This window comes from Cedecea sp. AS113 (assembly GCF_037152415.1).
In the GTDB taxonomy this organism is placed as follows: domain Bacteria; phylum Pseudomonadota; class Gammaproteobacteria; order Enterobacterales; family Enterobacteriaceae; genus Cedecea.
Genome location: NZ_JBBCMI010000002.1, coordinates 170907 through 284652, shown reverse-complemented (window position 1 = coordinate 284652; position 113746 = coordinate 170907). Strand labels below are relative to the sequence as shown.

Sequence of the window (113746 nt, the reverse complement as noted above, 5' to 3'; positions counted from 1 at the left end):
CGGGCGATGGATAACCAGCTCGCCCAAAGCGCGGAGGATGAAGAAAGAGAAAATGCCGCAAACCAGATAAATTAACGCCAGCGCGGGCCCTGCTGCCTGCAGGCGCGCACCTGCGCCGAGGAACAGGCCGGTACCGATGGCACCGCCGATAGCAATCATCTGCACGTGGCGATTGCCCATCGCCTGGTGATACCCCGAGTCCTGAGAATTCAACCAGCGCCGTTTGGCGGCGCGGTGTTCCGCTTCAGTCTTTGTTTTCATTGAGATTCCTGTCTGCCTTTGAGTTAAAAAGCGCCGTCCTTTTCCGCCCGTTAATTCTGGCTGCGGAGGCCGTGAAAAAGAGGGCGAGGAATCCTGGCAGAAAATTGAATGAGAAGCAAAATTACAAACTTGTCATTTTAGTGGCGGCGTTCTGTTGGTGTGACGGGCGTAACATTCCTGCTATACCGGGACTCAGAGAAGCGCTGCATCATGAACATAAAATGGTCAAAAAAAGGGCTGGCGATGGCCTGCGTGCTGGCAGGGGTGGCAGGACTTTGGCTGTACTCCCAGGCTTCATCGCCGGCAACGCAAAAGAAAACGGCGCTGCCGAAAGTTAGCCTGATAGCCGCGGCCAGCCAAACGCTGCCGCTAACGTTCTCCACCCAGGGGCATCTCGTGTCGCTCAATGAGGTGGATATTCGCGCGCAAATCACCAGCCCGGTAAGCCAGGTTGCCTTCCACGAAGGGGATTTTGTTAAGCAAGGGCAGCTGTTGTTTGTGCTGGATGATGCCGAAGAGCAGGCCGCGCTGGGTCACGCCCAGGCCCAGTTGGGGGTCATTAAAGCCGAGCTGGATAAAGCCGCTCGCGACCTCAGCCGTGGCCAGCCGCTGCTGAAAACCCACTACATTTCGTCTTCAGACTGGGATGCGCTGGTCAGCGCGCAACAGCAGGCGGCGGCGCAGTACAAGTCCGCCCAGGATGATATACACACCGCCCAGGCGCAGCTCGCCTATACCCGCATTTACGCGCCTGTTAGCGGCAAAACAGGCGCATTGAACGTGCATATCGGCAGCCTTGCGCAGCCGGGCAGCACGTTACCGATGGTCAGTATTAATCAGTTTGACCCGATTGGCGCAGAATTTACCCTGCCGGAGCAGGATCTCAACGCGGTGGTCGCCGCGCAGCATCAGGGGCCGGTGGAGGTGCAAGTGACCGACGCCAGCGGAAAACCGGTGACCGGCACGCTCAGTTTCATTGATAACACCGTCAGCCAGGACAGCGGCACGGTGAACTTTAAAGCCCGCTTTGCGAACGGTGAAAACCAGCTCTGGCCGGGGGCCTATCAGAACATTACGGTCAGCGCGGGCAGCACGCCGAATGTCGTTGTTTTACCGCCTCAGGCCGTGCAGGACGGCCCCGACGGGCATTTTGTCTACGTTATCGATGCCCAAATGCACGCCACAACGCAACCGGTCACATTGTTGCGCATCCAGCAGCAAATGGCGGTGGTGAGCGGCATTCAGCCCGGCATGAAAGTGGTGCTGGAAGGGGCCAACGCCCTGCGTCCGGGAATGGCCGTGAAGGTGGTTAACGCGCCAGCGGGGTCTGCATCATGACATTTGCCGAACAATGCCTGAAACGGCCGATTGCCGTGATGCTGCTGTGGCTGGCGGTGATGGTCGCCGGCGCGGTGTGCTGGTTTAAACTGCCCATTGCCGCGCTGCCCAACTACGACACGCCGACGATTCAGGTCAGCGCTTCGCTTTCCGGCGCCAGCCCCGAAACCATGGCTTCGTCCGTGGCAACGCCGCTGGAGAAAAAGCTGTCGACCATTCCCGGCGTGGTTAACATGACCTCCAACAGCCTCGAGGGCGCCACTACGATCGTCATTGAGTTTGATCCGTCCCGGGATATTGATTCGGCGGCGGTGGACGTGCAGTCCGCGCTGTACCAGGCGTTAAAGCAGCTGCCGTCGCAGATGACCACGCCGCCGTCATTCCGCAAAATTAACCCGGCGGATGCGCCGATCATTCAAATTGGCATCGATTCCCCGTCGATGGCGCTGTCTGACCTGAACCGCTTCTCGGATGACCTGATCTCACCGGCGCTTTCGACCCTGAACGGCGTGGCGCAGGTGACGGTGCTGGGGCAGAAACGCTATGCCGTGCGCGTGGAGGTCAACCCGGACAAGCTGGCGGCGACAAATCTGACGCTGGAGGATGTGCATACCGCGCTCGCGGCCGCCAACGACAACTCGCCGATCGGCGAACTGGACGGTAAACGCCAGATGGTGATGCTGCAAACCAGCGGCGATTTGCGCAACGCGGCAGACTTCGCCAAAGTGATTGTTGCCACGCGTAACGGCCAGCCGGTCAGGCTATCAGATGTGGCCACCGTGCAGGACAGCATTGAAAATACGCTGAGCTACAGCGCTGTGAACGGTAACCGCGCGATTGTACTCAGCGTGCAGCGTCAGCCCGGCGCGAACATTGTTTCCACCATCGATGCCATTCGCCAACTGATGCCTAAACTGCAGGCGCAAATGCCGTCGTCGGTGAGCGTGAAGTTTCTGAACGACCGTTCGCTGTCGATCCGTGCGGCGATTCATGACGTGACGTTAACTCTGCTGTTGACCATCGCCCTGGTGGTGATGGTGATCCTGATGTTCCTGCGCCATATTCGGGCGACGATCATTCCTGCGCTCAGCCTGCCCATTTCTCTGCTCGGCGCCTTCGGCCTGATGTACGCCTTTGGCCTGAGCCTCGACAATATTTCCCTGATGGGGCTGACCATTGCCGTAGGCCTGGTGGTGGACGACGCGATTGTGGTGCTGGAGAACATCATGCGCTACATGGAAGAGGGGGAAACGCCGTACCGCGCCGCATTGAAAGGGGTGAAAGAGGTGGCGTTCACCGTTATCTCTATTTCGCTTTCCCTGGTGGCGGTGTTTATCCCTATCTTCTTTATGCCGGGGACGATTGGCCTGCTGTTCCACGAGTTTGCCTATGTGGTGTCGCTGACGATTCTGGTTTCGGCTGCGGCATCGCTCACCATTATTCCGCTGCTGGTCCCTAAACTTATCCGCGAGCACACGCCGGAAGACAAACCTGAACCGCGCTGGAGCCAGGTCTTTGAGCGTGGGTTCGAAGCGCTGCGCCGCCAGTACGGGAACGGGCTGGAATGGGCCGTGTCTCATCGCGTGATTATGATCGGCGTCGCGCTCAGCACGATTGCGCTGACCATCGGCCTGTACTGGTTTTCACCGAAAGGCTTCTTCCCGCAGGAAGATATCGGGCAGATCACTGCCAGCATTGATGCGCCGCAGGATATGTCCTATCTCGGTCGGCTGGGCGTGGCGCAGCAGCTGGGTAAAACGCTGATGAAAGATCCGTGCGTCAGCGACGTCCTGACCCGCGTTGACCACGACACCACGCAGCTAAGCCTGACGCTAAAAGATCAAGGCCAGCGCCCGCCGTTGGACGCGGTGCTGAAACAATTGCGTTCGGAAACCGGCTATTTGCCGGGCATTAAAGTTTACTTTAGCCCGGTGCAAAACCTGCGCGTGGGCGGCCGCAGTGCGAAAAGCAGCTACCAGTACACGCTGCAGGCGGTCAGCAGCGGCGATACCAGCCTCAACGACTGGGCCAACCGGCTGATGGCAGAGATGCAAAAAAGCGGGGTGTTTGTCGGCCTGAATACCGACGCCCAGCTCAACGGGCTACAGGCGCAGTTGGTCATCGACAGAAACAAAGCTTCGCTGATGGGCGTGGATATTCAGCAGATTCGCGACACGCTGTATGACGCCTTCGGGACTTACCAGGTGTCGACAATTTATGCCCCGGAAGACAGCTACGAAGTGATCATGGAAGTGCAGGAGCCGTTCCGACAGGACGAAAGTGATTTGTCGAAAATCTATGTCCGGTCATCAAGTGGGGCGCTACTGCCCATCACCACCTTTACAACGATTTTGCGCACCCAGGGCGTGACGGCGGTCAACCACCAGGGGCAGTTGCCGGCGATTACGCTTTCGTTCGACCTTGCGCCGGGGAAATCGCTGTCGGATGCGACGGCGGCCATTGCCCAGGCCCAGCAGGCGATTCATCTGCCGTCTTCGGTGTTTGGCACCTACGCCGGGCAGGCGGCGCTGTTTCAGCAGTCCCAGAGCAGCCAGATCTGGCTGATTGTGCTGGCGCTGGCGGTGATTTACGTGATTCTCGGCGTGCTGTATGAAAGCTGGATCCACCCGCTGACCATTCTGCTTGGTCTGCCGTCGGCGGCAGTGGGCGCGCTGCTGGCGCTCAGGCTGTTTAATCTCGATCTTACGTTTATCGCGATGATTGGTATTCTGCTGCTGATAGGTATTGTCAAAAAGAACGCTATCATGATGATAGATTTCGCGTTAGTGGCGCAGCGTGAACACGGCATGACGCCGCATGATGCCATTATGCAGGCCTGCTTGCAGCGGTTCCGCCCGATTATGATGACCACGCTTTGCGCTATCATGGGGGCGATCCCCATTGCGCTTGGCCTGGGGGCCGGGGCCGAGCTGCGCCAGCCGATGGGCGTGGCGATTGTCGGGGGGCTGCTGCTCTCGCAGCTGATCACCTTATTTATTACGCCGGTTCTGTTCCTGCTGTTTGACGGCAACCCACAAGGAACGAAGGAGTGACGATGAAAATTCTGCTGGTGGAAGATCAGAAAATGGCCTCGGAGTACATTGCCAAAGGGCTGCGCGAGAACGATTTCGTGGTCGACGTCGCCGGGAACGGTATCGACGGCCTGCATTATCTCCTGACCACTGACTATGACCTGGCGATCCTTGACGTGATGCTGCCCGGTATTGACGGCTGGAAGATCATTGAAATGGCGCGGCAGGCCGGAAAACAGACGCCCATCATGTTTCTGACCGCGCGGGATGATGTGGAGGACAGAGTCCATGGCCTCGAACTGGGCGCGGAAGATTATCTGATCAAGCCCTTTTCCTTTAGCGAGCTGTTGGCGCGTGCACGGGTGATTCTGCGCCGCTCCGCGCCACCCACCGCCATTCTTGAAGAAAATCTGCTGCAGGTGGGCGATCTGAAGCTCGATTTTCTGCGGCACAAAGTGTCCCGCGCCGGGGTGCGAATAGAGCTGACGCAAAAAGAATTTTTGCTGCTAAGCCTGCTGATGCGCCGCTCGGGTGAAGTGCTCTCCCGCACGGTGATTGCCGAGCAGGTGTGGGACATGAATTTTGATCCGGAAACGAACGTCATAGACGTCGCCATCCGCCGTTTGCGCAACAAAATTGACGACGGTTTTGAGGATAAATTACTCCACACCCTGCGCGGCGCGGGGTACGTGCTGGAATTACGCGGATGATAAAACTGTCGCATTTGTCGATCACGGCGCGCCTGACGCTCTACTTCTCCGTCACGATGGCCATCGTGCTTTACAGCGTGTCCGGCGTGCTTTATTCGACCATGCGCCAGCAGCTCAACCATAAAGATGAGCTGGAGCTGCAAAGTTCTATCCAGTTCCAGCAGGAAATTGCCACGGCAATTGGCGAGCGCCAGGACAACGGGGAAGAGTGGCAAACCGAGCTGCTGGAGTCCGTGGTGCGGCAGGAGCGCCTGTCGCTGCGCATCTTCAGCCCGGAAGGTAAGGTGTACGCGCAATCCAACAATATGGTTATCCCGGAGCAGGACTTTCCGCTGCCGGGCCCCGGGTTTAGCTACCGGGAATGGCATTATCGCGCAGAGAATATCCGGCAAAAATACTTAATTACCTCCACGCTGTTCACCCTCAAAAATAACCAGAAATGGCTGGTGCAGGCGGCGCTCAACGTCTCCGGCAACAACGAAATTATCAACACCTATTACAAGCGAATGCAGTTTTTCGCCGCGTTGGCGATTCTGCTGTTTGCCGCTTTTGGCTGGTGGCTTGCCCGAAGGGGATTAGCGCCGCTGCGCACGATCACCACTGAAATTGAGAAAATTCACGCCAACGATCTGCATACCCGGATCCTGGATCAGCGCTGGCCGCCGGAGCTGAACGCGCTGGCGGCGTCGTTTGACCGCATGATGATGCGCCTTGAAGCCTCGTTCCATCAGTTAAATCGCTTTTCCTCGGACATTGCCCACGAGCTGCGCGGGCCGATAAATAACCTGATCTCGGCCGCCAGCGTCATTCAGACAAAGGATCGCAGCGCCGAAGAGTATCAGGACACGCTGGCGGCAATCATTGAAGAGGGCGAACGTCTGTCGCGCATGATCTCCTCTATGCTGTTCCTTGCCAGGGCGGACAACAGCCGCGAAGTGCTGAATGCCGAATGGCTCAGCAGCGCCCATGAATTCGAAAAACTGATTGGTTTCTACGACATTCTGGCAGAAGAAAAAGAGATCACCCTCGAAAGCCGGGGAGACGTTTCATTCTATGCTGACCCGCAGCTTATCCAGCGCGCGCTTTCCAACCTGCTCTCTAATGCGTTGCGCCACACGCCAGAAAAGGGACATATCACGCTCAGCGCAAAAATTGCCGATGAACGGGTGGTATTGAGCGTGAGTGATAATGGCGAAGGCATCAAACCCGAACATCTGCCGCTGATTTTTGATCGCTTTTTCCGGGGAGAAGCCTCCCGCAGCGCCACGGAAAACACCGGACTGGGGCTGGCGATTGTGAAAACCATTGCGGAACTGCACGGCGGCAAAATCAGCGTGGTCAGTGAGCCTGGGCGCGGTAGCACGTTTACGCTGTCATTGCCGCTGCACGACAAAGCCTGAGTACCGCAGAATAATCTCTTCTGGCAGGAACAATATTACGCGGCATGAGTCTCAGTGACTTAACAGGTAGCCTTTTGTGCCGACCTGAATAAAATCCAAACAGATGAAACGTGTTTAGCTCCAGTAGAGACTGGGGCGTTCACTATGAGTTTCTGGGATCATCGCTTTTATTGTTATGGAAAACCTGCCCAATGCTATTGAAACACTTTTCTCGCCGTGCCATTGCCGTGGCCGTGGCGCTGATAATTGCCCTCACCATCGCTCTGTTCTTCTTCCTCAGAAGCCCCGATACCCCTGATTATGTCACGGCCCCTGTACGCAAAGGCGATATCGAAAACTCTGTCCTGGCAACCGGTCGAATCGATGCTATCGAACGCGTTAACGTCGGGGCACAGGTTTCAGGCCAGGTCAAGTCGCTCAAAGTGAAGCTGGGCGACCATGTCACCAAAGGGCAGTCCATTGCCGACATTGATGATGTGCCCCAGCGTAACGACCTGCGTAACGCCGAAGCCGCACTCAATGTGGTCAAAGCCGAACTGCAGGCTAAGCAAGCGCTCCTGAAACAGTCTGAATTGCGGTTCAAACGCCAGCGGCAAATGCTGAGCGAGGACGCCAGTTCGCGCGAGGATTTTGAGTCTGCGGAGGCTACGCTCGCCACTACACGGGCGGAATTACTCTCACTGAATGCCAGGCTTGTCCAGGCGCAAATCGAAGTAGATAAGAAAACCGTCGATCTGGGTTATACCCGAGTCGTTGCGCCAATGGACGGCGTAGTTATTGCCGTGGTCACGCAGCAGGGGCAGACGGTGAACTCCAGCCAGAGTGCGCCGACGATTATCAAGCTGGCTCGTCTCGATGTGATGACCATCAAAGCACAGATCTCTGAGGCCGATATCACCCGTATTTCTCCAGGACAAAAGGCCCGTTTCACGATTTTCTCTGAGCCGGACAAGCACTATGACGCGACGCTGCGCACCGTTGAGCTGGCGCCAGAGTCGGTAATGAAAGATGACTCTCTTGCCGGGAGCAGTTCGGCATCAGGGTCTGGCACCTCAAATGCTTCCGTTTACTACAACGCGCTGCTCGACGTGCCTAACCCAGACAATCGTCTGCGTATCGCGATGACGGCACAGGTCACGCTGCTGGCCGGTGAAGCCAAAGATGCGCTGCTGGTCCCGATTCAGGCCGTGCATAAAGCTGAAGGGAATAAGCAGGAGGTGCAGGTGTTGCTGGCTGACGGCAGGCTGGAAGCCCGAGAAGTGAAAACCGGGATCACCAACAGCGTCGATATTCAGATCCTCGAAGGGCTAAACGTCGGGGAAAATGTCGTGCTGTCACAGCCGGGTGAGAAAGCGCCTGGGGAAGGGTTTGTGCTGTGAGTAACATCATCGAGCTGAAGGGCATTAGCCGGACCTACGGTAACGGCGGTCAGGCGCTGACCGTGCTGAAAAATATCAATTTGACCATCGCCGCCGGGGAAATGGTGGCGATCATCGGTGCATCAGGATCGGGTAAGTCGACCCTGATGAATATCATGGGCTGTCTCGACGTGCCCGACAGCGGCGATTATTACATTGGCGGGCAAAATGCCGCCCAGCTTTCGCCGGATGAACTGGCCCGGGTTCGGCGGGAGCATATCGGCTTTATCTTCCAGCGCTACCATCTGATGCCCGACCTTAGCGCGCTGGGCAACGTTGAGATCCCCGCTATTTATGCCAACACCGAGCGTGACAAGCGCCGGCTGCGCGCCGCCGCACTGCTTGGCAGACTGGGCTTGGAAGGCCGTGAGCATCATAAACCCGGCGAGCTTTCTGGCGGCCAGCAGCAGCGCGTCAGTATTGCCCGTTCGTTGATCAATGGCGGGGAAATTATTCTGGCCGATGAGCCAACCGGCGCGCTGGATTCTCAGTCAGGCCAAGAGGTCTTAGCCATCCTGAGCGAACTTAACCAGCGCGGTCATACGGTCGTGATGGTGACCCACGACATGAAGGTGGCCCAGCACGCTCAGCGCATTATCGAACTGCGAGACGGTGAAATTATCGCCGATAGCGGCAGTAAGGTCACCGCCACGCAAACTTTGCCGCCGCCTAACCGTACCCGCCAAAGCCGCTGGCAAAGTATGCTCGACCGCACGCGTGAATCGCTGCAAATGGCGCTCAAAGCGATGAATGCGCATCGTTTACGCACCACGCTCACCATGACCGGGATCATTTTCGGTATTGCCGCCGTTGTGACCGTCGTGGCACTGGGCGAGGGCGCGAAGCAAAAGACGCTGGAGAATATTAAAGATCTGGGCACCAACGTGGTGAGTATCTATCCCGGGCGAGATTTCTTTGATGACAGTATTGAGGGCATTCGTACTCTGGTGCCGGCTGACGCGGAGGCGCTGGCAAAGCAGGGATTTGTCGATAGCGTCAGCCCGGAGGTAAGTGCCTCAGACAACATTCGTTTTCTGGGTAAGTCTGCAACCGCGTCTATCAACGGCGTAGGGCGAGATCACTTCCGCGTTAATGGCATTCAGCTTCTGGAAGGGACCACCTTCAGGGACGACCGTACCGCCCTGCAGGAGGTCATTATTGATGAAAATGCCCGCAAAGCGCTGTTCGACGCCGCCGGATTACAGGCGCTGGGGCAAATTGTTTTTCTTGGTTCCGTGCCGGCACGGGTGGTGGGCATTGCCCAAAGCAATAACCGGAGCTACGCGCCAAACCGCATTACCGTGTGGATGCCCTACAGCACGGTGATGTACCGCATGGTAGGCAAGCCGGTGCTGACCAGCATCAGCGTCCGACTGAAAGACAATGTGGCAAACGAAGCGGCGGTGAGCGCTATCTCCCAGCTGCTTACTCAGCGCCACGGCGTAAAAGATTTCCAGCTCTATAACTTCGAACAGATCAGAAAATCTATCGAGCGTACCTCGATGACCTTCAGCATTTTAATTCTGATGGTTGCCTGCATCTCGCTGATGATCGGCAGCATCGGCGTGATGAACATCATGCTGGTGTCGGTCACCGAACGAACCCATGAAATCGGCGTACGAATGGCGGTAGGCGCCCGGCGGAGCGACATCATGCAGCAGTTTATGATTGAGGCCGTATTGGTCTGCCTGATTGGCGGCGCGTTAGGTATTGCGCTGTCGTATGCCGCCGGAGCGCTATTTACCGCCCTGGCCGGCGGGATGTTCACGGCTATTTATTCGTGGCAGGCCGCCGCCGCCGCGTTTTTCTGTTCAACATTAATCGGCATGATCTTCGGTTATCTCCCCGCCCGCAAGGCGGCAAGGATGGACCCGGTCGTTTCACTGGCCAGCGAGTAACCTATGAAATTTTTATCACCTTTGGCTTTGTGCCTGGCTGCCGCGCTGAGCGCAGGCTGCGCAAATACGCTTAAAAGCGACTATCACGCTCCGGAAGTACGCTATCCCGCCAGCTGGGACAAGAGCGATGCTACCCGCGACCTGGCCCCGTTTGACTGGCAGGCGTTTAACGATCCCCACCTGGATAACTGGCTGCGCCAGGTTATGGCCAGCAATAACGATGTCGCGATTGCCGTACTGCGGGTGTATCGGGCGAGACTCGACGCGGAAAGAGTCGGTATCACCAACGATCCCGGGCTCAGAGGTTCACTGGGCGTAGACGGGAAAAATCAGCTCAATAACTCGTCAGGCTGGACAAAAAGCAGCGCCGCGAGTCTCAGTACCAGCTATGAGCTTGATCTCTGGGGCAAAATAGCCCGCCAGCGCGATGCGGCGGAGTGGGCAACTCATGCCAGCGAAGAAGATTTACGCGCCGCACGCCTGACGCTGCTTTCAGAGGCCAGCAATAATTACTGGCGCATTGGCTTTGTGAACCAACAAATCAATGTCCTCCTGCAGAGCATCGGCTATGCAAAAGAAACGCTTCGCCTCGCCGGGGCTCGTTATCGTGCAGGAGGTGCTTCCGCGCTGGATGTTGTGGACGCGCAGCAAAGTTTACTCGCGCAGGAAAATCGGCTCACTGGATTGCAGCGAGAGCGCCTGCAGGTTCTGAATCAGCAGGCCGTTTTGCTGGGTACCGCTCCGGGCAGCTCAGTGGTTGAGCCTACAAAACTGCCCGACGGCCCTCTGCCGCAGGTTAACGCGAACATTCCTGCCAGCGTACTGATGCATCGGCCCGATATCAGCGCGCAAGAGTGGCGGGTGCGTGAAGCCCTGGCCAATGTTGATATACGGCGCACCGAATACTATCCCGCATTCACCCTGACGGGATCGCTTGGTTCCGGCAGTAGCTCGCTGCTAAACGTGCTGCATAATCCCATCGCTTCCGTTGGCGCAAGTCTGACGCTGCCGTTCCTGGAATGGCGGCAGCGGGGCGTGGAGGTGAAAATTGCCCGTAACGATTACGAACAGCGGGTGCTGGCGTTTAAACAGTCGCTTTATAAGGCGATGAGCAGCCTTGAAGACGAACTCTCCCTGCGCGATCAGCTTCTGGCTCAGGAGATAAGACTCCGGGAGGGGCTGGATCTTGCGCGTAAGTCTGAGCGCTTGAATGAGGTACGTTACCGCCAGGGCGCCGCGCGTATCTCATTCTGGCTAGATGCCCAAGAGAAACGCCGCCAGGCAGAGCTATTGCTGGATGAAAACCGCTTCAACCAGCTCCAGAATCTGGCAAAAATTTATCTCGAGTTTGGCGGGTCGTCTGCTTTCCCCTAAATCTTGCTAACTAATTCTCCCCAAACAGAAAACGGTTTTTCTTTCGCGGATGCTCGTTTAAAGTTTTGCTGGCTGAATGGGTTTCAGCCAGCAAAATAATAAACAACCGTTTATTTTATGGGGAAGGGTGAAGGCATGCGTGTGTCAGATTATATCCGGCTGTTATTTCTTGCCGCGGTGTGGGGAGCCAGCTTCCTTTTTATGAAAATAGCGGCACCAGAGTTCGGGGCGGTAAATACGGCCTTTTTAAGGGTGTTTTTTGGCTGTACAGGGCTGGCGGTGATTCTTTTCACCCTGAGATCATCCTTCCGCTTTGAGGGGAAATTCCGTTCGGCGCTTATTCTGGGCGCAATTAACTCCGGGCTGCCCTTTTTTATGTATTGTCTCGCCGCAAAATGGTTACCTGCCGGATACTCCGCCATTTTAAACGCCACCACGCCGCTTATGGGCGCCATTATTGGCTTCTCCTTCTTTAGTGAGAAATTAACGGCGCGAAAATGGCTGGGCGTAGTGCTGGGCCTGGCAGGGATAATGGTGATTACATCGGTCGGGGATGCGCATTCCAGCGGGGAGAAGATCGCCGGAATTATCGCCTGCCTGGTGGCCACGAGTTGCTACGGTGTGGCAGGCTTTTTAACCCGCCGCTGGATCTCCAATAAAGGCGGGCTTGACCCTAAAATCGTCGCCTTCGGCAGCCAAATCGGGGCCACGCTTTTCCTGTTACCGTTCTTTACCTGGAGCGTGGCGACCGGTCCGGCAATAAACTGGCTGCAGGGCGATGTCTGGCTCAGCTTGCTGGGTCTGGGGATCCTCTGTACCGCCGTGGCCTATATTTTTTACTTCCGCTTAATTGCCGATATCGGGCCGTTACGCAGCCTCACGGTGACTTTTCTCATTCCCCCGTTCGGCGTGTTGTGGGGCTACCTCATTTTGCATGAAACCATTAGCGAAGCGTTTATCATCGGGGCTGTCATTGTTTGTTTCTCCGTCTGGCTGGTGATAAGCCCGGACAAGAAAACGCTCACCGCAAAAAGTTAACCCTGGCACCGGTTGCGAATAATTGTGGTTATACTAGCCGCGAGCCCGGATAAGGTTTCCGGGCTACGCCGTGAAGGAAAAACAATGCAACGAGAAGCGCTGTTCACTGTGGTATTTGACCGGTATCAGGTTGAGCCCGACTACCCGTGGGAAAAGTTTAAGGACTACGCCGTGCTGCGCCATCGCTTCAAGCGGAAATGGTTTGGCGTGGTGCTGAGTATTTCCGCCGCAAAGCTGGGGCTGGAAAGCGATGAAGTCGTCGATATTCTCAACGTCAAAGTGATGCCTGGCGCCGTGGGCTCGCTGAGAATGCAGCCGGGAATTTTACCGGCATATCACATGAACAAAGAGCATTGGGTCACGGTATTAATTGACAAGGTACCAGATGAATTAATCCTGGCCCTTATTGACGAAAGCTTTAGCCTGACGCGTTAATTTCATTCCCCCGGACATTGCATGGGACAGAATGTCCGGGGCATATTACAAATAATTTTTCGCTATTTTAATGACCGCTTTTTTGACTGCTGCGGCATTGCCATTAAGCATGCAGAGTGGCTTGTGTACTTCGCCGGGATAGAAAATAATAAAGTCCCCGGCATTCATAGTAATCATAGTTTCATCATCCGGCGTTCTAATAAAAGCAATATCATTCCCCGCCAGTTTATCTTCCATGACTTCCGTATGCGGCGGTTTGAGGCTAAACGCCATACCTTCCTGTCCGGCCAAAACAATTTGCACGTCAAGGTATTTCTCATGATATTCCGGGAGGGCTTCAGCGGCTAACCGGGTATTCCCTTCCATGACCATCACCCACACGTTCTCTCCCGCAACATCGTATTTCCCTGCATGAGACTCAGCGTTGATGTTCTGCAAAACATAATCCAATGCCTCGGTTATTTTCGTCGGCAGCCACGGATTCAAACCTAATTCATTAATATTTCCAACAATCATATAACATCCTTTATTCAATGCGGGAGGGAACATCTTTTTTATTAAATAGCCACCCTCGGGAGACAAAGATATCAGTAAAATAACGAACTGTGATCCGCTTCACGCATTTAAGTTATAAATAACAGACAAGAATAATAAGTTGCATCACATAACGTTTTTTAGGCTAATTTTTGTATATCGTTTCACATATGAATCTCTAGGTTCTATATATGAAACAAAAGCAGCGTAAAACACGTTATGAAATAGGTTCGATATATAAAACAAAAAGCGTTCTATATATAAAACGAATCGCTGAATGGAAATAAATATGCATATTCCCGAGAATTTAAAAGAGAGTAAAGCGCCGGCAGCCGTCAGACTGGTGGCTATTCTTGATTTTATTGCGGAAAAAGGCAGCGCCAGTTTTAGCGAAATCAGTACCCAACTGGCTATCCCGAAAAGCAGCACCCACCATTTGCTGGAGGTGCTGTCCGCCACGCACCTGCTCCGTCTGCGCGTCGACGGGCGTTACGCTCTCGGGCTGCATCTGTTTGAGCTGGGGGGCCTGGCGGCAAGCGGGCTGGATATTCGTCTCGAGGCCATTCCTTACCTGCATGAGCTGGTCGAACTCACCGGGCTGACCTGCCACCAGGGCATTATGGAAGGTGATGAAGCCTTTTTCCTCAGCAAAATTCAGTCGCCACAGGCGATTATTTTAACCTCCTGGGAAGGGAAGCGCATTCGGCTGCACAGTACCTCATTGGGGAAAATCCTGTTGGCCTGGCGGCCCATCGAGCAGGTTGAAGAGATTCTGGCGAAGGCCACTTTCGTGAAGAAAACAGAGTCTACCATCACCGACAAGGCGCACTTTATAGCGCATCTCGCCCTGGTGAAACAGCAGGGCTGGGCCTACGACGATGGCGAGAATATCAATGAAATTCGCTGTATTTCCGCCCCGGTATTTGACGTCAAAGGCAATGTACTTTGCGCCATCGGGTTAACGGGCATGGTTTCACAATTCACCAATGGTAAAAAAGAAGAGTATTTAAGCCATTTGCTGGCAACCACTGAGAGAATATCAAATGCATTAAACTTTGGCCTGAAGTCCAGCCCCATAATTAAATAGTAAACCTGTATTAACCAGGTCATAAATTATCCGAGGATTATTCTCGGAGGTTTACGTCTGGGGTTTTGCAATAAAAAATCCATTGATTAACTCTTTCATCGAGGAAACAGATATGCAAATTAAGAAGGCAATAGATAAAATCCCCGGGGGATTAATGCTGGTGCCGCTATTTTTAGGTGCCCTGTGTAACACCTTTGCTCCGGGCACCGGCAAATACCTTGGCTCATTTACCAACGGGTTGATTACCGGCACGGTGCCGATCCTTGCCGTTTGGTTCTTTTGTATGGGGGCGTCGATTGAGCTCAAAGCCACGGGGACGATGCTGAAAAAATCCGGCGTACTGGTGGTGACCAAGATTGCTACCGCCTGGGTTGTCGCCATGGCCGTCGGGTCGTTTCTGCCGCTGAGCGGCGTTGAAGCCGGCCTCTTTGCAGGTATCTCCACCCTGGCGCTGGTGGCGGCGATGGACATGACCAACGGCGGGCTATATGCCGCGCTGATGAATCAGTACGGCTCCAAAGAAGAGGCCGGAGCCTTTGTCCTGATGTCGCTGGAGTCCGGGCCGCTGATGACAATGGTGATACTGGGCACCGCCGGGATTGCCTCCTTCGAGCCGCAGCTGTTTGTCGGGGCCGTGCTGCCTTTCCTGGTAGGATTTGTGCTGGGTAACCTTGATCCCGATCTGCGTAAAATGTTCGGTGGCGCGGTACAAACGCTGATTCCGTTCTTCGCCTTTGCGCTCGGCAATACCATTAAGCTGCAGGTCATTTTCGAAACCGGCTTTGCCGGGATCCTGCTGGGTCTCGTGGTTATTGTGGTCACCGGGATCCCACTGATTCTTGCGGATAAATTCATCGGCGGCGGCGATGGCACGGCAGGCATAGCGGCCTCAAGTACGGCGGGTGCCGCCGTGGCTACGCCGGTATTAATTGCTCAGATGGTGCCAGAATTTGCGCCAGCGGCACCGGCAGCTACCGCCCTGGTGGCCACCAGCGTGATTGTCACTTCTCTCCTGGTCCCGATTCTGACCGCGCTTTGGGCAAAGCAGGCTAAAAAAGGCAAGACCAACCAGGAGGTTGTTGTCACCAGACAACCCGCACCTTAATTGTTTAGCTAAATATATACCTGAGATTCAGATTAAATAACTTATTCCCTTTATGGCATATACCCGCCAGGGACTTACTCGCGTTAAATTAAATATAGACTAAGGAGTCATGTATGGATATCAGACAAAGTATTCACAGCGATCACGCTAAAACGCTGGACACCGCCGGGATTAGAAAAGAGTTTTTAGTTGAAAAGATTTTCGAAGCCGATAAATACACGATGGTCTACAGCCATATTGATCGCATCGTGATTGGCGGCATTATGCCGGTAAATAAAAGCGTTTCAATTGGTGAAGAAGTCGGTAAGCAGTTCGGCGTGAACTATTTCCTCGAACGCCGTGAGCTGGGGCTGATTAATATAGGCGGGGCCGCCGTGATTACCGTCGATGGCACCGAATACCGCGTAGAAAAAGAAGAAGCGATGTATATCGGGAAAGGCGCCAGGCATGTGGCGTTCGCAAGCGTCGACAGCGCAACACCCGCCAAACTCTACTACAACAGCGCGCCAGCCCACCACGCGTATCCAACAAGAACCATTACCGCCGCAGATACGGTGGCCGCGCCGTTAGGCAGCCTGGAAAGCTGCAATAAGCGCACCATTCGCAAGTATCTGGTGCCGGAGATACTCGACACCTGCCAGCTCAGCATGGGCATGACCCGGCTTGAAGAAGGCAGTAACTGGAATTCAATGCCCACCCACACCCATGAACGCCGCATGGAAGTCTACTTCTACTTCGACATGGACGAAGACACCATCATCTTCCACACGATGGGCAAACCCCAGGAAACTCGACACGTCGTCCTGCACAACGAGCAGGCGGTGATCTCGCCGAGCTGGTCCATTCACTCGGGCGTCGGAACCAAACGCTACACCTTTATTTGGGGCATGATCGGCGAAAATTTAACCTTCGACGACATGGACCACATTGCCATGAAAGATATCCGCTGAATCGCTAGCGCTCACAAGGAGAACACAATGGTTTTAGAACAGTTTGCATTAACAGGAAAAGTGGCGCTGGTGACCGGCTGTAATACCGGGCTGGGGCAGGGCATGGCGGTTGGCCTGGCGCAGGCGGGCTGCGACATTATTGGCGTTAACATTGCAGAACCGGCGGAAACCCGCCAGCAAATTGAAGCGCTGGGGCGGCGTTTTGTGAATATCTCTGCCGACCTGAGCCGCTATGAGAATCTGCAAAACGTGGCCGATGACGCCGCCGCCGTTTTTGGGCGGATAGATATTCTGGTGAACAATGCCGGGATTATTCGCCGCCAGGATGCCCTTGCGTTTTCGGAGCAGGACTGGGACGACGTGATGAACGTGAACCTCAAAACGGTTTTCTTCCTTTCTCAGACGGTGGCGAAGCAGTTTATTAAGCAGAAAAGCGGGGGGAAAATCATCAATATTGCGTCGATGCTCTCTTTCCAGGGCGGGATCCGCGTGCCTTCTTATACCGCGTCCAAAAGCGGCGTCATGGGCGTCACCCGCCTGATGGCGAACGAATGGGCGAAACACAATATCAACGTCAATGCGATTGCGCCGGGCTATATGTCCACCAACAACACCGCGCAGTTAAGAGCGGATGCGGATCGCAGTAGTGAGATTCTGGATCGCATCCCGGCCGGGCGCTGGGGGCTCCCATCGGATCTGATGGGGCCGGTTGTTTTCCTGGCGTCACCGGCGTCAGACTACGTGAACGGCTACACCGTTGCCGTCGACGGCGGCTGGCTGGCACGTTAACGTTGCTGACGAAGAGGGAAAAAGCGTGGTTTTTCCCTCTTCGTGGTTATGTGAACGTGTAAAGACCGCCTGCACAACAGGCGGCCTTTTCGACTACTTTTTCTGCCAGCTAACCGCGTAGTGATAATGCGACCCGGAGAGCAGAAACTCCGGCGAGACGCTCGGGCTCCAGGAATCGTCCCCGCCCACGCCCATATGATAGCCGTCTATATTCAGCCAACTGCCTTCTTCTTCTTTCAATAAATGCCGGTGCGTGGCTTCCTGCAGCTGTTTCTGGCCGTAGCGGCTGAGATTGAAGTGAAACGCCCCACGCCAGCGGTGACTGCCGTATTCAAGCGACGAGGTATCGCAGCGCAGACCATTTTCACTCGGGAAAACGTAGGGCGTGTACATGTCCGCCAGCGGCAGCGTCCAACGGTCCATCAGCGCTGAGCTTTTGCGGTCGGGATAGTTCTCGTGCGGGCCGCGGCCAAACCAGTTCACCTCAGATTCAATATCCGCAAGCTGACAGCAAAGGCCAATGCGCGCCGGGGCTGGCGTGCCGAAGGCAATGTCCACATCCACCGTAATATGCAGCACGCCCTCGCTGTCGATGAGATAGTTTTTGTGGCTGATAAACAGCGTTTTACCGTTACCCTGCCAGCTGTGGACGGTGCGAACCAGCACCGCGTTGCCCAGCCTGTCAACGTCGAAACTCAGCAGTTCCGGCGTCAGATCGTACATGCCTGCGGCCTTCCAGCGCTCCACCCAGGCATTAGGATCGATATGTGCGGCCTCGCTGATGCCGATGTCATTATCCAGCGGTGCCCGTGTGAAATTATCCTGTAGCGGCCGGAGAAGCGTAGGCTGCTGATGGCTAAACCACTGGCAAAGCAGGCCGCTTCTACGCTCAAAGCGCCAGTGCTGATCGCCGTGGAACACATCGGCGTGCCTGTCGTCCATTTGCAGCAACGGCGCTGAACCGCCGGGGAGAGTTGTGGGCCGGACTAACGTGGACGGCAACTGCCACTGCACCCGAGCGCAACAATGCCCGGCCTCACTCCATGAGGTGGCTTGTACCTGCCGTACGTCGACATTGAGCCAGACAGCACCGGGGCGCGTAATCTCCGGCAGCGGAAGCTGAAGCACGCGGGTTTGTTCTGGGGCCAGGTCCAGCGCCAGTTCACCGCTGGCGAGCACTTCACCCTCGAGTTTCAGCGTCCAGACCAGCCGTTCGTTATCACTATGGCGGAACAGGTACTCGCTGGTAACTTCCAGTCCGTTGTCCGCCAACAGGCGGAACTGGAAGAACTGCTGCGCATGTTTCGCTTCATGCAGCGCCGGATGCGGCGTGCGGTCGGCGAAGACCAGGCCGTTCATGCAGAACTGCCGATCGTTTGGCGTGTCGCCATAATCACCGCCGTAGGCGGCCCAGGGCTGGCCGCTTTCATCATGTTTCACCAGCGACTGATCGACCCAGTCCCAGACAAAACCTCCCTGCAGCCGTGGATGCTGGCGAAATGCCTCCCAGTATTTACTGAACCCGCCCAGGCTGTTGCCCATCGCGTGGGCGTATTCGCACAGAATCAGCGGGCGGCTTTCTTCAGGCAGCCCCAGCCATTTCTTTATCGACCACTTTGGCACCTGCGGGAAGGGCTGATCCTGATCCACCCGGGCATACATCGGGCAGATAATGTCGGTGGCCGCCGTGTCCGCGCCGCCGCCTTCATACTGCACAGGCCGCGTGGGATCGTTGGATTTTATCCAGCGGTAGAGGGCATCGTGATTGCTGCCGTGCCCGGATTCGTTGCCGAGCGACCAAATGATAATGGACGGATGATTGCGATCGCGCTGCACCATGCGCGTCACGCGCTCGACCATTGCTGGCAGCCACGTCGGATCGTCGCTCAGGCGGTTCATCGGCACCATGCCGTGGGTTTCAATATTGGCTTCATCCACAACATAAAGGCCGTAAAAGTCGCACAGCCTGTACCACAGCGGGTGATTGGGATAATGCGAGCAGCGCACGGCGTTGAAGTTATTCTGCTTCATCAGCAGGATATCGCGCCGCATTGTTTCTTCCTCCATCACCTGGCCGTTGACCGGGTGATGCTCGTGCCGGTTAGTGCCGCGCAAAAGCAGCGGTTTGCCGTTGAGCTTCAGCAGCCCGCCGGTAATCTCCACTTTACGGAAGCCAACGTCATAGCTTTCAGCTTCGATAAGCGCATTGCCTTGCTGCAGGACAACCACGGCGCGATAGAGATTCGGCACTTCCGCACTCCACAACAGCGGCTGTTCAACCGGCAGATGCAGGGTAGTGCGGTCGTGATAAGCCCCGCGTTCGTCAATAATCTCACTGCCGATAGACTGCAGTTTCGCCGCCAGCAATGTCTCGCCGCGCCAGAGCTGTACCAGCACTTCGCAGGCGCTGATGTTCTGACCTTCAAGTTTGACTAACGCTCGCAGCTCACCGCGTGAAAAATCTTCGTTAATATCGGTCTGCAACTGCACGTCGGCAAGGCGAGTTTCCGGCTTATGCAGCAGCGAAACATCGCGGAAAATACCGCTCATGCGCCACATATCCTGATCTTCCAGATACGTGCCGTCGCTCCAGCGAAGCACCATCACCGCAATACGGTTGCAGCCGGGTTTTAGCCCGGCGCTGAGATCAAATTCGGAGGGCAGACGGCTGTCCTGGGCGTAGCCGATCCAGATGCCGTTGCACCACAGATGAAAGGCGGAGTTTACGCCATCAAAAATAATCCTCGTTTGCCCGCTCGTCAGCCAGGTTTCATCGACTTCAAATGTGAGCGAGTAACAACCGGTGGGATTGTCTTGCGGTACAAAAGGCGGGTTGACCGGAATCGGGTAGGTGATGTTGGTATAAACAGGCGCATCGTAGCCCAGCATTTGCCAGTTCGACGGGACGAGAATAGCGTCGGCTTCAGGAAGGTCTTCGCTGAGCCAGCTCTCCGGCACCGCTTCGGGGCGAGGGAAATAGCTAAACGCCCATTCACCGTTAAGGGATCGCCGCGACGGTGAGCACTTATCATCCCTGGCATCTTCCAGCGAACGCCAGCTGGAAAACGGGGGATGAGCCGCCAGCGAGTTAAGCTGGGTCACGCCGGGGGATTCCCAGTCGCGGCGGGCAAGCGTAGCATGGAGCGAAGGTGAAATATTGGTCATAGTGATGCACCTGTGAGGTGATTGTTATTCGCTCACAATTTAGCGTGAGTTGTTCAGGAGTAAAGCCATCACGCCGTATTCGGTGATGGGCCTCACAAAGAACCCCGGTTTTATTTCAGGCGCGAAATCTGCTGCGCGAGGCGGGAAAGCTCGTCGGCCAGCTGTGCCGCCGTGGGCTGCATCAGGCTACCCGGTGCGGCTGTCGTTTTGCGTTCTACGAGGCTGACTGGCTGCAGCGCCGTTAATTCTCCGCCCCGATGAATAAGCGCCACCATGCCGTTCACGCTGGCTTCGCCTAGCAGCCGGAAGTCTTGCCGGATGGTCGTCAGCGGGGGAAGAAAACAGGCGCTATCTTCGGTGTCATCAAAACCAATAACGGAAATGTCCTGCGGCACCACGAACCCGGCTTCGTGAATGGCACGCAAGGTGCCCAACGCCATTTGATCGTTAGCCACAAGAATTGCCGTCGGCTTCTGATCGTCGCGTAAAAGCTGGCTAACCTTCTGGTAGCCTGACAGAGAACTCCAGTCCCCACGCAGAAAGGCCGCAGGCGCAAGCTGATGCTCCGCTAGCGTTCGCTGCCAGCCTTCAAGCCGCAGCCGGGCTGAGACCGAGTTTTCAGGGCCAGCAAGCAAGGCAATATGGCGATGCCCCAGTGTGACCAGATGTTCCACAGCAAGATCGGCGCCTGAAGCGGCGTCGGTAACAATATGATTAGCCGAAACCTCCGGCGAAACATCAAGGAACAACACGGGAACATCGCCGCAGGCCGCCTGCACGGCTGCCACCTCCGCCGCTTCCAGCGGAATGTTCACAATCAGCCCGTCAACGCGCTGGGCAAGCAGGCTATTCACGGCGGCGCAGGCCGCGTCCACACCGGGCTGTTCAACCATCGAAATCATTACGTTGAACTGCAGCTCACCGGCTTTGGATTTTATCGCCGCCGCAATCTGCGAAGGGGCATGCAGGGAAAGGGTGGTGGTCGCCAGGCCAAGCGTCTGGCTGAGTTTCCCCGCCAGCCGCTGCGCCACGCGATTAGGCACATAGTTCAGCGCTTTCATCGCGGCTTCAACTTTTTGCCGCGTTTTCGCCGAAACGTGCGAAGCCTGATTGATCACTCGCGAAACGGTTTGATACGACACGCCTGCCAGCTCGGCAACATCGTACAGTGTCACAGATTTTGCTTTCATTGCAGGCTTCCTTCTCTCAGACGCTGGTAGGGCGGCTATTCTACACATAACGCGAAAGCCGGGAGAAACTTATGTACAAACTGTATGGCGTGTCGAGTTTTGGGTCGGCCATTACTGAATTGATGCTAACGCTGGTTGAGGAACCTTACAAATTCATCGACGTTGATGGGTTTGATACAGCGGGGCCAATGCGGGATCGGCTGCTGGAGATTAATCCGCTGGCGCAGGTGCCAACCCTTGTGCTGGAAAACGGAGAGGTGCTGACCGAAAGCGCGGCCATCGCGCTCTGGATCCTCGATCGTCACCCGCAGTATGCCCCGCCCATTGGCACGCCTGAGCGGCAGCAGTTTTACCGCCTGCTTATCTGGATTGTGGCCAACGTTTATCCCACCTTCACCTACGGCGATTACGGTGAACGCTGGGTAGAAGAAGAGGCCACGGTCCTCACCGAAAACCTTTACCGCTACCGCGAGTCGCTGTGGCTGTGGTTTGAAACGCAGCTCGGTGCTGGCCCCTATATTTTTGGCGAACGGCTGACGCTGCTGGATTTGTATCTGCCGGCGATGACCCGCTGGCGGCCCCGGCAGGCCTGGTTTGACCAACACACGCCTAAGCTCGCCGCCGTGGCGAATCAGGTTCGTGCGCTGCCGCAGCTCAATAAAGTGTTGGGCAGAAACGGCATGCTTTAAAGCACGAACGATCATCTGCCTGCCGGCCTCCGCATTTATAGTGAGGCCATTCATTCGCAGCAGGGAATCAGCAAAATGGCAGTAGATTTGGGGCTTTATTTCGACCGTATTAACTATCACGGGCCGCGCAGCGCCACCGTAGAAACGTTACGTGCGCTGCATCTGGCGCACGCCTGCACTATTCCGTTTGAGAATCTGGACGTTTTGCTCGGCAGAACGCTCCATATCGACGACGAAAGCGTCTTTGATAAGCTGGTCGTGGCCGGGCGCGGCGGCTGGTGTTTTGAGCAAAATGGCCTGTTCCGCAATGTTCTCGCCGAGCTTGGCTTTGAGGTGGAGAACTTAGCGGCCCGCGTGCTGCTGGCCAACCCGCCGCAGATGCCCGCGAGGACGCATCGCCTCACGAAAGTGACCGTCGACGGCCAGGACTGGATCGCTGACGTCGGCTTCGGCGGTAAAACGCTGCCTGAACCGGTTCGTCTGGTGGCCGGTGAAATGCAGCAGACGACGCATGGCGTGTACAGTTTCGAACGTGTTGACCACGACTGGCTGCTGAAATTCCATGACGCCGACAAGGTGATTAACCTGTATCGTTTTAGCCTCGAACCGCAGTACGACTCTGATTACGAAGCCGGGAACCACTACGTGGCAACGTGGCCGCAGTCGCACTTCCGTCACTGCCTGACGCTGAGTTTGTACAAGGCCAATGGAGAAAAAAATACGCTCTACAGCGCCGGGGAAAACGCACCGGTCTTTACCCGTGCACAAGACGTTTATGATCTGCTCCAGAAAAACTTCAATTTGCGTTTCGACCATCCGCGCCATGGCATCATTCTCGAAGAGTTTTCGGCGATGCTGGTACGGATTGGCGTGATAAAACCAGCCTGACCTGTCCACTTTGACGCCGCAGTTCGTGCCAGCGCGCTGCGGCGATCCGCCTGGATCGTAAAGTTACACCCCAAAACTCGAAATAAAATAGCAACGGTACGCGCGTAGATAGCGGATATATCTTGTTTCAAAACCAATGCAAGGGTAAAAGGCCGAATAATATGAGGAATATTCAAAAATTGACGTTACTTTGAAAATTTCCTTTATCAATTTGAGCCTTTTTCTTTTAGCATATCGGCGGTTCTCATCAGGCGGCTCAGCGGTTAATACAGGTTATGAAAAACATCTTTCTGGCAATTATCCTTTCTCTTATGGTTATTGGCGCTTTTGCTCACGATCCGCAGCCTGGCACCGGGCTTGATTCGCTTGCCGCCGTGCAGGGCAGGTGACCCCTAAGCCACCCGCCTGACGTTGCTTAACCCGCCCAGCGGGAAGCGCGAATAATACTGCAGAAGTTCAGCGGCTCGAACGCAGGCTCTTTATCCCGAATGACATCGGCCTTCACGTTACCAAACGTGGTGGCTGGTTTGTTTTTAATCCCGTCGTAAAATGCCTGAATAATTTCTTCCTTGAATGCCGCAGGGCGAGGATGTAGTTTCACCACCTGCTCGCGATGTTCCGCGCTGAATTTGTCGTAATCAATCCCAAGCACATCCATTTCCACGCCAGCCGTGACCAGCGCAATTTCCGGCGCCATAAACTCAGGAATACCCGGTGTCGTGTGCAGGGCAATCGCCGTCCACACTTTGTCGATATCCGCCTGGCTAACGCCGTACTGACGCATAAAATCCTGTGCGGCAAACGCGCCGTCCACTTCGAAGCGCCTGTCGCAGCTGCAGTGTTCGTGGGTCAGCCCCATATCGTGGAACATACAGCCGATGTACAGCAGCTCATGATCAACCTTAAGTTCACGTCGCTGCCCGGCCAGCGCCGCCCAGTAGTAAACCCGGCTGGAGTGGTGGAAAAGTAAATCTGATTCGGTGTCGCGGACCAGTTGGGTAGCTTCCCGCGCCATTTTGGTGTCAGGCATGGCGATGCCGTTAATTTTTAAGCTCATCTCTTTCTCCTCATGTTGGTGTTGGAGTAGCATAGGCCTCCGTTGAAATGTCTTGAATAGTCGCATAACGACGATTTAAGACTTATGCCGCAGTTCGCGACGTGGAGAAGACAATGGCGCATCAAATCCTGATCCTGGCGGTGCCGGGCGTTCAACTGTTGGATGTTTCCGGGCCGCTGGACGTGTTTGCCGAAGCAAACCGCGTGCTGTGCCGCGAGGTTTATCACTCACGAATTGTTGCGCTGGAAGCCCCGACAATTGTCGCTTCATCCGGGGTTAAACTGCTGGCTGACGATGTGCTGGAAAGCGCGGCGGGCGGGCGGGAAACCACATTTCTGGTCGCCGGTGCGCCGGATGCGGCAGGCAGAACGCTTAGCGCCGAACAGGGCAAAAAAATGATCGCGCTTTGTACCCAGAGCCGCCGCTTTGGCTCCGTCTGTACCGGCGCACTTTTATTGGCACAAACGGGCTTATTAAAAGGCAGGAAAGTCACTACCCACTGGTCAGCTGCATCGCTTTTAGCCGCCCGTTACCCCGAAACGGAAGTCAGCGCCGACGCGCTGTACATCATGGATGGGGCGTTACGCACGGCGGCAGGCGTGACATCCGGGCTGGATCTCGCGTTAAGGCTGGTGGAAGAGGATCTGGGCCGGGAAGTCGCGCAGGACGTAGCGGCTAATCTGGTGATGTTCTTCAAGCGGCCAGTAAACCAGAACCACTTCATCCGCGAGCAAAAGACCTCGCTCAGCGGCCGCAGCGCGCTGCAGGATCTCCAGCGCTGGACCCTCGCCAACATAGCGGAGGTGACCACGGTCCAGCAGATGGCGGCACATATTCACCTCAGCGTGCGGCATTCAACGCGCCTGTTTCATCAGGAAATACAGATCACGCCGGGCGAGTGGCTGGAGGCCGAAAAAGTGGCAAAGGCGAGGCAGTTGCTGGAGTCCGGCGAGCTGCCGGTAAAAGCGATACCCGCCGCCAGCGGGTTTTCTGGAGTGGATACGCTGCGGCGGGCCTTCGTGCGTCGAATGGGCATTACGCCCGCCGCGTATAAGAAGATGTGCTAACCGCTACACGTTCGGGAACGTAATGCTGTTCCCCGGCGCCTCGCGGTGCAGGTGGATAAAGTTCAGGTGGCGTTCGTACTGATCGAGAATGTCGATGATCACCTGTTCTTTGCTGTAGTCCATCAGGTCATTGCCCTGGCTGCCTTCCAGCAGGAAAGTTTCCAGCCTGTAATAGGTCGACTTCCCGCTGCGGGCGCGGTAGGTAAAGCCCGGCACCGAATACTTCTGCGGCCAAATCTGGTAGACAAAGTTTTGTTCGTCGCCCATATGCACCCGCAGTTCAAGGTGCCCCAGCTTCTCATCCGGTAGAGGTGGCTCAACGGAAAGTTCGACCTTCGCGCCGCGCAGTTCCAGTTCCTGAGAAACCTCTTCCATCGCCGGGTAGCAAACGGTATCCATCATCTTCTGCGTATAACGCGTGCCGGGGTAGTTCATCAGCCGGGAGAGGCGTTTTTTCCAGCCAAGACGATCCTGCGCGGTCATCATATACGGCGCGGTGTCGCGACTGGCGCTAACGCGGCGGTAATCTTCAATTTTTAGCGATTTATACAGCCCAGCCATCACGAAGAAGATCACGAAGCTGAAGGGCAGGCCCATAATCACCGTCGTGTTCTGCAGCGCGGAAATGCCGTTGGTCATCAGCATCCCCATTGTCAGCAGGCCAATCGCAATGGACCAGAAGATACGCAGCCAGTTGGGCGCATCGCTGTTAATGTCCTTCAGCTTAGAGGTGAAGTTCCCCAGCACCAGCGCGCCGGAATCCGCCGAAGTGACGTAGAACAACAGGCCGGTGATCGTCGCCACCGAAGCGCTAAAGGTGAAGCCGGGATACTGCGCCAGCAGGCTGTAGAAGCCGCGCTCCGGGTGCGCCATCGCTTCCTGGGCAAAGGTGCCGTCGCCGTGAATGATTTCGTACAGCGCGCTGTTGCCGAACACCGAAAGCCACAGCAGCGTAAAGGTAAACGGAATAATCAGCGTGCCTAACACGAACTCACGAATGGTACGGCCACGTGAAATACGCGCCAGGAACAGGCCGACAAACGGCGACCACGCCACCCACCAGGCCCAGAAGAACAGGGTCCAGTTGTTCATCCATTCCACCGGGCGGTCGAACGCAAAGCTGTTTAGCGTCATGCCCATAAAGCGATTGATGTAATCGCCCACGTTCAGCACCAGCGCGTTGAGCAGAAATTCGGTATTGCCCATAAACAGCACGAACAGGATCAGGCCCAGCGCCAGCGCCACGTTCAGTTCGGAAAGCACGCGAATACCTTTATCCACGCCGGAGGTGACCGAAATAGTGGCGATAATCACCGACAGAACGATCAATGCCGCTTTAGCCCCCAGGCTGTCCGGGATGTCAAACAGCACGCTCAGCCCGTAGTTCAGCTGCACAACGCCGATCCCCAGCGTGGTGGCAATACCGAAAATCGTGCCGATCACCGCCGCGATATCCACCGTGTGCCCAATCGGGCCGTTAATTTTCTTGCCGAAGATCGGGTACAGCGCCGAGCGAATCGTCAGCGGCAGATTATAGCGGTAGCTGAAATAGCCCAGCGCGATGCCCATCAGCGCATACATCGACCAGCCGGTCAGGCCGTAGTGGAACAGCGTCCAGACCATCGCCTGGCGCGCCGCCTCAATGGTTTGTCCGGCACCTTCCGGCGGCTGCATATATTGCGTCACCGGCTCGGCAACGGAGAAGAACATCAGGTCGATGCCTATCCCGGCGGCAAACAGCATCGCCGCCCAGCTCAGCACGCTGAATTCGGGCTTGGACTGTTCCGGCCCGAGCTTTATAGAACCGAAGCGCGAGCAGGCGATAAACACCACAAACACGATGTAGAGCGTGGCGGCAAGCAGGTAGTACCAGCCGAAGCGGGAGGAGACCCAGCTTAGCGTGTGGCTAATCAGATTCGCGGAGAAATCGCTATAAAAAATGGTCATCAGGGAAAAGCACAAAATCAGCCCGGCGGACGTGTAGAACACCACCGGGTTGATTTTGTCTTTTTCACTGGTAGCAGGAGCAGTAACGGGACTCGTCATCGATTACCTCAGGTTAAGTAACGGTGACTACTCAGATGAGCAGTTAAGTTTTTCTTGTGAATGCAGGTGAGATTGCTTTTTAACAATTCCATAATCAATTTATGGTCTTACATTGATGATTAAATTTAATTAATTGAATTTATTCAAATAAAATCCTCGTTTTTATTGTCTGGAACGCGAGTGTTTCTCTGTTTTCACGTCATTGCGTAACAATTAATACACATTTTATATTGAACGTTCAATCAATAAACGCTTAAATAGATAACAATTATTGATGAATGGAGCAGGGCGATGCCAAAAAAAGGTATGCAGCCGATAAGGCGAAGACAGCTCATCGACGCCACATTAAACGCCATAAATGAGGTCGGCATGCATGATGCCACGGTGGCGCAAATTGCCCGCCGGGCCGGGGTCTCGACCGGCATCATCAGCCACTACTTCCAGGATAAAAACGGCCTGCTGGAGGCCACCATGCGGGACGTCACCGCCCAGCTCCGCGATGCGGTGGTGGGGCGACTGAAAGCTTTACCTGGCGCTTCTGCCGAACGGCGGCTGTGCGCCATCGTGGACGGAAATTTTGACGAGACACAAACGCACAGCGCGGCGATGAAAGCCTGGCTGGCATTTTGGGCCAGCAGCATGCACCAGCCGATGCTCTACCGGTTACAGCAGGTGAGCAGCCGCCGCCTGTTATCCACGCTCACCGCCGAATTCAGGCGCGAGCTGCCGCAGGAGGAAGCCCGGCTGGCGGGCTATGGCCTCGCGGCGCTGATAGACGGCCTTTGGCTGCGGGCGGCCCTAAGCGGCAAACCGTTTGACCGCAAAGCGGCGAGCGTACTGACCACGCAATTCATCAACCAGCATCTTATTGCGGTGAAAAGCTAATTTAGCGAGGAGAAATCATGTCCCGATTGGGTGAACAAAAGCTCTATATCGACGGCGCTTACGTGAATGCGCTCAGCGGTAAAACTTTCGAAACCATCAACCCGGCTAACGGCGAAGTGCTGGCGGTCGTTCAGGCCGCTGGCCGGGAAGACGTTGACCGCGCCGTGGCTGCGGCGAAGAAAGGGCAGAAAATATGGGCAGCAAAAACACCCGTTGAGCGTGCACGCATTTTGCGCCGCGCGGTCGACATTCTGCGCGAGCGTAACGATGAGCTGGCCGAGCTGGAAACGCTAGACACTGGCAAAGCCTTCAGCGAAACCTCCGCCGTCGATATCGTCACTGGTGCAGACGTGCTGGAATATTATGCCGGGCTGACAACCACCCTGGAAGGCCAGCAGATCCCGCTGCGGGATACCTCATTCGTCTACACCCGCCGGGAGCCGTTGGGCGTTGTGGCCGGGATCGGCGCATGGAATTACCCGATTCAGATTGCGCTTTGGAAGTCTGCCCCTGCGCTGGTGGCTGGCAACGCGATGATCTTCAAACCGAGCGAAGTGACGCCGCTTACCGCACTTAAGCTGGCAGAAATTTATACCGAAGCCGGGCTGCCGGACGGCGTCTTTAGCGTGCTACCAGGCATTGGCGCAGAAACGGGCAAACTGCTGACGGAACACCCTGGCATTGCCAAAGTTTCCTTCACCGGCGGCGTAGCCAGCGGCAAAAAGGTGATGGCGAATGCCGCCGGTACCACGCTGAAACAGGTCACGATGGAGCTGGGCGGTAAATCTCCGCTGGTTATCTTTGATGACGCCGATCTCAACCTGGCGGCGGACATCGCGATGATGGCCAACTTCTACAGCTCCGGCCAGGTCTGTACCAACGGTACTCGCGTTTTCATCCCTGCGGCGCTGAAAGCCGAGTTTGAGCAGAAAATTGTGGCGCGCGTGGGCCGCATTCGTGCCGGTGACGTAATGGACCCGCACACCAACTTTGGGCCGCTGGTCAGCTTCCCGCACCGCGAAAACGTCCTGCGCTACATCGAATCCGGCCGTGAAGAAGGCGCGACGCTGCTGTGCGGTGGCGACAAGCTGCGCGGAGAAGGGTTTGATAACGGTGCCTGGGTTGCGCCCACGGTGTTCACCGACTGCCGGGATGAGATGACTATCGTCCGCGAAGAAATCTTCGGGCCGGTAATGTCGATCCTTAGCTACGAATCAGAAGAGGAAGTGATTCGCCGCGCTAACGACACGGATTATGGCCTGGCGGCGGGCGTAGTCACGAACGACCTCACTCGTGCGCACCGCGTAATTCACCAGCTTGAGGCCGGGATTTGCTGGATTAATACCTGGGGAGAGTCGGCGGCGGAAATGCCGGTGGGCGGCTACAAGCATTCCGGCATTGGTCGCGAAAATGGCCTGATGACGCTGCAAAGCTATACGCAAGTTAAGTCAATCCAACTGGAGATGGGCACCTATCACTCAATCTTTTAACCCCACCTGAGGAGGATGAATGGAATTTGATTACATCATTATTGGAGCGGGTTCCGCAGGTAATGTTCTAGCTGCACGTTTAACGGAAGATCCCGATACCACCGTCCTGCTGCTTGAGGCAGGCGGCCCGGACTACCGCTTTGATTTCCGCACCCAAATGCCCGCGGCACTGGCGTTCCCGCTGCAGGGCAAGCGCTACAACTGGGCCTATGAAACCGACCCCGAGCCGTATATGAACAACCGCCGTATGGAGTGCGGGCGAGGCAAAGGGCTCGGCGGCTCATCCTTGATCAACGGCATGTGTTACATCCGTGGAAACGCGATGGATCTCGACAACTGGGCATCGATGCCGGGCCTGGAGAACTGGAGCTATCTGGACTGCCTGCCGTACTACCGCAAAGCGGAAACCCGCGATATCGGCCCCAACGATTATCACGGCGGCGAAGGCCCGGTGTCCGTTACGACGCCGAAGCAGGGCAACAACCCGCTGTTTCACGCGATGATCGAAGCGGGCGTTGAGGCGGGCTATCCGCGAACGGACGATCTGAACGGCTATCAGCAGGAAGGCTTTGGCCCGATGGACCGTACCGTGACGCCGAAAGGCCGCCGCGCAAGTACCGCCCGTGGTTATCTAGATGAAGCAAAGCGCCGGGAAAACCTGACCATCGTGACCCATGCAACCACTGACCGCATTATCTTTGATAATTTGCGTGCGGTAGGCGTGGAATACCTGGTGAACGATAGCCCGGTGCATTCCGTGGCCAAAGCGCGCAAAGAAGTTTTGCTGAGCGCCGGCGCGATTGCTTCGCCACAAATTCTGCAGCGCTCTGGGGTGGGCGATGCAGAATTCCTGGCAAGCCTTGAGATCCCTGTTGTTCATGACCTGCCGGGCGTGGGCGAAAACCTGCAGGATCATCTGGAAATGTACCTGCAATACGAATGCAAAGAACCGGTGTCGCTTTACCCGGCGCTGCAATGGTACAACCAGCCAAAAATCGGTGCAGAGTGGCTGTTCAACGGCACCGGCGTAGGCGCGAGCAACCAGTTTGAAGCGGGGGGCTTTATCCGCAGCCGCGAAGAATTTAGCTGGCCTAATATTCAGTATCACTTCCTGCCGGTGGCGATTAACTACAACGGCTCAAACGCGGTGAAAGAGCACGGTTTCCAGTGCCACGTCGGCTCTATGCGTTCTCCAAGCCGGGGCCGCGTGAAGCTGAAATCGCGCGACCCTCACGAGCACCCGAGTATTCTGTTCAACTATATGTCTCACGAACAGGACTGGCAGGAGTTCCGCGACGCGATTCGTATTACTCGTGAGATCATGCAGCAGCCCGCCCTGGATAAATACCGTGGCCGCGAAATCAGCCCCGGCGTTGACTGCCAGACGGACGAACAGCTGGATGAGTTTGTGCGTAACCATGCGGAAACCGCTTTTCACCCGTGCGGCAGCTGTAAAATGGGGCACGGCGACATGGCCGTGGTGGACGAGCAGGGCCGGGTTCACGGCCTGCAGGGGCTACGCGTGGTGGATGCTTCAATTATGCCGCAGATCATTACCGGCAACCTGAACGCCACCACCATTATGATCGGTGAAAAAATTGCCGATGCGATTCGCGGCAAAGCGCCGCTGCCGCGCAGCACTGCCAGCTATTACAAAGCGGAACAGTCGCCGGTCAGAAAAGCGCCGGCGCGAAAAATCCAGTAACCCTTCAAGGCCAGTGAAACTGGCCTTTCTTTTACCCGCTACTTGCCCGATCCCCCTGTGAAGCAGTAAAACTACTGTTCAACAACAAAAAGGAGAATCACCGTGCCGCATATCGAAATCAAATGTTTCCCTCGTGAGCTGACCGAAGAGCAAAAACAGGCCGTGGCCAGCGAAATGTGTGATGTGCTGAAAAAGCACTTCGGCTCGAAGGACGAGTCGCTGTCCGTGGCGCTGAAAATGATCGATCAGGCGAACTGGAAAGCCGAAGTGTGGGATACGCAGATTGCGCCGGAGATGGATTCGCTGCTGAAAAAACCGGGTTACAGCCTTTAGTCAATTTTAAAAGGTGACAATGTCACCTTATGGGTAGCGGATTATCGTCAACCCTTCGCGCTCATCGGGCGCAACGAAGTAGCGGGTAATCAAATCAAACTGCGCGTCCGTAGCGGCAAAATCATGAGTTCCGCTGCTGTTGCGGGCGCGTAATCTCTCCCGGCAAACGTCATCGGGCACGTCCAGATAGTGCAGGCGATTATCTGCCCCGGCTTCATCCGCAATCGACTTCATCCACTGGCGGTTCGCCAGCGTATTCGCCGGGAAATCGAGCACCACCGAAAGCCCGTTCCTCAGCAGGGAAACAAGATGCGGCGTTAGCGCTTTTTTCAGTTTGCCTGAGCAGGCGACATAATCCGCCACGCTTTGCATTTGCTCGCCGTAAAGCGCCGCGAGCCAGCTGTCTTCGCTGACCAGAATAGTATCGGGCGTTTCCATCAGCTTTGCGCTCAGGGTGGATTTACCGGCAGCAATTTTGCCGCATAGAAGATGAAGCGTGGGCTGAGCGGGGGACGAGTCTGTCATTGACACCTCATGGAAAGAAACAGATTTTCACTACTGTCTACCTGAGGGATGAAAGATACAACTAGTAAAATTGGCGGGCCAGAGCGGCTGACCCGCACACAGATTACTTCAGTTTCGTCCAGTAAGTGCCTGTTTCTTTCACCACCAGGAACTGCTGGTTCATCTCGTCCAGCGTTTGCTGCGGGTCCATATCCGTAAACAGCTGCGGATGGAACGTTTTGGCAAAGAACTCAACGTCCAGTAAATGCCACGGCGAGAGGTAGAAGTTATGCCAGACCGCCCAGGCTTTGTCGTTCTGGATAGCGTTCAGGTTAGAAATCACTTTCTGCTGGCTAAGCACCTGCGTAAAGCTTTGCTGCGCCTGAACGGCTGTGACTTCCGACCCCAATTTCAACCGGTCTGTTTGATCCGGCCCGGCGCTGCCGGTGGCGATGTAAATATCCGGGTTCACCGTCAGCAGCGCTTCCGGGGAAATCTTGCCATACACGCCGGGGAAGCGGCTCACGGCAATGTTATCCCCACCGGCAAAGGCCAGCAGATCCGCCAGGTTGCCGCGCCCGACGGTGGTGCAACAGTCGCTTTTATCCCCTAAATGCAGCTGCAACATTACCGTCGGCTTCACGGGTTTAGCCTCAGCCAGGCGTTGGGCAATCTTCGCCATGTGCTGCTGATAGAAGGCGATAAACTTTTCCGTTTTCGGCTGGTCGTTTAGCGCTTCGCCCAGAATACGCAGGCTGGGAACGGTGTTATTCAGCTGATCGACGCGGAAATCAACGTAAATCACCGGAATATGCGCCTGCGTCAGCTGGGTAAGAAAGCTGTCGTGATTGCTCTCTTTTTTGGCGTAGATCGGCAGAATCACCAGGTCTGGATGCAGGGCAATGACCTTCTCCACGCTTATCTGCGAGAAGTTATTGTTGCCGATAGTCGGGATATCTTTGATAGCCGGGAACGCTTCGGTGTAGCGGTTCCAGGTCTGCGGATCCAGACGCTGCAGATCCGCAGGCCAGCCGACGACGCGCTTCGCCGGGTTACCGTCCTCCACCAAAGCGAGGGTGTAAATCATCCGGCTTTCGCCGACGACCAGGCGCTGCGGGTTATCCGGCACCTCAACTTTACGCTGCAGAATATCGGTTATCGTTTTGGCCTGACTGCCGGCGCTAAGCGCCAGCAGGGCCGCGAGCAACAGCGACTTTTTCATCTCAGAAGTCCACGCTGGCGGAGAGATAAGCGGTGCGCGGTTCACCTTCGATAACGCGCAGGTTACCGGCACTGGATTCATAGTACTCGCGGTTGAACAGGTTTTTGACGTTCAGCTTCAGCTCGGTATTTTTACCCAGCAGCTTGCTGTCCCAGGCCACAAACGCATCAGCCACGGTGTAAGCCGGCATGGTGAAGCTGTTTTCCGGGTCACCCGCGCGGCTGCCGACGTAACGCCCGCCGCCGCCCAGGCGTAATTCACCCGGCAGCCAGGAGAAACGCAGGGTGTGGCTGAGGTAAAGTCCGCCCATGGTCGTCGGGGCATTTACCAGGCGGTTGCCGACGTTCACCGGATTGACGTTATCTTCCACGATCTCAGTTTTGTCATAGCTGTAGTTCGCCGTCAGGTTCCAGTCCTGTGCAATTTCGCCGTTAAGCTCCAGTTCCGCGCCTGTAGAACGCGCTTTCGGGATGTTGCGGGTCACGCCGTTGATAAAGACCGACATGTCTTTTTCATCAATGCGGTAGAGCGCCAGGCTGCTGGTCAGGCGAGGTGCCATCTGCCATTTCGCGCCCACTTCCCATGTCGTCCCTTTTTCGGTGGACGCTACGTTGCCGTTGTCGTCCGTTTGCGTGGAAGGGGTGAACGACTTGCTGTAGCTGCCGTACAGCGACACGTCAGGCACGATTTTGTACACCAGGCCCAGCTGCGGCAGGAAGGCATTGCCCCGGTCCTCCAGCGTGGTTTGCGGGTTTACCCAACCGGCGCTGGAGGTCTGGGTATAGCGCTGCAGGCGGCCACCCAATACGGCAATCCACTGGTCGGTCAGATGAATGCTGTCTTTCGCAAACACGGAGCGGCTGTAGAGATTAGTGCGCAGGTTGCTGTTGGAATCGCTATAGGTGCTGCCGTTGGTGACCGGCGAGACGCCGTACACCGGGTTATACATATTGAAGGTTTTCGTCACCTTCCCACGGTACGAATACTTCTTGTAGGTTTCGTTTTGCTCGTAATCCGCGCCCAGCGTGATGTCGTGAGTCATGCCCAGCAGTTCAGGGCTGCCGCTGATGTCCCAGGACGCGTAATCCGTCTGGTGGTTAAAGCCACGGTTAGCATCCGCGCGACGGGAAACCAGGCCGCTGTTAGAATCGACCGCCGTAGCACGCACTTCGTTACTGTCGTAGCGGCGCTGCATCCAGGCGTAGTTCAGGTTCGTTTCCCAGGTGTCATCCAGCTTGTACGAGTAGTTGGTCGTCAGGCGTTTGTTTTTGCCCCAGGCATGGTTGGCGTAATCGTCAATGCGGCGGTCGTAAGGAATGTTGAGCGGTTTGCCGTTGATAAACGCCGTGCCGCGGTCGTACGGAATATCAAACTTATATTCTACGTAGCTGATATTGAAAGAGGCTTTGTCACCGTACCAGCTGAGCGACGGGGCAATCAGCGTGTGTTCGTCGGTGCCGAAATTCCGCCAGTAATCCTCATGCTGGCGTTCGGCGACCAGGCGGAAGGCGAAGCCGTTGCCGAGCGGGCCGGTGACGTCAACCATGCCGGACCCGCCGCCGTTGCTGCTGCTGGTGCCGCTGACGTGGGTGTTCCAGCTGTACTGCGGTTTCTTGCTGACGAGGTTAATCACGCCGCCAGGGTTCAGGATGCCATAGAGCAGGGAGGCCGAGCCTTTCAGCACCTCAACATGGTCGATGCTGGAATCCATCGCCAGGCCCTGGTTGCTGCGCACCCCGTCAATAAACACGGAGCCATCGCTGTTCGAGCCGAACCCGCGTTTGACAAAACCGTCCTCGATGCCGCCGAGAGTATTACTCTGCGTGACGCCGCTGACGAACTTCATCGCGTCATTGACCGAGGTCACCGCGTAGTCGTCAATCACCTGCGGCGTGACCACGCTAACGGACTGCGGGATTTCGCTGCGCGGCGTTTTGCTGCGGGAGGCGATGGAGGAGTCATCCTGGGTATAGCTGGTTGGTGAGCCGTCCGGGTTAGCGGTAGCGACCACGGTTAAGGTGTCTTCCTTCGGTTTGTCGGCGGCGAAAGCCGGAGCCCCAACAATGAAGGTTGAAATGATTAATAATTTTGAATTAACAAGTGCCTGGCGAACGAAAGTAGAACCAAAAGGAATGCGATTCATGATGTTGTTTATCTGAACTGAAGCGATTTTATAATGGGAATTAAGATGATAATAACAATAATTAGCATTTACAATATTAACTCTGCTTACATAATTACTGGTTTTATGTCCAAAATCCTGATGATTTAGCGGGGAATTAGCAGAAAAAATGAAGAACGCGGGACGAATGCCCCGCGTGAATATCGAGAGCGTTAACCGACTTCCGGCAGCAGGCCGACGGTAATCAGGAACTGAATAACAATCACCGCGATCCCGCAGGCAAAGACCAGCCCCAGCAGCGGCTTACCGCCCGTCACGCGCCACGTTGCCTCCGCATGCTGTTTGCGGCTTTGCCACACCAGCATCGACGGTACCAGCAGGGCAAGCACCGCCAGCGCAACGCCCGCATAGCCCAGCGCCATCACAAACCCCTGCGGGTAGAACAGGGCAAATACCAGCGGCGGCAGGAACGTCATCAGCCCGGTTTGCAGGCGGCCAGACGCTTTCCGGTTGCGGGCAAAGAGATCGCCCAGGTAGTCGAATAAACCCAGCGAAACCCCGAGGAATGACGTCGCCAGCGCAAAGTCGGCGAACAGATGAATCGCCAGCTCAACGTGAGGGGTGGCCACCACCTGACGCACCACCTGCAGGAAGCCGTTCAGCCCGGAATGTTCCGCCATCAGCCCGGTAAAGGTTGGCGAGTCAATGGCGCCGAGGGTGGCGAGTTGCCAGAAGATATAGGCCACCAGAGGAATAGCGCTGCCGACGATAAACACCCAGCGCAGCTTGCGAATATTGCCGTTCATGTAGCTGACAATGCTCGGTACGCTGCCGTGGAAGCCAAACGAGGTAAAGATGACCGGGATAGCGGAAAGCGCCAGGCCTTTCTCAATCGGCAGCGTGAGCAGGTTGGTGTGGTGGATATGCGGCATCATCAGGGCGAGCATTACCACCAGCAGAATGATTTTGGCGCTGAACAGCACGCGGTTAAACATATCGACCATGTGAGTACCGATGCAGACAATCCCACCCGCCACAACGGTAAAGAGCAGCACGCCGGAGGTAGCGGAGATAGAAGTGGACAGCCACTGGCTAAGGCTTGCCGCCAGCAGTTCACCGGCGCCGCTAATGTAGGCCGCCGTCAGGGCATACATCAGGAACAGCATACTGAACCCCGTTAACCACTGGCCGGGGCGGCCAAGGTAGCGCCGGGCGAGGGTACCCAGACCGGTGTCCGCCGGAACGTGCTGATACACTTCAACCAGCAGGAGTGCGGTGTAGCACATTAATCCCCAAAGGCCGACGAGCATCAGCAGCGTGACGCTAAACCCTACGCCAGCAGACGCCAGCGGCATCGCCAGCATGCCTGCGCCAATGGTGGTTCCCGCCACGATAAAAACACTGCCAAGAGTCCTGTTCTTCACGCTTTCCTCTGAATTTACGAAGAGCTGTATACATTTATGCCGCGCAGGGTAAGGGAAAAGCGTAGATGCGTCAAATGAGGGTTACGGGAGGTGTATTCATATGTTTACGATTTTGCTTAAGTTTTTTGTGACATTGTCACGTAATAAAATTAAACCAATCAGTGCTTGCCATACCGTGGGAAATTAAGGCTTTATTAATATAAATAGTAATAATAACTAATCTCTTTCTCATGGAGAGCATCAATCAATGAAAGCAAATTTGGTCCTGACAGGGTTACTGCTCGCTTCGGCGGGGTGCGGCGCCACCACTTACCCGATCACGGTTACCGACATGGATAACCAGCGTATTACTATCGAAAAAGAACCGCAGCATGTGATCCTGCAGGATGGGCGAGACATTTTGTCGCTTGCGCTGCTTGACCGTGAAGATCCGTTCAAACGCGTTGTAGCCTGGAATAACCTGCCGAAAAAACAGGACACCCAAACCTGGGATGTGCTGAAGGGCAAATGGCCCGAAGCCACCAAAATTATTGATATGGGCTTTAGCGATCAGGGCGAAGTCAACCTTGAGAGCGTGCTGGCGCAGCAGCCGGACATCATGATTGCGCAACTGCGGGCCAAGCCTGCGCTGGAGCAAACCGGCGTTATTAAGTCCCTTAAAAAACTCAATATTCCGGTGGTGTTCGTTGATTATGAGCTGCACCCGGTAGAGAACACCGCCAACAGCGTGAAACTGCTGGGCACCGTGCTTAATCAGGAGAAACGCGCCAAAGAGTACACTGACTATTACCAGCAGCACCTGGCCCGCATTCAGCAGGTGGCGGCCGATGTTAAAAACAAACCTACGGTGTTTATTGAGCCGATCGCCGGTAACACCGAGAACTGCTGCTTCACCCACGGGCACAACGGCTGGGGCGCGCTGGTGGAAGCGGTAGGCGGGAGGAACATTGGTTCTAAGCTGCTGCCTGGCAGCGCCGGGTTTGTCTCTATGGAGCAGATCATCGCCATGAAGCCTGACGTCTATATTATGTCCGGCTCTAAACGCCCGAATCCGAGCGTGTTGCCGTTTGGCTACGGCGGTACGCCGCAGGAAGTGAACGCCACCTTCAGTAAACTGCTGGCCCGTAACACGTTCCAGAACATCGAGCCGGTGAAAGAAGGCAAGGTCTACGGCGTGTATCACCACTTCTATAATCACCCGTACAACATTATCGGGATGGAAATCTTAGCCAAAGACCTGTACCCGCAAAAACTGCAGGATCTTGACCCAACGGCGGACTACCACCAGATAATCACGCAGTTCACGCAGATCCCTGACGATCCTATTCTGCTGAGTTACGTCTACAAAAAGCCATAATCGCTTTTCAAGAAACGAAACGCGCACGATTAAAGTGGCCCTGTTGGTATTCAGACAAGCCAATAAAGGCGGTGACAAACGTCACCGCCTTTATTAATTAAACTTCAGGCATCGCGGAAGAGTGGTGTGAAGAGATTTTCCAGTCGCTGCCATCCCAGGCGTAGGTGAAAGTGTATCGTGCAGAAACCGTCGTTTTATCCTCAAAGGTAAAGGTATAGGTCCCTACATCAATCGCTTTATTGCAGCCAATTCTAACCGTTCTGCTGTCAATTTTACCCACCGGCTTTTTCGCCAGAAAATGTTCAAAATAATCCACACGTTCGGCGTCCGTCAGACGTACCTGGTTTGACACAGTAGGCAATAACACCGCATCGGTAAGATACGTATCAGCGACTTTTTTAGCATCTCCAGTCTTTAGCGAGTCATTCCAGCGGTCGAACAAGCCTTCTATCGCGGCTTTGTCCACTTTCACACAATCCTTAGCGGGCGCGGCCCATGTGGAACCAGAAACCAGCAGTAATGAACCGATAAAAGCTGACACTTTCCTCATAATATTTCCCTTTTTTGAGTGTGGTTAAACTGCCGGGAAAGTATCAATAATTCCAATTCGCAACAATGATCATTGTATATAGTTACATATATTTACTTATATTGATGCCTACGGCCTGAATCGTTTTATAGGTGAGTCTTTCTTCTTAACGTGATGAATATAATGCAGGACCCTGCATTGATATTTTTCTTATTCGCGGGAAATGGCGATCCCGGTGTCTTTCATTTGCTGCAGCGCCGCAGCCATATCCAGCAGCATTTCAGCGGCAACCAGGCCACCTTTTTCACTTGTCAGCATAGCCTTAATCACCGTCAGCACGCCAAAAGCGGTCATATGCGCCTGCCCGTGTGGGTCAGAGGCAATCACGCGCTTTCTGACATGCTCGCCAGCGTAATCCGTGCCGGCAATATCAACGTACAGGTCAATAGACGGCTTGCCATGCTGATGCATACCCATTGACGTACCCGCCGCGATATCGAGCCTGACTGAATTCGCGCTGGTTACAGCGGCCACCGCGGTGGTATCGAGTATGCTGAACGGCACGCCCTGAACCACTTCACCATTCTGGAGAGTGATATCCCGGGGAGTGGATGAATGCGTCCAGCTTCCTGACTCCCGAATCAGAGCCGAAGCAAGTTCATTGCCTAATTCGCTGCTGGAAAGTTCTCCCAACGGATCCGCCGGGTCATGAAGCGCGGAAAGCTGCACGCTATCAATAACGCTAAAATCAGCGGCAAGCAGGCTAACCAACGGTAAAAACAGGCCCGCTTCGTAATAGCCCAGGGGCACGACGGGCTGAGTCGGCCGATAGCGCTGAGTTAAATTCAGCAGCGGCAAAATGGCGTCACCCGTTGCCTGGGTAATATTGATGAAGGCGATGTTATTTTTGATAGCAAACTCCGCCAGCAGGTTCTTAGGGTCCGGCACGGCGGCAATAATAAGCTGCGCGTTAGCGGCGTGCTCAGGCACTTCCGCTCCGGTGAGGTCGATAAACGCCGGGTGCGCGAACCCCAGTTGCTCGATTAACTTCGCGCCTTTTGCCGGACTGCGACCTGCAATCACCAGTTCAACCGCAGGAAAATGCTCACGAATCTGGCGGGCGATAGCTGACCCAATCATGCCGTAGCCACCGGCGATGAAGACTTTTTCTAATTTAATGTTTTTCATCTTAAAACCTCGTTATCAGGGATATCTATTGCGATAGCGAGACTTTATCCCCCGTCTGGTGTGTAATAAAGATCATGAATTTTCTTGGGGAAGTGAGGAATATTCACTAATGAGCATAAAGCTGGTGGATTTCAGCTATTTCGTGATCGTGGCGAAGTACCGCAGTTTTCGTCAGGCGGCGGAAGAGGTTGGGCTAACGCCCTCGGCCGTAAGCCATTCCATTCGCCAACTGGAGGAGCGGCTTAAAGTCAGGCTGTTCAACCGGACGACGCGCAGCGTGTCGCTCACCGAGGCGGGAAGAAAACTGCATGAGAAGGTTACCCCGGCTTTTGATGACATCAGCCTCACGCTCGACGAACTCAACCTTTATCGCGAGACGCCGATGGGCATTATTCGGCTCAATGTTGTACGCCAGGGCGGCAGGCTTCAGCTTGCGCCGCTGATTGCCGACTTTACCCGTCAGTATCCTGATATTCAGGTTGAAGTGCAGATGGATGACCGGCTGGTCGATATTGTGAAGGCGCAGCTTGATGCAGGCGTGAGGCTGAACCGGGTTATAGAGAAGGATATGAAAGCTATTCCTGTCGGTCCGCCGGTACGCTACGCGGTTGTCGCCACGCCGGCATATTTTGCTCAGCATGGGATCCCGGCAGAGCCACAGCGGTTAACTGAACACAAATGCATTCAATTCCGTTACCCCAGCGGGAAAGCTTTTGGCTGGTATTTTGAACAAGCTGAAAGCCGTGAGGAGGTCGTTGTGAGTGGCCCCGTGGTTGTGGACGACCTGGATATTGCTCTCGACATGGCGCTTAACGGCGTGGGCCTGGCCTATGTGCTGCGGGAGATGGCCGAACCACACCTTCAGAGCGGGAAACTGATTTCCGTCCTGGATGACTGGCTGCCGGAGCTGCCGGGTTTTCACCTCTATTTCCCGAATCGCAAGCATCCGTCCGCCGCTTTCCGCGCTTTTTTGGACTTTCTTAAGGCGCGAAACTGAAAATAAAAAACCCGCCGAAAGGCGGGTTTGAACATGTACCACAATGGCTTCGTTAGATGGAAGTCCGGCGATAGTCGCGGTATTCCGGCAGCCAGAAGTTGTCGTCGATGGCCTGCTTCAGGGCTTCAGCGGAGGTCACTACCGCTACGCCTTGCTGCTGGGCAATCTTTGCCACGGCAAAGGCGATAGCGCGGGACACTTTCTGAATGTCCTTCAGCTCTGGCAGCACCATGCCTTCTCCATTGTTCAGCAGCGGAGAATGCTGAGCCAGCGACTCGCTCGCCGCCATCAGCATTTCGTCGGTAATGCGCGACGCGCCGGAGGCAATCACCCCGAGGCCAATGCCAGGGAAAATATAGGCGTTGTTGCACTGGGCGATAGGGTACGTTTTATCTTTCCAGGTCACCGGATCAAACGGACTGCCTGTGGCCACCAGCGCGGCGCCATCGGTCCAGGTGATGATGTCCTGCGGCGTGGCTTCCACGCGGGAAGTCGGGTTAGACAGCGGCATCACAATTGGGCGAGCGCAGTGCTTGTGCATTTCGCGAATGATCTCTTCGGTGAACAGGCCGGTCTGGCCGGAAACGCCGATAAGAATGTTTGGCTTCGCGTTACGCACCACGTCCAGCAGGGAAATCGCTTCGTTTTCCAGATCCCACTCCGCCAGGCTTTCGCGGCTCTGCACCAGTTTGGTCTGGAAGGAGAGCAGGTTAGGCATGTTGTCGGTGAGCAGGCCAAAACGGTCAACCATGAACACGTTGCCACGGGCGGCTTCTTCGCTCAGCCCTTCGCGCTGCATCTGGGCAATGATCTGCTCGGCGATGCCGCAGCCCGCGGAGCCTGCGCCCAGGAAGACGATTTTCTGCTGGTTAAGCTGACTGCCTGCCGCACGGCTGGCGGCGATCAGCGTCCCGACGGTCACAGCGGCGGTGCCCTGAATATCATCATTAAACGAGCAGATCTCGTCGCGGTAACGGGTCAGCAGCGGCATGGCGTTTTTCTGCGCGAAGTCTTCGAACTGCAGCAGCACGTCCGGCCAGCGGTGGCGCACGGCCTGGATAAACTCGTCCACAAACTCGTAGTAGTCGTCGCCGGTAATGCGCGGATGGCGAGAGCCCATATACAGCGGGTCGTTCAGCAGCTGCTGGTTGTTGGTGCCGACGTCCAGCACCACCGGCAGGGTGTAGGCCGGGCTGATGCCGCCACAGGCGGTGTACAGCGATAGCTTCCCGATAGGAATGCCCATCCCGCCGATGCCCTGGTCGCCCAGGCCGAGAATACGTTCGCCGTCGGTCACCACGATCACTTTGATGTTGTGGTTCGGCACGTTCTGCAGAATATCGTCCATGTGGTGACGATTTTCGTAGTTGATGAACACCCCGCGAGAGCGGCGGTAGATTTCTGAGAAGCGCTCACAGGCGGCCCCCACGGTGGGGGTGTAAATCACCGGCATCATCTCTTCCAGATGATTTTCAACCAGGCGGTAGAACAGCGTTTCGTTGGTGTCCTGGATGTTGCGCAGGTAGATGTGCTTGTCGATTTCGGTTTTGAAGCCCTGGTACTGAATCCAGGCACGTTCCGCCTGCTCTTCGATGGTTTCAACCACTTCCGGCAGCAGGCCGAGCAGGTTGAAATTGCGGCGCTCTTCGATGCTGAAAGCGCTGCCTTTATTTAACAGGGGGAATTCAAGTAAAACGGGTCCGGCGTAAGGGATGTAAAGCGAGCGATGTTTTTTTGGTTTGATGTCCATGTGCATACTCTTTTTTCGACGTAACGTCTTGCCAGTAAGGCTCATTCGGTAAGTTTTCGCGCAATATTATGGCACAGCGATTTTGCATCCGACACCGCCAGGCCAAGAACTTTGGTTACACAAGTCCTCAAATCGGCAGGAATTTTGTTTCAGCGCGTTCCGTGAGTGTGTTTAAATAGCTAAACCAGTTTAGCAATATTTAGCTTACGAATGGAGACACCATGAGCGTACAAGTTTGGGTTCTGGGCGATGCCGTCGTCGATCTGCTTCCGGACGGCAATGGCCGGTTACTGCAATGCCCTGGCGGGGCACCGGCCAATGTTGCCGTCGGGATTGCGCGCCTCGGCGGCAGCAGCGGATTTATTGGCCGCGTGGGGGACGATCCCTTTGGTCGCTTTATGCGACGCACGCTGCAGGAAGAAAGAGTAAACACCGAATTTATGCGGCTGGATGCCAACCAGAGAACCTCCACGGTGGTGGTAGATCTGGATGAACACGGCGAACGCACGTTCACCTTTATGGTTCGCCCCAGTGCGGATTTATTCCTTGAATACGATGATATTCCGTCCTTCAGCCACGGTCAGTGGCTGCATGTCTGCTCGATAGCCTTAAGCGCGGAACCCAGCCGGAGCACGACGTTCTCCGCCATGGAGCAGATAAAAAAAGCCGGGGGCCAGGTCAGCTTTGACCCTAATATCCGTCCCGATCTTTGGTATGACGTTGCAGAGCTGCAGGCTTGCCTGACGAGGGCGCTGCTGCTGGCCGATGTGGTGAAACTCTCCGTCGAAGAGCTGATTTTTATCAGCGGGAAAACCCATCTCCATGAGGGCATCAAAAAGCTGGTCAGCCGCTTTGCTATGCGACTTCTGCTGGTCACTCAGGGCAAGGAAGGCGTGCTGGTGTATTACCACGGTCAGATCTACCACTTTGATGCCCGGCCCGTGGTCTGTGTGGATACCACCGGGGCAGGCGATGCTTTTGTTGCCGGGCTGCTCAGCGGCCTGGCGACCCAGGGCTTACCCGACAGCGAAGAAGCCCTGGCCGGGATTATCGCTCAGGCGCAGCTTTGCGGGGCGCTGGCGACAACGGCGAAAGGCGCGATGACCGCGCTGCCTCACCGGGAAGAGGTCGAGCAATCGCTGTAATACGGTAAAAATATATTCTGATTGTCGTGCCTGTCACATTTACTAAATCGGTTTAGCAAAATTCGTTGCCTTCGGTATTTCGCCCTGGTTACTCTTTTTCAACTAAACCGGTTTAGCTAAACAAATGACATTAGCCTCTCAGGGATACGACGAACATGTATAAGAAAAATAAACTGGCAGTGATGATAGCCTTGCTGATTGGCACGGCGTCCGCGCAGGCCGCCACGGATTTAAACAGCATAGAATCACGCCTTGCCGCGATGGAGCAGCGCTTACAGGATGCAGAAAGCAGGGCGAAGGCCGCAGAACAACGCGCCAGCGCCGCCGAAAGCAAAGCGCAACTGCTCGCCACTCAACAACAGCAAACTCAGGCAACCACTCAGGCGGTGGCCGACCGTACCGCCCGACTGGAATCAAAAGCAGATAAGCAAACTGGTTTTGAATTCCACGGCTACGCGCGTTCCGGCCTGTTAATGAATGATTCTGCATCCAGCAGTAAAAGCGGCCCTTACTTAACGCCCGCCGGGGAAACCGGGGGGGCAGTAGGGCGACTGGGTAACGAGGCCGATACCTACGTTGAGCTGAATCTGGAGCACCGCCAGACGCTGGACAATGGCACCACTACCCGCTTTAAAGCTATGCTCGCGGACGGGCAAAAGACCTACAACGACTGGTCGGCGGACAGCAGCGACCTGAATATTCGCCAGGCTTTCGCGGAACTGGGGAATCTCCCCGGCTTTGAGGGCCCGCTGAAAGGCAGTACCTGGTGGGCAGGCAAGCGCTTCGATCGTGACAATTTCGACATTCACTGGCTGGACTCCGACGTGGTGTTTCTCGCCGGCACCGGCGGCGGCGTGTATGACGTGAAATGGAACGACGGGCTGCGCAGCAACTTTGCGGTCTATGGCCGCAATTTTGGCAACCTCGAAGACACCGGCAACACCGTCCAGAACTATATGCTGACCATGAATCACTTTGCCGGGCCGTTCCAGCTGATGGTCACCGGGCTTCGGGCAAAGGATAACGACGACCGAAAAGATGCCAATGGCGATTTGATTCAAAAAGAAGCCGCCAATACCGGCGTGCATACTCTGGTAGGGCTGCATAACGACAGCTTCTACGGCCTGCGCGAAGGCAGCGCTAAAACCGCGCTGCTCTACGGCCACGGTCTTGGCGCCGAAGTAAAAGGGATCGGGTCGGACGGTGCGCTGCTGTCGGAGGCGAATACCTGGCGCTTTGCCAGCTTTGGCGTGACGCCGATTGGCGGCGGCTGGCATATTGCTCCGGCGCTGCTGGCGCAAAGCAGTAAAGATCGCTACGTGAAGGGAGACAGCTATGAATGGGCCACGGTCAACGCGCGGCTTATCAAAGAAGTCACCCAGAACTTTGCTCTGGCGTTCGAGGGCAGCTATCAGTACATGGATCTGCGGCCAGAAGGCTACAAAGACCGTAATGCGGTCAACGGCAGCTTCTACAAGCTGACCTTTGCCCCAACGCTGAAGGCCGGCAGCATCGGCGACTTCTTCAGCCGCCCGGAACTGCGCCTGTTTGCTACCTGGATGGACTGGAGCAGCAAACTGGACAAATACGCGAGCAATGACGCCTTCGGCAGCAGCGGCTTTAACGCCGGTGGGGAATGGAACTTTGGCGTTCAGATGGAAACCTGGTTTTAACGAACTGGCCTCCCGCTGCGGCGGGAGTGCCACGACATAACAAGAAAGCGTTTAGAGGTGACTATGGATTTCAATCACATTGCCAGAGAGCTGATTCCTCTGCTGGGCGGCAAAGACAATATCGCCAGCGCGGCCCACTGCGCAACGAGGCTGCGGTTGGTTCTGGTGGATGATGCGCTGGCAGACCAACAGGCGATTGGCAAAGTCGACGGCGTGAAAGGGTGTTTTCGCAACGCAGGGCAGATGCAAATCATCTTTGGCACCGGCGTAGTGAATAAAGTGTATGCTGCCTTTATTCAGGCCGCAGGCATTGCAGAGTCAAGCAAGTCCGAAGCCGCAGATCTTGCGGCGAAAAAGCTGAATCCGTTCCAGCGCATTGCCCGTCTGCTGTCGAACATCTTTGTGCCAATCATTCCTGCCATTGTGGCCTCAGGTTTGCTGATGGGGCTGCTCGGGATGGTGAAAACCTACGGCTGGGTCAGCCCGGATAACGCGCTCTATATCATGCTGGATATGTGCAGCTCGGCGGCGTTTATTATTCTGCCTATCCTGATTGGTTTCACCGCCGCCCGTGAGTTCGGCGGCAACCCCTACCTGGGCGCGACGTTGGGCGGAATTTTAACCCATCCGGCGTTAACCAACGCCTGGGGCGTGGCGGCCGGGTTCCACACCATGAACTTCTTTGGGCTGGAAGTGGCGATGATTGGCTACCAGGGGACGGTTTTCCCTGTGCTGCTGGCGGTGTGGTTTATGAGTCTGGTGGAGAAACAGCTGCGCCGGGTGATCCCGGATGCGCTGGATCTTATCCTGACGCCGTTCCTGACGGTCATCATTTCCGGCTTTATCGCGCTGCTGATTATCGGCCCGGCCGGGCGCGCGCTGGGGGACGGCATCTCATTCGTGCTCAGCACGCTTATTGCCCACGCGGGCTGGCTCGCCGGGCTGCTTTTTGGCGGGCTGTATTCCGTTATTGTGATCACGGGTATTCACCACAGCTTCCACGCTATTGAGGCCGGGCTGCTTGGCAATCCGGCCATCGGCGTTAATTTCCTGCTGCCTATCTGGGCAATGGCAAACGTCGCGCAGGGCGGAGCCTGCCTGGCGGTATGGTTTAAAACCCGGGATGCGAAAATCAAAGCAATTACGCTGCCTTCGGCGTTTTCTGCTATGCTGGGCATTACCGAAGCGGCGATTTTCGGGATCAACCTCAGGTTTGTTAAACCCTTTATTGCGGCGCTAGTGGGCGGCGCAGCCGGCGGGGCCTGGGTGGTTTCCGTGCATGTGTACATGACGGCGGTCGGCTTAACCGCGTTGCCGGGCATGGCTATTGTGCAGGCCAGTTCGCTGGTGAACTACATCATCGGGATGGTTATCGCTTTTGGCGTGGCGTTCATCCTCTCCCTGTTACTGAAATACAAAGCGGAGTCTGAAGCATGACGCTTGCTTCCCGTTTACCGGCCATTTTGCAGGCCGTGATGACAGGCCAGCCCAAAGCCCTGCAGGATAAACACTATCCGCAGTGGCATCACGCCCCGGTGACCGGGTTGATGAACGATCCGAACGGATTTACCTGGTTTGCCGGGCGCTGGCACCTGTTTTATCAGTGGAACCCGCTGGCGGCGGACCATAAATACAAGTGCTGGGGCCACTGGAGTTCGGCTGATTTAGTGCAGTGGCGACACGAGCCGCTGGCGCTGATGCCGGATGAAGAATACGACCGCAGCGGCTGCTACTCCGGCAGCGCCGTTGACCTCGAAGGCAGACTGACGCTGTGCTACACCGGCAACGTTAAGTTTGACGACGGCAGCCGCACGGCCTGGCAATGCCTTGCGGTGGAAAACAGCGCCGGTGGCTTTGACAAAATGGGTCCAGTTTTACCGCTGCCTGCGGGCTACACCGGGCATGTGCGGGACCCGAAGGTCTGGCAGCACGAGGGCGTCTGGTACATGGTGCTGGGCGCGCAGGATCTTCACAAGCGGGGCAAGGTATTGCTGTTTTCTTCGCCGAATATGCGCGACTGGGAAAACAGAGGCGAAATTGCCGGGAACGGCGTCCACGGGCTGGCTGACGCAGGCTATATGTGGGAATGCCCCGATCTTTTCCCTCTTGACGGTAAACATGTGCTGCTCTGCTGTCCGCAGGGGCTGGCCCGTCAAAATGAACGCTTTCTGAACGTTTACCCTGCGGCGTATCTGGTTGGCGACTTTGATTACGCCACGGCGACATTCAGCCACGGCGACTTGAACGAACTGGATGCAGGCTTTGAATTCTATGCCCCACAAACGGCGCTGGCGCCGGACGGGCGGCGTTTGCTCGTCGGCTGGATGGGCGTGCCGGACGGCGAGGAGATGCTGCAGCCAACCCGTGAACAGGGCTGGATCCACCAGATGACCTGCCTGCGGGAGCTTACGCTTAACAACGGCAAGCTTTATCAAAACCCGATAGCGGAACTGGCTCTGCTGCGCGAAGAAGAACAGCGCTGGCAAGGGCCAGCCAGCCTGGCTCCGGCGCTGGATGCAACGCGCCTGGAACTCCAGATAGAGGCCACGGGTCGCTTCAGTCTCCGCTTTGGCGGCGGCCTGACGCTGGACGTTACCGGGCAGGGCATTACGCTTCAGCGTCCGAGCCTGGCGACGGGCGATCCGCTTCACCGTTACTGGCATGGCGCGGTTGCCTCGCTGCAGATCCTCTGCGACAGCTCAAGCGTTGAGATCTTCATCAATCAGGGGGAAGGCGTGATGAGCAGCCGCTATTTCCCGCATCCTTCGGAGCGGCTCTCTTTCAACGGCGAGTCGGCGGTCACGTTGCGCTACTGGCCGCTGCGTTCCTGCATGATACAATGAGGGTTTTCGACTCATTGCCACGGTTGCGCTGTGAAAAAAACCAAACGCGTCACGATTAAAGATATTGCCGAACTGGCGGGCGTCTCAAAGGCGACCGCCAGCCTGGTCCTCAATGGCCGGGGCAAAGAGCTGAGGGTAGCCCAGTCCACCCGCGAACGCATCATGACGATTGCGCAACAGCAGCACTACCAGCCGAGCATTCACGCTCGCTCGCTGCGGGATGACCGCAGCCATACCATTGGGCTTGTGGTCCCGGAAATCACCAACTACGGGTTCGCCGTTTTCTCCCACGAACTGGAAATGCTCTGCCGTGAAGCGGGCGTTCAGCTACTTATCTCCTGCACCGACGAAAATCCGGGCCAGGAAAACATGGTGGTCAGCAACATGATTGCGCGCCAGGTTGACGGCCTGATTGTCGCCTCCAGCATGCTGACAGCTGTGGATTACCACAAACTGAGTGAGCAACTGCCGGTGGTGCTGTTTGACCGGCACATGAACGACACTGCGCTGCCGCTGGTTGCCACCGACTCCGTGCAGCCTACCGCCGAACTGATCGCCCCGATTGCCCGCCAGCATGCGGATGAATTCTACTTTTTAGGCGGTCAGCCGAGGCTTTCCCCCACGCGGGATCGGCTGGAAGGGTTTACCCAGGGCCTGGCTCAGGCGGGCGTCACGCTGCGCCCGGAGTGGATCATTCACGGCAACTATCATCCGAGCTCGGGCTATGAGTCCTTTGCTGCACTGTGCGCGCAGCTTGGACGTCCGCCCAAAGCGCTGTTTACCGCCGCCTGCGGCCTGCTTGAGGGCGTGCTGCGCTACATGAGCCAGCACAACCTGCTGGAGAGCGACATTCACCTGGCCAGCTTTGACGACCACTACCTGTATGACTCGCTGTCGGTGCGCATCGACACCATTCAGCAGGATAACCGCCAGCTGGCTTTTCATTGCTATGACCTGATCAGCAAGCTGATTGACGGGCAGTCGCCCACGCCGATGCAGCGCTATCTTCCGGCCAAAATATTACGTCGGCATTCATAACAAACAGCCTGCCACCATCGCTATAGGGAAATAACGTTATGCAAACTTTTTGCTACCCGGCCGGAACGCTTCTTGCTGATAAAGAGCAGGCTGAACACGCCTCGCCGTTCAAGGTAATGATTGAAACTCCGCGCCTGATACTTTCGCCACCCTCACCGGAAGATGCCCCGGCACTGCTCAGCATTTTTTCCGATCCACAGGTGATGAAATACTGGAACACTGCGCCCTGGTGCTCCCTTGACGATGCTCTGCGTTTTATCGACCGCAGAACGGCAGAGATGCAGGACCATTCTGCGCTGACGCTGTGCATCCGGGATAAACAGTCGGGCCAGCTGGCGGGAAAATGTATGCTTTTCAGCTTTGACTTTCATTCCCGCCGCGCCGAGATTGGGTTTGGTCTGGGGCGCGAGCACTGGGGGAAGGGACTGGTTAACGAAGCCGCCGAGGCGCTGATTAGCTATGCCTTTAAGGTGCTTCATCTGCGTCGCATCGAAGCTGAAATTGATCCTGGCAACCAGGCTTCTGCAGCCGCCCTGCAAAAGCTGGGCTTTGCTCAGGAAGGGCTGCTGCGGCAGCGTTGGGAAATCAACGGCGTGATTTCTGACTCAGCGCTTTTTGGACTGTTGGCCGCAGACAAAAACGCCTGAGGCGTTTGGCTAGTTTCGGTCAGGGAACCATAAACCAAAGCGGGTCACCCCGGCCTGGCTTTCCACCCAGCAGCGACCCTTGTGCAACTGCATGATGGAATGCACGATGGATAAGCCAAGTCCGCTGGAGTGCGCCGAGTCGTTGCGGGAAGGGTCGGCCCGGTAGAACCGGTCGAAAAGCCTTTCCTGGTGCGCCGGGGAAATGGTCTCCCCACGGTTCATCACCACGATGGACATACCTTCCGCTTCAGGCCTGGCAGCAATCTCAATCTCGCTGCCGGGCTCGGCATAGCGCACCGCGTTAGACAGCAGGTTCGCCAGCGCCCGGCGCAGCAACAGGGCATCCGCATTGACCGTGCCGCTGGCGTGCGTTTGAATCGTCACCTCACGCTCGGCGGCCAGATCCTCAAAATACTCACCGAGGCGGTGAGTCTCTTCAACAATGTCTATATCACGCCGCTGGATCTCCTGGTCAGGCTGTTCCGCCTGGGCCAGAAACAGCATGTTGTCTATCATCCGCGACATACGCTGCAGCTCTTCAAAGTTTGAGCCTAACAGTCGCTGGTAATAGGCGTTGTCCCTCGCCGCGCCGAGGCCAACTTCTGTCTGGCCGAGCAGGGTGGTTATCGGCGTGCGCAGGTCATGGGCCATATCGGCACTGACCTGTTTTAACTGCTGGAACCCGCGTTCCAGCCGCTCGAGCATCGCGTTGATTTGGTCAATCAGCGCATCAAGCTCCATCGGCACATCCTGCTTATCCAGCCTCGACGAGAGCGTTTGGGTGCCAATAGTCGCCGTGCGATCGGCCAGACGACGCAAAGGCGAAATGCCACGTCGGGCAAAGATCACCGCCAGCACGACCGAGATGGCCGCCATCATCGAGGCAAAGAGGATAATCTTGTTGCGATACTCTTCGAGAATATGGGTTCTGTCGCTCAGCACTCGCGCCGACACAATCTCCAGCGGCGGTAAATTATTGGCCGAGGGGCTAATTGCCGCCATGTAAACCATCGGCGTGCCGTCCGCATTATTGGCGTGATGTACGGCCTCAAGCGTCAGCCGCTGATTGGCGGCAACCGGCGTCACGGTGGGAAGCGCGCGCTGCATGGGATTAACTTCCAGCAATGTGGCACCGCCCACATAGCGGATCACCAGCAGGGATTCCGTATTGCCCAGCATATTGGCAAACAAATGGGGCTTTTCGCGGATCAACTGCCGCGCATCCAGATCCCGCAGCAGCGTACTGATCTGGTCCACGCGGGAAACCAGCGCCGCGTCATCACGGATAGAAAGCTGCTGGCGCAGGGCGTAATAGAGCGCGCTGCCCATGACGGTAAACGCCACAAAGGAAAAGGCGGCCAGCAACACGGCAAGGCGGAAGGTTAGCGAAGTACGCTTCATGACTCTGGCTCGCAGCGGTAGCCCACGCCATGCACGGTATGGATTAGCCGCACCGGGAAGGGGTCGTCCACTTTTTGCCGCAGCCTGCGCACCGCGACGTCCACCACGTTAGTGTCGCTGTCGAAATTCATGTCCCACACGCGGGAAGCCAGAAACGTTCGCGACAGAACTTGCCCCGGATGCTGGAGAAAGCACACCAGCAGCTTGAACTCTTTATTGGTCAGCGTGATGCGCTTGCCTTCGCGCTCGCAGCGAAACTTGGCGACATCCACCAGCAGATCGGCCATCGTCAGCACTTCTTCGGCTTCGGCCTGCGGCTGGCCGCGGCGTAAAATAATGCGGATCCTTGCCAACAGTTCGGCAAAGGAGAAAGGCTTGACGAGGTATTCATCGGCCCCCAGACCAAGCCCGCGTAAACGGTCCTCCAGCGTGCCGCGCGCGCTCAGAAACAGCACCGGCGTCTGGCTGTGGGCGCGTAAACGCTCCATTACCGTCCAGCCGTTCATTTCCGGCAGCATGACGTCCAGCAGAATCAGGTCATAATTTTCTTCCCGGGCCAGATGCAGGCCGTCAATGCCGTTAGCCGCCCAGTCTGCGGTATAGCCCGCTTCGTTCAGTCCGCTCACCAGGTAGGCGGCGGTTTTCGCTTCGTCTTCAATAATGAGGATTTTCAAGCAGCGGATCCCGTCGAAAAGAGAGAAAAGGGCGTGGAGACCGCCCCAGTCTCGTCATTATAAGAGGCGTGAACCTCAGTAGCCAGGCACGTGCGCTGCTTTCATGATCAGATTAGCCACCGCTTCAGGCTGGGAAATCAGCGAAACGTGGCTGGATTTTAGCTCGATGGTTTGCGCGTGCATGCGCTTCGCCATAAACCGCTCCAGATCCGGGTTGATCGTGCGATCTTCGGTCGATACCGCGTACCAGGTCGGCTTGTCATGCCAGGCGGCAACCGTGGTTTTCGCCATGGTGATGGCTTTGCCCATTGGCTGCTGCACCGCGTAATAGGCTTTGGCCTCGCTTTCCGGCAGGTCGCCGGCGAAATCGTGGATAAATGCCGACTCGCTCAGCGCGCCGTAGCCGTCGTCGTTCCATTTAAGGCCAGCGGAAGCCGGTGCCGCCGGGTATTTTTTGGTGAGCGCCGGGTAATCTTCACCCGCTTCCGGGGCGCGGGCGGCGATATACACCAGGCCTTTGACTTCTGGCTCATCGCCCGCCTGGCTAATCACCATCCCGCCGTAGGAGTGTGCCACCAGAATCACCGGGCCGTTTTGCTGCGCCAGCGCGCGTTTTACCGCGGCAACATCGTTATCTAAAGAGGTCGTCGGGTTCTGTACCGCCGTGACGTGCAGACCTTTGGCCTGCAGCAGCGGAATAACTTTGCCCCAGCTCGATCCATCGGCAAACAGGCCGTGCACCAGCACGATATTTTTCACTTCCTGTGTAGCAGGTGCGGTGTCGGCATGAGCCGCCGTGGTACCAAGAGACGCCAGCACAAGGGTGGCGAGAGCAGAGAGATGGCGTAATTTCATGATCTATCCTCAGGATTCAACAAGGGGGTCAGGACCAATGTAGTTCCCGGGCGCCAACAAAGTGCTGACGTACAAATGACAAAAAAATGACAAACGGGGCGTTCTTGCGATACATGATGAACGGCTCTACACTGAATTTTTCAGCCTGAAGAGATTGTAAATGACTAATAATATTACGCCTTTTGCCTTTGTGCTGGCGGTAAACAACCTTGATGACACTGCAGGTTATTTCCGCGATACGTTAGGCTTTACCCTTGAATGGCCTGGCACGAACGGCTGGCAATTAGCGGTGCGAGGGACAGTGAAGGTGATGCTGGGCCATTGCCCGCAGGCGCTGGCCCCAGCTTCCCTTGGGGATCACAGTTATTTCGGCTATCTGCATGTTGATGACGTGGATGCACTCTACGCCGAGTTTACCCGGCGTGGTGCCATCATTTTACAACCACCGGCCAGCCATCCACACGGGATGCGCGAATTTCTCGTCGCGACGCCAGAAGGCCATAAAATCATGATTGGCCAGGTGTTGTAAAAAGGCCATCAGCCACCACGGGATTTGCTTTCACGGGTCACTATCACCGCCAGCAGACCGGCCAGCGCAAAAGCGGCGGCCACGTAGGGAATAGGGCGAGGCCCGGTCAGGTTTATCAGCATGCCGCCAATCAGGGAGCCTAAGCCAATTGCCGCGTTAAACACCGACACGTTGACCGAGGTTGCCGCATCCGGGCCGCCTTCAAGCGTGGATGCCTCTTTGAACACCAGGGTTTGCAGCAACACCGGCAGAGCCCCATAAGCTGCACCCCACAGGGCGATAGCGATAAAAATTGTGGTATGGCTGACGGTCGCCGCATTAAGAAAAGCGAGGCTGGCGGTAAACAGCGCGGCCACCACGCCCAGACTGGTTCGCGGCCCCCGGGCGGCAAAAGGTCCCACCGCAAAGTTGGTGACAACGCCTGCCGCACCGTAAACCAGCAATAACATACTGATTTGCGAGCTGCTCTGGCGGGCCATTTGCTCAAGGAATGGCGTAATGTAGGTATAGGCCAGGAAGTTGCCGGTCACCACCAGCGCGGTGATGCCAAGAATGGCAAGCAATGCTCTGTTTTTAAACACCGCGGAAATAGCGCCGCGTCTGGCAGATTTAGCGATTCGTACCGCGGGAACGGACCAGGCGATAAGCGTGAAAACCACCAGGCACAAGAGGCACAGAGCGGCAAATACCGCCCGCCAGCCGTAAAAATCGCCCAGCATCGTGCCCGCCGGGACCCCGAGCACCGTTGCCAGCGAAACGCCCCCAAAAACAATGGACGTTGCCCGCACGGCGTTGCGTGCTGCCACCAGATGCACGGCGGTCACCACCGCCGTGGACCAAAATACGCCGATAGCCGCGGCCACCAGAATACGCCCCACAAAGACAACAAAATAATCAGACGCCAGCCAGGTAATCAGGTTGCCGGCAAAGCAGGCCGCCAGCAGCCCAGCCATCAGCGTTTTGCGGTTAATATGCCCCAGTAACCCGGTTAGCGGCGCGGCGGTGAGGGCCACCATGAAGGCAAAGATTGTGACCAGATAACCGGCCACGCCGAGGGAAACGTTTAGCCCGGCAGCCATGCCCGGCAGCACTCCCACCGGCATCAGTTCGGTACTGACAAAAGTGAAACAGCCCAGGCTCAGCGCCATCACCGCCGCGATGCTGCGGGCCCGGGAAACGTGTGCGCCCTGCGGCGCAGCGATATTTGTACTGCTTGAATGCATAAAACCATCCTGAAAATGTGAACAGGTCGAGATGACGAGCAAATTGTGGCGTCGTACAGGTCAGAATGCGATAGCATGAAAGGCATATCACCTATGACTGAGAATCAATAATGAGAGCATTTAGTTCGCAACTGCTGGAAGGTGTGGACGTGATGGCGGCGGTAGTGGATACGCTAAGCTTTGGCGCTGCCGCCGAAATGCTCGATATGTCGCAGTCGGGTGTCAGCCGGGCGATTGCACGCCTGGAAAAGCGGCTCGGTATTCGCGTGTTTGACCGCACCACGCGTTCAGTGCGGCTGACCGATGAGGGGCGGGCGTTCTACGAGCAGGTTATGCCGCTGATTGGCGCCCTGGCCGAAGTCACCGGCGGCGCGGCAGGGGACGGGCAGAGCATTCGCGGCAGACTGAGGGTGAATGTTGATCCGCTGTTTGCCAGCCAGGTTTTAGGGCCACGCCTCGGCGCGTTTATGGATAAGCACCCTGAGCTTGAAATCGAGCTGCGGAGCCGGGACGAACTGGGGGACCTTATTTCTGACGGCTTCGATCTGGCGCTGCGCTTTGGTCACCCTCAGTCCTCATCGCTGATAGCCAGAAAGCTGTTCGACACGCGAGTATTTGCCATGGCCTCGCCTGAATACGTGCAGCGTTTTGGGCGGCCTGAAACACCGCAGGAACTGGAGCAGGAGCCGCACCGCTGCGTATTGTTCCGCGAGCCGCTGACGGGGAAGCCTTTCAGCTGGGAATTTCATCAGGGGAAAAAGAAACTGATGATCCAGCCGCGCGGCCTGTTAACGGTGAATGATGCGGAAACCGCATTCAGTACCTGTCTTGCGGGGCTGGGCGTTGTGCAAATATTCGAGCTGGGCAGTGAGGAATACATCGCTTCCGGGCGGCTGGTGCCGCTGTTCCCCGAATGGTCAGATCATCGATTCCCGCTCTATGCGTATTACCCCTCCCGGCATCATGTGCCGGCGAAAACCCGGGCATTTCTGGACTTTGTTAGCGGGCTGGTGGGTTGACGTTCTCAGGCAAAACCGAGCAAGGCTGTCCGCTCCGTGCCAAATGCGGACGTCAGGAGTATTATCGATGTCCTCATTCCTGCAGCAGTAGACCCGGTAATGAGGACTCCTGAACGTTATCGAAGACTCATTGGGAACAGCCGCTATGAAACAATTGGCCTTTTTACTGCTCATTATTACTGGTTCAGCTTCTGCAGCCCCTTCAATAGAGGTGGGATTTTCTCCGGAAGGTAGCGCACAACAGCTCGTGCTAAATACCATCAATTCAGCGCACTCCTCTATCGAAATGGTTGCATATGCATTTCAGGCCCACGATATTGCTGCTGCACTAGATGCAGCCCAACAGCGAGGCGTTAGAGTACAAGTCGTTATCGATAAACGTCGAAATAGAGGCAGTACATCACTGGCGGCAATGCGCGACATTACTCGCCATGGAGTGGAGCTGCGCATTGATGGGCATTACCATATTCAGCACGATAAGATGATGATTGTTGATGGTTCAACTGTAGAAACAGGTTCATTTAATTATGCAAAATCAGCAGAGTACGATAACAGCGAGAATGTCATCGTTATTAAAAATATGCCTCACATCGTGTCTCAGTATCAGGAACATTTTGCTTCCCGGTGGGCAATATCTGAACCCTTCGAACTTAAAACACAGGGCTAGTCACTCTTCACTTTAGCAGCCTTTAACTTCAGCATCTCGCTCAAAGCAGCCAGGCAATTTTTGCCTAAGCAATAGGCTTAACGAGGAATGGGCCGCCCCCCTATTAGTGCTCAACAATCCACAAAAGCGGCACCACCGGCAGGGCGAAAATAACGACAAAAATGGTCAGTTCTTCGCCCCAGCCATAGCCTACTTTAATTACGCCGATCAGCATATTTACCGCCGCAATCAGGCACCACAGTACCGCAAAGCCTCGGGCGATAATTGCCTGAACCGGCGGGTAGTCCGGGCTAAACAGGCGGATAAGCAGGTAACAGCCGCTGGCGAGCAAAAAACCGCTCAGCAGAAATAACAATGTTCGCATAAAACACTCCAGGAAATGGCCTGCGGCTTAACTTTGCGAGATAAGCCGCAGGCTGGGGATTTACTGCCGGGGAGTCAGCAGGTCGCCTAAACCAATACGCTGCAAAAACTCCTTGCGGATACGGTCGGCCACGGCGTTGACCACTTCGGCCCCGTCATCAGAGGGATCAACGTGCACGCGGAACGGGCGTTTGCCATACGGCGCATTCACAATATCCACCATCGCCGCCGCGACATCGGCAACATCGGTATCCTCTGGCTCACAGGCCGCCAGGCCTTTCAGCGCTTCATCTTCCAGTCCTGCGGTTGGGCCAGTTTGGGTCCAGGCCAGCTCACGTTTGCTGTCCGCAGGCTTGCCGGAATGCAGGAAGTGATTGGTGCCTTTGGTAAAAGCCCCCGGCACCAGAATCGAGCTTTCAATGCCCCAGCGGCTCAGTTCGGCGGCATAGCTGACGGCCACGGCGTCCATCGCGGCTTTGGCGGCAAAATAGGGTGCCAGATAAGGCGGAGTGCCGCCCCGAGTGCTGCTGCTGCCGACCCACAGCAACAAACCTTTTCTCTGCTGACGTAGATAAGGCAGTGCCGCCCGATTAACCCGCTGGGTGCCCAGCACGTTAATGTCGAATAGCTGGCTGAACTGTTCCGGCAGAAATGCCTCGGCAGGGCCGAAGGACATATGCCCGGCATTGTGCACCACGACGTCCAGCCGGCCTTGCTCCGCGATGATCTGCGCGACTGCCGCCTCCGCAGAAGCCTCGGACTGCACGTCCAGCTCAATGGCGCGAAGATCCACGCCGTGTTGCCGCGAATGCTCTTGCAGGCTTTCAACCTGGGGAGCATTGCGACCTGAAATATCGCGCATACTGGCATAAACGGTGTGCCCGGCATGGGCGAGGGCGCGCGCGGATAAGGCACCAAAGCCGCTGGATGCGCCGGTTATCAGTATAATTTGCTGCATGTTTGTCTCCTGTTGGTCGCCAGTCTTATGCAAAGCCGCCGTTAACGCGGATCACCTGAGAATTCACCCAGCTGCCGTCCGGGCCAGCCAATGTCGCCACAATACTGGCAATTTCCTCTGGCGTGCCGATGCGCCCCAGCGGGGCGAGGCTGGCGATGGCCTGAATTTGCTCTTCGGTTTTACCGTTCAGGAACAGGTCGGTGCCGGTTGGCCCCGGTGCAACGGCGTTGACGGTGATATTACGGCCACGCAGTTCGTTGGCGAGGACGTGCACCAGGCCTTCAACCCCGGCTTTGGAGGCGATGTAGGGGCCATAGGCCGGGAATGATTTGGCAATAACGCTGGTTGAAAGGGCGATAATGCGGCCGCCATCCTGCAGAGACTCTGCGGCGTTGGCCAGCACCATAAACGCCCCCCGCAGATTTGTATTGATGATTTTGTCGAACTCGGCCAGGCCTGCTGGAGTCATTTTCACCATCGGCATAATGCCCGCGCTGTGCACCACCACATCCAGCTGGTTGTGGAGAGCTTTCGCTTCAGCAAACAGACGGGTGACATCGCTTTCCGAAGAGACATCGGCCTGAATCGCCACGGCGTTCCCGCCGTTGTTTTTAATCGCCTGGACCGTTTCATCGGCGCTGGCTTTATTTCCGGCGTAGTTCACGACGACGGTGAAGCCGTCGCGGGCCAGTCTTTCGGCAATTGCCCGGCCAATTCCACGGGAAGCGCCGGTCACCAGGGCAGTTTTCTTTGCAGTCGTCATGTTGTTCTCCAGATGCGGTGAGTGAATCGCCCCGAGTGGGCGTGGGTGCATTGTTAATGTTTTTGATTTCGGGATAAATGGTGCTAATTTGATTAGATAATTCCGTTTTGATTAACAATAGCAGATGGATAAATTTGACACTTTGCAGCTGTTCACCCGCATTGTTGAGCTGGGCAGTTTCAGCCAGGCCGCCGACCAGCTTGGTATCCCGAGGGCCACGGCAAGCAATGCGATTAAAGAGCTGGAGAGCCAACTGGGCTGCCGCTTGCTGGAGCGCACCACCCGGCATGTGCGAGCCTCTCAGGATGGGAAAGCGTACTACCAGCGCTGTGTGTACATTCTTGCGGAGCTGAATGATGCCGAAGCTGCGCTGCGCCCGGTTGTGGCCCGGCCTCGCGGTATCCTGCGTATTGACCTGCAGGGAACGCATGCCTCGCACATCGTCCTGCCGCGCCTGGACGAGTTTCATCGCCGTTATCCGGATATCGAACTGATTATAAGCAGCGGCGACAGGCTGGTGGATTTAATCCGCGAGGGGATAGATTGCGTGGTGCGTGCCGGTAAATTACAGGACTCTTCGCTGGTCGCCCGTCATCTGGCGGATCTCCCGCAGGTGGTATGCGCCAGCCCGGATTATCTGGCGGCGTTTGGCGTGCCTGCGCACCCGGACGATCTTGACCAGCACCAGTGCGTGAACTTTTTCTCGACGACAGGCGGCCTGAATTACCCTTTTGAATTCATTATCGATAACGAGCGCCGGGCTTATTCGCCGAAAGGCTGGGTGACGGTCAACGAAGCTGAGAATTACGTGATCTGTGCGCTACGAGGCTGCGGGCTGGTTCAGCTCCCGCGCTACCACGTTGAACAGCCACTGAGCGAAGGTCGGCTGATAGAAGTGATGCCTGACTGGCAAAGCCCGGCCATCGCGGTATCCGCGGTGTACACGCAAAACCGGCAGCTTTCGCCGCGGGTGAGGGTGTTTATCGACTGGCTGAAGGAGATTTACAGCTCGCGGTTTCCTCCCGAAGGGAAGGCTTAAACACCTGCTAAACCTCGCCGCGATTTGACTGGTTTTTAAAAGGCTTCGGGATCCATACTGACTTCCTCTAAAGTGCTTTTGAGACAGGATCCCCGGATGAACTTCCCCCAAGGTCTGAACGTATTTCGCTTGGCGTTTTGCGCTTTTTTATTATCCCCATTCGCTACGCATGCAGCCAACGGCGGCCCCTTAAATATTGCCATATACCGGGGAGCTGCCGGCTGCGATGAATGTTCCGAAATGGTGGCGAAATCCCTGCAAAATACCAGGAAAAACATTGTTATTTCCTACATCGGTGAAAAAGAAAAGCTAAAGCTGACCGGCCAGAACTTGAGTAAATTTGATCTCTATGTGCAACCTGGCGGCGGGCAGGATATTCCGGCTGCGTATGATGCCATTGGTGATGATGGCGCGCGGGCTATCAGAGAGTTTGTGAGACGCGGGAAAGGTTATCTTGGCTTGTGCATGGGGGCTTATCTGGCGGACAAAGACTGGATAGGGCTTATCGACAACCCCCTTGAGTCTGAGGTCGGTCGTCCTGGGTCCGGCGTGGCGGATGAAGGTGACTACACGCTGAATATCCGCTGGGGGAATAAAAAAGAGCCTTTTTATTATCAGGACGGCCCTTATTTTAATCCCGGCACGAAAAGCAGCGGCTTTACGCCCGTGGCCTGGTACAGCAACGGCGACGTGGCTATCGCCGCTTACCGCTATGGCAGAGGAAAAGTGGTATTGACCGGCCCACATCCGGAGGCGGATGGCAGCTGGTTTGACAACAGCGTCACCGGGCACACCTCACCTCAGAGTAAAATGGCCCGGCTGCTTAGCTATTTCGACAGGGGTTCGAACGGCATTCCCAGCGACTGAACAAAGGTTTTAACCTGCGGATACCAGAGCTTGACGCCCGCTTTGCTGTCGGCAAAGTCGTGGGAGTTTTTGCCGAAGGTGCCGATATCGATCATTCGGGCATGCCCGGCGTCGCCCTCCGCGTTGCGGGTGTAGGCATTAAACATTTGCTCCGGCATCGGCTGCGGCCAGAGCTGGTCGTTATCGCCATAGAACCAAACCGACGGGTAGCGAGCCTGTTTGCCTATCGCGCCATAGGTGCGTACCAGATTTTGCTGCCAGCCTTCACATTTTGGCTGGCGCAGACCGCCCGAGAAATTAATCACGCCCAGCACGCCGGGGAGTGGATGCGTACTCAGCGCCATAGTCACCAGCCCGCCGTCAGACTGGCCGGCAATCACAATGCGTGAACGGTCAACGTAGGGCAGTTTGACCAGTTCCTTGAGGGCGGCAGCCACGCCATCTGCTTCATCAAACGCGTGACGACGCACATCGCATCCGTCTTTCGGGTAGTCGCCGCCGGAGGCCGCAAAACCTTCCCGCATCGGAATCGCGACCGCAAATCCCCGATGAACAAATACTGAGGCAATCTCCAGGTGACGGGAACGCGGCTGCGTGCGCGCATTGCCCGGATTTTTACCGTGGTTCATCAACAGCAGGGGAAAAGGCCCATTACCCGGAGGCTTATACAGCGTGGTTTCCAGCTCAACGGTTTTACCCTCTATTTGCACGGGCAACATCACAATCTGCTCATTGAGCTGGCGATCCAGCTTCAGGGAAGATGAAGCGTTATTACTGGCGGAACTGCAGCCGCTGACGCTGAGAAGAAGTGCCGCAACCGGCAGCCCGGTGAAGAGATGAAACAAAGAACCGGAGCGCTGTGGCTCCTGAAATAGAGGTGCTATCAGCCACTTCAAAGAACCCATCTGTTTACCCTGACAAAAAATACTGCAGTTGAATTATGCCGTGTCGTCAACGGACGGCTGTTGTTTTGCATACAAATAAACCGATGCCCGGGAAACGCCCAGATGCTGCGCCACGGTCTCCATCGACTTACGGATATCCAGTAATCCTTCTTTTTTCAACGTCTGCAACAGCTCAATTCTTTCTGAAGTTTTCAGCGCACGCGGCGTGGTGGCTATGCCAGCCGCATAACGATCGATTCTCAGCCGGATGGCTTCGGAACCTGCGGGTTCAATATGTTCTTCCACCGGGCCGGGACTGGTGTCGGTGAAGCGGGCGAGTGCGCTTTGCATCCCTCTGAACAAGGTCATATCCAGGTTGAGGCAAAGGGCGGCGACATAGTTCCCGGCGTCATCTTTCAGCCCAATAGAGGTGCTTTTCACCGGGCGTCCGTCGGCAAACTGGTTGGCATAATTGGCGATCACCGTCGGGAAATCAGGGGAGGCGATGCGCGCCAGCCCCATTTCCGTGGCGCCCTGGCCAACCTCGCGGCCAGACAGGTTGTTGTGGATGGAGAGAATAGAGTGCTCGGGCTGCGTCAGGTCGTGCACCACCACTTCGCAAAAAGGCGCGAAGGTTTCACTCACCCCCTGGGCGATGTTTTCGAGCTGGTCGAGCAGGGCACTGTTTTCTGATTTTGACACTCTATTTCTCCTGTTAATTAACGCGGGCCGGCGAGGTACTCAGCGTAGCGGCTGATATCGACGTTGCCGCCGCTGATGATAATCCCGATTCGCTTCCCGCGCAGGCTCTCTTTCATTCCGCGCGCGGCGGCAAAGCCAAGGCAGCCCGTCGGCTCGACCACCATTTTCATCCGCTCGGCGAAAAACTTCATCGAATCGATCAGCTCTTCATCAGTGGCGGTGAAAATGTCGTCCACGTTCTGGCAAATCATCTGGAAGGTGTAGTCCCCGAGGAAGGTGGTTTGTGCGCCGTCGGCGATGGTTTTGGGCGTATCAATCCGCACAATTTGTCGACGCCGGAGTGACTGCTGGGCATCGTTCCCGGCTTCCGGTTCCACGCCGTAGACTTTGCAGTTGGGGGAAAGATGGCGCGCCGCCAGCGAACAGCCGGAAATCAACCCGCCGCCGCCCAGGCAGACAAACAGCGCGTCCAGCTCGCCAACTTCGTCGAACAGCTCTTTCGCCGCGGTGCCCTGGCCGGCAATGACGTGCGGGTGATCGTAAGGCGGGATCAGCGTCAGGCCATATTTGTCAGCCAGATCTTTGCCGATTTGCTGGCGGTCTTCGGTGTAGCGGTTATAGAGAATGACTTTGCCGCCGTATTCGCGCGTGGCGGCAATTTTAGCCGCCGGGGCATCTTCCGGCATCACGATGGTGGCCGGGATCCCCAGCAGCCTTGCGGAGAGCGCAATCGCCTGAGCGTGGTTCCCGGAGGAGAAGGCCACCACGCCAGCTTTTTTTTGCTCCGGCGTAAACTGAGCGAGAGCGTTCATGGCCCCACGGAACTTAAACGCCCCCATTCGCTGGTAGTTTTCGCACTTGAAAAAGACTTCGGCATCAAACTCTTCATTCACGGTACGGGACGTCATGACCGGGGTGCGGTTGGCATGGCCTGCAATGCGCTGAGCCGCCGCGACCACATCTTCATAAACAGGGAGAACTAATTCACTCATTTTGCCACCTTTAAACGGTTGTCTTATTCAGAGAGCGCCACGGCTTCAATTTCGAGCGCCGCGCCGTAATGGAGTTGTGCCACGCCGGCCACCGCGCGAGAAGGGCGATGCTGACCGATCCACGCCGCATAAATGCTGTTAAACAGCGGCCAGAGGTTGATATCAGTGATGTACACCCGTACGGAGACAAGATGTTGTTTTGTCACGCCCGCGCAGGCCAGGCAAGATTCAATATTCTGCAGCACCAGTTGAGCCTGTTCTTCGAAGGGCGCTTCGCCGCGAGGCGTGCCACCCGCCGCCACGGGAAGCTGACCGGAAATAAACACCATACCGCCTGCAGTGGTGGTATGGGAATAGTGCCCCACGGGGGCAGGAACCTGTTCGATATTGCGCAGCGTAATGTTCGGGGCCATGTATCCTCTCAAGCGCGGTCAGATTTAGACAAACAATCTATATCTGGACTAAATGTCGATCAAGAGGTTTTCAACATGGAAAGCAGCAAGGGGGATAGGGGTGAACTGGCAGGGAGGAGAAAGCCCGGTTCGCGGCCGTTAGGGCGAAAAATGCCAATGTGTTACTATAATAAAAAACGGGGTCTTAAGGGTTAGGGATTATAACTATATGAGATTTTATGGCATTGAATATCTACAAACGCAGTCTAATATTAATGATTATTTAAAATACATCATTATATTTAGTACTTTATTTATCCTGATCGTTTTTTTTAGCCTGTACATGCGTCATCGCTTACAAACTAAATATCGAGATCTAACAATTATAGTATTTTTATTTTTACTCTTCATTTCTGGTGTTCAGTATGCAGATTATACTGACAGTCAAAATATACACTCTCAATCATCACAAATGGTGAGCTTTGTTAAATTGCTATCAAAAGAAAAAGAAGTGGGTATGGATTCTATATTTTCAAATTCAGTACAACTCTCGGATGGCATCATCATTAAAATTAATGATCTTTACTATCGCGTCAATTTAAGCCCGGATCAAAAAACATATAGTTTAGTTGAGGTGTCGTTAGTAAACCCAGGCATAGAAATCATAAAAAACTGAGGAACAGAAATGATAATTTATACGCCGATCATGATAAAATTGGGCTTGGGGATACTGTGTCTGATTATTCAAATAAATCTCATGGGGAAGGGCAATCTGGCGCCTTCATCCGCAATGGATCAGGTTCAAAACTATGTGCTCGGGGGGATTATCGGTGGCGTAATTTATAATGAATCGATAACAGTACTGCAGTTTGTTTTGGTGTTAATTATATGGACCTTCCTCGTCTTTGTCCTTAAGTTTTTAAAAGAGAATAATCGACTAGTTAAAAGAATTATTGATGGCAAACCAATCACCCTGGTACATAATGGCAGTGTCAATGTTAAAGAGTGTTTACGCAATGGTGTTTCTGCGAATGATTTGATGTTCAAGTTAAGGGCGAATAGCATTTATGAAATAGAACAATTGAAGCGAGTAGTTCTCGAGCAGAATGGGCAATTAACCATTATACAAAGTGGTGATGAGAATATACGCTACCCAATTATAGTTGATGGTTTAGCTAACCATGATCTGCTAGAAATCCTTAACAAGGACAACGCCTGGTTAGAAAATGAAGTTATCAAGCAAGGCTTTAATAAAATTAGCGAAGTCTATTTGGGCGAGTATCTGTCGGGCAGGATTAATTTATACGGATATGAAAAGTAGTCGCCAAAATCAAGCTCTTTACCTATTGGATTATAGATAAAGTAAATGTGTTTCATCCTTTAACTATCACTCTAAAAACCCCACCGCATGGGTGGGGTTGCCAGTAAACTTATTTCCCGGACCAGGTACGCAGTGCGTTTTCGCGCGCTTCGGCCTGCTGGGCAGTATTCAGCTTGTAGTAATTTGGCGCTAAAGCACCTTCCCAGTCGCCGTACATTGGGTTCGGCAGCACAATGAACTGGGTGCCAAACTTGCCGCGGTTATCGCTGGCAAACTGCTGACGCTGGGACTGATCCTTGTGGTAAGTCGCTTTGCCAAAGTCATTCAGGTTGTCGCCGATGTACATCACTACGTCATAGCCTTCGGCTTTGATTGCATCGAAACGGGCCTGCTTGTTGGAGCTGTCGGTTTTCAGGCGCACGGTTTTGTCGCTCACGCCGGTAAAGCCCAGAGCTTTCATGTTGGCGACGGTGGCGTCAAAGTCTTTGCTGTCGCGGTTGGACACATAGAACATCGTGCCGCCGTGGCTGTTCACGTAGTTAGCAAAATCCACCGCACCCGGGACGGCCAGCGCCTGGCGAGCCTGAGTCCACTGGGACCAGGTTTTGTCGTCAAACGCTTTGTTGTTTTTGGCCTGCCACGCGCTGTAGGCGCTATTGTCGAGCATGGTTTCATCCAGATCGACGATAACGGCCCGCTTAGCGTTACCCTGTTTAGCGGATTGATCCCACGCGGCGCGAGCGCTGTTAAACGACTGGTACGCCAGCGCGCGGTATTCGCCGGATTGCTGGAACCAGTCCACCGCCATCACCGTCTGGCTCGCCAGTTTTTGATCCGCCACCTGCTGCTGATTTGCACAACCAGTCAGGCTGACAAGCACCAGCGCCACCGCGCTACCCAATAAACTTTTCTTCATTTTTATGTCCTTACCCTTGCTTTTATCATTAACGCCATTGATACCTGCCGGCCTCTGCACTGAACAATGCAGTGACTTTTTCTAACAAAATCAGCAGGTATTGTTAAAAAGTGTTTTAACGAATATTAAAGTTACGTTATCAATAGCTTTTTAATGGATCGACACTGGATACTCAATATGACAAAAATATTTCGACGCAATTTTTTTTTCCTGATGGTGGTAGCGGCATTACCCGGCGTGAGCGTTGCGGCCCACGCAGCTGGCTGTGAAGAGACCAGGGCGGGCATCGACATGGGCTCCGGCACCACCAAGCTGGTGGTCGCCAAAGTGGATACCTGCCAGCAGCGCATCAACAAAGTGTTGTTCGAGGATCAGCGTCCAATCGGTTTTAACGAAGATTTATCCAAATCTGCAGATAACACTCTCAGCCCAGCGATTCAACAGCAGGGGCAGACGGCGCTGCGCGAGCTAGCTGCAGAGGCCGCCCGCTATCATCCTGCCCGTTTTAACGGCGTGGCTACCGCTGTTTTTCGCAGCGCGTCTAACGCCCGGCAGACGATCGATGCCTTCAACCGTGCTGCTCCGGTGAATCTAAAAATTATTACTCAGGAACAAGAGGCCGAGCTGGGCTTCCTGTCCGCCAAAGCCTCGATGCCCGTGCCGCTGCCAGACGACCAGATGGTGGTCTGGGACATTGGCGGCGGGTCGATGCAAATGACGACCTGGCTGCAAAAACACGACAAATGGCAGCCGGAGATTTACCAGGGCAAGCTGGCCTCCGTTACGCTGAAGAACTACATCATCGACGTGGTGAAAAACAAAGATTTGCATGATGTCAGCTCGCCAAATCCGATTGGTTCCCTGCGTGACGGCGTGCTGCGTTTTGTTCGCTTCTATGCCACCACTCACGTCAGCCCGGAGATGAAACAGGCGCTGGCTAAGCGTACCGTCTTGGGTATCGGCGGGGTGCATGACTTCTCCGTCAGCAAGCAGCTCAATGAAAAGGTTTACACCCTCGCCGATCTACAAAAATCTTCCGCCAGCCAGGTCTGGAAAGGGGATTCAGAGCTGCGCGGGGATTACCGGGCCACGGACGTCAGCAACCTGCTACTGGTTCAGGGCTATATGGAAGCCCTGAAAATCCCTCAGGTGACCGTGGTGAAGGCCAACCTCGTTCAGGGCGTGCTGATTCAGTAACGTCTCATGCTTCAGGCGACGGCGATTTTCGTGCCGCCGCCTGGGGCACTAACCGCGTTTTTGCTGCCCGAGCAGATGAATGATTAGCCCGATGAGGCTAAGCCCACCGCCCAGCATCGAAGCCAGTTCCCAGCCGCCGAGTCGCCACATCAGGCTCGCGCCCCAGGATCCCAGCGCGCCGCCGATAAACATGCCGCTCATAAAGACCGTATTGATACGGCTGCGGGCTTCCGGCCTCAGGGCATAGATCACGTGCTGGTTAGAGATCAGCGCCGACTGCTCGCCCAGATCCATCAGGATGATGCCAATCACCAGCCCGGTGAGCGAAGTCCACAGCCCCAGCACCGCAAACGAGATAACCATCACCAGCGCCCCAAGCCCGATGACGGCATACGGTCCCCGACGGTCGGCAATTCGCCCGGCAAGCGGCGCAACCAGGATGCCTACGGCACCCACAATGCCCATCAGACCGGCGACGTCTGCGCCAAGATGAAACGCGGCATGGAGCTGCAAAGCCAGAATGGTCCACAGGCCGATGAACGAGCCAAACAGCGCGGCCTGAATCCAGGTCGCCCGGCGCAGCAGTGGTTCTTCCCGCCACAGAGAAACCAGCGAGCGCATCAGGGTCATGTAGCTCTGTTTATTACCGGACGTGTGGTGCGGCAGGGTAAAGAACAGCATCAGCCAGCCGAAAGCAGTTGCCACAGCACCGAGCCAGAAGGTCGCTCGCCAGCCCCAGTGATCGCCGCTAAAACCGCCCACGGCCCGGCCAAGCAGTATGCCGCACAACACGCCGCTCATTACCGTGCCGACCACCTGTCCACGGCGTTCCGGTTTAGCCAGCTCGGCGGCGAACGGCACTATTTGCTGGGCCACGGAGCCGGTTACACCCACCGCAGCGGAGGCAATAATAATTGTGACAACATTCGGCGCTAAGGCCAGGCACGCCAGCGCTACCGCCAGCCCCGCAGACTGGCAAAGGATCAGCGTGCGGCGATTAATCTTGTCGCCCAGCGGTACAAGCAAGAACAAACCAAAAGCAAACCCAAGCTGCGTTGCCGTCGGCGCAAGGCTGACCAGCGCTAGCTGCCCCGGAAACGCCTGCTGAAGCAGTTCCAGCAGCGGCTGGTTGTAGTAGACATTGGCAACGAAAACCCCGCAGGCCAGCGCCATGATCAGCAGCAGACTGGAGGTTAAAGGCGAATTCTTTTCCGCCTCGGGCGGACGATTCAGGGTGATGCTCAGGGGATTCTCCGACATGATTTTTCTCTCTGGGAATGACGAGTCCTGATGCTGAATGATTGTCCGCCCGCAATCTTTGCCCTAGAATTTCAGACTTCTGAAATCACCTGAAAAGCGACCGTTCTTATGCCTGCCGACGAGCCCCAACTCCGCTCAGAAAGAGATGACGACATGGTGGTCTTTGGCCGCTATCAGCTGTTTCCCGATTTGGGATTGCTGCTCAGGGACGGCGTTCGGCTGGAGCCGGGCGAGCGGGCAATGGCCGTGCTCCGGCTGCTGGTCAGCGAAGCGGGGCAGGTGGTGACCAAAGAGACGCTGCTGGCCACCGTCTGGCCAAAAGAGATCGTCGAAGAGAATAATCTGCAGGCGCAAATCTCCGCTTTGCGCAAAATTTTTGGTCCCGACCGCAATTTGATTACCACGGTGTTTGGCCGGGGCTACTGCTTTACCGCCACGGTGAATAAACTGCAGGCGGCCACGTCGGCTCTGGCTGTCATCACCTCTTCAACGGCATTACCTCGTCCCCGTTCGCCGCTGATAGGGCGTGAAAGGGAGCTGGGTGAAATCAGAAAACGGCTGATCGAGCATACTATTTGCACGCTGGCGGGCCCGGCGGGCATCGGCAAAACCCGGCTATTGCTGGAAGTGGCTCGCGAATCCGCCAGTCTTTATCCCGATGGCGTCTTTTTTGCCGACCTGTCCAGCCTGAACGCCGGATCAGATCCAGCCCCAGTTTTGCGGGCGGCACTGGCCGGTATTCGTGGCGCGGGGCCGTCGCATCCACGCCCCGCGCTGCTGGTGATTGATAACTGTGAGCATCTGTCGGCCGCCTGCGCCAGGGAAATTGAGCATCTACTACAGCGAAACGAATTACTGAGCATTTTGCTCACCAGCCAGTCTCCGCTGGGGATTGAAGGGGAGCAGGTTTACCGCGTTGGGCCGCTGACTTTGCCGCCAGCGCAACTGGCCGCCAGCGAGGCGCAAAGTTTTAGCGCGGTTGAGTTTCTGGTACAGCGCATTCAAGCGGTGGATTACGCGTTCCGCCTGAGCGAAGAGAATATCGGGCCGATCCTGGCGCTCTGCCGGTTGCTGGATGCCGTACCGCTGGCGCTGGAAATTGTGGCTGCTCGCGTTGCCAACCTGGGACCGGATGCCGTGCTGGCCGACCTGAGCGGACGGGAGACGTTACCCGAAACGCCGGGAGTTACGGCTTCCCGGCACAGAACGCTGGCCGAGGCGCTGGACTGGAGTTATCGATTACTTACGGCTGAAGAACAGCGAGTGTTTCATGCCCTGGCGGTGTTTCCCGGTGAATTTGACCTTGCCGCCGCGAAAGGATTGTTAGATCAGCAAGAGGTCAGCGACGTGGTGGCCAGCATGGTGGCGAAATCCCTGCTGGTTTTGCAGGCGGGCACGCGCCCGGCCAGGTATCGCTATCTCAACATTGTGCGCACGTACGCTCGCCGGACGCTGGCCCCAAATAGCACCCCGTATTTTCTTCGCCATGCACAACTTGTGGCCGACAGCATGGTGCGGGCAAAAGTTGCCTGGGCCGAAGAGTCCAGTCCGCAGTGGCGCCGTCAGTATGGCTATTTAATTGACGATCTCCGTGCGGCGGCAGACTGGTGTTTTGGTGTGGGTCAAAACGCTCCGCTGGGACGCAGTATTCTCGCTAACGCCACGCCGTTCTGGATCCAGCTTTCGCTCCACGGCGAGTGCCGCCAGCGGATTACCGCCGCAATTAACGATTCGCACAATGGTCAGGCCACGCCGCGCGAAGAGATGCTAATGCAGGCCGCACTGGGCTCGGCGCTGGGCTGGGCGCAGGGGCCCATTGAAGAAAACGGCCAGGCCTGGCGGCGAACCGGGGAGATTGCCAGCACGCTTGGCGATGTGGAAATGCAATTACAGTCCGAGTACGGGCTGTGGCTGTATCACCTGCGCAGTGGCCGTTACGCCGATGCCGCAGAGAACGGCAAAAAAATGGCTGAACTGGCGACACAAACCGGTGATTACGGCGCGCTATTAACCGCCCGTCGCCTGGCAGGCACCGCGCTGCATTTTTCCGGCGAGCAACAGGCCGCGCTCAGCGAAATTCAGGCTTTGTTGGATCGCACCGTGGATGATGACAGCCAGAGAGCGCCTTTCCGCTTTGGGCTGGATCAGCGCGTGGCGGGCTGGGCTTTCCTGGTGCGGGCCCTGTGGGTGACTGGCGATGTGGCGAAAGCCAGAAGAGCGGCGCAGCTGGCGGTGGAAGAAGCCCGGGCGCTGGATCATGCCTGTTCGCTGTGTGCGGCCCTCGCGGAAGGCACCTGCACGCTGGCGGCCTTCACCGGAGATACCGCTGGCGTGCTACAGGTCGCCTCGCAGATTGAGGCCATCGCCCGGGAACACGGCCTGGGCTTCTGGCGGCTTTATGCGGCCGCTTTTACCTTTTGGGGCAGGCTTCGCCAGCAGCCTGAAACGGTACTTCCCCAGCAGATCCTCGCCATGCTTACCCGGCTGCGGGATAACGGTTTTGATCCCGCTTATTCACTTTTTCTGTCTGATTTCGCCGCCGCGCTGGCGCAAAAAGGCCAGCCAGAGGTAGCCGAAGCGATGATCGCCGAGCGGCTGTCCGCGCTTGACGTCAACCAGTCACTCTGGAACCTGCCCGAGCTGATGCGGGTTCAGGCGCACATTCGTTACGGCGGCCAACCAGAATATGGCCTGGAACTCAGCATGGCGCTGCAGTCTGCGCTGCTGCTGGCACAAACCCAGACGGCCAAAGGCTGGATCCAGCGCATAGAAACCGATCTGCGTCAGCTGTGATCTTTCGATGAAATGCAAAGCGGCAGAAAAGCCGCTTGCTTGTTGCTCTTGCTGACATTAATCTCAAAATAAGATTTAAATAAAAATAATATTCATATTTAGAGATTGAAAGGGTGAGGGTTATGACAATGTATTTCAGGCCGGAAATTCGTGCGCTACAGCTGGCGCTTGCGGGTGCAGTGGTGCTGGCGATAGGTATGGGCTACGGGCGTTTTTCCTATACCGGCATTCTGCCAGTGATGCTGAAAGAAGGGCTGCTGTCGCTGCATCAGGGCAACCTCGCCGCATCGGCTAACTACGCAGGTTATCTTATTGGTGCCTTACTGCTGGCGAAAGCTAAGCCTGCCGACGCGCGGCGGTTAAACATGGCCTCCGTCGGGTTAACCATTGGCTGCCTGCTTCTGCTGGCATGGACGAAATCGCCGTGGGCGGTGGTAGCGGTTCGGGGGGTTGCCGGCCTACTGAGCGCCGTGTCGCTGATTGCGGCTTCACTGTGGCTTCTGCAGCACATGAAACACCATACCGGCGCGCCGGTGCTGTATGCCGGGGTTGGGCTGGGGATCTTTTTATCTGCGGAATTTATCGCGCTTGGTAAAGCTTATGGCTACACCAGTCAGCAAATCTGGCTGCTGTGCGGGATCGCTGCGCTGCTATTGTTTATGCTGGTTTATAAACTGCTGCTTAGCCCACCGGATTATCTGATCGACTACCAAAGGCAGGCTTCCAGTCAGCTTCAGCCGGCGGCAGAGAATGCTAAAGCGGCGTGGAAACTGCTGGCTATCTACGGCCTGGCGGGCTTCGGGTATATCATTACGGCCACCTATTTACCGCTTTTTCTTTCCGGGTCACTTAGTACGCTGGATCCGGTGCAGCTTTGGGCTATCTTTGGCCTGGCTGCGATACCGTCCTGTTTTGTCTGGCATCAAATCGTCTTGAAGTATGGTTATCGCCACGCTTTTGCCGCCAATCTTCTGGTTCAGGCCGCGGGCGTAGTGCTTCCGGCCTTTAGCCACTCGCTGCTTTTTTGCCTGTTAAGCGCCGTGCTGGTGGGCTTTACGTTCACCGGCACGGTGACGATAGCCTTACCGGAAGCCAGGAGGCTGGCGCATCTGGTACGCTTCAATATGATCGCGGCGATGACCGCTATTTACGGCATCGGGCAGATTGTTGGGCCGTTGGTTGCCGGGGAGCTGTACGGCTTAACGGGCAGTTTTAACGGATCGTTAGCTGCCGCCACCGGCGCATTGCTGCTGGCCGGCGGGCTGGTGCTAGCGGGGCGTTCAAAGGTTGCTGGCTGAGGCAAGAATCTGCTTCATCGCCTCAAGCGCGGTGGAGCAGTAGCCCTTACGCCAGACTAGCTGAGTGAGGGCTTCGGCCACAAACTGTTGCCGCGTTCCTTCCGGCAAAGCCAGCGTCGCGGCGACGCTTTCCGGGAGCACGCCGCTGCAGCGTCCTGCGGCAACGGAAGCGATCATAGAGTGATAAGAGCTGACGTCCTGCACTTCCACCAGAGTTTGTGCGTTGAGCAAAGCCTCACCGCGCGCCCGATAGGAACATCCGCGCGGAAAAGCGGCAAGGCGAGGATGATTGCCGCTGGCGGTTTCAGGCACGAGCAACACCAGGCGTTCGGTGAACACGTCCATGGACTCAAGATCTACGGGGCAGTGAACCTGTCCCCCGGCTTCCGGTAGCAGGCTCACCAGCGCGCAGTCCAGTGAAGCGTGGCGAACCTGCTCCAACAGCTGCTGCGTCGGCTGGGTGGTTAAGGTGAGGGCGACATCAGGATACCGGTGGTGAAACTGCTGGAACACCGGCATCAGGCGGCTGGCTGCGGTGGCTTCCATCGAGCCCATATTCAGTGCCCCTGCAGGCTTACCCGGATGCAGCGCCTGTCGGGCTTCTTCCGCCAGGCTAAGTATTTTTTTGGTGTAGGAGAGAAAACTTTCGCCTTCCGGCGACAGGATCATTTTCTTGCTGTCGCGCACGAACAACGCGACGCCAAGATCTTCTTCCAGTTGCTGAATGCGGGTGGTGATGTTCGACTGCACGCGGCCGAGCCTTTGGGCTGCTTTCGTCACGCTTTGTTCTTCGGCAACGATTTTGAACATCTGCAGTGTGGTGTGGTTCATATTTTTCATTCTCAATATGATAATGATCTTGATCTTAACATCTTCAAATAAGATGTTAAGCCTTCAATCTCTCATTTCCTGAGGTAGCGCCATGTTTCGTAGCCTTTCCCAACTGCTCGCGATAGACCATCCCATCATACAGGCCCCTATGGCGGGCGTCTCCACCCCGGAACTGGCGGCGGCGGTCAGTAATGCCGGTGGCCTTGGATCGCTGGGTATTGGCGCGAGCGACGTCGTGCAGGCCAGGACAGCCATCCTGAAAACGCAGGCCTTAACCTCGCGCCCGTTCAGCGTGAATCTGTTTTGCCATCAGCCTGCCAAACGGGATGAGGCGCTGGAACGCGCATGGATTGAAAGCCTGCGCCCGCTGTTCGCTGAATTTGGCGGCACGCCGCCGGAAGTGCTCAGCGAAATTTATCAAAGTTTTATTGGCCACGAAGCTATGCTGGAGATGCTGCTGGAGACGGCTCCGGCCGCGGTCAGCTTCCATTTTGGCGTGCCCGATCGCGACGTTGTTCAGGCCTTCCGTGACAAAGGAATTGTGACGCTTGCCACCGCCACCCGGCCCGAAGAGGCTTTGCTGATCCAGGCGAACGGCGTGGATGTTATTGTGGCGCAGGGCTTTGAAGCGGGCGGGCATCGCGGGATGTTCGACGAGAAGGCTCACGATACACAGCTCAGCACCTTTGCGCTTGTGCAACTGCTGAAAAAACAGGTGGATTTGCCGGTTGTTGCCGCCGGCGGAATTATGGACGGAGCCGGTATTCACGCCATGCTAAGCGCGGGGGCGGACGCGGTACAGCTGGGGACCGCGTTTCTGCTTTGCCCAGAGTCCGCCGCCGATGATGGCTACCGGCAGCGGCTGAAATCGAGCCGGTTACACCAGACGGAAATGACCCACGCTATCTCAGGCAGGGCAGCCAGAAGCCTGGAAAACGATTATTGCCGCCACGGGCGAATCGTCGGCCAGCATGCCGTCCCGGCTTATCCGGTGGCCTACGATATTGGTAAAGCGCTTGCCGGCCTTGCAAAAAGCCACGGTCACCAGGGCTACAGCGCGCACTGGGCCGGGCAGGGCGTGAACCTGATCCGCGAAATGCCCGCCGCTGAATTACTGCAAACGCTGGTGCGCGAAGCCGGGTTGTGAAACGGGTTACTTCAACAACGCCATTAAAATCGCGGCCACGTGCTGCAGGGCCACATCCTGGCTTCGGCGTTTGTGCCAGGCCAGGTGCAGTGAAAATCCCGGCAGTTCTACGGGGGCAAGGAAGGCGACGAGCCCTTCAGTAAAAGGTATGACCCGGGAAGGCAGCAGGGCCAGCATATCCGAGGCCGCCAGCAACTGCGGCACCATCTGGAAATTCGGCAATACCAGCCCGACACGGCGGCGTAATCCCAACCTTGAGAGTTCCGCATCCACCGGAGTGACGCTTTCCCCTTTCCCGGAGGTGATAATGTGCGGCCAGTCGAGCCAGCGCTCAAGGCTAAACCCGGATGCGGCAGGATGTCCCTCACGCATCGCCACGACATAGTGCTCGTCCATCAACAGTTCGCTGTGAATGTCCGCGGCAGGCTGAGGAAAGACCGAAATAGCGATATCCGTGGTGCCGTTAAGCAACGCTGTTTCAGCCTGTTCCGCGCCAGCCCAGCCCTGAACGATGGGGTCAATCCCCGGGGCCGACTGCTGAAGTTTTTGCATCAACGGCACCAGCACGAACAGCGCCGGGAAATCCGCCATGGTTATCCGCAGTTGCTGCTTAATTTGATGCAGGGGAATCACCGGCGGGTCGATAAGTTCAGTAATGCCGCCCAGCACGGATTTCAGCGGGGCACGAAGAGACTGAGCAAGGGGCGTCAGCCGCATGGTGCCTCTGCCACGCTCCAGCAGTTCGTCGTGAAAAAGATCGCGACAGCGGGCAAGGGCTGCAGAGGTGGCAGATTGCGACAGGCAAAGTCTGTCGGCGGCACGGGTGACGTGCGCCTCGTCGAGCAAGGCGTCCAGCACCACCAGAAGGTTGAGATCCAGCGTTCTTAAATTCATACAACTGATAATAGATTATCTTGATTATCTGTTGGAGTAATTTTCTGGGCCTCGCCATTATCGTCTCATCAACCCAAGGAGACGCCCCGTGAACAAAACCCTGATTTTACTTTTCCATCCGGATTTGTCCCGTTCCAGCGCCAACGCCGCGCTGGCGCAAGAAGTTGCAAAACTTGAACACGTTGAAGTGGTCGATGTCCAGGCGCTTTACCCTGACGGGCTCGACATTTACCGCGACGGCGAGCGCGAAGCGGCCCGGCTACTTGCCGCCGACCGCATTGTGCTGCAGTTCCCGATCCACTGGTACTCCATGCCAGCCATTATGCGCCAGTGGCAGGACGCGGTGCTGACCCGGATGTTCTACCTGCATTACGAGGAGGAGGGGAGAAAGCTGGAAGGAACGCCGCTGTATGTGGCGGTCACCGCCGGTAACGTGGAGGAAGCTTATCGTCCCGGAGGCCGTAATCTTTTTACCCTCGAATCTCTGTTAGCCCCCCTTCGGGCCACGGCAAATCGCTGCGGCCTGACCTGGCATACCCCGTTTGTGGTCTACACTGCCGATAAGCTCGATGCTGCGGGGCTGAAAACGAAGGCAGAAGCGTATGCGCAGGCGCTTACCCGGTGGCGTGAAAATAAATTTTGAATTTTTTAGCAATATTTCTCGCGCTGATTCGTCTACCTCATCACAAGTGATTAGCCGTGACTTTACTGAGGTAAACATAATGAGAGATTTTGATATGCACCGACATGAACACCGCCGCCGTGGATTCTGTGGCCACCGCATGGGTAAGCCGATTTTGCTCTGCGTGGCATTGTTTGTCGCACTCGGCCTGATCGTGATGACGCTGTGGAATGCGGTGCTGCCTGGCCTGCTGGGCGTGAAAGAGATTGGCTTCTGGCAGTCTTTAGGCCTGCTTGCGCTGTGCCGCATTCTGTTCGGTGGCCTGGGCTTCCGCCCGGGCATGTTTGGCAAAGCCCGTCGCCGCATGCACGAACGCTGGATGCAAATGACGCCGGAGCAGCGCGAAGAGTTTATGCAGCATCGCCGCGAGAAATTTGGCTTTGGTCACCGCGACCGCTGCGGCTGGCATTCCCGCTGGGATGAGAAAATGGATCCACGTCCTCAGCCTCAGCCGCCGGTACAGCCAGTCCAGCCAGATGAAAACAGCGCTAAAAAACCGGACGCTGAGTGACGACGATGAAAGCCGGAATAGTGGGGGAATCTCTGCTGATGGCAGCGCTGGCCGGCTGCCGCACCCGACTGAAAGCGTTTATTCGCGGGAGAACCGCCGGGCGTGAAGACGCCGACGATATTCTGCAGGAAGTCAGCTACCAGCTTATGAAGGTTGAACAGCCGGTGGAGAACGTCGCCGCCTGGCTGTTCCGCGCCGCCCGAAATGAAATGACCGACCGGGCAAGGAAAAAACGCGAGCTGCCTTTGGCGAGCTGGTTTGGCGGAGAGGAAGAGGACGATTACCCGGAAGATGAGCTGGCCGAAACGCTGTTCGGGATCCCGCAAACGCCGGAGGACGAGTACCTGAAGCAACTGCTGTGGGAGGAGCTGGAGACGGCCCTGTCGGAGCTGCCAGCGCCGCAGCGTGAGGTGTTTATCAAAACCGAACTGCAAGACTATAGCGTGAAGGAATTGGCGGCAGAGAGCGGCGACACCGTACAGGCGCTACTCTCCCGCAAACACAAAGCCGTTCTGTATCTGCGCACCCGGCTGCGCAATGTGTATGACGACCTGGCTGGTCAGTAAGACAGCCCCCGGAGCCGCCCAGGGAAGGGCGATCCGGTTTTTTTAGCCTATCATTCCCCCCAACGCTCCTTGATGTAATTCACCGCCTGCTGGGTTTGGGGCTGGTTAAGATAATTTTCCCGGAACAAAATGGTGCCGTTAATTTGCGGCACGGCGTCGTTCAAATCGAGCTGCTTTTTCAGCTCCGGCACGCCGCCGCTCACCGTCCAGTCTGGCTCATTCTTCGAAGGTTCCCCGACTTTATACAGCGCAATCCCAATATAAAGACGCGTGTGAGTGGGCTTCACTACGTTAGCCCACCAGTTTGCCAGCACGTCGTAGCGGGCGGCACTGCGGGAGAAAGGCCAATAAATCTGCGGGGCAATATAGTCCAGCAGGCCTTTTTGTACCCAGAGACGCGTGTCGGCATAGGACTCGTCATAGGCTGCTGCGCCGCGCGTTTCAGACCCGGCCGGATCGTGGGAGATGTTGCGCCAGACGCCCGCCGGACTCACGCCAAACTCAACGCCGGGCTTAAGCTGTTTGATGGTGCGTGCGACTTGCTCGATAAGTTGCTCAGTATTGTGCCGCCGCCAGTCGGCTTTGGACGCGTAGCCCTGGCCGTAGGTTCTGTAAGTCTGGCTGTCGTTGAGCGTAGAGCCCGGTGATTCGGTATAGAAGTAATCATCAAACTGCACGCCGTCGATGGCGTAGTTTGAAACAACTTCGGCGACGATGCTGGTTATCCAGTCGCGCACTTCCGGGATGCCGGGATCAAGCACGAAGCGGTCGCTGGACGTTTTTATCCAGTCGCGATGCAACACATAAACGCTGGCGGGCTGCAGAGAAAGCGTGCGGTTCAGGGCGGCAACTGTGCCTGGCGTGATGTTGGTAGAAACCCGGTAGGGGTTAAACCAGGCGTGTACCTTCATGCCGCGTTTATGCGCCTCATCGAGCATAAACTGCAGCGGATCGTAGCCAGGATCTTCGCCAATTGTTCCCGTCAGCATATCTGACCACGGCAAAATCTTCGAAGGCCACAGGGCGGTGGCGTCGGGTTTCACCTGGAAAAACACCGTGTTGATGCCCAATGACTTCAGCTTATCCAGCTTGTCTTTTAACGCCTGCTGCTGCTGGCTGATGCGCACGGCGGCGCTGCTGCCGTTAACGGAAGAAACCGGCGGCCAGTCCAGACGGGAAACCGTTGCCAGCCAGACGCCACGCATCGGCTCATGATGTTGTGAAGGGGTCGTCACATTCGGCTTAGTGCCCGGCAAGGGCGTGACGAGAGAAACCGGCGGTTTAGAGGCGCAGCTCGCCAGAAGCAGCGCGGCGGCAAGTATCGCGCCAGGTTTTTTGCCCCTGGCGGCAGAGAAGAAGCGGCTTGAAGTGGCGATGATGTGCTCCAGATTTTGCCAGTCGGTGAACAACAAGCATTTTCATACTATTCGACATCAAGTCAATCTCTAACGCCGTGAAGTAAAGCAGATGCGGACTAACCTTGCTTACGATCAAAATCCTTATTTATCATCACAATAAATAAAACACATTTCGTGTTTTATCCTATTACGCTTGTGCATCATGCCTTTACTGACAGCCTAATCACCCGGTTGCTACTATCCCTGTAGAAATTGTTCATTTTTTATCTGCGTGCCAGCACGCCGTTATTTTATGCTGTGAGAGCAACAAGGTGACCCGTCATGAAGCCTAAAACGCTGTACGATAAAATCATCGATAGCCACGTCATCCGCCCTCTGGACGACCAGGGCAATGTCCTGCTGTATATCGACCGTTCCATCCTCAACGAATACACCAGCCCGCAGGCATTTAGCGGCCTGCGCGACGCCAACCGCAAGGTCTGGCAGCCAAACAGTATCCTGCTCAACGTGGACCACGTTAACCCGACCCGGCCAGAGCGTACGCCAGAAATGACCGATCCGGGCGGCGAGCTGCAGGTTCGCTACTTTGAGTCCAACAGCCGTGATTTTGGCCTTGAGCTGTTCGACGTAATGGATCCACGCCAGGGCATTGAACACGTCGTCGCCCATGAACAGGGGATCGTGCTGCCGGGCATGGTGATTGCCGCAGGGGATAGCCATACCACCACTTACGGCGCGTTTGGCGCGTTTGGATTCGGCATCGGTACCTCGGAAATTGAGCATATGCTGGCGACGCAGACGTTAGCTTATAAAAAGCTAAAAACGCTGCGCGTGACGGTCAACGGTGAGCTGCCGTTTGCCGCGACGGCAAAAGATATTGTCATGCTGCTGATCGCTGAAATTGGTGCCGACGGCGCGACCGGCTTTGCTATCGAGTTCTGCGGCAGCGCCATTGATGCGCTTAGCGTGGAAGGGCGGATGACCATCTGTAATATGGCGGTCGAAGCCGGAGCAAGGGGTGCTTTTATGGCACCTGATGAAAAAGTTTATGCCTACATCAAACCGGCACCGCGTGTACCCAAAGGCGAGATGTGGGAACAGGCGCTGAAATACTGGCGAACGCTCTACAGCGATGCTGACGCGGTGTTTGATAAAGAAGTTGTGCTCGACTGCGCCAACTTAACGCCTCGTGTGACGTGGGGTACCAGCCCGGACCAGGGCGGCGGCATCACTGAATATGTGCCCGATCCTGCCAGTGAATCTAATGCGGCTAAACGTCGTGACATTGAAAATGCGCTGAGATACATGGGACTCACGCCAGGCACGCCGCTGAGCCAACTTCCGATTACCCATGCGTTTATTGGTTCATGCACCAACGGGCGAATTGAAGATCTCAGGGCGGTTGCCGAGGTGCTGCGAGACAGAAAAATTGCGCCGGGCGTAAGGGGAATTATTGTGCCGGGCTCAACGCAGGTTCGCGCCCGTGCCGAGCAAGAAGGTTTAGCTCAAATCTTTATCGACGCCGGGTTTGAATGGCGGCAGTCAGGCTGCTCCATGTGCCTGGCGATGAACGAAGATGTGCTGCAGCCGGGTGACCGCTGCGCCTCCAGCACCAACCGTAATTTCGCTGGCCGCCAGGGGGCCGGGGCCAGAACGCATTTAATGAGTCCAGCCATGGTCGCGGCGGCGGCAGTAGCTGGTCATCTCACCGATGTCCGTCCGTATTTACAGCAGGGGGAGGCGTAAATGGACCCCTTTAACCGCGTCACCGGCGTGGCTGCGCCGATGATGGCAGCCAACATTGATACCGATGTGATCATGCCGAAGCAGTTTTTAAAAGGTATCGATCGTAACAATCTGGACCGAGGCGTGTTCTTCGACCAGCGTTTTCTGACCGACGGCTCACCGAATCCTGAGTTTATCCTCAACAAGCCCGCATGGCGGGACGCGCAGTTTCTTATCGTTGGCCCTAACTTTGGCTGCGGCTCCAGCCGTGAACATGCGGTTTGGGGGTTACGTCAACTTGGCATACGGGCGCTGATCGGTACCAGCTTCGCCGGGATATTCAACGACAACTGCCAGCGTAACGGCGTGCTGACCCTGACGCTGCCAGCGGAGGATATCGAGCGGCTGGCGCAGGCGGCATACAACCCTAAAGCTAACCGCATTACTGTCGATCTCGCCCGGCAGCAGATTGGCGTGGAGGGCAAAGATATTGCCTTTACGGTCGATGAGCTGAAAAAGCATATGCTGCTGGAGGGCCACGATGCCATCAGCTACACGCTGCAGTTTCAGCAGGAGATTCGCGAGTTTGAACAGCGCCATTTTGCTGCGCATCCGTGGCTACTGACTCAGGATTAATTTTCAATGATGAAAGAGAACGCTGACTTTATTTGCGACAGGGGCGAATCGCCCTTTATCCCGGGTTTCCAGCTCATGGACGTGGCGCTGGAAAACGGGATTACCCTGCACGCCGCCGTGGGAGGACAGGGTGAACCGTTAGTTTTACTGCATGGCCACCCGCAAAACCACGTGACCTGGCGTAAAATCGCGCCGGTTCTGGCACAGCATTTCACCGTCATCATGCCGGACATCCGCGGCTATGGCGACAGCGCTAAGCCCGCCAGCGACGAAGTTCACCGCCGCTATTCCAAACGAGAGATGGCGAAAGATATTGTCCTGCTGGTGGCGCGGCTCGGTTTCCAGGACGGTTTTGCTTTTATGGGGCACGATCGCGGGGCGCGTGTCGGGCATCGCCTGGCACTGGATTACCCGACACAGGTTAAGCGCAGCATTTTTATTGATATCGCCCCGACGGCAACCATGTATGCGCTGACGGACAAAACTTTTGCTACCCGCTATTTCTGGTGGTTTTTCCTGATCCAGCCTTCGCCTGTGCCGGAAAAAATGATCGCCGCAGATCCGGCGTTTTTCCTGCGTAAACATATTGATGGCCAGCTTAAAACTCCTGGCGCAACGGAACCTGCAGCGTTTGCCGAGTACCTGCGCTGTTACCAGAATCCCGATACGCTGCGGGCCATCTGCGAAGATTATCGCGCCTCGGCCACTATCGACCTTGAGGATGACGAAGCCGACAAGCATCTGCGCATTACCAGTCCTTTGCTGGTGTTATGGGGGGAGAAAGGCACCGTGGGCCAGCTGTATGATGTCCCCGCGACCTGGCAGGACAAAGCGCTGGACGTTCGTGGGCGGGCCATGCCCTGCGGACACAGTCCGCAAGAGGAGTGTCCTGATGTGCTGCTGAGCGCTATTATGCCTTTCTTAACCTGACGCAGAAGATGGCATACCGATGAGCCCCAACGAAACCCCACGCGCCGCCTGGCCGCTTGTTGAAGATTTGAATGTCTTTGTCACCGTGGTGCGCAAAGAAAGCTTTGCCAACGCGGCGGCGGAGCTGGGGCTGTCTCCGTCTTATGTCAGTAAACGCATCGCGCTGCTGGAGAAAAGCCTGGGGATGCGACTGTTCCACCGCAGTGCCCGCGCGATTCATTTAACGGCCGATGGCCATAAGGCGCTGAGCGGTGCGCTTTCGGTGCTGGAGAGCATGGGCGATTTTGTCTCAGGGCTTGCCGCCTGGCGGGACACGCTGGAAGGCAATATTCAGATGAGCTGCTCGTTTGGTTTTGGCTCAACGTATATGCCGGATGCGCTTTCGGCGCTGGCGGAGCGCTATCCGGCGCTAAATATCAAGCTAACGCTGACGGACAGAGTCGTTGATTTGATAGAAGAGGGCGTCGATATAGAAATTCGCGTGGGTGACGATATCAAAGACCTGTATATCACCCGGCAGCTCTCCACCAACAACCGCATACTCTGCGCCGCCCCGGATTACCTGGTAAAACACGGGATACCAGAAAACATAGCCGATCTTAAAGCCCATAAATGCCTTGTCATTCAGGAACGTAGCGCGCAGTTCGGTGTGTGGCCGTTAACCAACGGCGAGGAAAGCGTGCAGGCTCACGTCAGCAGCCAGCTTTCCTCCAACAACGGCAGCGTGGTATTAAGCTGGGCGCTGAAGGGTCACGGCATTATTTTGCGTTCCCAATGGGAAGTGCAGCGCTATATTGCCCGCGGTGAGCTGGTGCAGATTTTGCCCGACTGGCACCAACCCGCCAATATTTGGGCGGTTTATTCCAACCGCACCAGCGGCTCTGCGAAGTTAAAGGTCTGCATTGATTTTCTGGTGGATTATTTCCAGCGCTTTCCACCGGTGAAACTAGCGTGAAATTATTCAACATCAACCTGCCAGTAAACAGGTTGATGTTGTCAGGCTGAGTGTAGAAAAAGCGAGAAACTAAATTCTGATAATTTGAGTAATATGCGGGGCGCCCTGTCCCGGTAATGGCGCATAAATTTCCACTATCGCTTCCCAGACGGCCGTAGACGGCGGGACCGAAGCCTCACAAAGGAAGCGGTAGTTTGTTCCGGCCACGACCTGGGTTTTTACCTTTTGTGGCTCGTAATCCACGCCCAGATGCCCGTTGAGCGCCTTTTCGAACACTTTTCGGTCCTGAGCAGTCAGCGGATGATAAGCCGTCCAGCCGCCAGGCAGCAGCGTTTGTTGTTCCGACATAGTGATACCTCAACAGTGAAATATTTCCTACTCGTTTGGCTTTTCGGATGTCGCCCCATATATTTTATATTGGTTTCTGGAATCCATTTGATCCTGTTAATCTATGGCTGCCTGATGCCTTTCCTGCAAGTTATATTGCCATTATGCAATTTAATATCTTCCTCCATTAAATTGACGAAGTAGTTAACTAAAAATAAAAAACACTCAGCATTAAAATTTTTTAATATTTTCACTGGCGATCTGGCTAATAAATATATGCAGGCATTATTTAATACATAATATAAAAAATATAATAGCTGTTTATTTTCATATTGAGCTGTTTTCATTGCAATAAAACGTTATGATTCCCCGCCGGCGGCGAGTCGTGGCCGTGGATAGCGGGGCAGAGATGATGCAAATGAATGGAATAGCCGCGAAGGTTAAGGTCGGTTTCCTCCGGGGGGCAATCCTGACAGGGATCTTTATGCTGGTGGGCTGCGCGCGTTCGGACGCGTTGTGGGGCGTGGTTGATAAGGTTTGCATGACTAACTATCAGCATACTAGCAACCCGGCGCCGTGCCAGCAGATCTATATGCCTGAAGGGAAGGCCCAGGGTTTTAGCGTTATCCAGAACCCGCGCTACCTCTACCATTTTATTCTTGTCCCCACAGCAAAGATGACCGGCATTGAAAGCCCGGCGCTGGCAGCAGCGGGGCGCACGGACTATTTCGGCTATGCCTGGCTTATGCGTCGTCTTTTAGACTGGCAGTATGGCGGCCCAATCCCCGACGATAAACTTGGCCTGGCGCTTAACTCGGCTTATGGCCGCAGCCAAAACCAGCTTCATATTCATCTGACCTGTCTGCGGGAAGACGTCAGGCGTCAGATGCTGGCAGAACGTCCCTTTATCACGGAAGAATGGCGCCCCTTGCCTGATAAACTCCTGCGCTACACCTGGTATGCGAGACGGGTGATGCAGCCGACGGTGATGGGAATTGACCCTGTTCACAGCGTCGCCAGCTATTTTCATTTATCGCCGGAACAGCTGGCAGAGTGGGGCGTGGCCGTCATTCCAACCGCTTACGGCGATCAAAAAGGGTTTATTTTGCTCACCACGAAGCGAGGCTGGGATCGCAATAATCGGGCTTCGGTGGAAGCGCTACTGGATAAAGAGTGTGCCATTTTACCGCCCATATCTTCCCGCTGATGTGCCATATGAGTAATGTCGGGATCGGGCAACCTGAATGTTGTAGGGCATAAGCATTAATGGGATCATGATAATTAGATCCCATTAGAAAGAGCACGTCTACGCCGCGATGGCTATCGAGTAAACAAGTGGGTGCCAACGGACAAGCATCCGGTAAGTGCAAAAATAGATGAATATACCATCAGGGTAATTAACGATTTCATAGTCTCTCTGGCACTTAAAAAAGGGATACGCAGCCGCTTAGCGCAGCTATAGAACATAGTACAAATACCCAACAAATCAATTTTCGATACATCAGCACATCTCCCACCTCATATGAATTTCTCTTAGCATGTCAGAGATACATCAAGAAGATGTCAATGAATAATGGAGCAATAGTCAAGGCCCCATGCACGAGGGGAGAGCATCGCATGTCATCCTGGGCCGGCAATATAACGCCGTTATAAGTTGGAAAGCCTGACAAGAAGCTTATGGCCAGTAAATAAAGGCAAGCATACACAATGCAATAATCAGTACAACACTTAAATATACCCATAAATATACACTGTTATTAGATTGAATATTGCTATTTATGTTACTTATATTCACAGGTTTTGTCGGTGTTTTCTCTGCCGGTACATCGCTCCTCTTCAGTGGAGACTCAAGCGTTTTTTCTTTAATATCTTCAATGCCCGCAATGGGTTTTCGGTTTTTTGCAATACTAACGTCAACGGTTTCAGGCACACACCACCCACGCCGTGTCAGAGTTTCAATAATATTTTTATCACCGCCCACACCGATCAATGCCTTTCTTATAATAGAAATATTCTGATAGATCGTATTATTGGAAACAATTGTTTTGTTCTTTCCCCAAACTAACGTGTGAAGCTGTTTAATGGTGATAACCTGGCCATGTTGTGACAGCAATAGGTGTAGGCAACGTGCTGTTGATGCCGGCAGAGTAACAAATTTTTTTGGGGCGCTTAATGATGAAAGCGTGTGGTTGCCAGGATCAAATTTTACCTGATGATTGACTAAAATAACCTCAGACATTACATATCCTCCAGAAAATTCAATCGCTTTAAGTTTTACTTTTTTTAAGATCTCGTTATCAACATGTAACCAATAGGCAACCCCGTAGTTAATAACGCATGATTATCATTACGTTATATATTAATTGATGTCATTGCAAACACACAGAATATTAACAAAATTTAATAAATATAAAGTGTGCCACGCTAAGATAGAAAATTCCACCGCTCTCTCGTAAGATAATTCCCAGGCAAAAAAAATCATGAAGAGAAAATGAATGAAGATACAAGTTAAAGTAAGTGGATTAACTTAGGCGTTGCCATAACCATTCCATCTACATGTAATAAAATACCAACCATCGATATTCAAGTTACAAGTAAAATTAATTTACAGATTAATAAGAGCATTACAATGCATAGAGTTTGTGTAATATCAGATGATTTTTACTATCTCGTGGGACTAGAGGAAATCACATTCAATGGCGTTGACACAATATTCTTTACAGATATTAAAACATGCTTGAAAGAAATTATGGGTAGAGCTTACACGCTTTACATAATATCCATTCGCTCTTTAGCTATGAGCAGAGAACTTGTATGTTGGATGTCAGAAAAAAAACCAGCTATAACGCTCGTATATGATATTCCAGTGGAAAAGCTTTACTCTCACTCTCGTTGTCTGTCCAAACGAGATAGCATAGAAAGCATTAATCGTTTTTTGTCTGATAGCGCGCAGGGGAGAAAAAAAGAAAAGAACAACATCACACCGAGGCAAATGATAATTGTCAAGCGGTTAACATCCGGTGATACAGTAAAATCAATTGCACGAGAAGACAATCGATCCATAAAAACCGTGTCCGCCATAAAGAATAGTATTTTGGTAAAAATAGGTCTAAAGCCGATGAATGATTTGTCGCTATTGATTGTTGATATGATTATTTGCTCTGCAGGCTTTAAAAAAAATCATATGATCAAAACAATCCAACAAAATGAGAATGTTACCAGCGATTTTGATGGGGGGCCCTCGATTTACATCGCGCAGCTGCCGGAGAGCTACAAACAGTAACGTTCACAGGATGCTCCCGTTATTATGCAGTCGGGATGGCTGCACCTGAGATAATACCGCGATTAGCAAAAAATAGGGTAGGGAAGATCCCTCCCGTTGAGCCCATAAGGATTAACGCGCACTGATTTTTTCAGCGGCTGAATGTGGACTCAAAGTCGCAGCATCTCCGAATTCTGACCAGGACGTAGGCTGTGATCGATGACAAGAAGGATTTCCAGGTGGGTATGATTTCCCTTAGTGAATTTCTGTCACTTACTGTGGTTTCCCACGGTTTGTTCTAATCTTACTCACTGGATTTGGTTGTGTGAATTAGATGATTAACAATATCAGTCCAGGTGATCGCACGGCCAGCGCTATGGCTGGCATCAATCGCCAGCCGTTCGAGTTTAAGCGCATTGCATAACCGTAGAGCTTATCCGTCCTATAACATTGCAGACGATTTGTCGTGTGTAACTGGTGAGGAAACCGTACGACGATCCGTTTTGCATAATTGCTCACGACTGAATAAGGATAACAGGACAGAAGTTATTGTGGCTGCGAACACTTTGGCATTCATGTTTTTAACGGTAACGTCGGGCAGTGACAAAACTTGTTATGGTGCTGACCGGGGTTGGCCAAGCCGCGCAGTCATGATGACAGGTTTGGGGCTAATCCGGCGAGGCAGCTTCACCAGAGTCGTTCTGATGGACCATGACCTGATGGCCGGGTTTTCCTGTGCCAGAATGCTGGATTCTCTCTAACGCCTTTATGGTGCGCATAATGTATATTATGTTAAATTCAATTCATTGCTCATTGAGTTCATAACCGGCCACAGACCACGACTAATCATACACTTACCTATCCCCCATCTTCTACTTACCGGACGTTATGCTTCCCGCTTCTGATCTGTCGTCAGTACTTTCGGCCCAAAGCCACCTGTAGCGCCTCTTTACCAGCATGGCTTCGGCGAGTAGCTTCTTGAGGCGATCGTTCTCTTTAATGAACACATCTAATAAACCCTAGCTGATTATCCCATCTAATCGAATAAATCAGTTTGCGTTATGCTTTTCCAACACAACAGTTGAAGGATTACGTCATGCAAACGGTAAAACTGAACAACGGGATTGAAATGCCCCTGGTTGGCTTTGGTGTGTTTCAGATGTCTGATGCCGCTGAATGCGAAAGAGCCGTTATTGATGCTATTGATACGGGATACCGCCTGATCGATACCGCCGCGTCATACCAGAATGAAACCCAGGTCGGGAACGCTCTGAAGCAAACTGGAATCTCCCGTAGCGAACTGTTTGTCACAACCAAACTTTGGCTACAGGATACGAATTACGAAGGCGCTAAAGCCCAATTCGAACGCTCCCTGAATCGGCTGCAGCTGGATTACGTTGACCTGTACCTGATTCACCAGCCTTACGGCGATGTCCATGGAGCCTGGCGTGCTATGGAAGAACTGCAGCAGGCAGGCAAAATTCGCGCTATCGGCGTCAGCAACTTCAATTCTGACCGACTGGCCGATCTTATCGCCTTCAACAAAGTTATCCCTGCGGTGAACCAGATTGAAGTTAACCCCTTCAACCAGCAGCTGCATGCCGTTCCATGGAATCAAAGTCGTGGCATTCAGCCGGAAGCCTGGGCCCCGTTTGCTGAGGGTAAAAATGGTCTATTCCAGCATCCCGTTCTAACGGCAATTGGGCAAAAGTACGGCAAAAGCGTGGGCCAGGTTGTGCTGCGTTGGATCTTCCAGAGAAGCATCATTTCACTGGCGAAGTCTGTGCGCAAAGAACGTATGGAAGAGAACATCAACATTCTCGATTTTGAACTCAGCGCTGAAGATATGCTGCAAATTTCCGCCCTCGACACCGCAACCAGCGCCTTCTTCTCTCACCGTGACCCGGCAATGGTGGAATGGCTGACTGGCCGCCAACTTGATGTTTAAGCCGCAATAAAAGAGGTATTCATTCAATGCAAAAACGTTATCTGGGTCAATCCCGACTCGAAGTCTCCGCACTTGGGCTTGGTTGCATGGGCTTAAGCCACGGCTACGGCCCGGCAACCGATACCCGACAGGCTATCGAGCTCATTCGCGCTGCGGTTGAACGTGGCGTCACCTTCTTCGATACCGCTGAAGTGTATGGCCCTTTCCTAAATGAAGAGGTTGTCGGCGAAGCCTTAAAACCGTTTCGTGACCGCGTGGTTATCGCCACCAAGTTTGGTTTTAGTTTTGGCGAAGACAACAAGCAACAGATTTTAAACAGCCGACCGGAGCATATCCGTGAAGCTGTGGAAGGATCGTTACGCCGTCTCAAGACTGATGTTATTGATCTGCTGTATCAGCATCGTGTCGATCCGGATGTCCCAATTGAAGATGTTGCAGGTACCGTAAAAGACCTGATCGCTGAAGGCAAAGTTAAACATTTCGGCCTGTCCGAAGCGGGTGCGCAAACCATTCGTCGTGCACATGCCGTACAACCCGTCACTGCCCTGCAAAGTGAATACTCAATGTGGTGGCGCGAGCCTGAGCAGGAGATCCTGCCATTACTGGAAGAACTGGGCATTGGTTTCGTTCCCTTCAGCCCATTAGGATTCCTGGTAGCGAAGTGCATCAATCATCAGCGCAAAAGCGGGCGGATGCTGCTTACGGCTCGGGTAGTAGAGGTAATATCCGGGGAAAGATGGACACCAGTCCTGCAGAACCTGAATAAGCTCTCCTGCCTTTATATACTCCTGCACTCTGTCTTCTGGTATACAGGCGATACCAAAACCGGATAACGCCGCATCAATTCGTTCCGCCTGCAGATTAAAGGTTACCTGCCCTTCTACTCTGACCCGTAACGGTTTCCCTTCCTTCTCAAACTCCCAGTGGTAAAGCCCACCGGCTGTCGGCAGGCGCATATTGATGCACCGATGATTTTGTAGTTCGTGCGGCGTTTCAGGTGCAGGATTTTCAGCGAAATAAGACGGCGCCCCTACCACAGCCATTTTCATATCCGGCCCAATTCTTACCGCAATCATGTCCTTATCCACGCTTTCGCCCAGGCGTATCCCGGCATCAAAACGCCCCTCAACAATATTGACAAAGCCGTTATCAACCACCAGTTCGAGATTAATTTCTGGATATTCCCTGAGGAAGGGTTTTAGCTTCGGCCATACCACACTTCGCGCGGCATGCTCCCCGGCAGATAAACGGATATTGCCGGAGGCGGTGCCGTTCAACTGAACCAGTGATTCCAGTTCCTGCTCCAGATCGGCAATGCGGGGTTCAAGGCAGGCAATAATTCTCTCCCCGGCTTCTGTGGGAGCAACGCTTCGGGTCGTGCGGGTCAGAAGGCGGATATTCAGCCTTTCCTCCAGGGCCTTTATCGCGTGGCTGAGTGCAGACTGAGAAACCCCCAGTTTACCCGCTGCTTTGGTAAAACTTCGCTCCCTTGCCACCACAAGAAAGATTTGCAGTTCGTTGAAGTTTTCTTTTAGCATCGACGATTTCCTTATGGAGGCTTTCCCTTCATCGCACCCTCATGAAGGGTGTTCATAGACACAATTATTTTAGCCCTTATTGCCACAACTACTAGTTTTCGGAGGGTCTCTTCCGTCGATACCTGAGCTGAAGGTCCGCTGCGAGCGATAAGTAGACCTAAAGAAAAACGTGACATTTATCATGAAATTAGAAAGTCAAGTTCATGAACCGACAGTCGCAAAATAGTTAAATTCAATCCATGGGTCTATTACTTGGTGGTTCTGTGGTGCCGCCACGGCAATCAGCATATTGTGATTTTTGAGATACCTCCCTTTTCTTATGTTAGGTACTGCTTTACCGTTAAGCGCTGAGCCTGGCTCAGATGCCGGAACTATTCAAAGTTACACGTCGCACTCCTTGTGCGTGCTCACCTCTCGCCACAGCGCAGATAACCAGGTCAGCGAATCATCGATCAGCATCCGCTTTTCGCTCCCAGGCCGCCAAATCGTCACCATAGTCTGGCTAATACCTTCATTGCCCACCACCGTGGGAATAGCCATAACATTTTTCCAACGCACCGCCTCAAAATGAGTCGGTAAAAATCCCCATCCACACCCGGCTTCCATCAGGCTACGCAGCATTTCAAGCTCATTGGCCACAATGATATTCCCGGAGATTTGCAGCCGCCGCGCCATTGGTACGTCGCTTGTGGAGTGCATCACCACCTGTGGCGTCAAAGAAAGGTCAAGCAGTGAACACGGACGTTTGGCCTCTTCAAACAGCGGCTCTGCGGCGTAAAAATCCATGTCGATAGCCCCGAGCGCACGCCACTCCATGTCGCTGCCGACGCTGTGATTGTTGGCCTGAAAGAAGCCCAGATCGACCTCCCCGCTCGCCAGCGCTTTTTCGCCTTCCGCGCGCGAGGTGCATCTCAGACTCAGACGGATCCCCCGCGTCGCCATCCGCGTAATTAATGCCTTCAAAAAACGGCGGGGTGTAAAGGGGTCGTAGGCGACGCCCAGCTCCTGAACCTCCGTTGACGGCACCTGACGGGCAAACTGATCGAATGCTCTTGCCTGACGCAACAGCAGGTGCGCCTGGCGATGAAGCTTTTCGCCTTCTGCTGTCAGCTGCAGCGATCGCCCCTGGCGGGCAAACAGCGGGTAGCCAAAGCTATCTTCCAGCAGATCGATAAGATCGCGCAGCGTGGTGCGATCTTTCTCCAGCTTCATCGCAGCTTTCATCAGACTGCCGTGTTCCGCAACGGCAGTGAAGGCTTCAAGTTGAGAAAAAGAGTAAGACAATGACGGCACGCTGGGCTCCTTTTGCCGTGTTTATGGGGGATTATCCCCCATTACGCGTTTTTTATTATAGTGCCGTCATTTTTATACTGCATCCATCCCGTCATCCCGCCGGGACAACATGTCTATGGGTTTAACTTAAATAGAGAACGCTATGATAAATAAACATAAATCCTTGCCTGCAAAGTACTGCCTTCTGGCAGGTCTGGTGGCTGGTGCATTCCTCTCCTCTCCCGTAATGGCGGCTTGTGAAGGCACCGAACTCACCGCCTGCCCGGCCCCTTTTGATGCAAAACTTCCCGATACCAAAACGATGCTGAGCTGGGATCAAGCCGAGCGTGTTATCGGTTTTCGTAACGATTACCGTAATTATCAGGGCGATGTTTTCCACCGCGGCAAATCCGTGCCGTTAGCGATGGCTGAAAAACCACTGACGCAGGCTAGCTATCGGGTCAACGGCAAACTGTGGACGCTACAGGATTATATTAAACGCCAGAACGTCAGCGGTATGCTGGTACTGAAGGACGGTAAAGTTGCCTGGAAATATCTTGGTGAAGGCAATACCGACACCACACTCTGGACCTCTCGTTCTGTGGGGAAATCGGTGGTGTCTACACTCGTGGGTGTGGCCTTAAAAGAGGGAAAAATCCACTCAATGGACGATCTGGTCACGCAGTATGAACCTGAGTTGAAAGGCACCGCCTGGAACGGCGTGACGCTGAAACAGTTGATTCAACACACCTCTGGCGTGGCGTGGAATGAAGATTACGCCAATCCGCAGTCTGACTTCGCCAAACTCACGCAGTGTGAAGCGCACGCGGGTACCTATGACTGCGTCCGCTCGCTGGTTTCTGGTCTGAAACGCGCCCACCCAGCGGGTGAAGTGTGGTCTTACTCCTCCGGCGGTGCATGGCTGCTGGGCGATGTGCTGGAGCGCGCAACGGGTATGACGCTTGCTACCTACCTTGAGAACAATATCTGGCGGCCGTACGGTATGGCGAACGATGGTGTATGGCATGCCTATACCAAAAACCAGCATGATGTTGGCGCACACGGCTTTAACGCCACGCTGGAAGATTGGGGACGTTTCGGCGAATTCGTACTGAACAATGGCCGCCTGCCGAACGGTAAGCAGGTTCTGCCGGAGAACTGGGTTGCCCAGTCGGCCGACTGGAACACAGCGAAAAACTCCGTCTCTGCGGCGCATCCACAGGGGCTGTATGGCTATCAGTGGTGGAATAACGAAGTGCCTGCCAACGCTAAAAACGTGGAACCAACGCCGCAGGATTCGCTGAAAGGCTCCATGTGGGCGCTGGGGATTTATGGGCAGATGATCATGGTCAACCGTGCGGAAAATCTGGTGATCGTCCAGTGGTCTACCTGGCCGCAGGCGGAACCGTCGTTCAGCGCCCAGCCGCTGGAAGCTTCGCTGATGTTCAGCGCTATTGCGAAGGCATTGCATTAATCATCGGAGATAACCACGCCAGAAATGCACCTTAAGCTCTGGCGTTTTCAGTGAGGGATAAGGGTATCCTCTGGAGGGAAAGGATACCGCCCAACATCTTTTCAGTTGGCGAAGTGAAGATTGTCTAAGCCGTATTCCTTTTTTGACAGCATCCCAGTGCGTCTGAATTCACGCAGGTAATGCAAATGGATGGTCAAGAAATCGCTACTTATCAGCCCTTTCAGACCATCATGGCTTTAGCCTCGTCTACAGTTAACTTATCTAATTCTCATCGAATAAATCATCCCATGAGCTTTTCGTTAAGGACTCACCTGTTCGCCCGCCTTCGGTTATTGATTTCAGTGGCTGCCGGCGTCGCTTGTTATTTCGCCCTTCCCGCTCAGCTTGGCACGCTGCAGCGGCTGTTGATCGGCTGGAATGTTTTGGCCTGGCTTTACCTGATTTTTATCTGGTTTCGCATGCTGCGAACGGAAGTCTGCGACATCCCGAGAATAGCCAGGGTACAGGATCAAAGCGCCGCGCTTGTGTTAAGCCTGCTTATCTTTGCCTGCATGGCCAGCCTCGTGGCGATTATGAGCGAACTTCCGTCGCTGCGTTCTTTGTCCGGAACCCCGCTTGTGCTGCATATTTTACTGACGGCAATGACGCTGGTCGTCTCCTGGACGTTGCTGCCCAGCGTTTTCGCGATGCACTATGCCCATCAACATTATTTGCATCGCAGCAAAGAGATAACCCCGATGATCTTTCCTGATAAACCGAAAGATCCGGATTACTGGGATTTCCTTTATTACTCTTTCACCATCGCCGTGGCCGCACAAACAGCTGATGTGGCAACCGGCACAACCGACATGCGTAAAATAACCCTGCTGCAGTCAGTTATCTCGTTTATCTTCAACCTGGCGATTCTGGGACTTTCCGTCAACGTGGGCGCCGGGTTGCTGAGTTAATACCTGGGACTGGCTGTCATCTCGTGAATAGCACACAAAACAGGCTATAATTTAACCAGTGACGCTCTGTGTAAAGGTGAAACACGATGCCTAATCCCTTCGATGCCTGCATGTCTATCGCGCTGATTCTGGGTGCATTACATGAAATGGGACTGATTCCCTGGTAATTCGCTTTATATGCCGGTGGTTTGCTGCAAAAAACGATGGCAGGAAATTGACAGCAGGTTGAATCTCATTAAGGTGAGAGGGATATTTTACGCCGTACTGGCCAGATCCCAGGAACCCCATGAACCCTTCGCTTCAAACTTTTGTCGGAAGTTTGCTCTAGGATGATAAAACGCTAGTCGCCTCTTACGATCTTGAGTCTTTGCCTTTTGAGCTGAGGCGCAGTCTTCATCTTCAGGCTTTACGCCAGCCCGGCATTTTTAACTATGCTTTACGTCCCTTTTCTCTCGACTATAGCCAGATCCAGCGGCTCTGTATTATCAACGGCATGGGCGTCACGCTCGGCGATTCGCTGATCGGGATTGCGGCGCTGCACGCTATTAAAGCCATAAATCCCAAACTTCATCTGACGGTGCTGCGTCCTCACACCTGCCAGTCTTATGTGGAAGAGATTTATCGGCTTGCGGGGAACGTGATCGATGAGCTGCATTTCATGCCTCAGGAACTGGCTTCACTGGAGGGATATGATGCGCTGATTGACGCGGGGAACCAGCTTTTCCGGGAGGATTTCGCCACTCAGGAAATGCACGATTTCTTCTTACGCCACCTGGGGATTGCCCCTGAGACTGTACCCGAAGAGATAAAAGCTAACCGCTGGCTACGCGACGGAATGCCAGAGCAAACGTCCCCCCTGCAAGGTCGTTACGTCCTGTTCAATCACCGCGCCAGCACGCCGCTTCGCGATATCCCGGCTGCCGTGCTGGTTGATTTAGTCGAGCATATCTATCGGCAGCACGGTCTGCCCGTGGCAGGCTTTGGAAAAATAGATCACCCGCAGTGCATCGATCTTTCTTCTCATTCCCGGACAACGTCTGACTACATCGCCATTATTCGTCACGCCAGTAAAGTCTATACCTGTGATTCGTCGGCCTTGCATATTGCCGCCGCCTTTGAGGTGCCCACGACGGCTTATTTTAACGCCATCAAACCGTCGCTGCGGGCCGCGTATTACCCGCAGTGTGAAAGCGTTGATCTGGGTACTGAGCGCTCGGCGCTCCTCCACCAGAGCGAAGATAGCGAGTTGCTAAAAGCGATAGAGGATAACTACCGGCGTTATCTGGCTGCCTTGTGATGTCTGATAAGCTGGCCGTGAATGACGGCCAGCCCCACGCTATTTATTGATGCCAATAACCAGCACGGTTGATTTCTTACATTGATTATCCTGGCAAATACCGGAGAACCAAATCTGCCCTTTGCCGATCGCCAGCCCCTGATAATTCGCAAAAAGATCCTGATATTTCTGCGCGTTAACCACCGCTACCAGATCCGGCGTAAAAATGGCGTCATAGTTTTTAATGAACTGCTGCGGCGTTTTGATCTGCACTTTTTTACCTGCCAGCGCGATCTTTATCGGATAGGAAATTAGCTTTGCCACTTCCGCTTTATTCTGCGCGGCAATCTGCGTTTTAAAATTATCAAAAAACGCATGATAGTTTTCATGCGAGCTGAATAACTTATCTAAATTCGCGTCCATTGCCTGCTCGGTGGCGGCCCACAGAGTGCCAGACCAGATCAGGGAGGAAGCCAGACACAGCCTGGCGAGTAGCGACGTAAACCTCATATAAACCACCTCTTGCCTTAAATATCATTGAATTATCGTATTTATAGAATTTTAACTTTTCAGTCTGAAACACGCTTTAAGTGTTAATAAAGCGGCAGGCGTTCCCTCGACGACATCATATATGATATAATTTTTACCAATCCATTGATTTTAATTAAAAGCAAACAAATTGTATTAATATGAAACAACTTCTCCTGGCGCTGTGCCTTTTCACTCCCTTCAAAATGTCTCTGGCGTCCGTCAGCGGAAATTTCGACGTGAGAATGACTATACTTCCTAATCCGATGCCACCTAAAGTAACTAAAGTAAAACTTTCAGCAGATACGGTGATGATCGTTAATGAATGGTAGGATTTCATTCATCAAGTCGTGTCCGGGATGCAGATCCGCTCCCATAAAAAAGCCGCTGACGGTCTCCCGCAGCGGCTTTTTTTATGACTGATTCAGGCTATTCCCCCGGACCTGGCTTATCGACTCTCTGCCCGACGTCTATCCGGTTCCCGTCCGGGTCGGCAAACACAAACGTCCGCAGGCCGTACTCTTTATCCTGAAGCCCCTTCACGATCCTGGCGCCTGCCTGCTGACAGAGAGCAAACAGCGCCCCGATGTCATCAACCAGAAGATGGGCCACCGGAAAATGTGCGGCCTTATGCTGAGGCTGGAGCGTCAGATGCAGCTCACTTGCCCCCTGCTGGAGGATAACAAACCCAACGGGTTCGCCGTTCTCGAAACGCTTCGTGAAGCCTAAAACGCCCACGTAAAACGCCAGTGCGGCAGGCATATTTTTGACTGGTAACGCCGCTGCAATGCGGCCGAATCCAACTGCTGAAGGCATAATCATCCTTATATTTAAGAAACGAGCCCATCGCGCAGACGGTGCCGCAGCCATGCGTTTCTGTGTTGATGCCGGACGGTGCCAGAGTGGCCCTTATCATAAACGCCAGCCTCACCCTGCGCCAGCGTTCGCTAATGAGAATAATGTCGCAGACAAACGCGGCGTTCCCCCTATGAAGACAGATCGCCTGCCCTTTGTCGGCAGATGTTTAGTACCAGCTGCCGCAGCCAGCGGTGCGCGAGGTCTGCCTCTGAACGCGGGTGCCACATTTGGGACACAGTAATGGCTCTCGTCTTCACCGGCAGCTCAAACATTGCCAGCCTCGCGTTCTCTCCCTCGACCGCCAAAACCGGCTGATTCAGCAGGAAAGAAGCTGGCACCAGCGCAATAAGATCGGACGCCTGCGCGACCTTTAGCGACGCAGGAAATGACGGCACTATGGCGGCAATTTTGCGCGTCAGCCCTCTTTCATCGAGGGCATCGTCTACAGGCCCGCGGGTTGAACGGAGACGCCGGGAGGCCACCACGTGCCCGTACGAAAGATACTGCTCGACGGTAACCTCAGGCAGAGCGGCCAGAGGATGACCGGCGCGCACCACGCCAACAAACCGATCGCGGAATAGCGCCTGGAGCCGTATCTCTGGCCCCATTTCGCCCACGACGCCGATTTCGAGATCGACCAGGCCCTCACGCAGATGCCGGGGACCTTTTTCAGGTTTGGAGGTGAAGCACAGCTGCACCCGAGGCGCTACAGCCGCCGCTGCAGTGATAAGCGCAGGCGCAAAGGCTTCGATAAAACCATCGTTGGCCCGGAGGATAAACGTACATTCCAGGGTTGAAAGCGTTAGCTCTGCCGTGGACGGGCTCAGCAAAGCCCGAGCCTCCAGCGCCGCGTTTCTCGCCCGCTCGCGAATCGCTTCGGCATAGGGCGTCAGCACCATATTTCTGCCCGCTCTGACCAATAGCGGATCGCCGGTTGCAGCCCGCAGGCGGCTCAGCGTGCGGCTCATCGCCGACGCGCTGAGTCCGAGGCGTCGCGCGGCGCCGGCCACGCTGCCTTCCGCCAGAAACGTATCCAGCGCCAGCAGCAAATTCAGATCGGGGTCATTCATTCAGGCATCCTGTAAAGAGATATGGCGTCTGGTGCAACTATTATCTGCATATGGTGCGTCTTCCACCTCTCTTTAAGTATCACTATATTTGCAGCACTGACAACCTGAGACTGATGACCGCGCAGCGGGAAGGAACAACGATGGAGTTATTTTCAAACCAACCAGGAGATGAGGGCCTGCCGGGCCGCCCGCGTATGATGGCGATGTTTGCCGTGATGACGACGGTCACAATGGCGGTGTTCGATGGCTCAATGGTGAACATCGCGCTGCCAAATATCGCCCGCGCGCTCGACGTTTCCGCCAGCGACGCGGTTTGGGTCGCCAATGGCTATCTGTTGGCCGCCGCCATGACGCTGGCGATTTTTGCCGCGCTGGCGACCCGGCGGGGATTCAGGCAAATTTTCGTCTTTGGGCTGAGCCTGTTTACGCTGGCATCCGCGGGCTGTGCGCTTTCCACCTCGCTCGAGATGTTGGTTTTGATGCGGATATTGCAGGGCATCGGCGGCGCGGCGGTACTGAGCATTTCCCCGGCAATCCTGCGTTCGGTTTTCCCCACCCGCCTGCTGGGCAGGATCCTCGGTCTGAACGCCTTCTTAATCGCTACCAGTACGGCCATAGCGCCGCTCCTTGGGGGAACGCTTCTTTCGACCTTAGGCTGGGAATGGCTTTTTGCGGTTAATTTACCGTTAGGCATTGTGGCGCTTTGGCTCAGCCTCCGCGTCCTGCCGGGGGAAAAGGCCACCCATCCCAAGCCCTTTGACTACGCCGGTGCGTTTCTGTCTGCTCTGCTGCTGGGCGCGCTGATCGTGGCCGCCGACAGCTTTACTAAAAGCGGAGGGATTGCCCAGGCGATGGCTTATAGCCTGACGGCATTGTTGGCGGGCGCGGCATTTATCTGGCGAGAACGCCGCGCCGCTCAGCCCCTGCTGCCGCTGACGCTGTTCGCCTCCGCGCGATTTTCGCTGGCGGCCCTGACGTCTCTGATTTCGTTTATCGGGCAAGGGATCACATTTGTCGCCCTGCCGTTTTTATTCCAGAACGTTTATGGCTACAGCGCCTTTGCATCGGCCCTGCTCTTTACGCCCTGGCCTGTGGGAATAATGCTCGCAGCCCCCCGGGCCGGACGACTGGCCGACAAATATTCGCCGGCGCTTATCGCCACCACAGGTTTAGGCGTGTTTGCGGCTGGCCTGATACTTTTAGCCCTGTTGCCCGCCCACGCTCAGGCATGGGACATCGGTTTACGGAGCCTGGTATGCGGCATTGGCTTCGGTATTTTCCAGAGCCCCAACAACCGGGAAATGATGGCTAACGCCTCACGAGAAAATAGCGGCTACGCCTCAGGCATACTGGCCATTATGCGAACTTTCGGCCAGTGTCTCGGGGCGGCCATCGTCGGTATTGTGCTGGCGATTTACGGAAATGCCGCCACGTTTGAGTCGCAGGCCATTACCCTCAATCTTTGGCTGGCCGCCGGAACGACATTGCTGGCTGTAGGCTTAAGCGGCCTGCGTACCCGGCAGCTACAACAGCAAAATAGTTAGCCGTAGAAAGGATCCTCAGCCAGGCTATACGGGTACCCACTCGCCGAGGAAATACTATGAATCTGGATGCTGAAACCGATTTAAAACTAGAGCGCATTATTGACGTTCCCAGGCAGCTTGTCTGGGAGTGCTGGATCCAGCCGCAGCATATCAGGCAGTTCTTTGTGCCCCGGCCTCATAGCGTAACGGCCTGTGACATAGATCTTCGGGTTGGCGGACGTTTCAATACGGTGTTTAACGTCGACGGGAATGAAATGCGTAATAACGGTGTCTGGCTGGATATTGTGGACGGTAAAAAGCTGGTGTTTACCGATGCCTACGGCGAAGACTGGAAGCCTGCTGAAAATCCGTTCATGACGGCGATTCTGCTTCTGGAAGATGCGGACAACGACAAAACGCGCTACACGGCTATCGCCCGCCACCGTACACCAGAAGCCCGACAGGCACATGAGGAAATGGGTTTCTTCATCGGCTGGAATATCGTTGTCGATCAGCTTGTCGAGTACGCCAAAGGCCTGAGGCGTTGATACCGCTGACTAAAGTGACCAGTCGCTCTTCTGCAAAACCACCCGATAACCATCGGGATCGATAAAAGTAGCCCCCTTCACGTCCCAATAAGGGTTGAATGCATCCAGCCGGGTAAAACCGGCTGCGACCATTCTGGCGCAGAAGGCCTCCCATTCGACACGATCGGGCACATAAAGCACCAGTAAGTCATCTTCGGTAGGTCGTGGGGTAATGAGATGATGCTGGCAGACCGTAAATTCCAGATGCCAGCCCAGCGACGGACCTCCCAGCATCACGCCGCTGAAACCGTCGTGATCGCTAAATTGCGCTATTTGCTGAAGACCAAGTCCCTCGCAGTACAGCTCCCGGCTTCTTTCAAGACTGCTCACCGGACGGGCAATACGCATATGGCTGATGTTCATCATTTTTTCCTGTTCTGATGTTCGCTCAACCTTAAAGGTATTCCTTTGCCATCATTTTCCTCACCGTGCGATCTCAGGCGACAAACTGTAGGCAGGAATTGGGCGGGTTGTTCCCGTCAGGCTGTCGAAGACCGTGCGTTCTGTCGTGATAATCGGCATCCCGGACTGCCTCAGCACTGAGATATCGGCGGCAATGCGCTGCAGCCCAAACCAAAACAAACCATCGAGGGCGTTGACCTGAAGCCCGCCTTCCAGGGCGATTTTCAGCCGCTCTCTCGGGTTTCTGACCTGCAGCGCGATCTGCTGATAGCCCGTCGCGGGCGTACCGCCTGGTTCGATTCTACGTATGCGATTCGAAAAACGATAGCGGAAGGCATCCGGCACGGCGCTGAGATCGTCTTTGATGCTGTAGACTTCCCCGCGCTTATTGTCATTGATCGTCACGCTCTTCTGGTTAAGCTGCAGCTCAGCCCGCAGTTTATCGATCAGCTGCGGCGCCCGCAGAAGCAGCAGCCGAAAAGGCAGTTCGAAGCTGGTCACGTAGTCCACGTTCAGCAACGCCAGGCGCAGGCGCTGCTCCGCATCCTGAGGCTCTCTCTGGAACTCCTCCTGGACTTCCTCCCACTGGCGGCTGAGGCGCGGCGACGCTTCTGTTTCGGTGAAACTGTACTTTTCAATCTGGTAATCGATGCGATCGTTCATTCAGGCACCTTTCACATGTCAGGATCCAGCTCGCAAACCATCTCGTAGCAGCGCAGCAGTGTGCCGCTGCGCGACATAGGATAAAGCCCCTCTTTCACCACGCGAAATCCCTGCGTCAGGTAAAAGTCGCGGGAGTTGGGCGTGGAAGAAAGCGTCAGTCGGCTCATTCCCCTCGATCTGGCTTCTTGCTTGATGGCCTGAAGAATCTGTTTGGCCAGCCCGCGGCCAGTCCATGCCGGTAGGGTAAAAATGGCTTCAACCGAGCCGTTTTTCAGATCCAAAAATCCCGTGGCTACCGGCTCGCCGTTTTCATTATCCGCCACAAAAAAAGGATTATTCACGATTTCATTTCGGTAACCCTCGGGCATCTCATCTGGCGTCCATGCGGCCAGCACATCTTCTGGATAAGTTTCCCGACAGCCAAAGCGAATGGCCTCGTTTCTTATTGTCCACAGCGCCTGAGCTTCATTAAGCGTGGCTCGTCTGACCGTCATTCTCTGACCTCCGAAATGCTCCGTTACGTAAAGGAAAATGAGTCTGATGACTTAACGCAAAAAGGAATGTTACCCTTTGAAGAAAATAGCATTTAATTAAGGACCGCTCGATGAAAAAAATATCTGCCCTGTCCGTTTCGCTGGCCCTGCTTTTTAACGCTTCGGCCTTTGCCGCTGGCGCTGAACTGCCAGCGCCAATAGCCGCCCTGGAAAAACAAGGCTTCGAACTGAAAGGGGAATTTAAAGCACCGGGCGACCTGCAGGGGTACGCGATGCAGTATCAGGGGCAAGGCACAATCGTATACCTGACGCCGGATAAACAGCACGCCATTATGGGCAACATGGTCGATGCCGAAGGGAAAAACCTGAGCGACGCGGAAGTGGAGAAATTTGTTTATGCGCCAATGGCCAAAGCCATGTGGCAAAACCTGGAGAAACACCGCTGGATCGCCGCCGGGAGTGAAAAAGCCCCGCGTATTGTCTACGTATTTGCCGATCCGTACTGCCCGTACTGCACCCAGTTCTGGGAGCAGGCTCAGCCCTGGATAAAGTCGGGTAAAGTTCAGCTCCGCGTGCTGCTCGTCGGGATGCTGCGCCCGGACAGCGGTCAAAAAGCGGCGGCAATTCTGATGTCGAAAGATCCGGCCAAAACGCTCGCCGACTATGAGAACAGCAAAGGTAAACTGGCGCTGCAAAAACCGGAGAAAATAGATCCGGTTATCGGGGAAGCCCTAAAAGATAACCTGACGCTGATGGACGATCTCGGCGGCAATGCCACGCCCTCAATATACTACCTGAATGCCGAAGGCCGCCTGCAGCAGCATCAGGGCATGCCGGATGCCGAAACGCTGAATACCATCCTCGGCGATAAATAACGCTTATAGCTTCAGCAGCGGTTTGCGCTGGCGGCCAGGTTCACGGAACAGCGCCAGCGCCTGCCGCCACTCCTCCAGCGCATACACCGCCGCATCGGGCTGCTGCGTTTGTAGCAACAGTTCCCAGAGTGAGATAAACCAGCCCTGCCATTCTGCAACCGGCGTGACCGCCAGCGTATCGCGCAGATGAAATCGCTGCGCGGTAATGTTCTTCCCGCGCGGAGAGAACGCCTTCCCGCTCAGTAAACCGTAAGAAACCAACTCGGCATTCTGATTAAGGTGATCGAGCATCAATGTGGCTAACTCACCGCCCACGGCGTCAAACACAACGTCAACTTTGCCAGCAGCTTCGGCAATGCGATGCTCGTCATCCCCGCTCAGCGGGATAATGCCGGATTCAAGCAACGCCGGAAGACGCTGTGCCGAGCGGTAAACACCATAGACTTCCGTTGCACCCTGCCTTTTGGCCCACTGCGCCAGTAAACCAGCACACGTTGACCCTGCCGCCGTGACCAGCACATTTTTTCCCGTCACGGGCCACTTTTTCAGCATTAACCAGGCCGCCAGAGGATTGATATACCCGCGCGCCGCAAGCTCATCCGGCACGCTGTCCGGCACGGGCACGGCCCACTGAATCGGGCAGTCAACCCATCGCTGCCAGGTGCCTTCCCCGCGCAGAGGCAGCACACGCCTGCCAATCCACTCCGGAGAATCAGCCTGCGCAACAATACCGACGCCTTCGTACCCGGCAATACGCGGCGGAAATACCCGGTGGCGATAAGCCCCGGTAACGGGAATAAGATCTGAGGGATTAACCGGCGCATAGTGCATGCGCACCCGGAGCGTGCCGGAGATAAACGGCGCCAGCGGCGTTTGTTCGAGGGTTAAGACCTGTTCAGGTTCGCCAAACTGCCGGAACCAGAGGGCTGCGTTTTCCATACTGAATGCCTGCAACTGCCATATTGCAGGCACTATATCACGGCTGAGTCAGCATAAACGCATCGAATAAGTGACATTGTCACCTATTGCCTCATAAATTACGGTAGTAAAACGTCGTGGAGCACGGGCTGCCGTCCGGCATTAACGCATAATGCGGGAGATCCCCCACGCGCTGCCAGCCCATGCCCTGGTAGAATATCTCCGCATCGCTGCCGGTGGCGGTGTCCAGTACCAGCACTGATTTTCCCTGCATGGTGGCAACGGCTTCCAGATAAGCCATCAGGCGCTGGGCAATGCCTTTCCGCCGCGCCACGCGATGAACCAGAAGTTTGGCCACATCGGCCCGATGCGGCTGATTTTCCGGCTGGCTGGTGATCAGCTGCACGGTGCCCACAATGCGCCCCTGCCCATCTTCCGCCACAATCAGCGTGCGTTCTCCCCGCGCCACGCTCTGGCCAACCTCCCCCCAAAATGCCGCGGCCTTTTCCGGCGCCAAAGGATGTAAAAAGCTGACCGAAGCCCCACCAGCCACACAATCAATCAGTACATCCGTTAATGATGCGGTTGCGGCAGCAAATTCACAGGCCTTCAGGGAACGAATACGATACTCGGGCACAGCGACTCCTGAATAGTGGTTAAGAGTTATGTCGGAATATTACCGGACATAAGAATAGTCCAGCTTACCCGGTAACTCAGGAACCCACTATTCAGAAAAGATATGGATGGGCGGTTTGGGGGGATGCGGTTTTCGTTCCAGAATAGAATCTCCCCCTTGCTGCAGCCAATAAAAGCGCATCAGGAGAGATATCCACTCAGGGTGTTAATTCCCTTCCACCATAAGGAATTATGATTGCACCGATCGTCTGTAGCTTTTCATAATTTTATCCTGGCCGCTGCCCCAGCCTGGCTGGCTTCAGCTATCACATCCTCAAGGCTGAGATGTCGCCGGGGGTCGTACTCCGCGCTTCCCCAGCGAAAGAAGAGCATCCAGCGATTATCTGCTCGCTGATTAAAATCGGTCACTTTGCCCTGCAGGTGCTGCATGGCGATAAATGCCCCTTCTTCATTCGTCCCGTTAAAAAGCAGAACAAACTCATCGCCGCCCGGCCTGGCGATCAGATCCGTTTCACGGAAAGAAGCACGCATAAGTTCTGAGAAAGCGACCAGCGCACGATCGCCCTGCTCATGGCCCAAACTGTCGTTAATCTGCGCCATCCCGTCAAGGTGGATAAATACCAGAGAAAGCGGCTCAGCCCGGCGGTTAGCGCTCCCCGTGGCGTATTGCCCCAAAAACATAAGGCCTTGACGGTTCAGCAGGCCCGTCAGCTCGTCAGTCAGGGTGGTATCGAGCATCTCATCCTCCGGTGCAGACTCATCATAGGGTCTGCTTACAGTTTAGATGATCATTACTCAGGCGGCGTAAATGCGGTTTTTCCCCGCACGTTTAGCGTTGTAGAGTGCATCATCTGCCGCTTTTAACCATTCGGCGGCATCCGGCATCTGTTTTGTCGCACAGGCAATCCCGATACTCAGGGTGCAGAACGCATTTTTTTCAGGCAGGACTCGAACATTAATGGATTCCAGCAGGATCCGCTGGGCAATACCTTCGGCTTCCTCCAGGGAGGTATTCGGCATCAGGACCACAAACTCGTCCCCGCCAAGGCGCGCCGGCGTGTCGCTGGAGCGAGCGACAATCCGCAGCACGTCGGACACCGCCATCAGAATGGCGTCCCCCACTTTATGCCCGAAACGGTCATTCACTTCTTTGAAATTGTCTATGTCGATAAACATCAGCGCCGAACTGCCGCAGGCAATGCGCAACCGCGCCAGCTCATTACTGATTTTTCGTTCCAGCAGGCGGCGATTGGCAATCCCCAGCAGGGGATCCATCATGGCAATGTTTTCCAGCTCGCGGCTCTTTTCCCGCAGCTGCAGCGCTATCGAAGCCGTCAGCATACTGAGCGCGATAGTGTAAACGGCAATCAGCGGCAGCGTGGCGTACATTGTCCGGGCAGAAACCGCCGGACTAAACGGCATCCCGTGGCTTATCCAGGTCAGCCCAAACGCAAGCAAGATTGCCAGCATCGCCCGCTTCATCAGCGGTTTTCCCCCGGCGGCCAGCCGGTCGGAAACCAGAATGGTGACAATCACTACAGACGGCAGCGCGCTGAGCGATATCATCGCAATCCAGAATCCCCCGGCTGCCGCGTCGATCACCAGGTTTTGTTTTTCACTCTTGACGGGAGAAGCAGAAAAGCGCGCTTTTAACAGCGCCACGTGCGGCCAGACAAAAGCGTTAACGACCAACAGCGCCATAACTGGCACAGAGGACTGCTGCTCAGTCAGCACCGAAAAGAGGGGCAAGAAGCACAGAAACGTCCCCAGCATACGCATGATATACATGCGATTAACGAAGCGAGAGCCGTGAGTTCTGGCATTTTTGTGAGGATCGGGTGTACGCATAACTATCTCAGGCAAACGAACCAGCCACGACAAACTGCACGGGCATACTACGCGATAATAAAGGATCCGAAGTGAACATGGCTATTAAGAATCACGCATGTGCGAGGCCGGAAACACTTCAGCGTGGACGTTACTCGCGCTGGTTTTATTGCGCCCCTGCCGCTTCGATAAATACAAATACTTATCCGCTTCGGGAATAAGCTGATTAAAGGTTGCTTCCAGCGTGTTATTACCCAGCGCCGCCTCAGCCAGGCCAATACTGACGGTGATAAACAGCGATTGTTCTTCGTAGTGAAAAGTACTGACTTCAATCGTTTTGCGGATCTGCTCGGCAATCTCAAAACCCTGCTGGTTATCCCGAACCCGGCACACCACCACAAACTCTTCCCCGCCGATGCGCGCCACCATTCCTCGCTCACCTACGGTGTCCAGCACTCTGCTGGCGAAAGAGGCCAGCACGGTATCCCCGCATTCGTGGCCCCAGCTGTCATTGATTCGTTTGAAAAAATCAATATCCAGCAGCATCACGCACAGCAGCGGCTCTTGCGGGATTGGTTGATGCCGCCCGCTGCGCTTGAGTGCTTCAAACAGCCCGGAACGGGAATAAACGCCCGTCAGGTAATCATAGTCCGCACGCCGCGAAGTCTGCTTAATCAGCTGATTAATGGCATCCACGCTGATGGAAACAATCAGGGGGCAAATCGCGATAGTGGCAATGCCCAGGCGCGCCGAGAACATCTGATCGACCAGCAACAACGGCTGTTCGGAATGGAGATTAATTGCCGCGTGGGCCACCAGCACAATTTCCACCCCGCCGGTAATCAGCGTCAGCAGCGCAGTAACCGGGAGGGGGTAGCGAATGGCGCACCAGATAAGCGCAGGGAGCGGAAACGCCAGGCTGCCCGCCCCGCCGATAATCATCGCCGTGCAGACTGCAATCACCACGGAAAAAAACGGATACATGTCTGACGGCACGATACCGGTCAGTCTCCGCCAGGAAGGCCAGCTGGCGGTCAGCAAACAGGGCAGCATCAGCACGCCGGTTGAAAACTGCTCACTCACCCAGTCAGCATAGAGCGGCATAAACTTTTCATGGTAATCGCCGCTTATCCCCAGCGATCCTACCGCGCCAAATAATGAAGATAATATGGCGGCAATCAGCGAAAAGTTAAAAATATTAAACGCATTTAGCGCCCAGTTACTCTCATCCATATTGCGCGAATAGCGCAGCAATAAACGGGCGGCGGTGACAATAAACACCATATTTGAAAAGTTGATGATCGTCGACTGCCAGCCCCACTGGGTGGTAAAGGCGTCATAAACCAGCATTGCCGCATAGCAAATAAAATAATAAATGGCTTTGTTCAGCCACGGATTACGCACAAAGATGGCGGCCAGCACCGCATTCAGCGGCCAGAATAGCGAAAGATCGTTAACCAGCCGAAGCGAAGCGCCAAAGAAGTAAAATAGCGTGGTAAGCGCAAAAACACTGATCGCATTTAACAGCATTTTATCGGGGGAAAAGAATGAAAACTTAGGTCGATTAACCATGCTATCCTGGTTCATATCTATTCATCACCGCTGAAAATAAATAGCGCCATCAGGTGATTGCGAAAATAAGCATTAGCTTAGCATGTTTATCCCGCTAACAATCCAGGGCATTGAGAGAAAGAAGAAAATTCACTCAACTCGCCAGCGTTCCGCATGAACTATTAGCCATAAGTTAAATTTTTGCCACCTTCTCCCCCGCCTTTTGTCAACGGCAGGCTTTGTGGCTAAAAATTCAGACTTATTGCCGGGGAATAATTAGCAGCCTCAGGTTTAACCGATGTTTAACGTCGCTGCCTTATAGTCCATAAACGTAGGATTTCCCGGAGCTGAAATGCGTAAAACACCCTGGGCGGAACGACTCATCATTACCGCCATAATGCTGGCCGTGCTGGCCACCGTTAGCCTGGTTGGCGTGCTATGGTTGCGCATACCGGGATTATTATTACTGCAATAACTGCGTCGGTTAAAAAATAGAGCGCCCGATGCGCTGAGAGAGAATTTCCAGCGCGGCCGTCCCGGCCAGTGAGTTACCGGAAGCATCCAGCTCCGGGCACCACACGGCAATAGACATTTCATTCGGTACGTTGGCGATAATCCCGCCACCCACGCCCGATTTCCCCGGTAATCCCACGCGATAGGCAAATTCCCCCGCGCCGTCATACATGCCGCTGGTGATCATCAGCGCATTAATCTGCCGAGCGTGTTGAGCAGAGATCACCGGTTCAGCAATGTGCAGAGCCCGCCCCTGATTGGCCAGAAATAAAAACGTTTTGGCTAACTCCAGACAACTCATTTCCAGCGCACAGTAATGGAAATAGGTTTGCAGCACGGTAATGACATCATTCTCAAAATTACCAAATGACTTCATCAGCCAGGCAATCGCGGCATTGCGTGCCGAATGTTCAAATTCAGACCGCGCGACGCGTGTGTTATAGACTAAATCGTCAGCACCGGAGAGCGCCCGCACGACTTCCAGCATCCGCTGTTTGGGCGCGCTGAGCCGGGTTTGCAGCATGTCACATACCACCAGCGCACCGGCATTAATAAACGGATTGCGGGGTTTGCCCTGCTCAAGCTCAAGCTGTAACAGAGAGTTAAACGGCTGGCCGGACGGCTCTTTGCCTACGCGCTGCCAGATTTCAGCTTCATCATAGCGACCCATCGCCAGCGTCAGGCTCAGCACTTTAGAGATCGACTGAATAGAAAAACGCTCTGACGCATCCCCGGCGCTGAAGAACTCTCCGTCCACGGTACAAATAGCAATCCCGAGCTTATTGCCGGAAACCTCTTCCAGCGCCGGAATATAATTCGCGACCTTTCCTTGACCCAGCAAAGGGCGAACCTGGTCGAGGATCTCTTCCAGTAACTGATTGTTTAATTGAACCGGCACCGTGCGCTCCTGAGGCATATGTTAAGCGGCGAAAGTATACCAGAGCCACGGGCCGATAATAAGACGAACTCAGGCGGTCATTTGAAAGCGAGCGACAGCTTTTTCAAGGCGTTGGGACTCATCCAGCAAACGTTTTGAGGTATTAGCCGAGGCCTTAATCAGCAGCCCGGTCTGACTCACCGCCTGATTAAGCGTGGTGATCCGCGCCGTGACGTGATGCACGCTGGCGCCCTGGTCAACGGAGGCGCTGGAAATTTCATTCAGCAGCCCGCTCAGGCGGGTCACCAGGGCAATCACATTTTTCAACTGCGCCTCCAGCTCTGAGACGGCCTCGCTGCCTTGCTCAATACCCTGCAGCGAGTTATTGATCAACGACTGAATATTTCTGGTCGACTGACTGCTCTGTTTCGCCAGCAGGCCAACTTCACGTGCCACCACCGCAAAACCTCGCCCCTGGTTGCCCGCATGAGCCGCCTCAATGGCGGCGTTTAGCGCCAGGATATTGGTCTGGAAAGCAACGTTATCAATCATCGCCACAATGCCGCGCATCTCAGAGGAACGGGTCACAATATCCTGCATTGACGTATTCACCGTGTGCATCATCTGGTCGCCACCGGCCACCATCTCACGCGCTTCGTCCGCGCGCTGGTTCGCCTGAATAGCGTACTGGCTGTTTTCCTGTACGCGGGATTCCAGCTCGGTGATATGCAGCGTGACTTTCTCCAGCTCCTGCTCCTGCTGTGAAGAGTGGGTAGACAGCTCGTTATTCCCTTCCGCAAGCTGGCCAATATTGCTTAACAGAATGGCCGAGGATTCCCGCACCTCTTGCACCAGTTGCTGAATGCCCTGCTGCATTTCCAGCACGCTGCCGTGCAGTTGCTTCACCTCGCGGTTAACCAGTCTTCGCTCAGCGGGGAGCCGCGACAGATCGCCGGCGGCCAGAATATGTAAATGTTCGATAAGGCTGCGCAGCGGGCGAATCACCCAGCGAGCCACGCCCAGCCAGACGGCAATCGCCACGACCAGTAATATACCCAGCGCGATAATAAACAGCGTTTGCGCCTGACTCAGGCTGTCCAGCAATGTGTGGCTGGCCGCAGCTGTTTGCTTCTCGCCTTCGGTCTGATAGCGCGCGTACTGCTCGTTGAAATCGGACTGGAAAGCCTGAATCGGCACTTCAAAGAACGCATCGATGGAGGCCTTCTTTTGCATCCCTTCCAGCTGTTCTTTCAATCCGCCGAAGAACAGCTGATAGCTGTTGGCCAGGCTCTCGCTGCCCGCCGGGTGAAGTTGCTGCCAGGCGGCAAAATTCTGCTGCGAAACTTTCAGGGCGGCGTCGGCCTCATCCACCAGGCTGTTCCAGCTGCCGACCGACCCGGTCTCTTTGTCCTGCATAAAGTAAACGCCCGCCCGGTTCAGCAGGTCACTGGTCATCAGCAGCGAGGTTCTCGCCTTCTCCATGACCACCTGCTGCTGATGAAGCTGGTTATTTTCGAGGACGCTCTGGCGGGTTTCGTGCAGGATGTTGGACAGGGACACGGTGGAGAGAATTTGTAGCACGGAAAAGAGTGCGATAACGCCAACCACCCCGCTCAGCAGCCCGAACTCACGAGGGCGACGGGCAAGCAGCCAGAAGGGATTTAAACGGCGAAAAATTTGACTTATGTTCATGATTTTCTTCAGTAACACAACGATGCCGCGAGTGTACTGAGCGAAAATGACAGAATTATTTCATTCTCATGACAAACAAGGCCACCTTCAAGGCGGCCTTACTTTTTACTGATTGCGCGGGCACAAACCAGCATAACGTCTGCCCTTACCGGAGAAAACAAGCATTATTCCTCCCCGGCAAACCGACGTCAGGCGGGCTAAGCTAGCGCCTGTCTTTCCACACGGTCTGAATATTACAGAACTCATGCAGCCCGAAATGGGAAAGCTCGCGGCCAAACCCGCTCTTTTTCACCCCGCCAAACGCCACGCGCGGATCGCTGGCGCTATAGCCGTTGATAAACACCCCGCCGCATTCGAGGCGTGCCGCCATCTCCAGCGCCAGCTGTTCATTCGCGGTATAAACCGTCGCGGACAGGCCATAATCGCTGTCGTTTGCCAGCTCAAGGGCATGTTCGCTGTCGCGGGCGACGGTAATCGCGGCCACCGGGCCAAACAGCTCCTGGCGGAACGCGGTCATCTCTGGCGTGACATTAGTGAGCACGGTCGGCGCATAGTAGTTGCCCTCGCCAGGCAGTTTATCCCCGCCGATCAGCAGTTTTGCGCCCTGCTTAAGTGACATTGTCACTTGCTCATGCAGTTCATCACGCAGATCGTAGCGTGCCATCGGCCCAATGCGATTAGCTTCTTCCTGCGGCGTACCAACCTCATAGTTTTTCAGCTCGGCAATAAAGCGGTCGGTAAAGGCAACGGCAATTCCCTCTTCAACGATAAAGCGTTTCGCGGCGGCACAAACCTGCCCGGTGTTCTGGAAGCGCCCTGCCACGGCGGCCTTCACGGCTTCGTCGAGATCGGCATCATTCAGCACGACAAACGGATCGGACCCGCCCAGCTCCAGCACGCATTTTTTCAGTGCGGCACCTGCCTGGGCACCAATCGCGGCACCTGCTCTACCGCTACCGGTCACGGTGACGGCAGCCACACGCGGGTCGTTAATCGCCTGGCTGACCCCTTCCGGCGTCACGTTAAGCAGTTCGAACAGCGAAGGCACAAAGCCCGCGTCAACAAACATCTGGCGAATGAGTTCTGCGCAGCCCATCACGTTTGGCGCATGTTTCAGAATATAGCTGTTACCGGCCAGCAGAATCGGCACCGCCCCACGCAGCACCTGCCACAGCGGGAAGTTCCACGGCATTACCGCCAGGATCGGCCCCAGCGGACGGTATTCAATCACCGCCTTATTGTGTTCAACCTGAGTCGCTTCCGCCCCCAGCATGGCCGGGCCGTGCTCGGCATACCAGTCGCAAAGGTTAGCGGACTTCGCCACTTCAGCGCGCGCCTGCAAAATAGGCTTGCCCATCTCGGCGGTAATCATTTGTGCCATTGCTTCGCCGTGTTTACGCACCGCCGCGCCCAAATCACGCAGCTTTTGCGCACGTTCGTTAAGCGGGGTAACGCGCCAGGCGTTAAAAGCCTGCTGGTTACGGGCCAGCGCGGCATCAATCCGGGCGGCGTTCTCAAAAGGATAAACCGCAATGCGCTCACCGGTAGCGGGATTGCGTGAAATGGCGTGGGTTTGCCCGGTTACTGATTGCATGGTGGTGCCTCGACAGGTGAATGAGATGTTAACATTAGCCTTGAGGCACAAAGTTTAAAAATGAATAATACTAAGCAAACCCTTCACGATTTGAGAAAGCCATGGACCTCACTCAGCTGGAAATGTTTAACGCCGTCGCTGAAACCGGCAGCATCAGCGCCGCCGCGCAGCAGGTACACCGCGTCCCGTCGAACCTCACGACCCGCATCAAGCAGCTCGAGGCCGATTTAGGCGTGGCGCTGTTTATTCGCGAGAACCAGCGCCTGAAGCTCTCCCCGTCCGGCCACAGCTTCCTGGCCTACAGCAAGCGCATTCTGGCGCTGGTGGATGAAGCACGCATGGTGGTGTCCGGCGATGAACCTCAGGGCCCGCTGGCGCTGGGTTCGTTAGAAAGTACGGCGGCGGTGCGCATTCCTGGCGTACTGGCAAACTTTAACCAGCGTTACCCGAAAATCCACCTTTCTCTCACCACCGGGCCTTCAGGCGACCAGATTGACGGCGTGCTCGAAGGCCGCCTCGCCGCCGCCTTTGTTGACGGCCCGGTGCTGCATCCGTCCCTTGAGGGCCTGGCGGTGTATCGCGAAGAGATGACCGTCGTCGCGCCCGCCGATCATGCCCCTATTCTCAGTGGGGCCGACGTGAACGGCGAGAGTATTTACGCTTTCCGGGCCAACTGCTCCTATCGCCGTCACTTTGAGAGCTGGTTTCACGACAGCCAGGCTATGCCGGGCAAGATCCACGAAATGGAGTCTTATCACGGGATGTTGGCCTGCGTGATTGCCGGCGCGGGGCTGGCGCTGATGCCACGGAGTATGCTGGAGAGTATGCCGGGCAGCCATCAGGTGAGCACCTGGCCGCTGCCGGAGGATAAGCGCTATCTTGATACCTGGCTGCTGTGGCGCAGAGACGCCAAAACCCGCCAGCTGGATGCTTTTATCTCGCTGCTGGAATTGCCTTCGCAGGTGCCTTAACTAAGCCTTGAGATCCCCATACTTATAAGCGGCGGTCACCCCGCCGTCGATCAGGATATCGCTCCCGCTGATATAGGTGCCGTTCGGGCCAAAGAGAAACTCAGCCAGGGCGCCAATTTCGTCCGGCGTGCCGCCTCTTCCCGCCGGGGATTTCGCCAGCATGTTTCGGTAGAACTCCCCGCGTTCGACACTGTTCAGCTCGTCATAGGCCAATGGGGTATACACGATCCCGGCACTGATGCAGTTGATTCTCGCGCCTCGCCGCCCCCATTTTACCGCCTCGGCCATCACCCGCAGCGCATTGCCCCGTTTTGACACCTGGTAGGCATACAGGCTGTCGTCAATGGCTTTGACTCGCGGTAATTCCAGCAGCTGTTCCGGCGGCAGCGTTGCCAGCTCGTCGGCCTCGGCCTGCGTCAGCGCGTCCACATCCAGCCGGTGGCTGGACTGCGAGCCAATCACCACCCCGGAACCTCCCGCGCCAATAACCTTCCCAAACGCCTCAAACACCACTGCTGTCCCGTAAAGATCGACCCGGAGAATATCCTGAGCGGTAGCCTGGGAAGGTGAAAGCCCGGCGGTGTGGATCACGCCCTTCACTTCTCCGTGGCCACAAGCCAGACTCACGAGATTTTGAATCGATTGCCGCGAGCGAACATCAACCACGGTGGTGCTGACCCGGAAACCCGCCTGCTGCAATGTTTGCTGCGCGGTCTGGCTATTTTCCGGCGTGATATCGGCCAGCAAAATATGTTTGCCGGTGCCGACGCGGCGGGCAATCGCCTGAGCAATCGATCCGCTGCCGATAACAACAATAACGTCCTGGGAAGAAGGCATGTTTTTCTCCTGAATAATGGAATGCAATAAGGCTAGCACGGCCGGATTCATCAATAATCGCCTCCGACGTGCTAGCCTTTATGAACTGCATTCATTAATTCCGGGGAATTTTGCCCGGCAAGTTAACGCAGCAGCACTTTCCCCACCAGATAGGTCACGGCCTTGCCGCCAATCAACACCCGGTCGCCCTTGTACTGGCAGCGCAGATCCCCGCCGCGGTAAGAGACCTGCCGCGCCAGCAGATGGGTTTTATTCAGCTTATCCGCCCAGTAAGGGATCAGCATGCTGTGAGCGGAGCCGGTGACGGGATCTTCCGGCACCGATTCTCCCGGGCAAAAGAAGCGGCTGACAAAGTCATACTCGCTTTCGCCTGCGGCGGTAATACAGACCATTTTCTCCAGCGGGATCATGGCGCTGATATCGGGCTGAATCGCCTCAACCTGCGCCTGACTTTCCAGCACCACCATATAATCACGCCCGACGCGCATCTCTTTACACTCGCTAATACCCAGCGTGGCCAGTAGCTCGGGCAGCGGCGCAATCGGCTGCGTTTCCCAGGCCGGGAAATCCAGCGTCAGCCACTCACCGCTACGCGTCACGGTCAGCGGGCCAACA

Annotated in this window: 106 protein-coding genes and 1 pseudogene (2 of these 107 only partly in view); 58 read left to right on the top strand and 49 right to left on the bottom strand. The window is 55.2% G+C overall.

The features are described from left to right. On the bottom strand, positions 1–261 hold the 5' portion of the coding sequence (gene ansP, locus WFN87_RS03490) for an L-asparagine permease (protein ID WP_336981242.1). It extends 1188 nt beyond the left edge of the window; only the first 261 of its 1449 coding nucleotides appear in the window; its start codon is at positions 259–261; its stop codon lies beyond the left edge, outside the window. A gap of 210 nt (positions 262–471) precedes the next feature. Here ansP and WFN87_RS03485 point away from each other — a divergent pair, with 210 nt between their 5' ends. From WFN87_RS03485 to WFN87_RS03445, 9 genes are all read left to right on the top strand, one after another. Beyond that, positions 472–1599, top strand: coding sequence for an efflux RND transporter periplasmic adaptor subunit (locus tag WFN87_RS03485; RefSeq protein ID WP_166992363.1), 1128 nt, complete (start codon positions 472–474; stop codon positions 1597–1599). After that, positions 1596–4652 (top strand): efflux RND transporter permease subunit, encoded by a 3057-nt coding sequence (locus tag WFN87_RS03480; RefSeq protein WP_336981240.1) that lies wholly within the window; start codon positions 1596–1598, stop codon positions 4650–4652. The genes WFN87_RS03485 and WFN87_RS03480 overlap by 4 nt, the downstream gene beginning before the upstream one ends. A 2-nt stretch (positions 4653–4654) precedes the next feature. Next, the gene (locus tag WFN87_RS03475) at positions 4655–5341 is read left to right on the top strand and encodes a heavy metal response regulator transcription factor (RefSeq protein ID WP_008458831.1); all 687 of its coding nucleotides are present in this window, start codon (positions 4655–4657) and stop codon (positions 5339–5341) included. Continuing rightward, positions 5338–6741 carry a heavy metal sensor histidine kinase gene (locus WFN87_RS03470; protein WP_166992369.1) on the top strand — a complete coding sequence of 468 codons (1404 nt, stop codon included), beginning with the start codon at positions 5338–5340 and terminating at the stop codon, positions 6739–6741. The genes WFN87_RS03475 and WFN87_RS03470 overlap by 4 nt, the downstream gene beginning before the upstream one ends. 191 nt (positions 6742–6932) lie before the next feature. Continuing rightward, positions 6933–8120, top strand: coding sequence for an efflux RND transporter periplasmic adaptor subunit (locus WFN87_RS03465; protein WP_336981237.1), 1188 nt, complete (start codon positions 6933–6935; stop codon positions 8118–8120). Beyond that, the gene (locus tag WFN87_RS03460; protein ID WP_008458834.1) at positions 8117–10057 is read left to right on the top strand and encodes a MacB family efflux pump subunit; all 1941 of its coding nucleotides are present in this window, start codon (positions 8117–8119) and stop codon (positions 10055–10057) included. Before WFN87_RS03465 ends, WFN87_RS03460 begins: the two co-directional genes overlap by 4 nt. A 3-nt stretch (positions 10058–10060) precedes the next feature. Continuing rightward, positions 10061–11431 (top strand): efflux transporter outer membrane subunit, encoded by a 1371-nt coding sequence (locus tag WFN87_RS03455; RefSeq protein WP_336981235.1) that lies wholly within the window; start codon positions 10061–10063, stop codon positions 11429–11431. 135 nt (positions 11432–11566) lie between these two features. Then, positions 11567–12469 (top strand): DMT family transporter, encoded by a 903-nt coding sequence (locus WFN87_RS03450; protein WP_336981233.1) that lies wholly within the window; start codon positions 11567–11569, stop codon positions 12467–12469. Between the two features lie 84 nt (positions 12470–12553). Continuing rightward, entirely contained in the window at positions 12554–12904 is a 351-nt protein-coding gene (locus tag WFN87_RS03445; RefSeq protein ID WP_336981230.1) for an MmcQ/YjbR family DNA-binding protein, read from the top strand. Positions 12905–12949: 45 nt separating this feature from the next. Here the strand turns inward: WFN87_RS03445 and WFN87_RS03440 are convergent, their stop codons facing one another. Then, positions 12950–13420 (bottom strand): YhcH/YjgK/YiaL family protein, encoded by a 471-nt coding sequence (locus WFN87_RS03440; protein WP_336981228.1) that lies wholly within the window; start codon positions 13418–13420, stop codon positions 12950–12952. A 307-nt stretch (positions 13421–13727) separates the two neighbouring features. Here WFN87_RS03440 and WFN87_RS03435 point away from each other — a divergent pair, with 307 nt between their 5' ends. The 4 genes from WFN87_RS03435 to kduD all read left to right on the top strand — a co-directional run bounded on the left by WFN87_RS03435 (position 13728) and on the right by kduD (position 17369). Then, positions 13728–14525 (top strand): IclR family transcriptional regulator, encoded by a 798-nt coding sequence (locus WFN87_RS03435; protein WP_336981226.1) that lies wholly within the window; start codon positions 13728–13730, stop codon positions 14523–14525. Between the two features lie 112 nt (positions 14526–14637). Then, entirely contained in the window at positions 14638–15630 is a 993-nt protein-coding gene (gene kdgT, locus WFN87_RS03430; protein ID WP_336981224.1) for a 2-keto-3-deoxygluconate transporter, read from the top strand. 113 nt (positions 15631–15743) lie between these two features. Continuing rightward, positions 15744–16580 (top strand): 5-dehydro-4-deoxy-D-glucuronate isomerase, encoded by an 837-nt coding sequence (gene kduI, locus WFN87_RS03425; RefSeq protein ID WP_336981222.1) that lies wholly within the window; start codon positions 15744–15746, stop codon positions 16578–16580. Between the two features lie 27 nt (positions 16581–16607). Continuing rightward, positions 16608–17369, top strand: coding sequence for a 2-dehydro-3-deoxy-D-gluconate 5-dehydrogenase KduD (gene kduD, locus WFN87_RS03420; protein ID WP_336981221.1), 762 nt, complete (start codon positions 16608–16610; stop codon positions 17367–17369). A 93-nt stretch (positions 17370–17462) separates the two neighbouring features. Here the strand turns inward: kduD and WFN87_RS03415 are convergent, their stop codons facing one another. Continuing rightward, positions 17463–20534 carry a beta-galactosidase gene (locus tag WFN87_RS03415; RefSeq protein ID WP_336981220.1) on the bottom strand — a complete coding sequence of 1024 codons (3072 nt, stop codon included), beginning with the start codon at positions 20532–20534 and terminating at the stop codon, positions 17463–17465. A gap of 110 nt (positions 20535–20644) precedes the next feature. Continuing rightward, positions 20645–21724 (bottom strand): LacI family DNA-binding transcriptional regulator, encoded by a 1080-nt coding sequence (locus WFN87_RS03410; RefSeq protein WP_336981218.1) that lies wholly within the window; start codon positions 21722–21724, stop codon positions 20645–20647. 71 nt (positions 21725–21795) lie between these two features. On the opposite strand from WFN87_RS03410, the gene WFN87_RS03405 reads away from it, so the two are divergent. Both WFN87_RS03405 and WFN87_RS03400 read left to right on the top strand, forming a co-directional pair. Continuing rightward, on the top strand, positions 21796–22413 hold the full coding sequence (locus WFN87_RS03405; protein ID WP_008458853.1) for a glutathione S-transferase family protein: 618 nt from the start codon (positions 21796–21798) through the stop codon (positions 22411–22413). A gap of 75 nt (positions 22414–22488) precedes the next feature. After that, positions 22489–23301, top strand: coding sequence for an arylamine N-acetyltransferase family protein (locus tag WFN87_RS03400; protein ID WP_336981216.1), 813 nt, complete (start codon positions 22489–22491; stop codon positions 23299–23301). Between the two features lie 415 nt (positions 23302–23716). Here WFN87_RS03400 and WFN87_RS03395 read toward each other — a convergent pair whose 3' ends face one another. Then, positions 23717–24358 (bottom strand): HD domain-containing protein, encoded by a 642-nt coding sequence (locus WFN87_RS03395; RefSeq protein ID WP_166992397.1) that lies wholly within the window; start codon positions 24356–24358, stop codon positions 23717–23719. Between the two features lie 113 nt (positions 24359–24471). Between WFN87_RS03395 and WFN87_RS03390 the strand changes: the two genes are divergently transcribed. Next, entirely contained in the window at positions 24472–25425 is a 954-nt protein-coding gene (locus WFN87_RS03390) for a GlxA family transcriptional regulator (protein WP_336981214.1), read from the top strand. 3 nt (positions 25426–25428) lie between these two features. On the opposite strand, the gene WFN87_RS03385 is transcribed toward WFN87_RS03390, so the two are convergent. Next, on the bottom strand, positions 25429–27471 hold the full coding sequence (locus WFN87_RS03385) for a choline transporter (RefSeq protein ID WP_336981212.1): 2043 nt from the start codon (positions 27469–27471) through the stop codon (positions 25429–25431). 291 nt (positions 27472–27762) lie between these two features. On the opposite strand from WFN87_RS03385, the gene betI reads away from it, so the two are divergent. From betI to pptA, 4 genes are all read left to right on the top strand, one after another. Then, positions 27763–28356, top strand: coding sequence for a transcriptional regulator BetI (betI, locus tag WFN87_RS03380; RefSeq protein ID WP_008458862.1), 594 nt, complete (start codon positions 27763–27765; stop codon positions 28354–28356). Positions 28357–28373: 17 nt separating this feature from the next. Continuing rightward, positions 28374–29846, top strand: a complete 1473-nt coding sequence (gene betB / locus WFN87_RS03375) for a betaine-aldehyde dehydrogenase (protein WP_336981210.1) — start codon at positions 28374–28376, stop codon at positions 29844–29846. Positions 29847–29865: 19 nt separating this feature from the next. Next, positions 29866–31551, top strand: a complete 1686-nt coding sequence (betA, locus tag WFN87_RS03370) for a choline dehydrogenase (protein ID WP_336981208.1) — start codon at positions 29866–29868, stop codon at positions 31549–31551. A 102-nt stretch (positions 31552–31653) separates the two neighbouring features. After that, complete coding sequence (gene pptA / locus WFN87_RS03365) at positions 31654–31884, top strand: tautomerase PptA (RefSeq protein WP_039293536.1); 231 nt, start codon at positions 31654–31656, stop codon at positions 31882–31884. 27 nt (positions 31885–31911) lie between these two features. On the opposite strand, the gene WFN87_RS03360 is transcribed toward pptA, so the two are convergent. From WFN87_RS03360 to tyrP, 4 genes are all read right to left on the bottom strand, one after another. Then, positions 31912–32409: an AAA family ATPase gene (locus WFN87_RS03360; protein WP_336981206.1), complete on the bottom strand. Its 498-nt coding sequence runs from the start codon at positions 32407–32409 to the stop codon at positions 31912–31914. 103 nt (positions 32410–32512) lie between these two features. Continuing rightward, complete coding sequence (locus WFN87_RS03355) at positions 32513–33610, bottom strand: ABC transporter substrate-binding protein (RefSeq protein WP_336981203.1); 1098 nt, start codon at positions 33608–33610, stop codon at positions 32513–32515. Between the two features lies 1 nt (position 33611). Beyond that, positions 33612–35753 carry a TonB-dependent siderophore receptor gene (locus tag WFN87_RS03350; protein ID WP_336981201.1) on the bottom strand — a complete coding sequence of 714 codons (2142 nt, stop codon included), beginning with the start codon at positions 35751–35753 and terminating at the stop codon, positions 33612–33614. A 191-nt stretch (positions 35754–35944) separates the two neighbouring features. Next, positions 35945–37156, bottom strand: a complete 1212-nt coding sequence (gene tyrP, locus WFN87_RS03345) for a tyrosine transporter TyrP (protein ID WP_166863892.1) — start codon at positions 37154–37156, stop codon at positions 35945–35947. Positions 37157–37403: 247 nt separating this feature from the next. Here tyrP and WFN87_RS03340 point away from each other — a divergent pair, with 247 nt between their 5' ends. Then, a complete protein-coding gene (locus WFN87_RS03340) occupies positions 37404–38513 on the top strand; it encodes an ABC transporter substrate-binding protein (RefSeq protein ID WP_336981199.1) in 1110 nt (369 codons plus the stop codon). A 97-nt stretch (positions 38514–38610) separates the two neighbouring features. Here the strand turns inward: WFN87_RS03340 and WFN87_RS03335 are convergent, their stop codons facing one another. Then, positions 38611–39063 (bottom strand): SgcJ/EcaC family oxidoreductase, encoded by a 453-nt coding sequence (locus WFN87_RS03335; RefSeq protein WP_008458880.1) that lies wholly within the window; start codon positions 39061–39063, stop codon positions 38611–38613. A gap of 189 nt (positions 39064–39252) precedes the next feature. Then, on the bottom strand, positions 39253–40230 hold the full coding sequence (locus tag WFN87_RS03330; RefSeq protein ID WP_336981197.1) for a hypothetical protein: 978 nt from the start codon (positions 40228–40230) through the stop codon (positions 39253–39255). A 109-nt stretch (positions 40231–40339) separates the two neighbouring features. Here WFN87_RS03330 and WFN87_RS03325 point away from each other — a divergent pair, with 109 nt between their 5' ends. After that, a complete protein-coding gene (locus WFN87_RS03325; RefSeq protein WP_336981195.1) occupies positions 40340–41227 on the top strand; it encodes a LysR family transcriptional regulator in 888 nt (295 codons plus the stop codon). Between the two features lie 52 nt (positions 41228–41279). Here the strand turns inward: WFN87_RS03325 and WFN87_RS03320 are convergent, their stop codons facing one another. Further along, on the bottom strand, positions 41280–42977 hold the full coding sequence (locus WFN87_RS03320) for an NAD-dependent malic enzyme (RefSeq protein ID WP_166863902.1): 1698 nt from the start codon (positions 42975–42977) through the stop codon (positions 41280–41282). Positions 42978–43198: 221 nt separating this feature from the next. Between WFN87_RS03320 and WFN87_RS03315 the strand changes: the two genes are divergently transcribed. From WFN87_RS03315 to WFN87_RS03290, 6 genes are all read left to right on the top strand, one after another. Next, positions 43199–44122: an aminoimidazole riboside kinase gene (locus WFN87_RS03315; protein WP_336981192.1), complete on the top strand. Its 924-nt coding sequence runs from the start codon at positions 43199–43201 to the stop codon at positions 44120–44122. Between the two features lie 155 nt (positions 44123–44277). Next, on the top strand, positions 44278–45795 hold the full coding sequence (locus WFN87_RS03310) for a carbohydrate porin (RefSeq protein WP_336707148.1): 1518 nt from the start codon (positions 44278–44280) through the stop codon (positions 45793–45795). Positions 45796–45858: 63 nt separating this feature from the next. After that, complete coding sequence (locus WFN87_RS03305) at positions 45859–47232, top strand: sucrose-specific PTS transporter subunit IIBC (protein ID WP_166992430.1); 1374 nt, start codon at positions 45859–45861, stop codon at positions 47230–47232. Continuing rightward, positions 47229–48638 carry a sucrose-6-phosphate hydrolase gene (locus WFN87_RS03300; protein WP_336981190.1) on the top strand — a complete coding sequence of 470 codons (1410 nt, stop codon included), beginning with the start codon at positions 47229–47231 and terminating at the stop codon, positions 48636–48638. The genes WFN87_RS03305 and WFN87_RS03300 overlap by 4 nt, the downstream gene beginning before the upstream one ends. 30 nt (positions 48639–48668) lie before the next feature. Then, on the top strand, positions 48669–49676 hold the full coding sequence (locus WFN87_RS03295) for a LacI family DNA-binding transcriptional regulator (RefSeq protein ID WP_008458894.1): 1008 nt from the start codon (positions 48669–48671) through the stop codon (positions 49674–49676). Positions 49677–49714: 38 nt separating this feature from the next. Continuing rightward, positions 49715–50323 (top strand): GNAT family N-acetyltransferase, encoded by a 609-nt coding sequence (locus tag WFN87_RS03290; RefSeq protein ID WP_336981188.1) that lies wholly within the window; start codon positions 49715–49717, stop codon positions 50321–50323. A 9-nt stretch (positions 50324–50332) separates the two neighbouring features. Here WFN87_RS03290 and WFN87_RS03285 read toward each other — a convergent pair whose 3' ends face one another. From WFN87_RS03285 to WFN87_RS03275, 3 genes are all read right to left on the bottom strand, one after another. Next, a complete protein-coding gene (locus tag WFN87_RS03285; RefSeq protein ID WP_336707139.1) occupies positions 50333–51724 on the bottom strand; it encodes a heavy metal sensor histidine kinase in 1392 nt (463 codons plus the stop codon). Further along, a complete protein-coding gene (locus tag WFN87_RS03280; RefSeq protein ID WP_008458900.1) occupies positions 51721–52398 on the bottom strand; it encodes a heavy metal response regulator transcription factor in 678 nt (225 codons plus the stop codon). The genes WFN87_RS03285 and WFN87_RS03280 overlap by 4 nt, the downstream gene beginning before the upstream one ends. Before the next feature lie 75 nt (positions 52399–52473). Further along, positions 52474–53253: an alpha/beta fold hydrolase gene (locus WFN87_RS03275; RefSeq protein WP_166873799.1), complete on the bottom strand. Its 780-nt coding sequence runs from the start codon at positions 53251–53253 to the stop codon at positions 52474–52476. Between the two features lie 160 nt (positions 53254–53413). Here WFN87_RS03275 and WFN87_RS03270 point away from each other — a divergent pair, with 160 nt between their 5' ends. Beyond that, positions 53414–53782 carry a VOC family protein gene (locus tag WFN87_RS03270; RefSeq protein WP_336981186.1) on the top strand — a complete coding sequence of 123 codons (369 nt, stop codon included), beginning with the start codon at positions 53414–53416 and terminating at the stop codon, positions 53780–53782. A gap of 8 nt (positions 53783–53790) precedes the next feature. Here the strand turns inward: WFN87_RS03270 and WFN87_RS03265 are convergent, their stop codons facing one another. Then, positions 53791–55005, bottom strand: coding sequence for an MFS transporter (locus tag WFN87_RS03265; RefSeq protein ID WP_336981184.1), 1215 nt, complete (start codon positions 55003–55005; stop codon positions 53791–53793). Positions 55006–55115: 110 nt separating this feature from the next. Here WFN87_RS03265 and WFN87_RS03260 point away from each other — a divergent pair, with 110 nt between their 5' ends. Both WFN87_RS03260 and WFN87_RS03255 read left to right on the top strand, forming a co-directional pair. Then, complete coding sequence (locus tag WFN87_RS03260; protein ID WP_166992450.1) at positions 55116–56024, top strand: LysR substrate-binding domain-containing protein; 909 nt, start codon at positions 55116–55118, stop codon at positions 56022–56024. 145 nt (positions 56025–56169) lie between these two features. Then, complete coding sequence (locus WFN87_RS03255; protein WP_166992452.1) at positions 56170–56691, top strand: phospholipase D-like domain-containing protein; 522 nt, start codon at positions 56170–56172, stop codon at positions 56689–56691. A gap of 103 nt (positions 56692–56794) precedes the next feature. On the opposite strand, the gene WFN87_RS03250 is transcribed toward WFN87_RS03255, so the two are convergent. Genes WFN87_RS03250 through WFN87_RS03240 form a run of 3 tightly spaced genes read right to left on the bottom strand, consistent with a single transcriptional unit; the run spans position 56795 to position 58775 of the window. After that, positions 56795–57055, bottom strand: coding sequence for a hypothetical protein (locus WFN87_RS03250; RefSeq protein ID WP_336981182.1), 261 nt, complete (start codon positions 57053–57055; stop codon positions 56795–56797). Between the two features lie 60 nt (positions 57056–57115). Further along, positions 57116–58012, bottom strand: a complete 897-nt coding sequence (locus WFN87_RS03245) for an SDR family oxidoreductase (RefSeq protein ID WP_336981180.1) — start codon at positions 58010–58012, stop codon at positions 57116–57118. 25 nt (positions 58013–58037) lie between these two features. Next, positions 58038–58775: an SDR family oxidoreductase gene (locus tag WFN87_RS03240; protein ID WP_336981178.1), complete on the bottom strand. Its 738-nt coding sequence runs from the start codon at positions 58773–58775 to the stop codon at positions 58038–58040. Between the two features lie 124 nt (positions 58776–58899). Here WFN87_RS03240 and WFN87_RS03235 point away from each other — a divergent pair, with 124 nt between their 5' ends. Beyond that, positions 58900–59814 (top strand): LysR family transcriptional regulator, encoded by a 915-nt coding sequence (locus WFN87_RS03235; protein WP_336707126.1) that lies wholly within the window; start codon positions 58900–58902, stop codon positions 59812–59814. A gap of 96 nt (positions 59815–59910) precedes the next feature. Next, positions 59911–60681: a BPL-N domain-containing protein gene (locus tag WFN87_RS03230; protein WP_336981176.1), complete on the top strand. Its 771-nt coding sequence runs from the start codon at positions 59911–59913 to the stop codon at positions 60679–60681. Here WFN87_RS03230 and WFN87_RS03225 read toward each other — a convergent pair. Genes WFN87_RS03225 through WFN87_RS03210 form a run of 4 tightly spaced genes read right to left on the bottom strand, consistent with a single transcriptional unit; the run spans position 60642 to position 63672 of the window. Further along, positions 60642–61586, bottom strand: coding sequence for a dienelactone hydrolase family protein (locus WFN87_RS03225; protein ID WP_336981174.1), 945 nt, complete (start codon positions 61584–61586; stop codon positions 60642–60644). The two genes, WFN87_RS03230 and WFN87_RS03225, sit on opposite strands and share 40 nt — an antisense overlap. A gap of 33 nt (positions 61587–61619) precedes the next feature. After that, positions 61620–62267: a helix-turn-helix transcriptional regulator gene (locus WFN87_RS03220; RefSeq protein WP_336981172.1), complete on the bottom strand. Its 648-nt coding sequence runs from the start codon at positions 62265–62267 to the stop codon at positions 61620–61622. Between the two features lie 17 nt (positions 62268–62284). Then, on the bottom strand, positions 62285–63259 hold the full coding sequence (locus WFN87_RS03215) for a threo-3-hydroxy-L-aspartate ammonia-lyase (protein WP_336981170.1): 975 nt from the start codon (positions 63257–63259) through the stop codon (positions 62285–62287). A 23-nt stretch (positions 63260–63282) separates the two neighbouring features. Further along, positions 63283–63672: a RidA family protein gene (locus WFN87_RS03210; RefSeq protein ID WP_336981168.1), complete on the bottom strand. Its 390-nt coding sequence runs from the start codon at positions 63670–63672 to the stop codon at positions 63283–63285. Positions 63673–63880: 208 nt separating this feature from the next. Here WFN87_RS03210 and WFN87_RS03205 point away from each other — a divergent pair, with 208 nt between their 5' ends. Then, entirely contained in the window at positions 63881–64327 is a 447-nt protein-coding gene (locus WFN87_RS03205) for a DUF3290 domain-containing protein (protein ID WP_008458932.1), read from the top strand. 9 nt (positions 64328–64336) lie between these two features. Further along, the gene (locus tag WFN87_RS03200; RefSeq protein ID WP_166992467.1) at positions 64337–64972 is read left to right on the top strand and encodes a YetF domain-containing protein; all 636 of its coding nucleotides are present in this window, start codon (positions 64337–64339) and stop codon (positions 64970–64972) included. Positions 64973–65081: 109 nt separating this feature from the next. Here WFN87_RS03200 and WFN87_RS03195 read toward each other — a convergent pair whose 3' ends face one another. After that, positions 65082–65888, bottom strand: a complete 807-nt coding sequence (locus WFN87_RS03195; RefSeq protein WP_336981166.1) for a 5'-nucleotidase, lipoprotein e(P4) family — start codon at positions 65886–65888, stop codon at positions 65082–65084. A gap of 177 nt (positions 65889–66065) precedes the next feature. Here WFN87_RS03195 and WFN87_RS03190 point away from each other — a divergent pair, with 177 nt between their 5' ends. Continuing rightward, on the top strand, positions 66066–67085 hold the full coding sequence (locus WFN87_RS03190; protein ID WP_336981164.1) for a Ppx/GppA phosphatase family protein: 1020 nt from the start codon (positions 66066–66068) through the stop codon (positions 67083–67085). Between the two features lie 48 nt (positions 67086–67133). Here the strand turns inward: WFN87_RS03190 and WFN87_RS03185 are convergent, their stop codons facing one another. Beyond that, positions 67134–68345 (bottom strand): MFS transporter, encoded by a 1212-nt coding sequence (locus WFN87_RS03185; RefSeq protein WP_336981162.1) that lies wholly within the window; start codon positions 68343–68345, stop codon positions 67134–67136. A gap of 108 nt (positions 68346–68453) precedes the next feature. On the opposite strand from WFN87_RS03185, the gene WFN87_RS03180 reads away from it, so the two are divergent. Continuing rightward, entirely contained in the window at positions 68454–71138 is a 2685-nt protein-coding gene (locus tag WFN87_RS03180; RefSeq protein ID WP_336981160.1) for an ATP-binding protein, read from the top strand. A 122-nt stretch (positions 71139–71260) separates the two neighbouring features. Beyond that, positions 71261–72436, top strand: coding sequence for a YbfB/YjiJ family MFS transporter (locus tag WFN87_RS03175; protein WP_336981158.1), 1176 nt, complete (start codon positions 71261–71263; stop codon positions 72434–72436). Here the strand turns inward: WFN87_RS03175 and WFN87_RS03170 are convergent. Beyond that, the gene (locus WFN87_RS03170) at positions 72419–73267 is read right to left on the bottom strand and encodes a LysR family transcriptional regulator (protein ID WP_336707111.1); all 849 of its coding nucleotides are present in this window, start codon (positions 73265–73267) and stop codon (positions 72419–72421) included. The genes WFN87_RS03175 and WFN87_RS03170 overlap by 18 nt on opposite strands. Before the next feature lie 91 nt (positions 73268–73358). Between WFN87_RS03170 and WFN87_RS03165 the strand changes: the two genes are divergently transcribed. Beyond that, positions 73359–74414 (top strand): NAD(P)H-dependent flavin oxidoreductase, encoded by a 1056-nt coding sequence (locus WFN87_RS03165; RefSeq protein WP_336981156.1) that lies wholly within the window; start codon positions 73359–73361, stop codon positions 74412–74414. 6 nt (positions 74415–74420) lie between these two features. Here WFN87_RS03165 and WFN87_RS03160 read toward each other — a convergent pair whose 3' ends face one another. Further along, on the bottom strand, positions 74421–75308 hold the full coding sequence (locus tag WFN87_RS03160; protein WP_336981154.1) for a LysR family transcriptional regulator: 888 nt from the start codon (positions 75306–75308) through the stop codon (positions 74421–74423). Between the two features lie 88 nt (positions 75309–75396). On the opposite strand from WFN87_RS03160, the gene WFN87_RS03155 reads away from it, so the two are divergent. The 3 genes from WFN87_RS03155 to WFN87_RS03145 all read left to right on the top strand — a co-directional run bounded on the left by WFN87_RS03155 (position 75397) and on the right by WFN87_RS03145 (position 77067). Further along, positions 75397–75951 (top strand): NAD(P)H-dependent oxidoreductase, encoded by a 555-nt coding sequence (locus WFN87_RS03155; RefSeq protein WP_166873865.1) that lies wholly within the window; start codon positions 75397–75399, stop codon positions 75949–75951. A 79-nt stretch (positions 75952–76030) separates the two neighbouring features. After that, positions 76031–76501 (top strand): hypothetical protein, encoded by a 471-nt coding sequence (locus WFN87_RS03150; protein ID WP_166992484.1) that lies wholly within the window; start codon positions 76031–76033, stop codon positions 76499–76501. Positions 76502–76506: 5 nt separating this feature from the next. Further along, positions 76507–77067 carry an RNA polymerase sigma factor gene (locus WFN87_RS03145; RefSeq protein WP_336981381.1) on the top strand — a complete coding sequence of 187 codons (561 nt, stop codon included), beginning with the start codon at positions 76507–76509 and terminating at the stop codon, positions 77065–77067. A gap of 50 nt (positions 77068–77117) precedes the next feature. On the opposite strand, the gene WFN87_RS03140 is transcribed toward WFN87_RS03145, so the two are convergent. Further along, positions 77118–78443, bottom strand: a complete 1326-nt coding sequence (locus WFN87_RS03140; protein ID WP_442892749.1) for a glycoside hydrolase family 10 protein — start codon at positions 78441–78443, stop codon at positions 77118–77120. Between the two features lie 303 nt (positions 78444–78746). Here WFN87_RS03140 and leuC point away from each other — a divergent pair, with 303 nt between their 5' ends. The 4 genes from leuC to WFN87_RS03120 are packed head-to-tail and all read left to right on the top strand — an operon-like array spanning position 78747 to position 82671. Further along, the gene (gene leuC / locus WFN87_RS03135) at positions 78747–80171 is read left to right on the top strand and encodes a 3-isopropylmalate dehydratase large subunit (protein ID WP_336981151.1); all 1425 of its coding nucleotides are present in this window, start codon (positions 78747–78749) and stop codon (positions 80169–80171) included. Next, positions 80172–80786: a 3-isopropylmalate dehydratase small subunit gene (leuD, locus tag WFN87_RS03130; protein ID WP_336981149.1), complete on the top strand. Its 615-nt coding sequence runs from the start codon at positions 80172–80174 to the stop codon at positions 80784–80786. It abuts the gene before it with no gap. Between the two features lie 6 nt (positions 80787–80792). Beyond that, on the top strand, positions 80793–81716 hold the full coding sequence (locus WFN87_RS03125; RefSeq protein WP_166992493.1) for an alpha/beta fold hydrolase: 924 nt from the start codon (positions 80793–80795) through the stop codon (positions 81714–81716). Between the two features lie 19 nt (positions 81717–81735). Continuing rightward, positions 81736–82671 (top strand): LysR substrate-binding domain-containing protein, encoded by a 936-nt coding sequence (locus WFN87_RS03120; protein WP_336981146.1) that lies wholly within the window; start codon positions 81736–81738, stop codon positions 82669–82671. A gap of 69 nt (positions 82672–82740) precedes the next feature. Here the strand turns inward: WFN87_RS03120 and WFN87_RS03115 are convergent, their stop codons facing one another. Further along, on the bottom strand, positions 82741–83019 hold the full coding sequence (locus WFN87_RS03115) for a hypothetical protein (RefSeq protein WP_336981144.1): 279 nt from the start codon (positions 83017–83019) through the stop codon (positions 82741–82743). Between the two features lie 463 nt (positions 83020–83482). On the opposite strand from WFN87_RS03115, the gene WFN87_RS03110 reads away from it, so the two are divergent. Further along, positions 83483–84205, top strand: coding sequence for a CDP-diacylglycerol diphosphatase (locus tag WFN87_RS03110; RefSeq protein WP_008458971.1), 723 nt, complete (start codon positions 83483–83485; stop codon positions 84203–84205). Between the two features lie 468 nt (positions 84206–84673). Here the strand turns inward: WFN87_RS03110 and WFN87_RS03105 are convergent, their stop codons facing one another. Next, positions 84674–85237 (bottom strand): winged helix-turn-helix domain-containing protein, encoded by a 564-nt coding sequence (locus tag WFN87_RS03105; RefSeq protein ID WP_336981142.1) that lies wholly within the window; start codon positions 85235–85237, stop codon positions 84674–84676. A gap of 390 nt (positions 85238–85627) precedes the next feature. Here WFN87_RS03105 and WFN87_RS03100 point away from each other — a divergent pair, with 390 nt between their 5' ends. The 3 genes and pseudogenes from WFN87_RS03100 to WFN87_RS03090 form a co-directional block, all read left to right on the top strand. Further along, positions 85628–86281: a LuxR C-terminal-related transcriptional regulator gene (locus WFN87_RS03100; protein WP_336981140.1), complete on the top strand. Its 654-nt coding sequence runs from the start codon at positions 85628–85630 to the stop codon at positions 86279–86281. A gap of 1075 nt (positions 86282–87356) precedes the next feature. Then, entirely contained in the window at positions 87357–88208 is an 852-nt protein-coding gene (locus tag WFN87_RS03095) for an aldo/keto reductase (protein WP_336981138.1), read from the top strand. A 26-nt stretch (positions 88209–88234) separates the two neighbouring features. Beyond that, positions 88235–88855, top strand: a pseudogene (locus WFN87_RS03090) (aldo/keto reductase); the annotation flags it as partial. Here WFN87_RS03090 and WFN87_RS03085 read toward each other — a convergent pair. Then, positions 88850–89746: a LysR family transcriptional regulator gene (locus tag WFN87_RS03085; protein WP_336981136.1), complete on the bottom strand. Its 897-nt coding sequence runs from the start codon at positions 89744–89746 to the stop codon at positions 88850–88852. The pseudogene WFN87_RS03090 and the gene WFN87_RS03085 sit on opposite strands and share 6 nt — an antisense overlap. A gap of 381 nt (positions 89747–90127) precedes the next feature. Beyond that, positions 90128–91039, bottom strand: a complete 912-nt coding sequence (locus tag WFN87_RS03080) for a LysR family transcriptional regulator (RefSeq protein ID WP_336981134.1) — start codon at positions 91037–91039, stop codon at positions 90128–90130. Between the two features lie 142 nt (positions 91040–91181). Between WFN87_RS03080 and WFN87_RS03075 the strand changes: the two genes are divergently transcribed. The 3 genes from WFN87_RS03075 (at position 91182) to WFN87_RS03065 (ending at position 94736) form a co-directional block, all read left to right on the top strand. Beyond that, positions 91182–92492, top strand: coding sequence for a serine hydrolase domain-containing protein (locus WFN87_RS03075; RefSeq protein ID WP_336981132.1), 1311 nt, complete (start codon positions 91182–91184; stop codon positions 92490–92492). A gap of 287 nt (positions 92493–92779) precedes the next feature. Then, positions 92780–93439 carry a DUF1345 domain-containing protein gene (locus WFN87_RS03070; protein ID WP_336981130.1) on the top strand — a complete coding sequence of 220 codons (660 nt, stop codon included), beginning with the start codon at positions 92780–92782 and terminating at the stop codon, positions 93437–93439. A 367-nt stretch (positions 93440–93806) separates the two neighbouring features. Beyond that, positions 93807–94736 carry a glycosyltransferase family 9 protein gene (locus WFN87_RS03065; protein WP_336981128.1) on the top strand — a complete coding sequence of 310 codons (930 nt, stop codon included), beginning with the start codon at positions 93807–93809 and terminating at the stop codon, positions 94734–94736. Positions 94737–94775: 39 nt separating this feature from the next. Here the strand turns inward: WFN87_RS03065 and WFN87_RS03060 are convergent, their stop codons facing one another. From WFN87_RS03060 to WFN87_RS03050, 3 genes are all read right to left on the bottom strand, one after another. After that, the gene (locus WFN87_RS03060) at positions 94776–95225 is read right to left on the bottom strand and encodes a hypothetical protein (RefSeq protein WP_166873950.1); all 450 of its coding nucleotides are present in this window, start codon (positions 95223–95225) and stop codon (positions 94776–94778) included. Positions 95226–95672: 447 nt separating this feature from the next. Next, positions 95673–96059, bottom strand: coding sequence for a VOC family protein (locus tag WFN87_RS03055; RefSeq protein WP_336981126.1), 387 nt, complete (start codon positions 96057–96059; stop codon positions 95673–95675). Positions 96060–96229: 170 nt separating this feature from the next. Beyond that, positions 96230–97171, bottom strand: a complete 942-nt coding sequence (locus tag WFN87_RS03050) for a LysR family transcriptional regulator (RefSeq protein WP_336707078.1) — start codon at positions 97169–97171, stop codon at positions 96230–96232. A 140-nt stretch (positions 97172–97311) separates the two neighbouring features. Between WFN87_RS03050 and WFN87_RS03045 the strand changes: the two genes are divergently transcribed. Together WFN87_RS03045 and WFN87_RS03040 are read left to right on the top strand one after the other, a co-directional pair. After that, positions 97312–98715, top strand: a complete 1404-nt coding sequence (locus tag WFN87_RS03045) for a DHA2 family efflux MFS transporter permease subunit (protein WP_336981123.1) — start codon at positions 97312–97314, stop codon at positions 98713–98715. A 56-nt stretch (positions 98716–98771) separates the two neighbouring features. Then, positions 98772–99242, top strand: a complete 471-nt coding sequence (locus WFN87_RS03040) for an SRPBCC family protein (protein WP_336981121.1) — start codon at positions 98772–98774, stop codon at positions 99240–99242. Positions 99243–99251: 9 nt separating this feature from the next. Here the strand turns inward: WFN87_RS03040 and WFN87_RS03035 are convergent, their stop codons facing one another. From WFN87_RS03035 to WFN87_RS03025, 3 genes are read right to left on the bottom strand one after another with little or no spacing between them, the layout of a single operon-like run. Further along, positions 99252–99644, bottom strand: coding sequence for a VOC family protein (locus tag WFN87_RS03035; RefSeq protein WP_336981378.1), 393 nt, complete (start codon positions 99642–99644; stop codon positions 99252–99254). 60 nt (positions 99645–99704) lie between these two features. Then, positions 99705–100346 carry a hypothetical protein gene (locus WFN87_RS03030; protein ID WP_008458999.1) on the bottom strand — a complete coding sequence of 214 codons (642 nt, stop codon included), beginning with the start codon at positions 100344–100346 and terminating at the stop codon, positions 99705–99707. A gap of 11 nt (positions 100347–100357) precedes the next feature. Further along, positions 100358–100840, bottom strand: coding sequence for a GNAT family N-acetyltransferase (locus WFN87_RS03025; RefSeq protein WP_336981119.1), 483 nt, complete (start codon positions 100838–100840; stop codon positions 100358–100360). Positions 100841–100968: 128 nt separating this feature from the next. Here WFN87_RS03025 and dsbG point away from each other — a divergent pair, with 128 nt between their 5' ends. After that, positions 100969–101715: a thiol:disulfide interchange protein DsbG gene (gene dsbG, locus WFN87_RS03020; RefSeq protein ID WP_442892748.1), complete on the top strand. Its 747-nt coding sequence runs from the start codon at positions 100969–100971 to the stop codon at positions 101713–101715. A 3-nt stretch (positions 101716–101718) separates the two neighbouring features. Here dsbG and WFN87_RS03015 read toward each other — a convergent pair whose 3' ends face one another. The 5 genes from WFN87_RS03015 to WFN87_RS02995 form a co-directional block, all read right to left on the bottom strand. Continuing rightward, on the bottom strand, positions 101719–102654 hold the full coding sequence (locus tag WFN87_RS03015) for a zinc-dependent alcohol dehydrogenase family protein (protein ID WP_336981115.1): 936 nt from the start codon (positions 102652–102654) through the stop codon (positions 101719–101721). A gap of 91 nt (positions 102655–102745) precedes the next feature. After that, positions 102746–103270, bottom strand: coding sequence for a GNAT family N-acetyltransferase (locus tag WFN87_RS03010; protein WP_336981113.1), 525 nt, complete (start codon positions 103268–103270; stop codon positions 102746–102748). A 257-nt stretch (positions 103271–103527) separates the two neighbouring features. Further along, positions 103528–104007, bottom strand: a complete 480-nt coding sequence (locus WFN87_RS03005) for a GGDEF domain-containing protein (RefSeq protein WP_336981111.1) — start codon at positions 104005–104007, stop codon at positions 103528–103530. A gap of 57 nt (positions 104008–104064) precedes the next feature. Next, positions 104065–105117: a diguanylate cyclase gene (locus WFN87_RS03000; RefSeq protein WP_336981109.1), complete on the bottom strand. Its 1053-nt coding sequence runs from the start codon at positions 105115–105117 to the stop codon at positions 104065–104067. 84 nt (positions 105118–105201) lie between these two features. Further along, positions 105202–106683, bottom strand: coding sequence for a diguanylate cyclase (locus WFN87_RS02995; protein ID WP_442892744.1), 1482 nt, complete (start codon positions 106681–106683; stop codon positions 105202–105204). Between the two features lie 316 nt (positions 106684–106999). Between WFN87_RS02995 and WFN87_RS02990 the strand changes: the two genes are divergently transcribed. Beyond that, complete coding sequence (locus WFN87_RS02990; RefSeq protein WP_254902675.1) at positions 107000–107122, top strand: hypothetical protein; 123 nt, start codon at positions 107000–107002, stop codon at positions 107120–107122. 9 nt (positions 107123–107131) lie between these two features. Here the strand turns inward: WFN87_RS02990 and glsB are convergent, their stop codons facing one another. The 3 genes from glsB to WFN87_RS02975 all read right to left on the bottom strand — a co-directional run bounded on the left by glsB (position 107132) and on the right by WFN87_RS02975 (position 111323). Continuing rightward, the gene (gene glsB, locus WFN87_RS02985; protein ID WP_034809294.1) at positions 107132–108076 is read right to left on the bottom strand and encodes a glutaminase B; all 945 of its coding nucleotides are present in this window, start codon (positions 108074–108076) and stop codon (positions 107132–107134) included. 51 nt (positions 108077–108127) lie between these two features. Then, positions 108128–109729, bottom strand: a complete 1602-nt coding sequence (locus WFN87_RS02980; protein WP_336981105.1) for a methyl-accepting chemotaxis protein — start codon at positions 109727–109729, stop codon at positions 108128–108130. Positions 109730–109931: 202 nt separating this feature from the next. Beyond that, the gene (locus tag WFN87_RS02975; RefSeq protein ID WP_336981103.1) at positions 109932–111323 is read right to left on the bottom strand and encodes an aldehyde dehydrogenase family protein; all 1392 of its coding nucleotides are present in this window, start codon (positions 111321–111323) and stop codon (positions 109932–109934) included. Between the two features lie 101 nt (positions 111324–111424). On the opposite strand from WFN87_RS02975, the gene ptrR reads away from it, so the two are divergent. Continuing rightward, positions 111425–112294: a putrescine utilization regulator PtrR gene (gene ptrR / locus WFN87_RS02970; RefSeq protein WP_008459022.1), complete on the top strand. Its 870-nt coding sequence runs from the start codon at positions 111425–111427 to the stop codon at positions 112292–112294. Here ptrR and WFN87_RS02965 read toward each other — a convergent pair whose 3' ends face one another. Both WFN87_RS02965 and WFN87_RS02960 read right to left on the bottom strand, forming a co-directional pair. Continuing rightward, positions 112295–113131 carry an SDR family oxidoreductase gene (locus tag WFN87_RS02965; protein ID WP_336981101.1) on the bottom strand — a complete coding sequence of 279 codons (837 nt, stop codon included), beginning with the start codon at positions 113129–113131 and terminating at the stop codon, positions 112295–112297. A gap of 122 nt (positions 113132–113253) precedes the next feature. Continuing rightward, positions 113254–113746, bottom strand: the 3' portion of a protein-coding gene (locus WFN87_RS02960; RefSeq protein ID WP_166992585.1) for a PhzF family phenazine biosynthesis isomerase. It continues 299 nt past the right edge of the window; the window shows 493 of its 792 coding nt (coding positions 300–792); its start codon lies beyond the right edge, outside the window — the gene reads right to left on this strand; it ends in the stop codon at positions 113254–113256.

What these genes read in the sequence shown, in the direction of transcription:
- WFN87_RS03485 (WP_166992363.1), top strand. Translation starts at nt 472, where the DNA reads ATGAACATAAAATGGTCAAAAAAAGGGCTGGCGATGGCCTGCGTGCTG.
- WFN87_RS03480 (WP_336981240.1), top strand. Translation starts at nt 1,596, where the DNA reads ATGACATTTGCCGAACAATGCCTGAAACGGCCGATTGCCGTGATGCTG.
- WFN87_RS03475 (WP_008458831.1), top strand. Translation starts at nt 4,655, where the DNA reads ATGAAAATTCTGCTGGTGGAAGATCAGAAAATGGCCTCGGAGTACATT.
- WFN87_RS03470 (WP_166992369.1), top strand. Translation starts at nt 5,338, where the DNA reads ATGATAAAACTGTCGCATTTGTCGATCACGGCGCGCCTGACGCTCTAC.
- WFN87_RS03465 (WP_336981237.1), top strand. Translation starts at nt 6,933, where the DNA reads ATGCTATTGAAACACTTTTCTCGCCGTGCCATTGCCGTGGCCGTGGCG.
- WFN87_RS03455 (WP_336981235.1), top strand. Translation starts at nt 10,061, where the DNA reads ATGAAATTTTTATCACCTTTGGCTTTGTGCCTGGCTGCCGCGCTGAGC.
- WFN87_RS03450 (WP_336981233.1), top strand. Translation starts at nt 11,567, where the DNA reads ATGCGTGTGTCAGATTATATCCGGCTGTTATTTCTTGCCGCGGTGTGG.
- WFN87_RS03445 (WP_336981230.1), top strand. Translation starts at nt 12,554, where the DNA reads ATGCAACGAGAAGCGCTGTTCACTGTGGTATTTGACCGGTATCAGGTT.
- WFN87_RS03440 (WP_336981228.1), bottom strand. Translation starts at nt 13,420, where the DNA reads ATGATTGTTGGAAATATTAATGAATTAGGTTTGAATCCGTGGCTGCCG.
- WFN87_RS03435 (WP_336981226.1), top strand. Translation starts at nt 13,728, where the DNA reads ATGCATATTCCCGAGAATTTAAAAGAGAGTAAAGCGCCGGCAGCCGTC.
- kdgT (WP_336981224.1), top strand. Translation starts at nt 14,638, where the DNA reads ATGCAAATTAAGAAGGCAATAGATAAAATCCCCGGGGGATTAATGCTG.
- kduI (WP_336981222.1), top strand. Translation starts at nt 15,744, where the DNA reads ATGGATATCAGACAAAGTATTCACAGCGATCACGCTAAAACGCTGGAC.
- kduD (WP_336981221.1), top strand. Translation starts at nt 16,608, where the DNA reads ATGGTTTTAGAACAGTTTGCATTAACAGGAAAAGTGGCGCTGGTGACC.
- WFN87_RS03415 (WP_336981220.1), bottom strand. Translation starts at nt 20,534, where the DNA reads ATGACCAATATTTCACCTTCGCTCCATGCTACGCTTGCCCGCCGCGAC.
- WFN87_RS03410 (WP_336981218.1), bottom strand. Translation starts at nt 21,724, where the DNA reads ATGAAAGCAAAATCTGTGACACTGTACGATGTTGCCGAGCTGGCAGGC.
- WFN87_RS03405 (WP_008458853.1), top strand. Translation starts at nt 21,796, where the DNA reads ATGTACAAACTGTATGGCGTGTCGAGTTTTGGGTCGGCCATTACTGAA.
- WFN87_RS03400 (WP_336981216.1), top strand. Translation starts at nt 22,489, where the DNA reads ATGGCAGTAGATTTGGGGCTTTATTTCGACCGTATTAACTATCACGGG.
- WFN87_RS03395 (WP_166992397.1), bottom strand. Translation starts at nt 24,358, where the DNA reads ATGAGCTTAAAAATTAACGGCATCGCCATGCCTGACACCAAAATGGCG.
- WFN87_RS03390 (WP_336981214.1), top strand. Translation starts at nt 24,472, where the DNA reads ATGGCGCATCAAATCCTGATCCTGGCGGTGCCGGGCGTTCAACTGTTG.
- WFN87_RS03385 (WP_336981212.1), bottom strand. Translation starts at nt 27,471, where the DNA reads ATGACGAGTCCCGTTACTGCTCCTGCTACCAGTGAAAAAGACAAAATC.
- betI (WP_008458862.1), top strand. Translation starts at nt 27,763, where the DNA reads ATGCCAAAAAAAGGTATGCAGCCGATAAGGCGAAGACAGCTCATCGAC.
- betB (WP_336981210.1), top strand. Translation starts at nt 28,374, where the DNA reads ATGTCCCGATTGGGTGAACAAAAGCTCTATATCGACGGCGCTTACGTG.
- betA (WP_336981208.1), top strand. Translation starts at nt 29,866, where the DNA reads ATGGAATTTGATTACATCATTATTGGAGCGGGTTCCGCAGGTAATGTT.
- WFN87_RS03360 (WP_336981206.1), bottom strand. Translation starts at nt 32,409, where the DNA reads ATGACAGACTCGTCCCCCGCTCAGCCCACGCTTCATCTTCTATGCGGC.
- WFN87_RS03355 (WP_336981203.1), bottom strand. Translation starts at nt 33,610, where the DNA reads ATGAAAAAGTCGCTGTTGCTCGCGGCCCTGCTGGCGCTTAGCGCCGGC.
- WFN87_RS03350 (WP_336981201.1), bottom strand. Translation starts at nt 35,753, where the DNA reads ATGAATCGCATTCCTTTTGGTTCTACTTTCGTTCGCCAGGCACTTGTT.
- WFN87_RS03340 (WP_336981199.1), top strand. Translation starts at nt 37,404, where the DNA reads ATGAAAGCAAATTTGGTCCTGACAGGGTTACTGCTCGCTTCGGCGGGG.
- WFN87_RS03335 (WP_008458880.1), bottom strand. Translation starts at nt 39,063, where the DNA reads ATGAGGAAAGTGTCAGCTTTTATCGGTTCATTACTGCTGGTTTCTGGT.
- WFN87_RS03330 (WP_336981197.1), bottom strand. Translation starts at nt 40,230, where the DNA reads ATGAAAAACATTAAATTAGAAAAAGTCTTCATCGCCGGTGGCTACGGC.
- WFN87_RS03325 (WP_336981195.1), top strand. Translation starts at nt 40,340, where the DNA reads ATGAGCATAAAGCTGGTGGATTTCAGCTATTTCGTGATCGTGGCGAAG.
- WFN87_RS03320 (WP_166863902.1), bottom strand. Translation starts at nt 42,977, where the DNA reads ATGGACATCAAACCAAAAAAACATCGCTCGCTTTACATCCCTTACGCC.
- WFN87_RS03315 (WP_336981192.1), top strand. Translation starts at nt 43,199, where the DNA reads ATGAGCGTACAAGTTTGGGTTCTGGGCGATGCCGTCGTCGATCTGCTT.
- WFN87_RS03310 (WP_336707148.1), top strand. Translation starts at nt 44,278, where the DNA reads ATGTATAAGAAAAATAAACTGGCAGTGATGATAGCCTTGCTGATTGGC.
- WFN87_RS03305 (WP_166992430.1), top strand. Translation starts at nt 45,859, where the DNA reads ATGGATTTCAATCACATTGCCAGAGAGCTGATTCCTCTGCTGGGCGGC.
- WFN87_RS03300 (WP_336981190.1), top strand. Translation starts at nt 47,229, where the DNA reads ATGACGCTTGCTTCCCGTTTACCGGCCATTTTGCAGGCCGTGATGACA.
- WFN87_RS03290 (WP_336981188.1), top strand. Translation starts at nt 49,715, where the DNA reads ATGCAAACTTTTTGCTACCCGGCCGGAACGCTTCTTGCTGATAAAGAG.
- WFN87_RS03285 (WP_336707139.1), bottom strand. Translation starts at nt 51,724, where the DNA reads ATGAAGCGTACTTCGCTAACCTTCCGCCTTGCCGTGTTGCTGGCCGCC.
- WFN87_RS03275 (WP_166873799.1), bottom strand. Translation starts at nt 53,253, where the DNA reads ATGAAATTACGCCATCTCTCTGCTCTCGCCACCCTTGTGCTGGCGTCT.
- WFN87_RS03270 (WP_336981186.1), top strand. Translation starts at nt 53,414, where the DNA reads ATGACTAATAATATTACGCCTTTTGCCTTTGTGCTGGCGGTAAACAAC.
- WFN87_RS03265 (WP_336981184.1), bottom strand. Translation starts at nt 55,005, where the DNA reads ATGCATTCAAGCAGTACAAATATCGCTGCGCCGCAGGGCGCACACGTT.
- WFN87_RS03260 (WP_166992450.1), top strand. Translation starts at nt 55,116, where the DNA reads ATGAGAGCATTTAGTTCGCAACTGCTGGAAGGTGTGGACGTGATGGCG.
- WFN87_RS03255 (WP_166992452.1), top strand. Translation starts at nt 56,170, where the DNA reads ATGAAACAATTGGCCTTTTTACTGCTCATTATTACTGGTTCAGCTTCT.
- WFN87_RS03250 (WP_336981182.1), bottom strand. Translation starts at nt 57,055, where the DNA reads ATGCGAACATTGTTATTTCTGCTGAGCGGTTTTTTGCTCGCCAGCGGC.
- WFN87_RS03245 (WP_336981180.1), bottom strand. Translation starts at nt 58,012, where the DNA reads ATGCAGCAAATTATACTGATAACCGGCGCATCCAGCGGCTTTGGTGCC.
- WFN87_RS03240 (WP_336981178.1), bottom strand. Translation starts at nt 58,775, where the DNA reads ATGACGACTGCAAAGAAAACTGCCCTGGTGACCGGCGCTTCCCGTGGA.
- WFN87_RS03235 (WP_336707126.1), top strand. Translation starts at nt 58,900, where the DNA reads ATGGATAAATTTGACACTTTGCAGCTGTTCACCCGCATTGTTGAGCTG.
- WFN87_RS03230 (WP_336981176.1), top strand. Translation starts at nt 59,911, where the DNA reads ATGAACTTCCCCCAAGGTCTGAACGTATTTCGCTTGGCGTTTTGCGCT.
- WFN87_RS03225 (WP_336981174.1), bottom strand. Translation starts at nt 61,586, where the DNA reads ATGGGTTCTTTGAAGTGGCTGATAGCACCTCTATTTCAGGAGCCACAG.
- WFN87_RS03215 (WP_336981170.1), bottom strand. Translation starts at nt 63,259, where the DNA reads ATGAGTGAATTAGTTCTCCCTGTTTATGAAGATGTGGTCGCGGCGGCT.
- WFN87_RS03210 (WP_336981168.1), bottom strand. Translation starts at nt 63,672, where the DNA reads ATGGCCCCGAACATTACGCTGCGCAATATCGAACAGGTTCCTGCCCCC.
- WFN87_RS03205 (WP_008458932.1), top strand. Translation starts at nt 63,881, where the DNA reads ATGAGATTTTATGGCATTGAATATCTACAAACGCAGTCTAATATTAAT.
- WFN87_RS03200 (WP_166992467.1), top strand. Translation starts at nt 64,337, where the DNA reads ATGATAATTTATACGCCGATCATGATAAAATTGGGCTTGGGGATACTG.
- WFN87_RS03195 (WP_336981166.1), bottom strand. Translation starts at nt 65,888, where the DNA reads ATGAAGAAAAGTTTATTGGGTAGCGCGGTGGCGCTGGTGCTTGTCAGC.
- WFN87_RS03190 (WP_336981164.1), top strand. Translation starts at nt 66,066, where the DNA reads ATGACAAAAATATTTCGACGCAATTTTTTTTTCCTGATGGTGGTAGCG.
- WFN87_RS03185 (WP_336981162.1), bottom strand. Translation starts at nt 68,345, where the DNA reads ATGTCGGAGAATCCCCTGAGCATCACCCTGAATCGTCCGCCCGAGGCG.
- WFN87_RS03180 (WP_336981160.1), top strand. Translation starts at nt 68,454, where the DNA reads ATGCCTGCCGACGAGCCCCAACTCCGCTCAGAAAGAGATGACGACATG.
- WFN87_RS03175 (WP_336981158.1), top strand. Translation starts at nt 71,261, where the DNA reads ATGACAATGTATTTCAGGCCGGAAATTCGTGCGCTACAGCTGGCGCTT.
- WFN87_RS03170 (WP_336707111.1), bottom strand. Translation starts at nt 73,267, where the DNA reads ATGAACCACACCACACTGCAGATGTTCAAAATCGTTGCCGAAGAACAA.
- WFN87_RS03165 (WP_336981156.1), top strand. Translation starts at nt 73,359, where the DNA reads ATGTTTCGTAGCCTTTCCCAACTGCTCGCGATAGACCATCCCATCATA.
- WFN87_RS03160 (WP_336981154.1), bottom strand. Translation starts at nt 75,308, where the DNA reads ATGAATTTAAGAACGCTGGATCTCAACCTTCTGGTGGTGCTGGACGCC.
- WFN87_RS03150 (WP_166992484.1), top strand. Translation starts at nt 76,031, where the DNA reads ATGAGAGATTTTGATATGCACCGACATGAACACCGCCGCCGTGGATTC.
- WFN87_RS03145 (WP_336981381.1), top strand. Translation starts at nt 76,507, where the DNA reads ATGAAAGCCGGAATAGTGGGGGAATCTCTGCTGATGGCAGCGCTGGCC.
- leuC (WP_336981151.1), top strand. Translation starts at nt 78,747, where the DNA reads ATGAAGCCTAAAACGCTGTACGATAAAATCATCGATAGCCACGTCATC.
- leuD (WP_336981149.1), top strand. Translation starts at nt 80,172, where the DNA reads ATGGACCCCTTTAACCGCGTCACCGGCGTGGCTGCGCCGATGATGGCA.
- WFN87_RS03125 (WP_166992493.1), top strand. Translation starts at nt 80,793, where the DNA reads ATGATGAAAGAGAACGCTGACTTTATTTGCGACAGGGGCGAATCGCCC.
- WFN87_RS03120 (WP_336981146.1), top strand. Translation starts at nt 81,736, where the DNA reads ATGAGCCCCAACGAAACCCCACGCGCCGCCTGGCCGCTTGTTGAAGAT.
- WFN87_RS03115 (WP_336981144.1), bottom strand. Translation starts at nt 83,019, where the DNA reads ATGTCGGAACAACAAACGCTGCTGCCTGGCGGCTGGACGGCTTATCAT.
- WFN87_RS03110 (WP_008458971.1), top strand. Translation starts at nt 83,483, where the DNA reads ATGCTGGTGGGCTGCGCGCGTTCGGACGCGTTGTGGGGCGTGGTTGAT.
- WFN87_RS03105 (WP_336981142.1), bottom strand. Translation starts at nt 85,237, where the DNA reads ATGTCTGAGGTTATTTTAGTCAATCATCAGGTAAAATTTGATCCTGGC.
- WFN87_RS03100 (WP_336981140.1), top strand. Translation starts at nt 85,628, where the DNA reads ATGCATAGAGTTTGTGTAATATCAGATGATTTTTACTATCTCGTGGGA.
- WFN87_RS03095 (WP_336981138.1), top strand. Translation starts at nt 87,357, where the DNA reads ATGCAAACGGTAAAACTGAACAACGGGATTGAAATGCCCCTGGTTGGC.
- WFN87_RS03085 (WP_336981136.1), bottom strand. Translation starts at nt 89,746, where the DNA reads ATGCTAAAAGAAAACTTCAACGAACTGCAAATCTTTCTTGTGGTGGCA.
- WFN87_RS03075 (WP_336981132.1), top strand. Translation starts at nt 91,182, where the DNA reads ATGATAAATAAACATAAATCCTTGCCTGCAAAGTACTGCCTTCTGGCA.
- WFN87_RS03070 (WP_336981130.1), top strand. Translation starts at nt 92,780, where the DNA reads ATGAGCTTTTCGTTAAGGACTCACCTGTTCGCCCGCCTTCGGTTATTG.
- WFN87_RS03060 (WP_166873950.1), bottom strand. Translation starts at nt 95,225, where the DNA reads ATGAGGTTTACGTCGCTACTCGCCAGGCTGTGTCTGGCTTCCTCCCTG.
- WFN87_RS03055 (WP_336981126.1), bottom strand. Translation starts at nt 96,059, where the DNA reads ATGCCTTCAGCAGTTGGATTCGGCCGCATTGCAGCGGCGTTACCAGTC.
- WFN87_RS03050 (WP_336707078.1), bottom strand. Translation starts at nt 97,171, where the DNA reads ATGAATGACCCCGATCTGAATTTGCTGCTGGCGCTGGATACGTTTCTG.
- WFN87_RS03045 (WP_336981123.1), top strand. Translation starts at nt 97,312, where the DNA reads ATGGAGTTATTTTCAAACCAACCAGGAGATGAGGGCCTGCCGGGCCGC.
- WFN87_RS03040 (WP_336981121.1), top strand. Translation starts at nt 98,772, where the DNA reads ATGAATCTGGATGCTGAAACCGATTTAAAACTAGAGCGCATTATTGAC.
- WFN87_RS03035 (WP_336981378.1), bottom strand. Translation starts at nt 99,644, where the DNA reads ATGAACATCAGCCATATGCGTATTGCCCGTCCGGTGAGCAGTCTTGAA.
- WFN87_RS03030 (WP_008458999.1), bottom strand. Translation starts at nt 100,346, where the DNA reads ATGAACGATCGCATCGATTACCAGATTGAAAAGTACAGTTTCACCGAA.
- WFN87_RS03025 (WP_336981119.1), bottom strand. Translation starts at nt 100,840, where the DNA reads ATGACGGTCAGACGAGCCACGCTTAATGAAGCTCAGGCGCTGTGGACA.
- WFN87_RS03015 (WP_336981115.1), bottom strand. Translation starts at nt 102,654, where the DNA reads ATGGAAAACGCAGCCCTCTGGTTCCGGCAGTTTGGCGAACCTGAACAG.
- WFN87_RS03005 (WP_336981111.1), bottom strand. Translation starts at nt 104,007, where the DNA reads ATGCTCGATACCACCCTGACTGACGAGCTGACGGGCCTGCTGAACCGT.
- WFN87_RS03000 (WP_336981109.1), bottom strand. Translation starts at nt 105,117, where the DNA reads ATGCGTACACCCGATCCTCACAAAAATGCCAGAACTCACGGCTCTCGC.
- WFN87_RS02995 (WP_442892744.1), bottom strand. Translation starts at nt 106,683, where the DNA reads ATGAACCAGGATAGCATGGTTAATCGACCTAAGTTTTCATTCTTTTCC.
- WFN87_RS02990 (WP_254902675.1), top strand. Translation starts at nt 107,000, where the DNA reads ATGCGTAAAACACCCTGGGCGGAACGACTCATCATTACCGCCATAATG.
- glsB (WP_034809294.1), bottom strand. Translation starts at nt 108,076, where the DNA reads ATGCCTCAGGAGCGCACGGTGCCGGTTCAATTAAACAATCAGTTACTG.
- WFN87_RS02980 (WP_336981105.1), bottom strand. Translation starts at nt 109,729, where the DNA reads ATGAACATAAGTCAAATTTTTCGCCGTTTAAATCCCTTCTGGCTGCTT.
- WFN87_RS02975 (WP_336981103.1), bottom strand. Translation starts at nt 111,323, where the DNA reads ATGCAATCAGTAACCGGGCAAACCCACGCCATTTCACGCAATCCCGCT.
- ptrR (WP_008459022.1), top strand. Translation starts at nt 111,425, where the DNA reads ATGGACCTCACTCAGCTGGAAATGTTTAACGCCGTCGCTGAAACCGGC.
- WFN87_RS02965 (WP_336981101.1), bottom strand. Translation starts at nt 113,131, where the DNA reads ATGCCTTCTTCCCAGGACGTTATTGTTGTTATCGGCAGCGGATCGATT.